The organism is Shewanella nanhaiensis (assembly GCF_019457885.1).
In the GTDB taxonomy this organism is placed as follows: Bacteria; Pseudomonadota; Gammaproteobacteria; order Enterobacterales; family Shewanellaceae; genus Shewanella; species Shewanella nanhaiensis.
Map to the genome: position 1 here is coordinate 114722 of NZ_JAHZST010000011.1, position 82082 is coordinate 196803.

The 82082-nt window shown below is 44.5% G+C and carries 71 protein-coding genes, 1 rRNA gene and 1 riboswitch (1 of these 73 cut by a window edge); of the genes, 41 read left to right on the forward strand and 31 right to left on the reverse strand.

The features are described from left to right. Positions 1–504: the beginning of a TonB-dependent receptor gene (locus K0625_RS15470; RefSeq protein ID WP_220110511.1), read on the reverse strand. 1653 nt of this gene lie to the left of the window's left edge; 504 of the gene's 2157 nt are visible here — the first part of the coding sequence; the start codon lies at positions 502–504; its stop codon lies beyond the left edge, outside the window. 495 nt (positions 505–999) lie between these two features. Between K0625_RS15470 and K0625_RS15475 the strand changes: the two genes are divergently transcribed. From K0625_RS15475 to K0625_RS15510, 8 genes are all read left to right on the forward strand, one after another. After that, positions 1000–1167, forward strand: coding sequence for a DUF2986 domain-containing protein (locus K0625_RS15475; RefSeq protein ID WP_220110512.1), 168 nt, complete (start codon positions 1000–1002; stop codon positions 1165–1167). A 198-nt stretch (positions 1168–1365) separates the two neighbouring features. Continuing rightward, on the forward strand, positions 1366–2589 hold the full coding sequence (gene gltS, locus K0625_RS15480; RefSeq protein WP_220110513.1) for a sodium/glutamate symporter: 1224 nt from the start codon (positions 1366–1368) through the stop codon (positions 2587–2589). 334 nt (positions 2590–2923) lie between these two features. After that, positions 2924–4147, forward strand: a complete 1224-nt coding sequence (gene gltS / locus K0625_RS15485; RefSeq protein WP_220110514.1) for a sodium/glutamate symporter — start codon at positions 2924–2926, stop codon at positions 4145–4147. 195 nt (positions 4148–4342) lie between these two features. Continuing rightward, complete coding sequence (locus K0625_RS15490) at positions 4343–4627, forward strand: BufA1 family periplasmic bufferin-type metallophore (protein WP_220110515.1); 285 nt, start codon at positions 4343–4345, stop codon at positions 4625–4627. After that, positions 4627–5499 (forward strand): MNIO family bufferin maturase, encoded by an 873-nt coding sequence (gene bufB / locus K0625_RS15495; protein ID WP_220110516.1) that lies wholly within the window; start codon positions 4627–4629, stop codon positions 5497–5499. Before K0625_RS15490 ends, bufB begins: the two co-directional genes overlap by 1 nt. Then, on the forward strand, positions 5486–6247 hold the full coding sequence (locus tag K0625_RS15500; protein ID WP_220110517.1) for an HvfC/BufC N-terminal domain-containing protein: 762 nt from the start codon (positions 5486–5488) through the stop codon (positions 6245–6247). Before bufB ends, K0625_RS15500 begins: the two co-directional genes overlap by 14 nt. Position 6248: 1 nt before the next feature. Then, positions 6249–6734 (forward strand): RNA polymerase sigma factor, encoded by a 486-nt coding sequence (locus tag K0625_RS15505; protein WP_220110518.1) that lies wholly within the window; start codon positions 6249–6251, stop codon positions 6732–6734. Next, positions 6731–7381 (forward strand): DUF3379 domain-containing protein, encoded by a 651-nt coding sequence (locus K0625_RS15510; RefSeq protein ID WP_220110519.1) that lies wholly within the window; start codon positions 6731–6733, stop codon positions 7379–7381. The genes K0625_RS15505 and K0625_RS15510 overlap by 4 nt, the downstream gene beginning before the upstream one ends. On the opposite strand, the gene K0625_RS15515 is transcribed toward K0625_RS15510, so the two are convergent. Further along, on the reverse strand, positions 7378–8370 hold the full coding sequence (locus tag K0625_RS15515; RefSeq protein WP_220110520.1) for an aminoglycoside phosphotransferase family protein: 993 nt from the start codon (positions 8368–8370) through the stop codon (positions 7378–7380). The two genes, K0625_RS15510 and K0625_RS15515, sit on opposite strands and share 4 nt — an antisense overlap. 49 nt (positions 8371–8419) lie before the next feature. Then, on the reverse strand, positions 8420–8875 hold the full coding sequence (locus K0625_RS15520; protein WP_232847126.1) for a putative hemolysin: 456 nt from the start codon (positions 8873–8875) through the stop codon (positions 8420–8422). Between the two features lie 342 nt (positions 8876–9217). Between K0625_RS15520 and yecR the strand changes: the two genes are divergently transcribed. Then, the gene (gene yecR, locus K0625_RS15525; RefSeq protein ID WP_220110521.1) at positions 9218–9562 is read left to right on the forward strand and encodes a YecR family lipoprotein; all 345 of its coding nucleotides are present in this window, start codon (positions 9218–9220) and stop codon (positions 9560–9562) included. Positions 9563–9624: 62 nt separating this feature from the next. Here yecR and moeB read toward each other — a convergent pair whose 3' ends face one another. From moeB to K0625_RS15545, 4 genes are all read right to left on the reverse strand, one after another. Beyond that, on the reverse strand, positions 9625–10404 hold the full coding sequence (gene moeB / locus K0625_RS15530; protein ID WP_220110522.1) for a molybdopterin-synthase adenylyltransferase MoeB: 780 nt from the start codon (positions 10402–10404) through the stop codon (positions 9625–9627). A 21-nt stretch (positions 10405–10425) separates the two neighbouring features. Then, positions 10426–11670: a molybdopterin molybdotransferase MoeA gene (moeA, locus tag K0625_RS15535; RefSeq protein ID WP_220110523.1), complete on the reverse strand. Its 1245-nt coding sequence runs from the start codon at positions 11668–11670 to the stop codon at positions 10426–10428. A 174-nt stretch (positions 11671–11844) separates the two neighbouring features. Further along, positions 11845–12942, reverse strand: coding sequence for an efflux RND transporter periplasmic adaptor subunit (locus K0625_RS15540; protein WP_220110524.1), 1098 nt, complete (start codon positions 12940–12942; stop codon positions 11845–11847). Then, entirely contained in the window at positions 12942–16055 is a 3114-nt protein-coding gene (locus K0625_RS15545) for an efflux RND transporter permease subunit (RefSeq protein WP_220110525.1), read from the reverse strand. Before K0625_RS15545 ends, K0625_RS15540 begins: the two co-directional genes overlap by 1 nt. 354 nt (positions 16056–16409) lie before the next feature. Between K0625_RS15545 and ftnA the strand changes: the two genes are divergently transcribed. Continuing rightward, positions 16410–16937 carry a non-heme ferritin gene (ftnA, locus tag K0625_RS15550; RefSeq protein ID WP_220110526.1) on the forward strand — a complete coding sequence of 176 codons (528 nt, stop codon included), beginning with the start codon at positions 16410–16412 and terminating at the stop codon, positions 16935–16937. Positions 16938–17003: 66 nt separating this feature from the next. Here the strand turns inward: ftnA and K0625_RS15555 are convergent, their stop codons facing one another. Both K0625_RS15555 and ribB read right to left on the reverse strand, forming a co-directional pair. Beyond that, positions 17004–20228, reverse strand: coding sequence for an EAL domain-containing protein (locus K0625_RS15555; protein ID WP_220110527.1), 3225 nt, complete (start codon positions 20226–20228; stop codon positions 17004–17006). 463 nt (positions 20229–20691) lie between these two features. Further along, positions 20692–21345, reverse strand: a complete 654-nt coding sequence (gene ribB, locus K0625_RS15560; RefSeq protein ID WP_220110528.1) for a 3,4-dihydroxy-2-butanone-4-phosphate synthase — start codon at positions 21343–21345, stop codon at positions 20692–20694. Positions 21346–21499: 154 nt separating this feature from the next. Then, positions 21500–21727: riboswitch (FMN riboswitch) on the reverse strand. Between the two features lie 220 nt (positions 21728–21947). On the opposite strand from ribB, the gene K0625_RS15565 reads away from it, so the two are divergent. From K0625_RS15565 to K0625_RS15580, 4 genes are all read left to right on the forward strand, one after another. Then, positions 21948–24119, forward strand: coding sequence for a S9 family peptidase (locus K0625_RS15565; protein WP_220110529.1), 2172 nt, complete (start codon positions 21948–21950; stop codon positions 24117–24119). Beyond that, the gene (locus K0625_RS15570; RefSeq protein WP_333473861.1) at positions 24120–24377 is read left to right on the forward strand and encodes a GIY-YIG nuclease family protein; all 258 of its coding nucleotides are present in this window, start codon (positions 24120–24122) and stop codon (positions 24375–24377) included. 408 nt (positions 24378–24785) lie between these two features. Next, positions 24786–25628, forward strand: coding sequence for a phosphatase PAP2 family protein (locus K0625_RS15575; RefSeq protein WP_220110530.1), 843 nt, complete (start codon positions 24786–24788; stop codon positions 25626–25628). A gap of 308 nt (positions 25629–25936) precedes the next feature. Beyond that, positions 25937–26776, forward strand: a complete 840-nt coding sequence (locus tag K0625_RS15580) for a phosphatase PAP2 family protein (protein ID WP_220110531.1) — start codon at positions 25937–25939, stop codon at positions 26774–26776. 84 nt (positions 26777–26860) lie between these two features. Here the strand turns inward: K0625_RS15580 and K0625_RS15585 are convergent, their stop codons facing one another. After that, positions 26861–27619, reverse strand: coding sequence for a DUF4097 family beta strand repeat-containing protein (locus K0625_RS15585; protein WP_220110532.1), 759 nt, complete (start codon positions 27617–27619; stop codon positions 26861–26863). Between the two features lie 252 nt (positions 27620–27871). Here K0625_RS15585 and K0625_RS15590 point away from each other — a divergent pair, with 252 nt between their 5' ends. Together K0625_RS15590 and K0625_RS15595 are read left to right on the forward strand one after the other, a co-directional pair. Next, positions 27872–28666: a class I SAM-dependent methyltransferase gene (locus K0625_RS15590; protein ID WP_220110533.1), complete on the forward strand. Its 795-nt coding sequence runs from the start codon at positions 27872–27874 to the stop codon at positions 28664–28666. A gap of 99 nt (positions 28667–28765) precedes the next feature. Beyond that, positions 28766–29653: a transporter substrate-binding domain-containing protein gene (locus K0625_RS15595; protein ID WP_220110534.1), complete on the forward strand. Its 888-nt coding sequence runs from the start codon at positions 28766–28768 to the stop codon at positions 29651–29653. 79 nt (positions 29654–29732) lie between these two features. Here K0625_RS15595 and K0625_RS15600 read toward each other — a convergent pair whose 3' ends face one another. The 6 genes from K0625_RS15600 to K0625_RS15625 form a co-directional block, all read right to left on the reverse strand. Continuing rightward, complete coding sequence (locus K0625_RS15600; RefSeq protein WP_012327322.1) at positions 29733–30299, reverse strand: NapC/NirT family cytochrome c; 567 nt, start codon at positions 30297–30299, stop codon at positions 29733–29735. A gap of 56 nt (positions 30300–30355) precedes the next feature. After that, on the reverse strand, positions 30356–31822 hold the full coding sequence (locus K0625_RS15605; RefSeq protein ID WP_220110535.1) for a multiheme c-type cytochrome: 1467 nt from the start codon (positions 31820–31822) through the stop codon (positions 30356–30358). Between the two features lie 478 nt (positions 31823–32300). Beyond that, the gene (locus tag K0625_RS15610) at positions 32301–34151 is read right to left on the reverse strand and encodes a M14 family metallopeptidase (protein ID WP_220110536.1); all 1851 of its coding nucleotides are present in this window, start codon (positions 34149–34151) and stop codon (positions 32301–32303) included. A gap of 288 nt (positions 34152–34439) precedes the next feature. Then, positions 34440–36242, reverse strand: coding sequence for a tectonin domain-containing protein (locus K0625_RS15615; protein ID WP_220110537.1), 1803 nt, complete (start codon positions 36240–36242; stop codon positions 34440–34442). Between the two features lie 362 nt (positions 36243–36604). After that, positions 36605–37819, reverse strand: a complete 1215-nt coding sequence (locus K0625_RS15620; protein ID WP_220110538.1) for a hypothetical protein — start codon at positions 37817–37819, stop codon at positions 36605–36607. A 302-nt stretch (positions 37820–38121) separates the two neighbouring features. Continuing rightward, positions 38122–39273 carry a pyridoxal phosphate-dependent aminotransferase gene (locus K0625_RS15625; protein WP_220110539.1) on the reverse strand — a complete coding sequence of 384 codons (1152 nt, stop codon included), beginning with the start codon at positions 39271–39273 and terminating at the stop codon, positions 38122–38124. Between the two features lie 518 nt (positions 39274–39791). Between K0625_RS15625 and K0625_RS15630 the strand changes: the two genes are divergently transcribed. Then, a complete protein-coding gene (locus tag K0625_RS15630; protein ID WP_220110582.1) occupies positions 39792–40142 on the forward strand; it encodes a VOC family protein in 351 nt (116 codons plus the stop codon). 625 nt (positions 40143–40767) lie between these two features. On the opposite strand, the gene K0625_RS15635 is transcribed toward K0625_RS15630, so the two are convergent. Both K0625_RS15635 and K0625_RS15640 read right to left on the reverse strand, forming a co-directional pair. Then, on the reverse strand, positions 40768–41664 hold the full coding sequence (locus K0625_RS15635; protein ID WP_220110540.1) for a bacteriophage abortive infection AbiH family protein: 897 nt from the start codon (positions 41662–41664) through the stop codon (positions 40768–40770). A 194-nt stretch (positions 41665–41858) separates the two neighbouring features. Next, positions 41859–42584: an SLATT domain-containing protein gene (locus K0625_RS15640; RefSeq protein ID WP_220110541.1), complete on the reverse strand. Its 726-nt coding sequence runs from the start codon at positions 42582–42584 to the stop codon at positions 41859–41861. A 190-nt stretch (positions 42585–42774) separates the two neighbouring features. Between K0625_RS15640 and K0625_RS15645 the strand changes: the two genes are divergently transcribed. Beyond that, positions 42775–43704 carry an FRG domain-containing protein gene (locus K0625_RS15645; protein ID WP_220110542.1) on the forward strand — a complete coding sequence of 310 codons (930 nt, stop codon included), beginning with the start codon at positions 42775–42777 and terminating at the stop codon, positions 43702–43704. A gap of 488 nt (positions 43705–44192) precedes the next feature. Here the strand turns inward: K0625_RS15645 and K0625_RS15650 are convergent, their stop codons facing one another. The 3 genes from K0625_RS15650 to K0625_RS15660 form a co-directional block, all read right to left on the reverse strand. Next, positions 44193–44426: a helix-turn-helix transcriptional regulator gene (locus tag K0625_RS15650; RefSeq protein ID WP_220110543.1), complete on the reverse strand. Its 234-nt coding sequence runs from the start codon at positions 44424–44426 to the stop codon at positions 44193–44195. A gap of 18 nt (positions 44427–44444) precedes the next feature. Then, a complete protein-coding gene (locus tag K0625_RS15655; protein ID WP_220110544.1) occupies positions 44445–44867 on the reverse strand; it encodes a hypothetical protein in 423 nt (140 codons plus the stop codon). Between the two features lie 162 nt (positions 44868–45029). Then, positions 45030–45914, reverse strand: coding sequence for a winged helix-turn-helix domain-containing protein (locus K0625_RS15660; protein WP_220110545.1), 885 nt, complete (start codon positions 45912–45914; stop codon positions 45030–45032). Positions 45915–46077: 163 nt separating this feature from the next. On the opposite strand from K0625_RS15660, the gene K0625_RS15665 reads away from it, so the two are divergent. Both K0625_RS15665 and K0625_RS15670 read left to right on the forward strand, forming a co-directional pair. After that, positions 46078–47994 (forward strand): hypothetical protein, encoded by a 1917-nt coding sequence (locus K0625_RS15665; RefSeq protein WP_220110546.1) that lies wholly within the window; start codon positions 46078–46080, stop codon positions 47992–47994. Between the two features lie 44 nt (positions 47995–48038). After that, on the forward strand, positions 48039–48668 hold the full coding sequence (locus tag K0625_RS15670) for a DUF4937 domain-containing protein (protein ID WP_220110547.1): 630 nt from the start codon (positions 48039–48041) through the stop codon (positions 48666–48668). Between the two features lie 298 nt (positions 48669–48966). Here the strand turns inward: K0625_RS15670 and K0625_RS15675 are convergent, their stop codons facing one another. Continuing rightward, complete coding sequence (locus tag K0625_RS15675) at positions 48967–50508, reverse strand: phosphoenolpyruvate carboxykinase (RefSeq protein WP_220110548.1); 1542 nt, start codon at positions 50506–50508, stop codon at positions 48967–48969. Between the two features lie 439 nt (positions 50509–50947). Here K0625_RS15675 and gad point away from each other — a divergent pair, with 439 nt between their 5' ends. Continuing rightward, entirely contained in the window at positions 50948–52342 is a 1395-nt protein-coding gene (gene gad, locus K0625_RS15680; protein WP_220110549.1) for a glutamate decarboxylase, read from the forward strand. A 108-nt stretch (positions 52343–52450) separates the two neighbouring features. Next, positions 52451–54196 (forward strand): aspartate:alanine exchanger family transporter, encoded by a 1746-nt coding sequence (locus tag K0625_RS15685; protein WP_220110550.1) that lies wholly within the window; start codon positions 52451–52453, stop codon positions 54194–54196. A gap of 76 nt (positions 54197–54272) precedes the next feature. Here K0625_RS15685 and hslO read toward each other — a convergent pair whose 3' ends face one another. Next, positions 54273–55133 (reverse strand): Hsp33 family molecular chaperone HslO, encoded by an 861-nt coding sequence (gene hslO / locus K0625_RS15690; protein ID WP_220110551.1) that lies wholly within the window; start codon positions 55131–55133, stop codon positions 54273–54275. Positions 55134–55276: 143 nt separating this feature from the next. Continuing rightward, entirely contained in the window at positions 55277–55675 is a 399-nt protein-coding gene (gene hslR, locus K0625_RS15695) for a ribosome-associated heat shock protein Hsp15 (protein ID WP_220110552.1), read from the reverse strand. A gap of 257 nt (positions 55676–55932) precedes the next feature. Here hslR and gspC point away from each other — a divergent pair, with 257 nt between their 5' ends. From gspC to K0625_RS15755, 12 genes are all read left to right on the forward strand, one after another. After that, positions 55933–56838, forward strand: coding sequence for a type II secretion system protein GspC (gene gspC, locus K0625_RS15700; RefSeq protein WP_220110553.1), 906 nt, complete (start codon positions 55933–55935; stop codon positions 56836–56838). Positions 56839–56994: 156 nt separating this feature from the next. Further along, positions 56995–59133 (forward strand): type II secretion system secretin GspD, encoded by a 2139-nt coding sequence (gene gspD, locus K0625_RS15705; RefSeq protein WP_220110554.1) that lies wholly within the window; start codon positions 56995–56997, stop codon positions 59131–59133. Continuing rightward, positions 59126–60694: a type II secretion system ATPase GspE gene (gspE, locus tag K0625_RS15710; protein WP_220110583.1), complete on the forward strand. Its 1569-nt coding sequence runs from the start codon at positions 59126–59128 to the stop codon at positions 60692–60694. Before gspD ends, gspE begins: the two co-directional genes overlap by 8 nt. Before the next feature lie 80 nt (positions 60695–60774). Then, the gene (gene gspF, locus K0625_RS15715) at positions 60775–61998 is read left to right on the forward strand and encodes a type II secretion system inner membrane protein GspF (RefSeq protein WP_065204543.1); all 1224 of its coding nucleotides are present in this window, start codon (positions 60775–60777) and stop codon (positions 61996–61998) included. 64 nt (positions 61999–62062) lie between these two features. Continuing rightward, positions 62063–62497 carry a type II secretion system major pseudopilin GspG gene (gene gspG / locus K0625_RS15720; protein ID WP_012327298.1) on the forward strand — a complete coding sequence of 145 codons (435 nt, stop codon included), beginning with the start codon at positions 62063–62065 and terminating at the stop codon, positions 62495–62497. Positions 62498–62551: 54 nt separating this feature from the next. Beyond that, a complete protein-coding gene (gene gspH, locus K0625_RS15725; RefSeq protein WP_220110555.1) occupies positions 62552–63133 on the forward strand; it encodes a type II secretion system minor pseudopilin GspH in 582 nt (193 codons plus the stop codon). Beyond that, complete coding sequence (gspI, locus tag K0625_RS15730) at positions 63114–63533, forward strand: type II secretion system minor pseudopilin GspI (protein WP_220110556.1); 420 nt, start codon at positions 63114–63116, stop codon at positions 63531–63533. The genes gspH and gspI overlap by 20 nt, the downstream gene beginning before the upstream one ends. After that, a complete protein-coding gene (gene gspJ, locus K0625_RS15735) occupies positions 63511–64299 on the forward strand; it encodes a type II secretion system minor pseudopilin GspJ (protein ID WP_220110557.1) in 789 nt (262 codons plus the stop codon). The genes gspI and gspJ overlap by 23 nt, the downstream gene beginning before the upstream one ends. After that, on the forward strand, positions 64299–65300 hold the full coding sequence (gene gspK, locus K0625_RS15740) for a type II secretion system minor pseudopilin GspK (RefSeq protein ID WP_065204546.1): 1002 nt from the start codon (positions 64299–64301) through the stop codon (positions 65298–65300). The genes gspJ and gspK overlap by 1 nt, the downstream gene beginning before the upstream one ends. 89 nt (positions 65301–65389) lie before the next feature. Further along, entirely contained in the window at positions 65390–66583 is a 1194-nt protein-coding gene (gspL, locus tag K0625_RS15745) for a type II secretion system protein GspL (protein WP_220110558.1), read from the forward strand. 1 nt (position 66584) lies between these two features. Next, the gene (locus K0625_RS15750; protein ID WP_220110559.1) at positions 66585–67061 is read left to right on the forward strand and encodes a type II secretion system protein M; all 477 of its coding nucleotides are present in this window, start codon (positions 66585–66587) and stop codon (positions 67059–67061) included. 30 nt (positions 67062–67091) lie between these two features. Then, a complete protein-coding gene (locus tag K0625_RS15755) occupies positions 67092–67850 on the forward strand; it encodes a type II secretion system protein N (protein ID WP_220110560.1) in 759 nt (252 codons plus the stop codon). 873 nt (positions 67851–68723) lie between these two features. On the opposite strand, the gene K0625_RS15760 is transcribed toward K0625_RS15755, so the two are convergent. Both K0625_RS15760 and yrfG read right to left on the reverse strand, forming a co-directional pair. Next, the gene (locus tag K0625_RS15760) at positions 68724–69392 is read right to left on the reverse strand and encodes a hypothetical protein (RefSeq protein WP_220110561.1); all 669 of its coding nucleotides are present in this window, start codon (positions 69390–69392) and stop codon (positions 68724–68726) included. Between the two features lie 669 nt (positions 69393–70061). After that, positions 70062–70727 (reverse strand): GMP/IMP nucleotidase, encoded by a 666-nt coding sequence (yrfG, locus tag K0625_RS15765; protein ID WP_220110562.1) that lies wholly within the window; start codon positions 70725–70727, stop codon positions 70062–70064. Positions 70728–70901: 174 nt separating this feature from the next. On the opposite strand from yrfG, the gene nudE reads away from it, so the two are divergent. The 4 genes from nudE (at position 70902) to K0625_RS15785 (ending at position 74072) form a co-directional block, all read left to right on the forward strand. Continuing rightward, positions 70902–71447, forward strand: coding sequence for an ADP compounds hydrolase NudE (gene nudE, locus K0625_RS15770; protein ID WP_220110563.1), 546 nt, complete (start codon positions 70902–70904; stop codon positions 71445–71447). A 63-nt stretch (positions 71448–71510) separates the two neighbouring features. Continuing rightward, positions 71511–72323 (forward strand): 3'(2'),5'-bisphosphate nucleotidase CysQ, encoded by an 813-nt coding sequence (gene cysQ, locus K0625_RS15775; protein ID WP_220110564.1) that lies wholly within the window; start codon positions 71511–71513, stop codon positions 72321–72323. Then, complete coding sequence (locus K0625_RS15780) at positions 72316–72777, forward strand: GNAT family N-acetyltransferase (RefSeq protein ID WP_220110565.1); 462 nt, start codon at positions 72316–72318, stop codon at positions 72775–72777. The genes cysQ and K0625_RS15780 overlap by 8 nt, the downstream gene beginning before the upstream one ends. A 5-nt stretch (positions 72778–72782) precedes the next feature. Further along, positions 72783–74072: an MFS transporter gene (locus K0625_RS15785; protein ID WP_220110566.1), complete on the forward strand. Its 1290-nt coding sequence runs from the start codon at positions 72783–72785 to the stop codon at positions 74070–74072. A gap of 28 nt (positions 74073–74100) precedes the next feature. Here the strand turns inward: K0625_RS15785 and mnmH are convergent, their stop codons facing one another. The 3 genes from mnmH to K0625_RS15800 all read right to left on the reverse strand — a co-directional run bounded on the left by mnmH (position 74101) and on the right by K0625_RS15800 (position 77533). Next, positions 74101–75207 carry a tRNA 2-selenouridine(34) synthase MnmH gene (mnmH, locus tag K0625_RS15790; protein ID WP_220110567.1) on the reverse strand — a complete coding sequence of 369 codons (1107 nt, stop codon included), beginning with the start codon at positions 75205–75207 and terminating at the stop codon, positions 74101–74103. Continuing rightward, positions 75207–76247: a selenide, water dikinase SelD gene (gene selD / locus K0625_RS15795; RefSeq protein ID WP_220110568.1), complete on the reverse strand. Its 1041-nt coding sequence runs from the start codon at positions 76245–76247 to the stop codon at positions 75207–75209. The genes mnmH and selD overlap by 1 nt, the downstream gene beginning before the upstream one ends. Positions 76248–76426: 179 nt before the next feature. Continuing rightward, positions 76427–77533, reverse strand: coding sequence for a fatty acid desaturase (locus K0625_RS15800; protein ID WP_220110569.1), 1107 nt, complete (start codon positions 77531–77533; stop codon positions 76427–76429). Between the two features lie 154 nt (positions 77534–77687). On the opposite strand from K0625_RS15800, the gene fabR reads away from it, so the two are divergent. Continuing rightward, a complete protein-coding gene (fabR, locus tag K0625_RS15805; RefSeq protein ID WP_041418397.1) occupies positions 77688–78299 on the forward strand; it encodes an HTH-type transcriptional repressor FabR in 612 nt (203 codons plus the stop codon). Between the two features lie 56 nt (positions 78300–78355). Here fabR and trmA read toward each other — a convergent pair whose 3' ends face one another. Next, positions 78356–79453 carry a tRNA (uridine(54)-C5)-methyltransferase TrmA gene (gene trmA / locus K0625_RS15810; protein ID WP_220110570.1) on the reverse strand — a complete coding sequence of 366 codons (1098 nt, stop codon included), beginning with the start codon at positions 79451–79453 and terminating at the stop codon, positions 78356–78358. Between the two features lie 234 nt (positions 79454–79687). Between trmA and murI the strand changes: the two genes are divergently transcribed. Beyond that, entirely contained in the window at positions 79688–80488 is an 801-nt protein-coding gene (gene murI / locus K0625_RS15815) for a glutamate racemase (protein WP_220110571.1), read from the forward strand. A gap of 290 nt (positions 80489–80778) precedes the next feature. Here murI and K0625_RS15820 read toward each other — a convergent pair whose 3' ends face one another. Beyond that, a complete protein-coding gene (locus K0625_RS15820) occupies positions 80779–81249 on the reverse strand; it encodes an RNA recognition motif domain-containing protein (protein WP_065204557.1) in 471 nt (156 codons plus the stop codon). Between the two features lie 725 nt (positions 81250–81974). Between K0625_RS15820 and K0625_RS15825 the strand changes: the two genes are divergently transcribed. Beyond that, positions 81975–82082 (forward strand): 16S ribosomal RNA (locus K0625_RS15825); the annotation flags it as partial.

Here is an 82082-nt window from a genome sequence, read left to right on the forward strand (position 1 = left end):
CACAGTGACATCTAAGCTTACCTGGTGCTCATTATCGCCTGTGGGTTTCTTGGTGATGTAGTTGATGATGCCACCTTGAGCGCCTAGGCCGTGCATCGCATTTGCACCATGGATGATCTCGATACGTTCAATCATGGCTGGATCGATAGTTTGGCCTGAGCGGCCGCCACTTCTAAGTGGGTTTGATTGAGGAACCCCATCTATCATGATTAACGGGCTGCGACCTCTGAGCGTCTCGCCCGTGTTACTCATCTTTTGACGGCTAGGAGAGAAACTAGGGGCTAGGTTACCTATGATGGTGGAAAGATCTTTGGTGGTTCTGAACTGCTGTTCTAGTTGCTCTTGGTCGATAATCGTAACTGTGTTGGGAATGGCACTAACAGGTTTATCCATGCGACTTGCCGTTACTGTAATGACCTCCATATCTCTCTCTTCTGCAGTGGTGGCATTGGGAATAAGGGCGGCCGAGATAGATAAAGCAACGAATGAGATCTTAACGTTCATATCGAGTCCTAGAGCAAAGTGGTGCAATACGGTTTCGCTGAGTATGTTATTTACAGTAAATAGTATTGCAAATGATAATGATTACTGTTGCGGCGAATTGTAGGGAGGTGAATAACTTATGTCCACCTTCATAGTCTTGGATGCAGAAAAAATCATCATACTGTGACTTACACCTCCTGATTTGTTGATTATCCGTTTGAATTGTAAGGTAAAGCGGTGGTTGGTTGTATATTTGTTTCGGCCTTGCTGTGGCGGTTTTTTTTGCAGAGATAAGCATCACTTTGCTCTTAATTAGCTAAGGGGGATTTTTCAATTTTTTTAAATAGTTAATTAACTTCCTCTAGAATTAGTCCCATGTTTTTCCATGTTAAATCGACTCTATATTGGCTTTGAACTCGGTTGAATTTCGATTCTGGCAGTGAAATGCGCTATAATGCGCGGCCTTTACCTCTATCCTGATGGATTGAGTAAAAAATCAAATAGAGTGGGTTAGAGATGAATAGAAAGAAGAAGATCAATGAAACATTGAAGGGCAAGGCTAAAAAAGCCAATGCCAAACTTCATTCGAGTAATAAACCTAAATATATCTCTAAAGCTGAACGTGCACGTATCGCGGAGGCCGAGAAAGATGGCGCTCCAACTATAGATATGAGCCAAGGCTAACCCCTCTCCTCAAATAAATTCAATGTCGTAAAACGAGTAGTTATAGCACCTAGTGCTGCTGTCTCATCTTATGTGCTGAGCATATTTTTTGTATTCAGTATGACCGAATGGAGAACGGCGTTTTACTTATCTATTTATCGAGCCCGTATTGGGATTGATAGAAGGGAGTAGAACTGCAGAGCTTCAAATAGGAGTTTCATGAACACAGTTTATTCAATTGGCGAGCTTGAGTCGTTTTTGGTCGCAATTTTAGTGCTCTTTATTGGGCACTCTATTAATCGTCATGTGCCTTTTTTCAGGAAGTATAATATTCCTGAGCCCATCGTTGGTGGTTTGATTGTCGCGGCTATTATCACCATTTTGCATTTCAATAATATTACCTTAGCGTTTACTCTTTCGATGCAGAAAACACTAATGTTGATGTTTTTCAGTACCGTAGGCTTGGCTGCAAACTATAAGTTGTTGCTTAAAGGAGGATCTAAGGTCTTTCTATTTCTAGGGATCGCGTCTCTGTTTATTCTTATTCAGAATGCTGTCGGTGTCAGTATGGCGACCGCGTTGGGCTTAGAGCCTTTAATGGGACTGATTGCTGGTTCTATTACGCTATCTGGTGGCCATGGAACTGGCGTTGCTTGGGCGCATACTTTCCAAGAGAACTATGGGATCAATACCTTAGAGTTCGCAATGGCGGCGGCAACCTTTGGTTTAGTGATGGGCGGGATCATAGGTGGTCCAGTCGCTCAAAGGTTGATTAATAAGAATAATTTGGTCTCATCTTACGGTGTTGGTGGTAATCATCATAAAGATCATCCAGATCTAGTGACCTATGATCAACTGGAAGAGGACAGGGTGACAGCCAAGAGCATTTTGGAGGTGATGTTTATTCTGCTTCTGTGTGTCTCTGGTGCTAAATGGGTTGCGACGCTTATCTCTAGCTTGGGTATTAGCTGGCTAAAGATGCCTGAATTTGTCTATGCCCTGTTTATTGGCGTGGTGATCACCAATATTACTGAGCTGTCCCATGGTTATAAAATAAAGAGTGAGAGTGTGGATGTATTAGGTACTGTCTCTTTGTCGCTATTTTTAGCCATGGCTTTGATGAATTTAAAACTGTGGGAGATATTTGATCTCGCACTGCCTCTGTTGGCCATTTTGCTGGTGCAAACTGTAACCTTAGCGCTGTTCGCTTATTTCATCACCTTTAGGTTAATGGGTAGAAACTATGATGCCGCTGTGATGGCCGGTGGCCACTGTGGTTTTGGTATGGGGGCAACACCGACGGCTGTGATGAATATGGGGGCACTTGTTTCGAGAACGGGTCCATCGCCTCAGGCCTTTATGGTGGTGCCAATTGTGGGCGCCTTCTTTATCGATATCGTTAACGCCATTATCTTGCAGGGTTACCTCAGTTTTATTGGTTAAACCTGTTTATTCTGCTTATTTAATTAAGCCAGCTCTACTTTTGAGCTGGTTTTTTTATGCATATTGAGCGTGAAATTTAGTCAATCGAGTGTATTTGTAGCGATAAAACCTCTGTTTGATCAAACTGTGAGCCCTCAAGAGTGTGATCTCTATCTTAATCATCATAAATCAGTCGTTTATACGAAATTAGATTAGTCGTAAATCTCAACTCTTGTGGCAGAATGTTCGACTGTTTCGTCACAGGTGAAAAAGGGCATCACAATGACCCTACCTCTGAATGACCAGGTGAAAGGCTTTAGTATCGATCGTCGATTTTGTTGGTATTAGGAGTTTTATGAGTACTGTTTATTCAATTGGTGAACTTGAGTCGTTTTTAGTGGCGATTTTAGTTCTGTTTATCGGGCATACGATTAACCGTCACGTGCCGTTATTTAAAAAGTATAATATCCCAGAGCCTATTGTCGGCGGTCTTATCGTCGCAGCGGTGATCACGATACTGCACTTCAATCAGATCTCTATTCGCTTTACCCTCTCGATGCAGAACACCTTGATGTTGATGTTTTTCAGCACTGTGGGTCTTGCTGCCAGCTATAAGTTACTTCTCAAAGGCGGCACTAAGGTGTTTATGTTTTTGGGGGTTACCTCTCTGTTTATTCTTGTTCAAAATGCCGTGGGTGTCAGCATGGCAACGGCGTTAGGTCTAGAGCCTTTTATGGGCTTAATTGCTGGCTCCATTACTCTCTCTGGAGGTCATGGAACAGGGGCGGCTTGGGCACAAACCTTCTATGAGGACTATGGCGTCAATACACTTGAGTTTGCCATGGCCGCAGCGACATTTGGTTTGGTTATGGGAGGGATCATAGGTGGTCCAGTAGCCCAGAGGTTGATCAATAAGAATAACTTAGTCTCCTCATACGGGGTGGGAGGTAACCACCACAAAGATCATCCTGAGTTGGTGACCTATGATCAACTGGAGGAAGATAGGGTTACAGCTAAGAGTATTCTTGAGGTGCTGTTTATTCTTCTGTTATGTGTTGCTGGAGCCAAATGGATAGGCACGCTTGTCTCCTATCTGGGGATCAGTTGGCTGAAGATGCCTGAATTTGTCTATGCACTTTTTCTAGGTGTGGTGATTGCGAACATTACAGAACTCTCCCATGGCTATAAGATTAAGAGTGAGAGTGTTGATGTGCTGGGTACAGTCTCTTTATCACTGTTTCTGTCCATGGCCTTGATGAATCTTAAGCTGTGGGAGATATTCGACCTTGCACTGCCTCTGCTTGCTATCTTATTGGTGCAGACACTGACACTGGCGCTGTTTGCTTACTTCATTACCTTTAGATTTATGGGAAGTAACTATGATGCTGCTGTAATGGTCGGAGGCCACTGTGGTTTCGGCATGGGAGCAACCCCTACAGCCGTGATGAACATGGGCGCGCTCGTTTCCAGAACAGGCCCTTCGCCTCAAGCCTTTATGGTGGTGCCGATTGTTGGTGCCTTCTTTATCGATATCGTCAATGCCATTATTTTGAAAGGCTACCTCAGCTTTATCGGTTAAGCTATCTCTTGGCTCCTCCTTATCTGCGGAGGAGGAGCCAAGAGCTTGTACACCTTTTCACTCCTTTCCCTTTCTTAAATTTCTCCTCTGCTCACTAATTTAGTATTAGCAAAAATATATTCAGATCATGCAATCAAATTTATCTGCTATTCGTTATAGAGATGACACTTCACTTTTTATAAAGGATAGAACTTGATGAAATCTTCAAATAAAGCGCTTGGTTTAACGGTTGCGGGAATTTTAGCTGCAGGTCTTTCTGTAAGTGCTAATGCGGTACCAGAACAGCCGACTGAATGGGAAAAATGTGCAGGTATCGCTAAGGCGGGTGCTAATGATTGTGGTGCGCTCGATGGTAGTCATGGCTGTGCAGGACAAGCCAAAGAGGACAATCTTGCACATGAGTGGGTGTATGTTCCTGCAGGAACCTGCGACAAGATAACCGGCGGTGAGGTTAAAGCTGTTAAACCGGCGAAATCTTAATGCCAGGTAGTCACTTAGCGGGCGCAGGCATTGGCCTGCGACTTCCTCATGTGCGGGAGATCTTAGCAGCAGGGCAGACAGATATTCCCTGGTTTGAGGTCTTGGTAGATAACTGGCTTGTCGAGGGAGGATTGAATAAACGAATGCTGCAGGAGATAAGTGAGCGTTACCCCATAGTGCTCCATAGCGTGGGGCTCTCCTTGGGGGGACTATCTCCTTTAGACTTAGATTACCTAAAGCAGGTTAAAGCGCTGAAGCAGGAGACCGGAGCCCTCTGGTATTCCGAACATGCCAGTTTCTCTGGCAATAATGATTTTAAAGTGCCAGATCTGCTGCCATTACCCTATACCGAAGAGGCCGTTGACCATCTAAGCCAACGCATTATGCAGGTGCAGGAGTTTATGGGTGAAAGAATTCTGCTGGAAAACGTGTCTACCTATCTAAGTTGCCAATTTAATGAGATGACTGAGGGGGAGTTTATCGCTGCCGTTGCCGACAAAGCAGACTGTTACCTGTTGCTGGATATTAATAACGCCTATGTGACAGCTAAGAATCTGGATCAGGAGATGCAGAGATTTATGGATCTGATCCCAGTTGAGCGAGTTAAGCAGATACACTTAGCCGGATTCCATGATAAAGGAGATTTCCTGCTTGATGCTCATAACCACCCTGTGGACCAAAAGGTGTGGCAGGCGTTTGAGCTATTTATCGAAAAAAATGGTGCGATCCCAAGCATGATTGAGTGGGATAACGATCTGCCTCCTTTGACCCGTCTACTGCAGGAGAGAGAGATTGCCGCTAGCATTCTCGCATCAGCTAAACCTGTGACTCAAGCCGCTGGAGTTTCTAGGGGGAGTTATGCGCTTAGCTGAGTGGCAGGAAGCATTTGTCGGTGTTCTTAGTAAATCAAGAGCCGATGAGGCATTACTCTCCTTGGTTAACAGCAGAGAGGCTGAGCGTTTATCTGTATATCGAAATAATAGTAAGCAAGCGTTAGCGGCCGCTTTAGGTATTAGCTTTCCTATCTGCAAGCAGGTATTGGGTGAAGTGTGTTTTGAGCAACTGGCCCAGCGTTATCAAGGTCTACACCCGCTGAAGTTGAGTAACTTGAATCTTTATGGTGAACACTTTCCTGAGTTGCTCATCGATACTATAGCCAGACACTTGGAGTTTGAAGGTTTAGAGTACCTTGCCGATCTAGCAAGACTTGAGTGGTTGATACAGTTAAGTTATTACGCCGCCGATAGGCTAGCTTGTCAGCCTTTGTCTGATATCTCCACGCTCACTGAGTTACAGCAGGCTTCGCTGGTAATGTTACTGCGTCCAGATGTTTATCTATTTAGCTCTTCATTCCCTCTTTATGAAATCTGGCTTAAATATCAGCAAGAGCAAGATGATATAAAGATCGACTCCCCTCAGGAACACTATTTTTTCGCTATTTACCGTGAGCCATTTAAGCCTAAAGTTCAGCGTATCTCCTCCGATTTATATCAGGTACTTAGAGATATTCAACAGTCACGAACTTTAGGCCAGATCAATGACTCTGGCGTTGATATGAGTGTGCTCAATAGTGGGATCACCCAAGGTTGGGTATGCGGTTTTCATCTGGAAGAGGCTTGATATGCTGAGCCGTGAGCTGTTACAGGGGTTATTTCGTTACTGCTTCTGTCTGACAGCTGAGCAAAGAAGTGCTGAAGATCTGTTACAAACCTCACTGGAAAAATGGATCCGCCGTGGCCAATCGGTAGAGTATTCCCATGCCTATATACGCAAAATTATCCGTAATCAATTTGTTGATGACTGCCGCCGAAATAGCGCTATCGCTTTCGAGTCTATCGAAGAGGGGGCTCCTATTTTACTTGATGAGACCTGCATTGAGGAGCTAGAGATACAGCATAACCTGATCGAGCATGTATTCGAACTACTGAATACTGCCGAGCGTGAAGTGCTCTATCTTTGGGCTGTCGATGGTTATACTGCATCGGAGATATCACAGGAGCTGATGCAGCCCAGAGGAACGATTCTGTCTCGGTTACACCGTATTAAGCAGAAAGTGGCTGATGTTTCCCAAAGCAGTCCCCATAAGCGGTCCGGAGTCAGAGTATGAATAAAAAATATGTGACAAGAGACTCCCTATTTAAAACCTCTGCAAAAGAGTATATCGAACAGAAAGAGCTGGATAGCGAGCAGTTAGATAGATTCGAAAGCCTGCTTGGTGGTTATACCCAGGAGGCAAAACCTAAAGAGAGTAATACTGCCTTAGGTGTTTCTCGCCGAACCAGTGTCTATATGGCGATCACTGCAAGTGTGGTGATGTTATTGATGATGAGCTTGAATCTCTACTTTCAGCAACCATCAAAGATAGGCCTGATAGCCGATGAAGTGGCGATGAATCATATTAAGATGAAACCCTTAGAGCTAAAAACAGCACGGCTTCCTCCGCTGCGGGATTATTTTACCCAACTGGATTTCTCTATTGTTAACTCCTCAATTTTTAGCCAGCAGAACAATAACATGTTGGGTGGGCGTTACTGTTCGATCCAAGGGGTGACAGCTGCTCAGATCAGATATCAAACCGCCGCAGGTAAGAAGGTTACCCTGTATGAGGTGGGTTATGATCCCAAGATCTATGGCGTGTTACCTGATGTGGGCAAGGGGGAGAAGCCCTTACATATCGAAGTTAAAGGGATAAGCGTTAACCTCTGGGTTGAGAAAGGGCTGTTGATGGCAGAGGCCAGAGATATAGGCAGTTAGAGAGGAAAGAACTTTGCTTCGAGTGCCTGCCAACTAACTTCATCTTTGCAGTTCGGTACATGTTGCAGCAGGTAGTTAATATCACCTGTATGCCTTATTAGGCTTAAGATCATCATATGTTCCTGTAGCTGTTTACTCCTAGGGCCTAAATAGCCGTAGCCATCGAGAAAGGCGTGCAATAATGCTGGCTCTCCTAGAGCAAGCAAAAGAGCTGGGGAGGTAAACTCAAACTCAGGAACTGGGCAGGCCAGCGCGTCGCCGAAATCAAAAATACCTGTGAGTTGATAACCATTAGCTACTTTATTCACCATCAAGTTGCCAGGGTGAAGATCGGTATGGATCAGATACAGTTGTGGTGAATCTAGCTGGCTATCTAACCTAGATAAGTGATGTTTAAGATAATCGGGCAGACTCGCAAGTAAGGGGGCTGCTAACTTCTGCTTTTTACGTTTTTCGAAGCAGTTTTGGCTCTGTTTCTTTACAAATTCCCGCCAGTTCACCCTAAGCTCAGTTAACTCTTTCTGAGGGAGCTTGTGTAGCTGAGCGCTAAACTGTCCCAATCTATAGGCGATCTCTGATCTGTTTTTTTCGCTTATCTTGTCCATAACATTTGAGAGAGGAGTGCCAGAAAGCTTTTCAATCACTAAGTAATGCCAGTTATCTATCTCCCCTGAGTAGATAAGCTTAGGGACTTTAATGCCAAGTTTATGTTGATTGAGCAGGCTTAAGCTGAGAAGCTCACTTCGGTATTGGGCGTACCAATTTGGCGCCAACACCTTAACCATATAGCTTTGCTCTTGATGGTGCTGACGGTCTAAAGTGAGCTCAAACACTGGGTTTGAGCCCTCTAGGTTCTGTGATATTTTCTCTACCGTTAAACCGTGGCGGATGATTAGCTTCGCTAACATGGGTTGCCAGTCATCAAGTTGCCAATGATCGCAAATATCGCAAGCCTCATCATAGCTGGGATCACGGGGCAGTATGCTCATTGGTTAAATGCTCCTTAAATGCTTGGCTTGCTGATAATACAGGTCGACATCATTGTGTTATCGGTAGCAACTCTTTAGCGGGATCTGCCTGCTTATGATCGCGTCTGAACAGCTCCCATTGATCTAACGCTTCACCACTTGGCAGGGTACAGATACCAGTATCCAGTGCCAGCTTACCCTGCAGAGATTCACAATACTTAGCCGCTGGGTTAGCCATATCAATGGCGGTTGTAACCTCTTGTTTGTTGGCTTTTCGGTAGAGGGTCCACTCCTCTATCTTCTCACCGCTAGGAAGGTGGCAGATCCCAACTTGCCCTTTAGCTTCATTGTTAATCTCTAGTTTCCCACCCAGTGAAACACAGTACTCTGAAGCTGGATTTGCCATAGAAACGGCTGAAGGTGCTTGTTCTATATCTGCCTTGGCGGAGGTTTGTTCGCTTGGGTTACATGCTGTCAGTGCCACGGTTGCCGTGATAACTAAAGCCAGTGAGGTGATTTTAATCATATCCTTCGATTCTCCAAAAAGAGTAGCGTTATTAATTAGGTAGAATAAATATCACTTGGTATCAGACAGTGATTAGATATTTATATTGTTTGTATAATAACGCTTTAAACAGCAAAAAGGGTTTTTAGCTAGGCAATAACTTTCTCTTATGTCGATTAAGGAACACGTTTTGGAGTTAACGTTTCTTTGGGATGATTTTTTGAGTGGAAGTAATACTCTATCAACGAACTTGACTTTTTGTTGGTACGAGATGTAAACCTGCTTGTTACATCTGTGAGGGTATCTGTATTTTTTGCTGCTTTTTTGGGAAGAGCCGTTGTTTACATCATATCTTTATTTAGTATGCCCCCATCGTTATTTATAAATATTGGGGCATCGGATCTGAAAACAAGAACAGCATTACTACTCGCTACCTGCGTTATGTTGATTGCATCAGGTTGCGCTACACGAAGTGACTGGGAGGCTGTTAGTGGCTCTAAGAGTGACGGAGTTGTGACTTTACGCTATGAGTTAGCAGCTTCAAAAGCTTACTTACCCGACGAACCTGGGGCAATAGCATTGGCTAAGCAAAGGTGTGGGTACTGGGGATTTTCGAGTGCTAAAGCGTTTGATACACAGACTCAGCACTGTAGTGATGAAGTGTGTCGTACGTACATCATCACTAAAGATTATCAATGTATTAATTAATCCCACTTGGCTAGTCATATGTTCTTTTATGACTGGCCTTGGCTCGCTCTACGGTGGCCGCGTTAGCTTAAACGCGAACAACACACTTCACAGTTAACCTGTTTGCTCAACTTCATCTCACGAAACTCCATGGTCATGGCATCGATCATCAATATCCTGCCAATCAGCGGTTTACCTATACCGCTTATCACCTTTATCGCTTCCACTGCCTGCAGACAGCCAATCATACCGACCACTGGGGCTAGTATTCCAGATTCGACGCAGGTGAGGTGCTGTTCACCGAAGAGCTTGCTGAAGCAGTGGTAACAAGGTGCTTCACCTTGATAGTCAAATACTGTCACAGTGCCCTCCATACGGATCGCTGCAGCTGAGATCAGTGGTACCCTGTGGGCAAAGCAGCTTTTATTGAGTTGTTCTCGCACTGCGACATTATCGGTACAGTCCATCACCAAAGTATGTTTAGCAATTAAGGCATCGAACTCATGATCATCAAGTACAGCATTGATGGTCTCTACCTGAAGATGTGGGTTGAGCTCACTAAGGGTTTCTTTAGCGGACTCGACTTTAGGCTGACCGATGTTTTTATCTTGATGTAACACCTGACGTTGTAGGTTTGATAGTTCAACTGTATCGAAGTCCACTAAGGTCATGGAGCCAATACCTGCAACGGCCAGATATTGTGTCGCCGCACATCCTAGCCCGCCAGCACCGATCACTAAGACTTTGGCGAGTTTTAATCTCTCCTGCCCCTCAAAATCCATCGCCTTGATGGAGATATGGCGGCTGTATCTGAGTATTTCACTGTCAGATAAAATCTCATCGCTGTCTGTGGTTGAACTCATCACTGTTTCCTAGGATATAGATTAGCAAAGTACTGAATTAAAAGGCTCTACGGTCACTAAGGTACCGTCTGCTGTGTTGCCCTGTTCCTGGGCTAAGATAACGAAACAGTTAGCTAAGCTCATGGAGGTCAGCATACCTGAGCCCTGTCCCCCTGTGATGGTGACTTCGGCTTCGCCTTGCGCGTTATGGCTTAATATTCCTCTTTGGTACTCAACACGTCCCGGAAATTTACGCAGCTCACCTTTGAGTGTCGCCTTAAGGGTTAAGGGCTTAGTTTGCGGTAATCCCTGCATCTTCTGCAGTAGTGGCCACACTAATTTATAGAAGGTGACCATAGAGGAGACGGGGTTTCCTGGAAGACCGCAGAATATCGCCTTGCCTAAGCGGCCGAAGGCGAAAGGCTTACCGGGTTTGATGGCCAGTTTCCAGAAGGTGATCTCACCCTCTTCATCCAAAATCTGTTTAGTGTAGTCGGCATCACCTACTGAGACGCCACCTGAGGTCAATACCATATCTGCGCAGGATGCGGCGTGGCGGAAAGCTTGTCTGATCGCTTCGGGATCATCTTCAATGACACCAAGATCTATCCACTCAATATTTGCGCGGCTCAATAGGCCCTGAATCGTGTAGCGATTCGAGTCATATATCTGACCCGGTGCAAGTTCACTACCTATGGGGCGCAACTCATCGCCAGTTGAGAAGAAGGCAACTTTGACCTGACGGGTCACCCGCAGCTGGCTGACACCTATGGTCGCCAATACGCCCATTTCGGCTGCGCCTATCTGTGTGCCAGAGAATAGCACCTTGCCACCAGTGCTAACTTCTTCACCTTGGTATCTTATATTGGCGCCTTTGGCTTTAGGGGCTTCAATGAAGATATCTCCCTCTTTAGCTTCAACCTTCTCCTGCATCTGCACTGTGTCATAGCCGTTAGGAACAGGTGCGCCAGTCATTATACGAACGCAGGTGTTGGGTTTAACCTCCCCTTCGAAAGGGTGTCCGGCAAAAGATTGTCCTATCAGAGTGAGGCTTTCATTATGAGCGAGATCGTCAAAGCGAAACGCATAACCGTCCATCGCTGAGTTATTAAACGGTGGTAGATCGATACTCGAAGCCAGATCTTCCGCTAAAACACGTCCTAAGGCATGGGGGAGCTGCACCACTTCGGAGTCGTCGAGAGGCGTGACCTGCTCAAGAAGTCGGGTTATCGCTTCATCTGGGTGCATTAGACTAGGTTGAGAACAGGGATCGGCTTTAGTGGGCATCTGGCTACCTTCAAAAAGAGTGTAAATAAGACTAGGTTCGAAAAGCTAAAGTTGCCCGACATTATGCCATGCTCAAGGGAGAAGACTATGATCTTATACCGATTCTTTAAGGATAGATCTGTATAGAGACAAAAAAGCCCACAATCCTGTGGGCTAAGGGGATCTTGATTGGTATTAACCTGCTGTCGCAGCTTTACTACCAGGGATTGCTTGAAACTGGACGACTTGACCATCTTGCAGTGTTTCAGCGCCGCGGATAACCACTGAGTCACTGTCGGTGAGTTGACCGTTTACTGCAATCCACTCTCCTTCACCGTCACCAAGCTCTACGGGGATCTTGACCGCTTTATTATCGAGATCGACTTTAAATACAAAGGCGCCAGTGGATCTCAAAATGATGGCATCTCTGGGCACTAAAGTGGTGAGCTGCTTAGGGGCGATAGGCAGGGCGAGTGAAACAAGCTCGCCAACACTGAAGGCATCATGCATCTCGATAGGGAGATCGATACGGGCTTCGAAAGTCTGTGAGCGTACGTCGGATACAGGAATAAGGCTGCGAATATTACCGTGGAACTCACCTTGGCTATGATAGATATTGAGCTCATCGCCTTTCTTGACTCGCTTGCTGTGTTTAAGTGGTGCGTGTAGACGGATCTCCAAATTGTCGGGATCTGTCATGGCGATGATCGATTCAGAGCGGCTAATATCTTCTCCAGCTTGATGTTGGCGCTCGGTGATAATGCCATCAAAAGTGGCTTTGACTTCGGTTCTATCAAGGTTATCTAAGATCATCTTTAGCTTTATCTGCTCGAGTTTCAGATTTGCTGCCGCCAGATCGCGATCGGATTGCGCCTTATCTAACTCTGTTTCTGAGGCATTTTTGCTTTTGATAAGCTTTTTAAGTCTACTGTATTCACGCTCCAGACGCTTTAAGCTCACCTGTTCATACTCAATCTGAGCCTGTTGTTGCTCTTTTTGCAGTATCAATCTGGTCTGTTCCAGCCTAGCAACGACCTCGCCGGCTTTGACTAAGGTGCCAGCCTCTTGTACCCAGTCGAGTTTACCATCTATGCCTGAGGTCAGTTCGGCACTGTTTCGTGAGTGGACCGAACCTATCACCATGATTTTAGGCGATAGTGCTCGATTTTCCACTTGAACGACGCTGACCAGACGAGGTGGCGTCTCCTGTTTTTCCGGTGTTTCCTCTTCAGCCATCACAGTGTATGGAAAGAGAAGTGTAAAGCACATTAAGGTTGGGATAAGGGTTTTCATCACTTGACTCCGGTATGAGTTGTTGCAACAGAGACATTAAACGTGTCTGAAACTGGTATTGCTTTTTCCCGATGAGTTAAGCGCAGTAGACTAGGGATCAGGATAAGCGTAAAGAGCGCACTGAATGTCATGCCACCGACAATAACGGCTGCCAGACCTCGGTAGATCTCACTACCGACACCTGGTACTAGCATTAAGGGAAGCATGCCAAAAATGGAGGTTAAGGTGCTCATATAAACAGGGCGGGCACGAGTAGAGACCGCTTGATAGATAGCACTATCGGTATCTAAGCCATCTCGGGTTCCTTGACGGGTTTGATCGACTAGCAAGATGGCGTTGTTGACCACTAGGCCAAGTAGAATGATAAAGCCTATCATGGTCAGTAGATCTAAGCTTTGAAAGCTAAACAGATTAAGCACTCTTAAGCTTATGACCCCGCCGCAGATCGCCAGTGGCATTGAGAGGAGTACCAGCAGACTGTCTTTTGTGGATTTGAACATCGCCGACATCAAAAGAAACAGTATTACCACTGCCAGTAGGAAGTTTGCCCCCATATCTTTAATGGTTTGATCGAGTTTATCTGCACTGCCACGGAACTTAAGGGAGCTATTATCCGGTAGGCTGGCTTTGAGCTCTGGCACAGCTTTGTCATTGATAGTCTCCAATGCTTCATCCAATGACATATCAGCTGGTGGGAAGATAAGTAAACTGACGCTCCGTTTTCCATTGACCCTTTGCAGTTGAGTCGGGCCGACGGTGCGCTTAATGGTAGCAAGCTCTCCTATGGTTTGTATTCCAGCTGCCTGAGTGAATACAGGCGTAGCTGCCAACTGTTCAGGAACCTGCCACTTAGGCCCCTTAAGTAAGATATCCATACGCTCATTACCGTCAAAATATTCTCCGACAAAGAGTCCAGAGGTATAAGCTCGAATAGCGTTGGCAATTTGGGTTCTGTCGACACCTGCTTGAGCTAATCTACGTTCATTGGGGATAAGCTGTAGCTCAGGCTGCGCCATAGAAAGGCCAGGTTGTGGACGCACGACCGCGCCAGGAAGTGCATCGGTGATAAGCTTCATTCCTGCCGCAGCTGAGGCCATGAGCGCCTCCATATCTGGTCCCTGAAGATCTATGTTGATTGCTCGCCCGCCATTAAAGCCAAATTGCAGCAGTGAACCGCGGTTAGTGAATGCTTGGGTATCTGGCAGACCAATTAAGATCTCATCATTAAGCAGCTTAATCATCTCATCTGCTTGGGATGGATCCTCTGGGTAGATAAACAAGATATTAAACGCCGAGTACATGGAGAAGTTGTAACCTTTTATATAAGGTGTTTTTACCTTGTCATAGTAAGGTTTGAGCCTTTCTATGATGGTATCGCCAACCTCTTTCTCTAAGGTTTGTACATTCGATCCCGGTGGCAGAGAGAAGAAGGCAAATATTCCGTCCGATCTAGCCTGAGGGAGAAAGTCGGGGCGTGGCATCAAGGTGAAAGTCAGTGCGCCACTGCCAATGATAAGCAGTCCACACCAAGCAGCCGCTCGCTTTTTGTTGCCAGTAAGCAATTTTATGAGCTGAGTTAGCTTAGACCAAAGGTCTTGCTTGAGCTGCTTATTATCGGCAGGCTTAGGGAATTTGAGCCACAGCAAACTAAACACTGGAATTAAAGTGATGGCGCTAATAAAGGAGGAGACGACTGCGACAGAGAGAGTGAGTGCCAGATCTGAAAACAGCTGACCTTCGACTCCTGGCATAAATAGAATGGGCAGGAAGATGGCAATGGTTGTGGCTGTTGAAGCCATTAGTGCGCCTTTCACTTGAGCTGTACCTTGCTCGATAGCTTCTCGTGTCGTGCGACCTTGCTGTATAAGCCGCACAATATTCTCCTGCACTATGATGGCGGCATCAAGTACCAAACCAACGGCAAATGCGAGCCCTGCAAGGGAGATAACATTAAGCGTACGTCCCATTGCTTCTAGTGAGAAGAAAGCGATTAAAAGGGCGACAGGTATGGTGGATGCAATCATTAAGGTGGCACGGAAGTTTCTTAGAAATGCGAAGAGGATAACCAGTGCTAGTAGCACTCCTATGGCTAGGTTTCCTTTTACCAACTGAATAGCTCGCTTGATATGAATCGAAGCATCAAAGGAGAGGTCCATCACTAAGCCTGCATCTTTTAGGGCACCCTCATTTAGTTCTGCAATGGCTTTATTGACCCCCTCAAGTACTGTCACTGTATTGGCGTCGAAGGTTCCCTGTAGTGTCATGTAGTAGGCTGTATAGCCGTTTCGTTTTGTGAATCCCTGCACTTCAGCCGTGGAGATACTGACATCGGCTAACTCATTGAGGTAGACAGGTCGACCCTCATTGTAGGTGACGATCAATTCGCCTAAATTCTCTGGAGTGTATTGGCCGATAAAGCGAACCGTGTATTGGCGACGACCTACATTGGCTGTGCCACCGGAGATATCGGCGGCCCGTGAGAGGGTGTTTCTGAGCTGATCTAATGTGATCCCCAGTGCAGCTGCGCGGTAGGGATCAAACTCAATGTGTAACTCTTTGGGCTGACGACTTTGTAGTTGTACTGAGCCAACACCGGTGATCTGCCTGAGTCTGGGCTCGACCACATCATCGATGAGCTTTTGATATTGGCCAAAGTCTGTGGCTGGGTTATCCGGTGCCATACGGATAAGCAGAGAAGCTAGGTTAGGTGTTCCGCGGCCACCACCAACATTGATGAAAGGTTCGTTAGCATCGAGTGGGCGGGGAGGTGTTTGGTTTAATGCGTTAATGACATTAATCATCCCCTCCTGCATATTACTACCCACTTCAAACGTGAGGGTGACGGCCCCGAAACCCTGAGAGATGTTTGAGCTCATCTCTATCACACCGGGAACTTGTCTTAAGACATTTTCCTGAGGTTCAATGATATTTGATTCCATCTCCTGGGGAGCGGCAGAACGCCAGTTGTTAAAAACAGATATCTGTGGTTGTTGAATATCTGGCAGCAGTTGGATCGGGAGTTTAGCGATGGCCAGTAGACCAAAGATGGCGATCAACAGAAGAGTGACTAAAGTGCCTGCTGGGTTATGGGTACTTATTCGGGTCAGGTTCATAATTTTTCCAGTCACTTAGAGAGTCTGTTTTCTAGCTCTCTTTCTTAGTCTTGTTTTGAGGTATTCATTATTAGGCGCTAAATACTAGGAATTAATTCTAGGAACCAAGTGTTAATAGGTCTGTATGAAATGGTTAGTAAATGTTGCAGTTGAGGTGTAATTTCAATCAAGGTGAGATTAATGAGAATTATTTGTATTTATAAAACAGTGGCTTAAGTAAATTTTATTGATTTTTTCTCCTCTCTTTATGACAATGGACTCTTACAGACCAGATGATATTGAAATGTTGGTAAGGTGAACTTTACCGCTCCAACATAGGGTTAATCTTTTAAATATATGTAGATAGGAAGAACAATGCTTGCACAAACTATGATAGATCAATTGAATGCTCAGATTAATGTGGAGTTTTTTTCTTCTAACCTCTACCTACAGATGAGCGCTTGGTGCGAAGATAAAGGCTTCGAAGGTGCTGCCAAATTTATGCGCGCTCACGCTGATGAAGAGATGCAGCATATGCATCGTCTATTTACTTACGTGAGTGAAACAGGTGGTATGCCACTGTTAGGTGCTATTGAAGCACCGCAAGCTGAGTTTAGTTCTCTGCTGGCTCTGTTTGAGTACACTTATGAGCATGAGCAGATGATCACTAGAAAAATTAATGATCTAGCCCATGCCGCGTTTACAAATCAAGACTACTCTACCTTCAACTTCCTGCAGTGGTATGTATCTGAGCAGCATGAAGAGGAGAAGTTGTTCAAATCAGTTGTCGATAAGATCCGTTTAGTGGGTGAAGATGGTAAGGCCCTGTTCTTTGTTGATAAAGATCTGGCTCAGATGGCGGTGAGTGAGTCTGAGAGTGTGATGACTGGCGAAGGCGCTTAAGCCAATAAGCTAAGTAAAAGTGGGTTGAGCTAAGAAGCAATAGGCTTGTTTCTTAGCTCTATTTCATTAGATGTTTAGATACTCTTCTAGGTTTTGTTCATCTGTTAATGTTGGCGTCAGCCTCTGTATGAGTAAATTGGTTAACTCGTAACTCGGCAGTGGACGTGAGATGAGATACCCTTGACCAAAGTCACAGCCTAAACTGTGTAAAAACGCCAGTTGTTCTTCAGTTTCTATCCCCTCTGCCACAAGTTTAAGCTCTAAACTTTTTCCCATCATTATAATGGCTTTAATCAGGTTGGCATCGGACTGGCACTCCAACATATTGTCGACAAAGCTTTTATCTATTTTGATCACTGAGATAGGGAAGCTTTTTAGGTAACTGAGGGATGAGTAGCCGGTACCAAAATCATCGATATAGATATCCATGCCGTGATCACGAATCGCCTCTAAAGCATGTAAGCACTGCTCTCTGTCCTCCATTAACATAGATTCAGTGATCTCTATATGCAGGTATTTGGCATCTATACCGTATTTTTTCAGTAATTTAGATATCAGACGATTAAAGGATATCTGATTGCCATTGATAAGTTGCCTGCCTGAAACATTGACCGCCATATTGATCATATAGCCCTTATTATGCCAACTATGAAGATCGATGAGTGCCTGCTCGAGTACCCACTCTCCTATTGGCTCTATTAGGCCTGTCTCTTCGGCAAGTGGAATAAATTGATCCGGTGGGATCAATCCAAACTTAGGATCTTGCCAACGGATTAAGGCTTCAACGCCAATAACGCTGTGATCATTAAGGGTAACTATGGGTTGGTAATTCAGGCAGAACTCTTTTTGAAGCACGGCTCGTCTGAGACGTTGCTCTAGCTGGATCCTCTCCAGCATATTGGCATTCATCTCTGGGGAGAAATACCGGTAGTTACTACGGCCATCCCCCTTAGCTTTATACATAGCGGTTTCGGCGTTTCGAGTTAAAAGCTCTGGATCGTCACCGTTATCAGGATAGAGGCAGATGCCAATACTTGCCGAGATCATCAACTCGTTATGGCTAAGATCGAAAGGTGAGGAGATATGTTTAAGCACAGATTCGGTGAACTTTTTTAACTGCTCCTCTGTTTCGATCTGGGTTTTAATTATCACAAACTCATCACCACTGTAGCGGGCAACAAAATCATGCTGATCTAGCAGGTATTCCAATCTTGCTGCAACCAGGCGAAGCAACTCATTACCTAAGTTATGGCCATAAATATCATTAATATATTTGAACCTATCTAAGTCGATAAATAAGATGGCTAGCTGTGATGATTTCTGTTTACTCTGAAGTATCTCCTGCTGCAATCTTGTGGTGTAGAGATGGTGATTAGGGAGGTTTGTCAGTGCATCGTAATTGGTTTTATACCAGATATCTTGCTCATACTTTTTGCGATTACTGATATCAAGAAATAGGCCTATATGTTGGATAATTTTGCCTGCTTCATCGCGCACGACCGTGATAGCTAGGTATTCGGGGTATACCTGTCCATTCTTGCGTTTATTCCACACCTCTCCTTCCCATTTATCACTCTGTTCCAGAGATGACCACATGGATTGGTAGTAGCCAGCGGGTTGCATATCTGATTTTAACATCGAAGGTTTCTTGCCTTTAACCTCCTCTAATGTGTATCCAGTTATCTGGGTGAAGGCGGGGTTAACCAATTCGATACAGTTATTTTTATCCGTAACCATTATCCCTTCGGCAGAATAGTTAAATACGGCAGCGGCTAAATTCAGCTGGCTATTGGCTTTTAATCGCTCTTTTAACATTAGGTTGAGCGACTGAGACATCTGGGCTATCTCATCATTCCCCTCTACGGCCACTGTCAGATCTAGATGAGGATCTTGGGCCATTTTCTGCATATCTGTAGCTATGGCTGAAACACTACCAACTAAGCTCCTCACCATAATGCGACCTAAAATAAACAGAAGTAATATATTGATGAGGGTGGCCGTTATTCCTACTGTGAGAAAAAGCAGAGAGTCACTTTTTTGCTGAGCACTTAACTTCTCGATTCTGTTTGAGATAGTCGAGCTTAGTTGGTGCAGATCATCAATTCGTTTACTGGTGGTCTGCCACCACTCTTCACTATTGACTTTAGGTGTTTGCAATTGAAGCTGCGAGAGTGAAGCAAGCATAGGTCCATCATCAACGCGGACTAAATTGTCCTGCTCCTGAATCTTTATTCCCTCTTGTTTCAGCTGTTTTAGTTGGAAGATATTCTCTTGGTACTCCCCAATTGTCTCTCTGATCTGAGCGAGAGAGGCGTGTTGTAAAGGGGTCAAAAAATGTTGTTGCTCTATGGTCGAGAGCTTATTTCTAAGCTGCTGAACTTTATCTTGAAACTGATCAAAATATCTAATGTCACCTCTGAGTAGATAATTTTTAAAGTTATGGATTAAACCGCCATAACCCAGTAGAAGGTTGAGCTCCTGTGCCTGACTCACTAAGTGGATCTGAGACTTTATCTTTTGCCTCATTATCAGATATTGAGTATGAGTTTCGCTGGCTAGCATCTTTCTAATGTATTGCTTATGCTCAGTTCCAGCGGTGGAAAGTAGCTGGTTTACAGAGTCATCCAGCTCATTTTCTATGGCGTGAATGGTGATAATGGTATTGGATGTCATCAACTTTGCCGAGAGTAGCCTATTGACGAGTCCTCGCTCCTGACCCGCTAACTCCTGTATATCTAATACATGAAGTAGATCGTTATAGGCACTGACTTGGGAGGCATCTTGGGTATGCATCTGAAGTTGAGATATAAAGAGCAGCAGGCGGTAGTTAAACTCTGAAAAATACTGAAAAGCCGCACTTTCTGGCAGGGAGATGCTTTTCCTAATATCCTGCAGTTGTAGTCCAATGGCTTGGATACGTTGAAAGTTCTCAAATAGCATTTGTGTGCGAGCAGCTTTTTGATTAAGAACTTTTCCCAGGGACTGGTTGGTGAGTAGTTTATTAAGCTGCAGATCGGTCTGCTGCTGTTGTTCGAGTAAACGTCTTTGGTACTTTTCACCTTTGCTGCCGATAAAACCAGCAGTAAGCCCCCGCTCTTTTTGTAATTCGAAGAGAAGATTCTCTATCTCTAAGGTGATCTCGATAGTGAGTGTATTTCTTTGAGCGGCCTGAAAGCTGTCTAACAGCCCAGACATTGTGATGGAACCAAATAGGGAAAGAAGCAACATAGGAATTGCTGCAAACAGGAGTAGTTTATTTTTAAAACTCATCCGGTTTATCACTGATGTCATTCAAGCTGCTCCCTGCGTGTCATGTTGAAGACTATTTTGGCTTATGAATAAATCGTTCACCTAAGAGGTTTCGCTGCTACATTAGCATTTCGCTAAATAGCGTAAAATCAAGTTCAGGGGATAGATGAATTTGACCAAACCTACGCCACTTTAAAGGCAATATTTGGGTTAGGATAAATATCATAGCAAAATGTATCTGTCATCCCTATTTCACCAAAGTCTAATCTAAGTCACGATTTTTCATATATCGAGCCTTAATTGTAACATACTATTTTTATTGGATTTAATTTCTGTCGTATTATTATTTTTTAGATGTTAGGAGGAAAATAGCGATATAACCATATATTTCATATGGTTATAATTGGTAAACAAATTGCGGTAATTGATATTTATTGTTAAGTAAAGGTGGCTAATCATCTGTATGTTTAGCCACATTATTTGCTAACTTTGAATCCGCCTAAAGTTAACTTGCCTTTTCCATGGTTACTTTACGATATTCAACAATATCCTCTATGGTTATCACAGGTAGATTGTGCTGTTGACCAAACTGAATTATCTCTGCCAGTCTAGCCATGGTGCCATCTGGGTTAGTGACTTCGCATAGTACACCTGCGGGCTTTAAACCAGCGAGAAGCATAAGATCTACCGTGCCTTCCGTGTGCCCTCTTCGGGAGAATACGCCTCCAGGTTGAGCACGAAGTGGGTAGACATGGCCTGGGCGAGCCAGATCGTCAGGTACTGCGTTGTCTGCGATGGCTGCTTTAATCGTGGTGACGCGGTCTGCTGCTGAAACACCTGTGGTCACACCCACTTTTGCCTCTATGCTCACGGTAAACGCTGTGCCGTATTGACTGGAGTTATCTTCGACCATAGGGGGCAGGTCTAACTGCTTGATACGTTCATCGGTTAAACAGAGACAAACGATACCGCTGCACTCTCGTATTAGCAGTGCCATCTGTTCGTTAGTTAGAGACTGTGCCGAATAGATAAGATCGCCCTCATTTTCTCTATCTTCATCATCGACAACGAGAACACCTCGGCCCTGTTTAAGGGAGGTGAGAGCGGCTTCAACACGTTCAATGGCTGTGCCAAAAGGGGTAAGTAATGACTGATTCATGGTTAAAATCCTTAATAAACAACATTGGGTTTTCCAGAATCAGGGCGTGCAGAAAATGACGCTGCATAGCTAAACTTAAAAAAGCTGGCCATGCAAACGTACAATAAGAGGCAAGTGAGCAAGCATCACCGAGAAGGTAACGTTAGCTTTTGTCTTATATTCTCTTTCATCCGGACTTAGTACTTCACTATCAGAGTGTTATCTGATTAATGCGGTTCATTACCGTCGGCTCTGGAGTGTTCTATATATCAGATAGAGTTCACCAGATCTGCTTGACCCCAAGTTAGCTTTAGCTGATTTGGGCGCTCGCGGGCTTAAGGCTTAGGTTAATTTAAGCGCTATCACCGCCGGTGGGGAGTTTCACCCCGCCCTGAGAATTTACTCATCTATCTTCGTTCTTGTTGAACGACTAGTGAGCGCGAACATGGTGCGCTAATTTTATAATAATGACAAGTGTATACCCAAGCGACCTCAAAATGCTGAATCCTGCACCTTGAAGTTGTTTGGGTATATAAAGGTTTTGCGCGCTTTTACTTTACCTATCAAGTTATCGAACTTAGACTCGAGCAGACTAACGATAAGTTGTTTACCAAGGATGAGTAATGATTAACAAATTTGCTGTTAGTTCTGCAGCCATATACTTGCCTATATTAGTGCTATTAACCCTATTTGTTGGATGTACCTCTATGACAGATCTGATTTCAGCTCAGCCGCCTGTTGCTGACAAAATTCCCCATGAACTGAATTTGCACGGCATACAGCGCAGTGATGATTACTACTGGATGCGTGATGACGATCGTAAAGATCCTAAAATTATCGCTCACTTGGAGTCGGAAAATAGCTATAAAAAAGCGCAATTCTCCCCCTACGAATCACTGCAACAAACACTGTTTGATGAGCTGGTTGGCCGTTTAGATAAAGATGAGTCCAGCGTGCCTTACAAATGGCATTCTCATTGGTATTCCCGTCGTTATCAGCAAGGTTTTGAGTACCCAATTATTACTAGAAGTAAGGTGTTAGGTCGTGATGAAACTATCTTACTAGATGTGAATCTTAGAGCTGATAAGCAAGATTTTTATGGTCTTGGTGGAGTTCACGTCAGTCCTGATGAGTCTATGTTGGCCTTTGGCGAAGATCTGTTAAGTCGCCGCATCTACAAGATCTACTTTAAAACCATCGAAAATGGTGAACTCCTTGAGGATATTCTGGAGGGAACCGACGGGAGACTGGTTTGGGCTAATGATAATCAACACGTTTTCTATATCAGAAAAGATCCACAAACATTACTGGGTAATCAAGTATTCCGCCATCGACTCGGCACACCTCAAGTTCAAGATACTTTGGTGTATGAGGAGCTAGATGACACCTACTATATTGCACTTGGTAAGAGTTTAGATGAGAGCCGCATTGTGCTTCACCATGAAAGCACTGTGACCAGTGAGATCTCTGTGCTCGATGCCGATAAGCCACTTGGTCAGTTCGCCCCCCTACTAGCCCGTGAAGAGGGTCACGAGTACTCAGTTGCTAAGTTGGGCAGTGAGTACTATATCTTGACGAACTGGCAGGCTGAAAACTTCAGATTAATGAAGGTGAGTGAGAGTCATTTTGCCGATAAGAGCAAGTGGCAACAGGTGATATCCGCCGATCCTGATGTGCGTATTGAAGATATTTTGCTCCTGAAAGATTATCTGATAGTGCAGAGTCGCGATCAGGGAATAAGCCATATTCAGATCCGCCCGTTTGGTGAGCAAACTGCCTATCACTTGGCGTTTAACGATCCTGCCTACGTGGTTGGCTTGGACGTCAATGCTAGCCAAGAGAGCGACAAACTGCGCATCTACTACTCCAGTCCCACAACACCTGAATCAATTTATGAATATGACCTGACTACTAATGGGGAAGCACGAGTCTTACTTAAGCAGGAGCGAATGTTAGGTGATTTTGATAGTGAACTTTATCAGGCGGAGCGTCTGTTTATTGATGCCAGAGATGGTGCCAAGGTGCCTGTCACTTTGGTTTACCGTAAAGATAAGTTCAACAAAGATGGTTCAAACCCGCTCTACCAATATGGTTATGGTGCCTATGGCCATACTATCGAACCAGATTTTGATAGCTCGATATTAAGTCTGCTTGACCGGGGTATGGTCTACTCCATCGCTCATGTGAGAGGTGGAGAGATGTTGGGGCGTCCTTGGTATGACAATGGTCGTATGTTGAATAAGCAAAATAGCTTTAATGACTTTATCGATGTGACGAAAGGACTCGTTGAGCAAGGTTATGGGGATAGTAAACGTGTTGTTGCCGCAGGTGGTAGTGCTGGTGGTCTTCTTATGGGCTCTGTTATTAATCAAGCGCCTGAGCGGTATTTTGCCGTGGCTGCCCATGTGCCATTCGTGGATATTGTGACGACCATGCTCGATGAGTCTATTCCACTTACAACCAACGAGTATGATGAGTGGGGCAACCCGAATGAGAGGGCCTATTTTGACTATATGCTCAGCTATTCACCCTATGATCAGGTCACACGGCAGGATTATCCGCACCTTTTGGTGACCACAGGTTTACATGATTCACAGGTGCAATATTTTGAGCCAGCAAAGTGGGTGGCCAAATTACGTGATTATAAAACCGATGATAATTTGCTGCTATTTCATGTGGATATGGAAGCGGGTCACGGTGGTAAAAGTGGGCGCTATCGTCGCTATCAAGACACGGCACAGGAGTACGCCTTCTTTCTTGGACTATTAGGCTTAGATAAAGACTTGGATAAATAGGTGAGCGAGCCTAAGTGGTACCTGTACATGATCGAGTGTGCCAATGGTCATCTCTACACAGGGGTGACTGTCGATATTGAACGCCGTTTTAGTGAACATGAGAGTGGTGGACCCAAGGCGGCTAAATACCTAAGAGGCAAAGGACCGCTTAAGCTAGTATATCGTGAGCTGGTTGGTGATCGCTCTGGGGCATTAAAGCGGGAACTCGAGATAAAATCTTGGAGTAGAAAGAGAAAATTGGCGTTAATCGCTCACTAAAGTAGATCACAACTTCTATCAAGCTGTCTCTATTAACAGCTAATCAATCTATATATTTTTCTATAGATTGATTAGTGCTGTTTAACTTATGGCCAAAGTGCTAAAACTCTGAAATCCGCGCCAGTGCGCATATTAGATAAATACCTGCCTGTTTAAACTGATTTATCTCTATGTAGTGCACTCCTTTCACACTTTTTTCACTCTTGTTGAGTTAGTCTGCCAGCCTGATGCGATGGCCTTCACTCTCTAAGTTGTCACATAGAGTCGTTAAGCTTTGTGTTTTAAGTATCGTTATCGCCCTGATTTAGGGCAAAAGGACAATTCACTTTAGGGATAGCTTATTGATTATGCGGGGCTGAACATATCTCAAAAATTGATATGTGATAGACCTGCAACTCTGGAGGAGCGATGGCTTCTTTGTTACAAAAGCTCAAGGGTAGGGCACAAGGCAACAAGATCGCTTCCTCCCTACAAGATAACTTTGAAGGATCAGGCTTCCATCTGCTCCTGTTTGCCGTTTTCGTGCTGCATATATTGACGATTAATGAAGCGTCGAATCTGAATGTCTTTAATTTTATCAATGGACTTAGTCCAAGTGTTCCCGCTTGGTTGCAAGCAAGTGTGACCGACATGGGGAACGGGGTGACTTTAGGGGCCGTGATCTTATGTTATCTGGTTTATCGTCCCGAGCTGTGCTGTAGAGTCGTTGTGGCTGCAGTGCTCAGTTTGATCATGGTTCCGCTTCTTAAGCAATACTTCGACGCTCCTAGGCCAGCAGTCATATTGGATTACCTGAATATCATCGGAGAGGTCAGGCATGAACATAGTTTTCCCTCTGGTCATGCCGCTACTGCTTTTCTTCTGGCAGGGATTATCTTTCTATCAACGAGTAAACATTGGTTAAAGCTGCTAGTGGTGGCTACTGCTGCACTGGTTGCTGGCTCTCGTATTATGGTTGGAGCACATTGGCCTGAAGATGTCGTTATGGGCGCGTTTGTTGGGCTCTTATGTGCCTATGGTGCGGTAAAGTTTGTGCCTTTAATTGTTCTTTCAAGTTCTGTCAGAGTGCAGCTTTATTTAGTGTTGTTTGCGACGATTGTGATCAGTGAGTTTAAAAACGGTGATGACTTTCCTCAATATTGGCAAGTTCAGGTTATTCGCTGGTCATTTATTCTCTTATCAGGTTTGCTTATTTTACGTTTCTGGCTGAGAAGTTTTCCACCAAAAATGTTAAAAAATCAAGTTAACTAGCTTCTGTTTTACTCTATGATCATGTTAATTAAGCAATGATCATAGAGCTCTTCATATAGGTGTGGTACTTCCTCTAATATGACAGCAGATACTATTCGGTATGTCATGCTATTAAAAAGTTGATCCCCATCACAAATTGCTATAGTTTCGACGCTAATCAGCGCTTAAGACTTATACAAAAAATAATACGAGATTAAAAAGTTTTTGCGTAAGTCGTTTTAATTAGCAGCAGATTAATCATTTTGGGCGCACTAGTTGGTGTCGTCTTTTTACTAAGCCAATTTTGCTTAAGCTGCTGGGGATAGGTAATGACCTCTTTGGTTGAGGTCAAAGGAAAGGAGAATTCCTTTGACTTTAATACACAAAGAAATGGATTTCAGCTATTAGTTTTTTCGTTGTTTGTTTTACATGTAGTTACCCTTAACTCAGAAACAAACCTTTATCTATTCAATATTATCAATGGATTATCTGGTTTTTCCCCTCAATGGCTATTAGCCATTGTTACCGATCTGGGCCACGGTTCTACACTGGGAACCTTAGTTTTGTGTTACCTAACTTTAAGGCCAGAGATGACCGTTCGTGTGATTGGTGCTTCCATTCTCTCTTTAATACTTGTTCCACTATTAAAGCAGTATTTTGAAGCTCCAAGACCTGCAGATGTATTGGATTCTTTAAATATCATTGGAGAGGTTCGTCATCATTTAAGTTTCCCTTCAGGCCATACCGCCACCGCATTCTTGTTTGCTGGTACTATTTTTCTGGCTGTTAACTGTAACAAGTTGAAGTTCACGTTAATTATGCTTGCCAGCTTAGTCGGCATCTCCAGAGTTATGGTGGGAGCTCATTGGCCAATAGATGTGGTGATGGGCGCGATACTTGGACTTATCTGTGCCTATACTGCGACAAAATTTATTCCTCTGTATTCCTTAGAGCCTAAAGTAAGGGGCTTGAGTTATCTGATACTGTTTTTGCTTTTGGTGGGAAGTGAGATCGGTAAGGTGATGGATCCTGAGCTACTCTGGCAAACTTTAGTGTTGCGATGGAGTGTGTTTATTTTCTGTGGAGCACTGATTGTTCGGTATGCACTGGCCAATAGTGAACTTCTGTTTGCATCAACTCCTATAGTTCCGAGTAGCATAAAAAAGTGATGGGGTGGGCAGCAACTCATTCAAACCTTTATATTGATTGGTATAAGTCGCTGCGCCGGGAAGTTGCTATTATACTGGCAGGTATTACTGCTTCAGACTTACCTTGCCATCTATGTTATCGAAGCTGAGACTGCCTGACCCTGCTTCGATAATTTTCAAACCTTTAGTATCCATGACATTGATGCTGCCTGATCCATCGTCTATGGTGACAAAACCCTGCACCTTTTCGATAGAGAGACTTCCAGAGCCATCGTTAACGCTGACATCACCGTTAACTTGCATGATCTCTATTGAACCTGAACCGTCATCCAGTGTGATATTACCGTTGACATCGGAGAGCGTGATAGAGCCTGAACCATCTTCGATATTCAGATTCTTGCCTCCTTCAATCTCCATACTGCCTGAACCATCTTTTACATCTATATCGGCACTTGAGCCCTGGATCTTGATACTGCCAGAGCCATCGTCGATATCCATTTTCATCTCTGCTGGCACTTTAACAACGAGATCAATATAGGGAGAGTTCCCTGAAACCTTGTAGCTGTCAAAATCCGCTACCAGACGTGCAGTATCACCACGTTTTTCAAGAGTGAGTATGGGGTCTATTCCTTCATAGGTGTAGATATCTGCTTCGAGTTTGATATGAGATAGACCAACAACTCCCTGTATCTCTAAGGCGCCAGCACCGGTTTCGGCTACCAGTTCATCTAGGCCATGACTGTCTAATTGAAGTGATTGGTGAGTATGCTCGGTAGGTGTTCTGCCAGCTCCGTTCACATTAATAATGCAAGCTGATAGTAGTAATGCCGTAAGGCTGACTGCTGCAATAGGTCGTAATGTCATTGTTTAATTCCTTTTTAAATGATCCTAAGCCTTGTGGTGAGTTATCTCTCTGGCGGATCTCATTTTATATTGAGTTTTTGTATGCGTATTCATTTGCAGGGTTTGTGCCAAAAATGTATCCGCATGTTTTTATTGTGTTATTTAGTTTTTGCTGAGTAGTGTGTTAGCTTATGTGCTTACTTGCTGGGAAAATGGACTAACTGTTTAGTGAATTTCCCTATATTGAGAAATAGATAGCTTGGGGATTTTAAGATGGACTACTTAGCAGTAAATAAAAGCGCATGGGATAAACGTACCAAAGTTCATGTGGCTTCAAAGTTTTATGATGTTGACGGTTTTATCGCTGGGAATAGTGCCTTACAGGAGATTGAACTTGAAGAGCTAGATGTAAAAGGTAAGAGCTTGCTACATCTACAGTGCCACTTTGGCTTAGACACTCTCTCTTGGGCTCGGGAGGGGGCTGAGGTGACTGGAATCGATCTCTCTTCAGTTGCTATCGAGCAGGCAAGAGAGTTGGCAGTAAAGAGTCAGTTAGAAGCCAACTTTATCTGTAGCGATCTCTATAGTGCGGCAAAGAAGCTTGAGCATCAGTTTGATATTGTGTTTACCTCATATGGTGCTATCTGTTGGTTGCCTGATTTGAATAGATGGGCCCAAATGATCAAGGCGAGCCTGAAGCCCGGTGGTGAGTTTTATATGGCTGAGTTTCATCCTCTTGAGGCACTGTTTGACGGTTATAACTACTTTGCGCAAGATGAGCCTGATGTCGATGAAGAGGGGACATACACAGAGAACTGTAGTGGTGAGAAAGAGACTTTAGTGACCTGGCCCCATCCGATCTCAGAGGTCTTCAATGCGCTTATTGCTGCAGGGCTTGAGATTAAACGCTATAACGAGTTTGATTTCAGTCCCTATGATGCGTTTGCAAACCTTGAAAAAGAGTTAGTGACAGATAAAAGTGGAAAACAGCATACCCGTTACGCGATGAAACATAATGATCAACGAGTACCTCTGGTTTATTCAATCTCTGCGATAAATAATCCCTAGGCTATAAGTTGTAAATTGCACTGAAATCGCTTTTTCAATGATCATTATTTAGGTGTGTGTTATAAGCTAAGGATACTTATTTACCAGCACCTGTTGTTTATGCGAATTGTATTAGGTCTAGCTGTGTTGTTGTACGCCCACCTTACGTGGTCAGCAGAAGCTCTGCTGATCCAATCTCCTCAGTCTGAAGATGATGCTAGCTATCATTACTATGTTGATCTTATCTCCGAGGTGCTCAAGGAGACTCAAGATGAATATGGGGTTGCTAAGTTAGTTGAAACTGGCTCTTCATATACCCAAAACCGTGGCTTAAATGCATTGGAGTCAGATCAGTTAACGATATTTTGGGCTGGGACAGATCCAAAAAGAGAAAAGCGATACCATGTTATCCGTATCCCCTTGATGGCTGGTCTATTGGGGATGCGTGTTCCTGTGGTTCACCGTTCACAATATCAAAAGTTTCTCGCGCTAGAGAGTGCAGAGCAGCTAAAGCAATTCACTGCCTGCCAGGGAACTCACTGGCCTGATAGTTATGTGCTCGAACAAAATGGTTACCGAGTGGAAAGGGTGACAAAATTTGAGTCCATGTACTCTATGTTAAGGCAAGGTCGCTGTGACTATTTTCCCCGAGGGATCGGAGAGGTTCACGCAGAGCTAGAGCATAGTATGAATCAAGATATGGTAGCGTTAGATAACCTACTGCTCACCTATCCCATGCCCATGTATGTTTTTCTCAACAAGCGGAATAAGCCGTTAGCTAAGCGGTTGGAGCAGGGGCTTAATGCCATGGTTAAGCGGGGAGAGATTTTTGAGTTTGTTAGGCAACACCCAGCGACCCGAGGAGTATTTCCATTGGGCCAATACCATCAGGCTAAATTAGTTAGATTGACTAACCCTCTGCTATTGGATTCCACAGAGCTTGATAACCCGCTGTTTTGGTTTCAACTCTCCCCATATTCAGATAATGTGTTGCTTGAAAGTGAATGATAAAAAGGCCGCATGGAGAGTGCGACCTTTGTTGGAGATACAAGGTTGTTATCACTGCTTGAATTTATCTTGTGATAACTTAACGCTTAACAATCCGCTTATGAGTTAACCCTTGATGACAATCAATGCAGGTCTCCCCCCTCGCGGCTATCTTCTCATGATTCAGCCGTGCACGTTGTGGCTGCTTGGCTAAATCAAAGTTTTCACCTTGGTGACAGTAACGACAGTTAGCTGAGTCATTTTTCTTGAAATCTTCCCAAACACTCTCGGCCATAGCCGGTCTATGCTCTTCAAAGTTTTCCTTGGTAATGGTGCCGACCATCATATGGTATACATCCTTCAACGCTATGGTCTTGACGATCATCTTATCAATAAAAGGATGAGGAACATGACAGTCAGAGCAGGTAGCTGGGATAGTCTCTCCATCACCAAAATGGGATGACGCCTTATACTCCTGCACTATCGTGTCCATCTTAAGGTGGCAACTAAAACAGAAAGCGTTTTGGTTCGATACCACCATCATGCCTTGAAACGATGTTGCGCCTAGCACCAATAGAAACACCCCGATGGGAATGCCCAAAGCTAATGGCCTCTTTAACCAGCTCCACAGTCGTTGCCACCGAGTTTTTTCCCCTTTGTTATTCACTAGAGTCTCCTCAATTGGGGGAGAAAGGGGGTGATCATTACCCCCTAACTCGGTTGCTATTTACTTTCACTTAGGTAGCGAGCTTTAAACTCTTTCTGGGCAGCTTTACGGGCAGCCTTGACCTCATCGGGCTCATTACCGGTAAACCAGGCATGTTCTGGGCGAGCTAAGATCTCATCGAGTAGTTTGCGCGCCTTTTCTGCACCTTGGGTATTACCCTCATGCTCCGCTTTCTCTACCACTTCAAGATATTGAGGAACCATCTCTATGTAGAAGCGTTCGGCAACTTCAAACATGCCGTGCCACTGTACATAGTCTGGCGCTTGCATGGCGGCGCCGTGACGGGCGCGTCTTCCCTCATGGTGCCAGAGGAAGAACCAGGTCCACTCTATCTCCTCATCGAAGGCGGTCTCTGTAAGCATCTTCTGCTCTTTCAACATCCCCATGAGTCGTTTACCTGGGCTGGCAAACTTGTCGTTGTAGAGGTTCACTAAAGAGTCAAACTGCTGATAGAAGCTATCTGTCATCGATTTTGTGTGACAGGACTGACACACATCCTGCATATCGGCGCGTCTATCTTGCCAGCTCTTCACCTTGTGGCCCTGAGCTATCGCTTTGGCATCGATCTTCTCTGAAACTGCTGGACGTAAGGTCCAACTGATCCGGTCGCCAACATCATGGGTTACAGCCTGTTCGCGTGTGGCTGACATATGACAGGTGGCACAGGTTGGAGCGGCATCATAGTCTTCTCCAACAATCCACTTAGAGGAGTCTAAGTTCATGCGATCGACATTGGCGTAAAAGTTAATACCATGCTTAGACTCATCATAAACCTCTTTTTGAGGGTGATCTGGACCTAAGTGACACTTACCACAAGCCTCAGGACGACGAGCTTGAGTCATAGAGAACTCATGTCGCTGGTGACAAGCGGTACAGGCACCGATAGATCCGTCTGGATTGATACGGCCAATACCTGTGTTTGGCCAAGTGGTTGGGTCGAGATCGCCATTAGGCAGCACTTTTACCTCTGAGCCGTGACACTGCCAGCAACCATTAACTGCGGCAGGAGATTTGCCATTAAAGGTCATAGCGCCTTCGACGACTTCAGCAAGGAAGTTATCTAGGGAGCCCATGATCTTACCGGCCTTAGCATGGTGACTCTTAGTGAACTCCTCAACCTCTTGGTTATGGCACTGAGCACAGTCTTTAGGTGAGACGATAACCGAGATAAGTCGACCTTCATGTGTTATCGCATCTTTGTCACCTTTATCGGCTGCATGACACTCATAACAACCTACATTGGCTCCATAGTGCTTAGAGCGTCCCCATTGTGCATAGATGGAGGGATTTTTCTCTTTATGACAAGCGGCACACTCAGAGCTCTCATCACTTAGTTGTTTGAAAGGTTTTAACACCAGCGCTTTTGCTTCTGCATTTGCCGTAGATGTCCATGATAGGCTGACCACCGCGATGAGTGGGAGCAGTATCGATAAGCACCGCCGTACATTTCGAGCATATTCCATTTTATATACCTCTAATTGCACTTAAATTAACTCACAGTTTTTAAATCATCATTTACTCTGATTATTTTTCTTATTTCATTGCTAATTAGTTGTTAATAACAATGTCCCTCCAAGTTAAACCTGTATTTTTTTTGCATGTTGATCTAAATCAATGGTTAATAAATAAGCACGAGATCGGGATCACACTTTGAAAAATAACCATGATAATTGTCAGGTTTATTAAAAAGCTGTGAGTGGTGATGGTTTGTGGGGGTTTTACGTGATGCGACTCAACGAGGGGTGCTGTTTAATTTATCGATTTGCGCTGTATTTGTGATATTGATCCATTGGGTGGTTTATAACTTGTTGGTTATAAATGAGTAATTATAATTATCAACAGATAATCGTTGGCAGGGATGGGAGGGGCTTTCACCGCTCCCATTGTGTGGCTGTAATTAAGAGGTATATCGGTTGCTATTACTTCTACCTTACTTTCGTCCTATTTTTGTCTTAGTACTGGATACTTCATATATTGGTCATCGTAGTATGGGCTGCGCTCGTAAAACCAGCGTAATCTGGCTTTTGGATTGGTGGCGAACAGAGGGTCGGCCAAAGCCAGCTCAAACTCGGCTTGCAGTGCGGGGCTCTCTTTAAGCATTTGCCTCGCTAAAGGTTCGACAGCATAGTTTTCAATATACTCAGTGCGGGTGAAGATAGGGTTAAACAGCCCCCACTGAAACAGTGAGTCGGGTGATTGTGGCTCTAGTAGCAGGATGGCCAGATCTCCTAATGGCTGTTTAGTATCAAGCTTCACTGTACCAGCGGGAAGAGTTGTCTTAATCGAGTGCTTAGTGACTTGCGTATCGACACGTTGACGTCCCTCATAATCTTTGGCGGCAAATTCAGGCTGAGTAAATTGATACTGCTCCAGTGTCAGCTCTGTTTCTTGTTCGATACGAGTTAGACGAATACCATGGTTCTCTAAGCGGGCTATGACCTCAGTCCACTGAGCTGGGATATAATAGGCGCTCGCTCTTTTTACTCGGATATCGGCGACTGTATTACCGATAACAGGGAGATCAGGGTAAAGTTTAGGTTCACCTGTCCAGCGAACTACCTCATTACCGCTTATTTCACTCTTCTCTAAGTGGTAATCGATCCCCTTAAAGTCCCAACCTTTATCTTGCTGCTTCTCTTTCCAGCTTAAGGTCACCATAGGAGAGTAACTAAACTTATCTTTGCGTATGGCGGCTTTGAGTTTAGTGGCTTGTTGTCCAACAGTCTTGAGAGTGGACTCTAGCATCACATAGGTGCCAAGTACTCTCTGTTTAAAGGGTTTTAAGCTGTGGTTTTCGACCAAAATAGTGGGCAGGTGGCGGGCATCACCATAACCGTTAGAGTAGCGTGGACTGGCATTCCATAGCGACATACCTTTAGTGATATCTGTGTTATCGATAGCAAAGACTAGAGGGCCAGGAATATGACCTTGAGATGTTAAATCAGTTTCAATTGCTGGGCGGTAGACTTTTTCGAGCCAATTATAGCTGGCGGGGCTTAAGCCTTGGGGTAGGTTATAACCGAAGGTGACATCGTATTGATAATCGATGCCGTCGGTTACGTGTACATCGATATAGAGATCAGGTTGCCAAGTGTTGATAGCCCTCAACATGTGCTGCATCTCTAGTGAGTCAGCTTTTGCATAATCTCGATTTAGGTTGAGGTTGTTGGCTGTGGTACGCCAGCCCATGTTCAGTGGTCCGCGTTGGTTAACACGATTATATTGAGTCGAGCGTTCATGGCCATCGACACTGAAGATGGGTACAAAGAGTAGATTAGTCTTATCCAGCAATTCGCCTTTTTCACCAATGACAATATCACGCAGTAGCATCATGCCTGCGTCTTTCCCATCGATCTCACCCGAGTGTATCCCTGCTTGAACCAGTACGCTGGGTTTGTCATTGTCGGCTAATGCCTCTGGTGTCGCCACGCCCTCTTGTGAGGCGATAATCATCCAGATATCTCGCCCTTGCGGACTCTTGCCTATACTCACTTTTTTCAGCTTATCGCTCTGGGCGATCAGCTTATCTAACCAGATAAAGGTTTCATCATAGCTAGGGCTGGTTTTTAGGCCATTTTGCTCGAATGGGGTGGCCCACTCATCGTTGGCGCTGAGAAGCAAAGATTCACTCTTGCCATGCCACTCGATAGCGGGTGGCAATATTTTATCATTAATATAGGTCTTGGCGATTTGGGGAGTGGCAGCATCATCTGCTGTGATATCACTTGCGCTGGCGGCATTCGTTGTGGTGACGGCTAGCAGGGTGAGAATTGATAGGGGAGCTAAACGCATATCCATGGCCTTTTGTTGGTCTTGTTATTGGTATGAAACTAGCCAGATATACTTCATTAAAATGCGGGTTAATACAAGAGAGAGAATAAAGTCTGGCTACTTTAATTTGGACTGTAAAACCAAGGATGATTATGCTCTCTCGGTGTTAATTACCTGTTTAGGGTTATAGTTATTATAAAAGTGGGTACATAAAGGGGACAGCATTGGAAGTGGACTACTGCCATTAAAAAGGCCGGTTGTTAAAACCGGCCTTAAATTTTTTGAACTGTTAATAGTTAACTGAGAGAGTTATCTGGCTGCGACAGCTTTCATATTGCCCACTGATTTCCAGCTATTACCGTCACGACGATAAACGGTATTGCTACTGTTCACGCCCCACACATTACCGTCTGTTCCGGCTGATATCTGCTTCAATTTTCCACCGACTTTACTCCAGCTAGAGCCGTTCCTGCGGTAAATATTATTATTAACATTGATTCCCCAAACTTCACTACCATCATCATTGACTGATATTTGTTTTAGGCGACCACTAACTTTTGACCAGCTGCCAGCTACATTGCGTGTGAAGATACGGTTGTTTGAGGTGGTAGCCCACAATACTCCATCATCGGTTGTATCAACAGTTACCAGCTTCTCCCCGCTGTTGAGGGATGGTCGATTAAGAGATGTCCAACGATTGTTGGTGCGATCTCTTTGGTATAGATTACCATTGGTATTAACGCCAACCACGCGTCCCTTTCCTGCAACCTGAATATGTGTGAGAGCACCTGATATACTTTGCCAGTTAGCATGTTGGCTAGGACGGAACCATATACTTTGACCTGAAAGCCCCCATACCTCGCCACTGCTGGTGGAGGAGAGTTGATCCAATGCCCCCGAGTTATGAACCCAGCCTGCGCCGGAAATATCGTGACGGGTTCTGACATAGCGGTTTGTGTCTGTTGCATCAGCTGGGCGGAAGTTGTTTTTGAGTCTAGCTTGATAATCGTGAAACTCATTTTGGCGTTGAGCTATTACTGCTGGGGTGCAGCCTGTCTTGCTATGAACATTACTACAGTCCCAGCCCATAGGCATCTCAACCGAAAATGCTCCCCAATTGGCTGCATTGTTCATGGCCCCCTTGAGTTCATTGACGCCGAAAGGCTTTGCATCGTCTTTAAATACGTTGGTTTGGAAATAAACAGGATCACCCGCTTGGGCGACCTCGAACAGAAGTTGATTGATAGAGCCATCATTGTTGACTTCATCATGGCGCAGACTGTTATTGCCTAATACGCAACGCTTCCCTAGCTTGCTACTGTTTCGGCATTCATCAAAGAGTTGCTTAGTCTTGTTATAGTTACTGCTTTTTTCTCCATTGCTGTAGTTATACTCCTGATAGAGGTGACTACCAAACAGGGTTGGCGTGTTGTGCCAGTTGTCAGCATGTATCTGTATCTGGCGTTGTAGGCAGGCATAATCCTTTTCATTGGTGTAACGATTTCCACCAAGTGCGCGCATGGCTGACATATTCGTTGAACGTACTTCCTTACGACCAGTACGGTTCCACATAATTTCAGAGTGCACTGTCATGCACATAGAGGCGGCTACTCCACCTACTGAGTCATTATCATCATAACGGCTGGCTGCTTCCTGCATCAGATCTTCGTAGTGGTCTTGGTAAGGTGAGTTCCAAAATAGAGGTAACTGGTGAGTTTGGTTGGCACTGGTGTCTTTAAAATACCAAGTGATCTTACCGACATTGGAGTCGCCTTTGACCCAATCAGGTGCGTAAACACCAGTGCGAATACGGATCATTACCTTGTAGCCATCTTTATTGGAAACGCCTTTTCCTGAATTGTGGTTCTGAGCTGCAGTTATAGCGTTATCAATCACGCTCCAGTTAAACTCCCCCTTTTTGGGTTCGATATCTTTCCAGTAGACCTGACAGTAACCGGCGGCCATATTACCTCTTGGGGCTTCGCATTTAGTGCCATCATATTTTCCGCGCATGATTAGCCCTGAAGGGTAGGGTTTTATTGCCGCTTGGATTGATGTGCTTAAACCTGCCAATAACAGCAGTGAAAGCAGCGCCTTAGTATTGAGATTCATCGCTATCTCCTTGAGTCTTTTGTTTAGTGTTTGTCTTTTGACAAACTTTTTTTAGTGACAACGGACTCAACTACAGACTTCTAATTCCGATGTTATATTTATATGTACTATAAATACGATAAAAATAAAAGAGAATAATGTGAGTGGTTGCTTACGTTGAAACCTTCATCAACAAGGGAGGATGGGATGTTTAATGTTGAGGTTAAGGCTTGAAATATAAATTGATAGCCAGATTGTTCTGGTAAAATAGTAATGAAGTCAAAGAGCTAATTTGAAGTTGTATCTGGAAGGAGAGCGACCATGTGGATTATCCATGGTCGCTCTATTGAGCGTCGTTAAGTAAGGTGTCAGCTCGTTAGTTTTTATTTGGTTTCTTTTACGGAGCTTATTCTGGCCACATTGTCTTTCAATCTGTTTTGGTAACTGTGGAACTCACCCTGACGTTGCTTAGCCGTGGCTGAGCTACAGCCGCTTTTATTGAAATAGTCACTACAATCCCAAGACATAGGTATCTCTACTGCAATCGCCCCCCAGTTTGCGGCATTATCCATGGCACCTTTTAGCTCATCGACACCAAAACGCTTTCTACGGTCACTTTTAAATACATTGGTTTGGAAATAGACAGGATCGCCCGCTTGAGCAATTTCAAAGAGCAGCTGATTGACTGAGCCATCATTGTTAACCTCATCGTGGCGTAAGCTGTTATTACCCAATACGCAGCGTTTACCTAACTTATTAGTTGAGCGGCACTCATTAAAAAGCTGTTTAGTTTTGTTGTAATCGCTACTCTTACTACCGTTACTGTAGTTGTAAACTTGGTAAAGATGGCTTCCAAACAGGGTTGGTGTTTTCTGCCAGCTATTAGCGTGGATCTGTATTTGACGTTGTAAACAGGCATAATCTTTCTCATTGGTATAACTCTTATCACCAAGGGCGCGCATGGTTGACATATTAGCGGCCCTAACCTCCTTTCGCCCAGTACGGTTCCACATAATTTCAGTGTGAACAGTCATGCACATGGAGGCTGCAACTCCGCCTATACTTAGCTCATCGTCATAACGGCTAGCTGCTGCTAGCATCAGGTTTTCATAGTGATTTTGATAGGGGGTATTCCAAAATAGGGGAAGTTGGAAGGTTTGTTTAGGACTTGAGTTTTTGAAGTGCCATGAGATCTTGCCTACGTTGGGGTCATTTTTTACCCAGTCTGGGGCGTACACGCCAGTACGGATACGTATCATAACCTTGTAGCCATCTTTGTCAGTGAGGCCCTGTGCAGCATTGTAACTTTTGGCTGCGGTGACAGCTTTATCGATTACGCTCCAGTTAAACTCTCCCTTTACAGGCTCTATATCTTTCCAGTAAACCTGACAATAACCCGCCGCCATATTACCTCTAGGCGTTTCACACTTGGTACCATCATATTTTCCGCGCATGATTAATCCCGCTGTGTAGGGTTTTATGCCTGCTTGGATTGGCGAACTTCCCACTTTAGAGTAGGGTTTGATAGCGGCATGAAGCGGCATGGCTAAACTTACAAATAGCAGGAGTGAAAGCAAGCTTCTGGTATTGAGGTTCATCTTGTATCCCTTGAGTCTTGATCATTGACTGTTCATCCTCGGACAAACTCATACAGTTAGTGACTGCGGGCTTAACTCTATAGTGTTAATTCCGATAACTAGATAGATAAGTAATATAAATGTGATAAAAAATAAAGAGGCTTTACATAAATAGACATTTCTTTGAAGTTTCTGGCATTCGGACTCTAGGAGGTTAAGTTATTTTCGAGTTGGAGGTGTATATTTAATATGAGGTGAAACACCAAGCCATTATGTGGCTGGTGTTTCGTAAAGAGAGTAAGAAAGCAGTACTTAGGTTGTGATTAGATCCAGCCCTGCTGGCGGAATTTTGCCAATGTTTTGCAGAAATATTGCATCTGGGTTGGAGTTCCAATGGATAAACGGTTCCAGCCCTCGCCGTGATTGAAGGGGCGCCCGACTAAAATACCAGCCTGCTCCATGCGCTCCATATATTGCTGATTATCTCCTGTTACTTTATGGAAAATAAAGTTGGTCTCGCTTGGCAGATAATCTAAACCCAACTTCTCTAGTTGCTGATAAACCAAGGCTTTAGCCTGATGATTCGATTTAAGGCTTAATTCGAGCCATTCGGGGCTTGCTAGTGAAGCTGTTGCGGCAACACAACCCAGCAGGTTAGCGTTATCGATACTTGCCTGAGCTCGCATAGCATTAATCACAGTGGGGTGAGCAATGCCATAACCTACACGCAAACCTGCTAGGGCATGGACCTTTGAAAAAGTGCGACACACGACAATATTGGATTGCCCCTGCTGTATCCGCGCAACGGCAGAGACAAATTCTGGCTGGTTAACATATTCGACATAGGCTTCATCAATAATGAAACTTAGCTGAGATGAGGCTTTATCTAACCACTGATTCAAAGGGCTTTGGGGGAGCAAAACTCCAGTTGGATTATTAGGGTTACATAGATAAACAATGGATGGTCCCTTATGTGCTTCAACTTTAGCCTGCATCTTTGCTAAGTCTGTCTGCCATTGGCTATCGAGTTTGACTTTGACCACAGGGATCCCACGTGCCTGCGCATAGTCGATGATCACTCCATAGCTAGGATCTGGCATAACCAACTGACAATTGGTTTGTGCTAATGCATCGAGTGCCATTTTTAGGACCTCTGAAGATCCATTACCATAAATCAGGTGTGAGTTGCTCAATGATAGCGACTGGCTTAAGCCTGCCATCAAGTCACTGCGAGCTTTATCTGGATAGCGCCAAACTTGAGGCAGTGCCTTGTTGATCGCTTGTTGAGCTCTAGGCGCTATACCTAGCGGGTTCTCATTGAAGTTAAGCGGGATAGGCTGGTCTTCGGCAATGCCATTACTGTTGGTTGAACTGCTAGATAGTAGCTTTGTAGCTGTGTTTGAACTGCTACAACCAAGTGTTAATAGGCTGGCACCTAAGCTGCCACAGAGAAATTTACGACGATTAATTTGCATTTTTAGTTATTATTTTTAAGTGGTTATTCACTTATGTTGATATGTAATAACGACTTGAGCTAGCTTCAACGTGTTTTTTTGAGCTGTTGTTCACATAAATATTCTTTTATCTTGGAAGAAGGGTGGGCTTCGCCCTGCTAGGAGGGCACTGCGTGCCTAGGAGAGCGTTCGCAAGCTTACTGCTAGTGCGCTTCGCTGCGAGTGAAAAGCAAAAACGGTTTTGGAGAGTGTTGATTATCTACTGCTGAGTCGTTAGTTTATTGATTAGTAACTGCTTATTTTGCAAGCAGAATTAATCGATGCTGAGACTCTAATGATAACAAGCTTTACTGTTAGCTTTGGGTGATAAATACACAGGCTGTTTGAGCTTATTGATAGCTCTTATTAAGGGGTCAGCCTCATATTCTTTCATGTGATCAGGATGGTTTATGAAACATATTCTAGCATTGGTGCTGTCTTTGTTTATTGCTAGCACAAGCGCAAATAATTTAGGTGAGATAAAGGATGAAACTACCGAAATGACTCAACACAATAAAATTAACTATATTGAAATTCCCGCAAAAAATATTGAAGCAACAAAAGCCTTCTTTAGTGAGGTGTTTGATTGGTCATTTGTGGACTATGGCCCAGATTATTGTAGTTTTGCGGCTCAGGGTGTTGATGGAGGCTTCTTTAAATCAGAATTAGTTGTGTCTACTAAGAATGGAAGCCCACTAATTGTGCTTTACAGTAATTCGCTAGAGGAAACTCAAGCAAAGATTGAAAAATCAGGTGGTAAAACAATTAAGCCTATTTTTTCATTTCCAGGTGGAAGAAGATTCCACTTTAGCGATCCAAGCGGAAATGAATTTGCAGTTTGGTCAGAGTGATACGTAACAAGGCGGGCTTCGCCCTGCGTGCCTACGAGGTCGTTCGCAAGCTCACTACTAGGGCGCTTCGCTGCGAGTGAAAAGCAAAAGAGCATTCTCACCATGTAGAGTTTTGTACTGAACGACTACATCAAGCAAGTGTCACAAGCTTGGGGATAGAGAACAGATGGAGTTAGAGGTTTGAGTTTGCTTAGTTCGTTTATCGTCTAGACTTTTAGGGCTCGATACTCCTTTTTTGAGCAAATCCATTGAAGTCCAAAACTCGCTTCTATGGCGAGCTTTTTATTGGGTGTGGTTTGGATCGTACGTTTAGTGCTAGCACGTATTTGGACAGAAATCAGTTAGTGCAAAGGGTCTAATAGTGGATCGTGGGATTAGGAAATGTATGGAGTCCATATAAAGTTTACACTGACCCCACATATCATATGGAGTCCATATAAAGTTTACACTGACCCCACATATCATAGTTACTTGGTCATCACGATTATAGTTAGTATAATTTGGACAATTCCGTTTCATCTCAATCGCTAATTTAGCAAAATGCTAATCTCTTAAGGTATGGAAAAATTCGCTTAAGTCATGTTCAGCCTTACAGAAGCAGATCAAACTGAGTTCGCGATATAAATCAAGTAATCTCTAACACTCGTCTATCCTGCACCGGATAGGTAGTTCCAAGATCACTAGAAGGTGATGAACTTAACTGATGTTGAGGCACACCAAGAGCTATCAGTTTATCATGGGTATCCGATATACCATCACTATGATTCCAGTTCTCCCAAATAGCATCAGGATAGGCGTTCAAGACGCACCTGAAGTATGGAAGATCGATATCATTAACCGAATGCCCTATCACAATGATTTTTTTGATATCTCCATAGCCTTCTAGCTGAGCGCGATATCGTTCAAGTATCTCAGGGACCGGCTTGTGAAACTTATCTGTTACTGAAGCCAATGTTCTTTGTGACTCATCAAGCCAAGGTGCATTTTCGTTGCATCGCATTGAGGCAGATTGATTACCATTCCCTATTCCATGACCCAAAATGACATTCCATCTGGCTTTACCATGAATATGTAGAACATCTTCATCCGGAATTGAATATACATCCTGAAGAGTAGATGTATAGTTGAAGCTAATGAATTTGGCTCCATCATGGAAATCATAAAGTTGGGAGGCTGAGGTTACGTCTACTGATCTTACCCAAGTGATAAATGAAGTTTTTACATCATCCACCAATTCATCGACTTTTTGAGCTATCTCATCTTCGTAGCCATACAAATGACTTGAGGACTCTACCATGTCTTCCATACTTGGTTGCCATGCGGCTTGCTCGTTAAATTCATCTTCATTGAAGATGCCTAAGTTCTCTTCAAAGCTAGACCACTCTTGATCGTCAAAGAACTCAGGAAAAAACGCAAAATACTCATCTAACTGACTATGATACCGTTGGTGAAAATGCCAATAGCTCGTAGGTAAGCCATTTTGAATATCAAACCCATTACCGATTATGACTAAGGTTGCCACACTGCCTCCCTAAAAATAGACTTTCAAAGCTACATATTTTAACACGCAATAATTGTGTATTTAACTGATTATTAGAAAAATTCAAGACTGTGGGATTGCTCAAACGATTACAAAAAGTATCGTTAACATAGAGCTGCCTGTCGGTGGTTTTCTATACCCACTAGAAGTCACCTATCAACCTTCTAGAGTTGCATCTACTTTTTGTAAAGCTGCACATGCATTTTAAGCGCATTGACTAACTCTTCAGGTAACTCATTATTAGTACAGTTAAGATTGATAACTGTACTCCCATTTGCCTTCGGAATAGTCTCTACAACTGATGACTTAGAGGTGGATGTACTGACTAAGTAGAATAGACCAGTAATGAGACATGCTAAAATAATATTAAAAAAGACCTTCCAACGCTCAGGCTTATGCACAGTTAATAACGAGTTTTCTGATAAATAATTCCATTGAGTTACAATGTTATCTAGCTCTTTTAGAGTTTGTTCATCATTCACTAAGCTCGTTTTAGCTTTCAGAGTTAAGGCTTCAACATTACGGACTAGATTTGCATAACGAGCAGCTAAAGAACGGTGCACTTCAGCCCGCTCACCATGGCGGCTTTGAGTCGTTGTTCCCGAAATAACAGCAGCTGCGACACCAACAAAAATAACTATATATTGATTGGTAATTCCATAGAACATGTCCACAGAAACACTAGTGTCATTACTAGAAGAGAATTGGAAAAATGAAAAAGCTGTAACAAAAATAGTACAATAAATCAGCGCATACCCTAAAACCTGAGCACGAGCAAAAAGAGCCTCCGACCTTTTGTAATGCCCATCCCTAGCTTCCTGACAACGAGTGAGCCACTTGTTTAAAGTCTCGAAGAAATCTATTGTTGCTGAACTATTTTTTCTACCATTTGAATCAGTCATGACTTATCACTTTATAACCTAAAGCTCACCCTAGCGAGCAACAACCAACAATTATAACACCATGAAGATATAGGTTTTTTCTGGATATAACATTCGTGACATTGATCACTTTATATATCAGCTATAAGAGTGGCTATCTAGTAAAATTGGGTTTCTAATATGGCTAAAATTGATATTTAGGTGATAAGAGATGCGATTTCCTAATTTTGATTACAGAGTTCGTTGGGAAGTACCAATTACAACAGAAGAACAGCTGCAAGCTCTTTTTAATAAAAAGCTCGAAACTAATATATTTTATCGAGGAATGCCAAATAAGGAGTTTATAGCTTTAACTTCTTTTTATAGACATTACTTAAATAAATATTCTCCTCCATATGAAGAAATAGGAATTAGTAGTAACGGACACCTCAAAGTGAACTTCCCGAAAATTATTAAAAATGATTATATCAACGAATCTTTTGACATAATTGATGAGTTTGTGACCCAACTAAAAAGGCGTGGTGTTTCTGTTGATCTTCCATTACATACCATTTTGGGTTTAGCTCAACATTATGGTCTTCCAACGAATGTACTTGATTTCACTATTGATCCACTAATAGCTCTTTATTTTGCTACAGAACCAGATCCATGGAACGAGCAAGAAGACTGTGTAATTTACGAAAGTGATATAGAAATGTCAGCAAAAATTGTGGCCACAATGGCGGCAGAAGGTCAATTGGGTTACTTTAAGGACCTAAATGGCTACGAAGAAATTTATCAGCATTTCATGTCTTTATCCAGGTGCATTACCCGAGCAGATGAATCAACAAAAGCACCTTTAATTCAGGATGTTGATATCAAGTACAACCACCGACTATGTAATCAAAAAGGGGTCTTCATTTATAACCCTAGCTGCCACCCGTATGATGTAGAGATGTACAATGTATATGATGAACCATATCGCTGTTCCGGAAGGCAAGTTTATGTAATTCAAGCTCACCTAAAGCCTTATGTTAGAATTTTCCTCTATGAAAGAGGAATAGATAAAGAATATATATACCCTAACAATTCACTTGATCTAAACAAATCACTTATTGAAAAGGCTGTTCGCTCAACAAAAAGAAAGCTCAACATTAGATAAAAGTAGCTAGCCAATATTCCAATAACAAAGGGGTCGTAGCCAATTGGCTTCATTCGGAGAGATAAACACTCAGGTGTAGATGCGACAGTGAGCTTCGATGACATGGATGTCATCGTAGAGACTACAGGGATTGTACTTGCGTCGGCTCACTGAAGTATCTGCACATTAGCCTGCTGCAAGCAATAAATACGATTTAGGCTATGGTATTAAATAAACCAACTAAACACCAAGCCTGTCCGATGCATCAACCAAAAAGATACTGAAGCTTGCTATCCGACAAGTTCTCTAATACCGTGCCACAGAAGTGTTCGCACTAGAAGGTCGCTCCTTGGCATCCTGCCACTGCGACATTGGCGCATCCTTGCACGGCACCCACGGCAGATGATAAACACCATTGAAGCTATGGTTACCAACAAACCATCAAAAATAAAACCTGCGCAATGAACCCAACCAAAAAGATATTTGAAACTTGTTATCTGACAAGAACCCTAACTTGTGAGAGATAGCGTAGATTTATCTGAATCTCCCCCAACTTCATCATCAAAAATGGCCTCAATCGGAGTATCAAAAAGTCTGGCTAATTTAAACGCCAACGGCAAACTGGGATCATACTTCCCCTTCTCAATAGCGTTGACGGTTTGGCGGGAAACATCGAGTTTCTCGGCTAAATCAGCTTGGGTCCAGTCTTGTTCAGCGCGGAGCACTTTTAAGCGGTTTTTCATCTTTCTAAAATCCTAAGGCTAGCGGTATCTGAGTCTGCCACTGATAATGCCGACCATATAGGTTAATGCCATAAGTGCAATAAGATAGGCCGAATCTAACTCCGGAAGGATGCCATTTTTATCTAAGATTGAATAGCTTGAGAAGCTGATAATGGTCACGCCGACAGAAAGTGCTAAAGCATCTAGCTGGATCTTGCGCTCCATCTCATCGAGTTCGATAAGAAAGTGTCGGTAGGAAAATATCATGGTTATGCCTATCCCTGTGTGGAGCAGGAAGGCGATGGCGATCGGGATTTCAGTAAACCATGCTTGTGTGGACAGGTATGAGGTGAGGATTAGGCTGATTGCCCAGAGTAGCGCGAGTATGTTTACCTTGTTGGCATTTTTAATATCCCGTGAAGGCAGGTTTTTAGAGCAGATCGCATTTAAAATAGTTTTCATTGTCTCTCTCCATAAGTCTCTAGCGATGTTCTTCAAATTAGGTGGATAGATATAATGTAAAGCACCCTTTACCTATGAAGATAATTTAACCAAGACATAAAGTAAAGCATGCTTTACTTTATGGCGGGCTTGTTTAACTTTTAGAGATAGGAGACCTAGGGGCTAAGGTTTATTCGCCGTTAACCAATCGGCGACATCTTTATCAACTCTGCTGGGGAAGGGCACGCCATCTTCTCTACCAACATAGAGGAGGCACATATCCTCCCTTTGCAGAAATACTTGTTGGTATTTTGCTAGCCAGTAGTTGAGGTGACTTAGTAGTGGGCCAAGGCTCGCAATCTGATCTTTCAGCTCTGGGTTCTGCTGTAAAATATCTGCAATAGCTTGATTGCCGTTGTACATGGCGCCTTGGGTGATCCCACGGATCTGATCGAAGATAAACTTCTGTCGCTTGGTCAGATCTGGATAAGAGGCACTAAATACTTGTTCCCATAAAATATCTCCTCCAGCTTCAATTCCTAGCATTTTACCGAGTTCATTACGTCTTTTTGTTTGGGCGATAAAAGCGGTTTTAGTGATATCTAATTGCTGTTGTATGGTGATAATAAGTTGGTAGTTATCTGGATTTTCAGGATGAGAGTTATAGCCGAAGTAGGTGAGTATTAATAACAATAAACCAAGAAGCGAGGTTGAAACAGTGATACCTCTTTTAGATGGTCGAACTGGGTGTTTCGGATCTGTGTTGGTGATGGGAGGGACTAACATAAAGCCACCACCGCGACAGGTCTTGATGATATGTTGCGACTTACCATCATCGCCAATCAATTTTCGGGTATCGGAGATAAGCCTAGATAGAGAGGTATCGCTGACTATCTGCTTTGGCCATAAACTTTCAAGCAAGTGATCACGGGACACAACCTGATTACCAGATTCGGCTAGAAGTTGCAGAAGTAAAAACTGCCTATTTTCGAGAGATATGAGTCCATCGTTTACATATAACTGATGTGTTTTAGTGTTTAGATGGCAGTGTCCAAAGGTATAAATCATAGATAAAGGTTATGACCGAAAACTCTTCTTAAAGATCAAGATAAAGAATAACGCCCTAAAAATAAACAGATTCACTTTAAATCAACTTGTTTCAAGTTAGTTTCAAGCTTTAATGAGCCGATACCAGCATGGTTACTCCTCAGATCGCAACTAGGAGTATAAGATGAAAGGATTATTGTCTTTAACTGTTTTACTCATTTTCACGGCCCTTTTAGGGGGCTGTCATGATTCAAAGCAGCTTGAACCAGCACCATCGACCCCAACGGTACCCACACAGCCTCCGGCTAACGAAGTGACCTCACTATCTGTGCTCATCATAGATCAGAACTATCGCGCCTTAGAGGAGGTGAAGTTGACCTTAAGTAGCCAAGATTTTGTATTGGAGACAGAGACTGATAGTGAAGGGAGAGCTCGTTTTGAGGTCGATTATGGCAAGTTAAACTTTCCGCTGATCTTATCCAGCAAAAAGCTGGGGTACAGCAATCAGGTTAAGGTGATTCAGGACCTTGCAGAGAAAGGAGAGAATCAATTTCAGCTACCGGTTTTGCAGCGTCAGCTACCAATAGTGATCGATATTGGGAGGGATACTGAACTTTTTACGACCGATGGAGCTTATCTTATGTTGCCTGCAAACGGGCTTGTCGATGGGGATGGAGATAGGGTAAGTGGAGAAGTTAATGTCACCATTACCCCATTGAATACCGCCAACTCCGATGGATTAAAGCTGTTTCCCGGTAACTTTGAGGGCTTATATGTAGGGCAGGATGAAACGAGTCCAATCGCTACTTATGGGACGACTGAGTTTCACTTTGAGAAAGAGGGAGAAAAGTTGAATCTAGCTCCTGGAGTTGAGTCGGTAATTGAGCTGCCCATCTATGTCGCTCAGCATGTTGATGGCAGTGCAGTTGTTGTTGGAGATAGGATCGAGTTATGGCATTTAGAGGAAGATAGTGGTCTATGGCAGAACTATGGGGATGGCGAAGTGGTGGATTCTCAAAGATCGCCAACAGGTTACGCCTTACGGGCGAGTGTTCCTCATTTTAGCTGGTGGAATGTCGATGTTGCTCCGGAGACCAGAGTTATTAATCTTAATGTCACTGGTGAGGTTAGTGGCGAATGTAAAGTTGGACTTAATGCAGATATGGCTTCAAATTCAAGGCCGGGGTTGAGGGCTTCCACTCAGGTATCAATTCCGAGTAATTCAAGTAGGCGGCTCTTAATTCCGAGTGGGAGACAGGTTAACTTTAGTGCTGTACTCAATGCCAATGGTCAGGTCTATCTTGGCGATCTTCAAGTGGCCGCCAATGATACCGGTGATAACTTTACCATAGAGGTTGTGCCTGAGGGGGGCATCAATCCTGAAGATCCCGCTCCCTATATCGCTAAGATCTATGGGGAAACTACCCCTGAGTTTGAATATGATTTAATCACTAAAAAGCATAGGCATGCGGCTAATATTATTCACTATTACTGGGATGCTAAAACAGGTCACCCGAGGCAAGATGGATGCAGTGAGGATAGGATGCCCGATGGCGAGCCTAAATTGGATATCCATTTGATATCAGATGCTAGGCAGTATGAAGACGTTGAGCTGGGTAACGAGACTGGTCAAATTGATCTCGCAGTATTTCCTTTTGATGTTGAGACGCAGGGGGAGACTCTGCCCGCTGATCCTGAATTTATCTCTTTAAACCTGCTTGCTAGCAATACTTTTGGGAGTGCTAGTCGAGTGATTGAGGTGCCAAACCCAAGAGGCGCTGCCCCCAAATTAAAAGGGATCAGAAGTTATTCTCATGATAAGTACCAAACCTTGGATATTAGATGGAGTGTGGTAGGGGCTGATTCTGGCTATATTGAAGTTTGGCCTTTGAATGATCAAGCTGGCCCTGCTCTAATTGTTGAGGAGATAGACCCTTTTGCTAAACATGCTCAATTAGTGCTTGAAGGTTTACCGATAGAGGGTTTAAGCATCAAAATAACCTATGAGAATCAGTATGATAAACTTGAGGCTCCTATTGTTATTACTGGTGAGTCTTGTGATCTTATGTCTGATCTTCCCTGTGACCAACCGACAAATTAGATGATGGGCTCCTTACCATAGGGAGCCCAATTTGAGAGGCGAATATGATAGCCAAGTATATACGGTGCGAGGTTGCCGAAGCCAAAAAGGGCATTTTCTCTAAGGGGCAGCGCCTTTGGTTGGAGACTGCACATTGTGAGGGCTTTATCTCCCAGCTTGGTGGCTGGGAGCAAGAAACCAATATAGCTGTTATTCTAGCTCGTTGGACAGACATGGAGAGCGTGAAAGATTTTATGAGTGCTGCCCATGACCCCATTGCTGAGAGAGCCAATCAAGTTGGTAGTTATAGCCATATCTCAGTCTCCTATCTGTCAGCTGTGATGTGCATTCGAGCTTTTAATCAAGGAGGTAAAAATCAAGCTAGCTGTGGGTTTATTCGCATCGCAGACTGCTGCATAGATCCCGACAAGCTTGATGAGTTTATTCAAGAGCTGAAAACGCTTTGGAATCCAGGCATGCAACAGGTTGAAGGTATGTTAGGAGGGCAACTCTGGCAGTTTAATGACGAGTCCGATCGCTATCTTGTAACAACCTACTGGGAAAGTGAAGCTGCCCATCGACACTATATGGCTGAATATTTTCCGCGACTAAAACAGCAAGCCGCCACTGACATCATCCACACCATATCTGGTCACAATATCCAAACAGAGCCAAGCTGGAGAGTTATCCCTTAACGACCCGAATGAGAGGATGGGACGTCGAACTGGCTGTTTAACATGGACGTTATTTGAAACTGTAGAGTGCCCAGGGAAGTTTACAGTGTCTCACTGACGTGCCTGTACATAAGCCCACGGCAGGTGATAGATAACAATGAAGTCATGGTCCATAAACTACATATCAAATACCATTAAATATTGGTATGAACCAAACAACCAATAAACCATAGGCATAAAAAATCCCAGCACAACCGAAGTTAAACTGGGATTAATAAAAAAGCTATCAGCCTAAAACTAAGCCAATAACAAGACCTTATTAAGCATTAGGTCCGGCATGCTTGATCGAATCTGGTACTTGATACTTCTCAAAGTTAGCCGTAAAGCTATCTGCTAATTGTTGAGCATACTCGGCATACTGTGCCTTATCTGCCCATGTGTTGACTGGATTAAGTAGCTGAGTCTCAACACCTGGCACTGCAACAGGAACGTGCAGGTTAAGCTTCTCAAGGTGCTCAGTTTCAACCCCTTTTAGCTCACCGCTAACGATGGCGTCGACAATTGCTCGAGTTGTGGGAATATCGAAACGTTTACCTACACCGTGTGGACCGCCTGTCCAGCCAGTGTTAACTAAGTACACTTGGCTATCGAAAGACTCAATGCGCTTCATCAGTAGCTCGGCATAAACTCCTGCCGGACGTGGGAAGAAGGGGGCACCGAAACAGGTAGAGAAGGTTGACTGAATTGCAGAGCTAGAGCCCATCTCAGTTGAACCTACCTTTGCCGTGTAGCCAGAGAGGAAGTGATAAGCAGCTTGCTCTTTCGTCAGGATAGAAACAGGAGGTAACACACCGGAGACATCACAGGTTAGGAACACAACTGCGTGAGGCTCAGCACCGCGGTTTTCCGCTTTACGTAGCTCGATATGCTCAAGCGGGTAGGCTGCACGGCTGTTTTCGGTCAATGTAGAGTTGGTGTAATCTGGGATGCGGTTCTCATCCATCACCACGTTTTCAAGTACGGTACCGAAACGGATTGCGTTCCAGATCACTGGCTCGTTTTTCTGGCTAAGGTCGATACACTTAGCGTAGCAGCCGCCTTCGATGTTAAAGACGCCGCCAGGTGCCCAACCGTGTTCATCGTCACCGATTAAGAAGCGCTTAGGATCGGCTGACAGTGTCGTTTTTCCTGTACCTGATAGACCGAAGAATAGCGTGGTGTCGCCCTCTTTACCTACGTTAGCCGAGCAGTGCATCGGGAGCACGCCTTTTGCTGGTAGGAGGAAGTTCTGTACAGAGAACATGGACTTTTTCATCTCACCAGCATATTTAAGTCCGGCCAGTAGTACCTTACGCTCAGCAAAGTTAAGGATCACTGTTGCATCTGAATGGGTGCCATCACGCTCGGGAACACACTCAAAGCCAGGGGCATTGATAATCTGCCAAACTGGCTTATCGGCTGAGTTAAACTCCTCTGGAACAATAAAGAGGTTGCGGGCAAAAAGCTGATGCCATGCGGTTTCTGTGGTGACCTGAATAGGCTGGTAATGTGCATCATCTGCACCTACTTCCAGTTCAGAGACAAACAGCTCTTTGTCACCTAAATAGGCCTCAACTCGGTTCCACAGTGCAGTAAATGCCTCCTGCTCGAAAGGCTTATTAACTGAACCCCAGTCGATATCATTTTCAGAACTTGGCTCTTTAACAATAAATCGATCGTTAGGTGAGCGTCCGGTACGTTCTCCGGTTTTTGCGACGAGTGCTCCGTTGGCTGTGAGTTCACCTTCTCCGCGTGATAGCGCGATTTCGATGAGTTGTGCTGTCGAGGGGTTACGGTGAGTACGAGGTGTTCCATCCGCCATTAGTAAGGTCTCCATGATTGAGGTCGGAATTGAGTGCCAGTCTTTGCCAGCTTGATTTATTAATTCTTATCAATGTGCGTCTTTGCGCTATGTCCCGATTGTAACGTAAGCGCAAATGAATGTGTGAGGAAGTTTGTGAAAATGGTAAAAAAGATTAGTCAGTAAAGTGTCATTAAGGTAGGCGGTATCAGTCTTAAGGTTGAAATTTTGTTTTGGACTCTAACAAGGGTGCATATTGCATGCCTATAACTGGCCTATAGCGCTGTTGTATATGGTTATTTTTAATTAATCAAACTTTACACTTCACTAGATTGACGAGCTCTGCTAGCAGGAATAGTATCGTTTTAGCTCGTACGAAGACTTTTCTATATACCTTCTATGACGTCTGCAGCGTCAACCTAGAATTTTAAATTTGTTTTAATTCAACGGAGTTAACCTTATGCCTCTTCATTCCAAGGATACGGTTAGAGACGACCTTCTCGATGACATCTACTCGTCAGCTGACCTGGCCCTATCTATGCCAAAGTACAAAATGCCTGAACAGGAACATGACTCTCGCCATGTTTATCAGGTTATTCACGATGAACTTATGATGGACGGCAACTCACGACAGAATCTGGCGACATTTTGTCAGACCTGGGTCGAAGATGAAGTGCACAAGCTGATGGATGAATGTATCGATAAGAATATGATCGATAAAGATGAGTATCCTCAGACGGCTGAACTTGAGGCTCGCTGCGTGCATATGTTGGCAGATCTGTGGCACTCACCAGATGCGGAGAACACCTTAGGCTGTTCTACAACGGGTTCGAGTGAAGCTGCCATGTTAGGTGGAATGGCACTGAAATGGGCTTGGCGTGAAAAGATGAGAAAGCTAGGTAAGCCAACGGATAAGCCCAATTTAATCTGTGGTCCAGTGCAGGTGTGTTGGTATAAGTTTGCTCGCTACTGGGATATCGAGCTACGTGAGATCCCGATGGAGGGTGATCGCCTCATCATGACGCCGGAAGAGGTGATTAAACGTTGTGATGAAAACACCATAGGCGTAGTGCCCACACTTGGTGTGACCTTTACCTGCCAATATGAGCCAGTAAAGGCGGTACATGAAGCCTTAGATCAGTTACAAAGAGACACGGGTCTAGATATCCCCATGCATATTGACGCTGCTAGTGGCGGCTTCTTAGCCCCTTTCTGCGATCCTGACCTTGAGTGGGACTTCCGCTTACCTCGAGTTAAGTCGATCAATGCTTCCGGACATAAATTTGGTTTGAGCCCGTTAGGGGTGGGTTGGGTGATCTGGCGTGATGCGTCGGCACTGGATAAAGATCTTATCTTCAATGTGAACTATCTAGGTGGCAATATGCCGACCTTTGCATTGAACTTCTCCCGTCCCGGTGGTCAGATTGTGGCGCAATATTACAACTTTCTGCGTTTAGGCCGAGAGGGATATCGCAAGATACATCAAGCCTGCTATGACACTGCGATCTACCTCTCAGGAGAGATCGAGAAGATGGGGATGTTTGACATTATCTATGATGGCCAAGGCGGTATTCCTGCCATGAGTTGGTCGTTGAAAGAGGGGGTTGAACCAGGCTTTAATCTATTTGACCTTTCCGATCGGATCCGCTCCCGTGGCTGGCAAATTGCCGCCTATGCGATGCCGCCAAAGCGGGAAGATTTAGTGATTATGCGTATCTTAGTTCGTCATGGCTTTAGTCGGGATCAGGCCGATCTCTTGGTGGCCGATCTGCAGCATTGTGTCGACTTTTTTGCAAAACATCCTATTTCACATAGTAGTGATGAAGCGGAATCTTCAGGTTTTAACCACGGTTAAACTGTTGGTGGACTGCTTTTAGATATGGTGGACAGGGCGAGGAGTGCAGCGGCATAAATCGCTCTGGTTTTAGCCTATATGGATAATATAGGCCCATGGGAAACGATTATGAATATTTCAGAATTGTTTAGTTTTATCTTTGGTTATATTGCTCACAACCCCTTCGTATTTCTCTTCCTGAGTATCGCTATCGGTTATCCTCTAGGGAAGATCTCCATCAAGGGGATCAACCTAGGCTCGACCGCGGGCACACTTGTGGTGGGAGTCGGTATCGCACTCACGGCATTCTCCGTTTATGGTTTGAGGATCGATGCGCCGGGACTGGTTTCCGATATCTTCTTGATGATGTTTATGTACGCCATCGGAATGAAGGTTGGGCCGCAGTTTTTCTCTGGATTAGCGCGGGGAGGCTTAGATTTTGTGGTTATCGGTCTTATCGTGGTGTTCAGTAACTTCCTTATCGTCTTCTTCGGAGCCAAGTTACTGGGATTAGCGCCTGGCTATGCAGCGGGGATCATATCGGGGAGTTATACCGTAACTGCTGTGATGGGGGTAGCTCAGTCAGCTATTACGTCTGGGGCATTTAAAGCACCAGCAGGCATGACACTCGATCAAGTCAGTGCCAATATTGCTGCGGGTTATGCCATTAGTTATATTCTTTCAAGCGTATTTATTATTTTACTTATCAAGTATCTGCCTTCCATGTTCGGAATCGATCCCGTTAAAGCTGGTAAGGATGCTGAAGCTGAATTTGGGGCCGGTGGAGACACGGAAGCGCTGCCTAGTACTAACGGTTTTTCTAATCTGGGCGTGTTGCCTTTAGATATTCGTGCCTATCGAGTCGAGCATCAAGAGCTTGTGGGTCAAAGTATTGAAGGCCTATTTCATCGATATCCCCATGCGGCGATCCTCAAGCTGGTTCGTGGCGATGAGGTGATTGATGCAGCCGATAACCCTAAGCTTGAGTTAGGCGATATTATCGGGGTTCGAGGTAACTACCATGAGTTGATTCAAGGCGGTGAGTCGAGAGTGGGTGTTGAGGTCGATGAACCTCGTGCGCGCAATGTCGACATCGAAGTGGCAGATATTCACTTAGGTAAGTCGGCATTTATTGGAAAAACCATCGAAGAGATTAGTAAAGAAGTCGGATTTGGTATCTACCTCAAGGCTCTGTTTAGGCAAGGGCATCAACTCCCTGTTTTACCGCAATCTGTGGTTGAGATGGGGGATGTGATCCGAGTGGCGGGTTCTGAGTGGTGTGTTCAACAAGCGGCGAAGAAGTTAAATAGCAATCCCATTGTTGAAAGCACACTCACTGAGACCTTTTATCTCGCGCTCTCTTTGCTGATTGGTTATGTCTGCGGTCACATGAGTGTGACTTTGGGGGGAATTCCATTTGCGCTGGGCACCTCGGCTGGCTGTATGCTCACCGGCATCATATTCTCCTTCCTGCGTACACGTAACCCTGCATTTGGCGGCCCGATGAGTGAAGGAGCACGTAGTTTCTTGCAAGATATCGGCCTGAGCTTGTTTGTCGCGGTATTAGCTGCAACGGTTGGGCCAAAGATATTGGCATCATTCCAAGGTATTGTGGTGATTAAGATAGCTGCACTGGGCTTAACGGCGGCATTGGTGCCTCCGCTGCTTGCTTGGATATATGGTCTCTACTTCCGCAAAATGAACCCTGCAATATTGGCGGGAGCCTGTGCTGGCGGACGTAACAGTACTCCAGCGATGAAGGGCGCTCAGGATGCATGTCAAAGTGATATGCCAGCGGTTGGTTATCCAGTGCCTTACGCCTTAACCTCGATGATAGTACTGGTTCTGGGTTATCTGACGATGGTGCTCTATTAATCTCTTATACCGATTTGGCTAAAGACAGATAAAAAAATGCAGCTCATTGAGCTGCATTTTTATTAACTATTGAATGTTACTGCTTAGTCTCTGGCGCTTGTGTGTTGCTGAAGATAGCTGCCACATCAATAGAGTCGAAACTGTAGTTGGTGTTGCAGTACTCACAACCCATCTCAATCTTTCCCTGTTCGGCCAGAATAGACTCAATCTCCTCTCTTGAGACTGTGCGTATTGCCGATGCGCTACGCTCTCTAGAGCAGGTGCATGAGAAGGTGACTGCTACTGGTTCAAATAGACGAACCTCCTCTTGATGATACAAGCGGTGGAGAACCTCTTCAGCTTCTAGCTCAAACAGCTCCTCAGCTTTAACGGTTGCAGTCAGCTGCTCTAAGTGCTCAAACTCAGCGTTATGGTCGCCCTCTGTTGGCAGTACTTGTAGTAGCATTCCTGCAGCTTGTTTACCGTTGGCAAACAGAGTAATTGAGGTCGGAAGCTGCTCTGATTGAGCGAAATACTCCTCGAGACAACCCGCTAATGTGGGCTTATCTAGTGCAACGACACCTTGGTAACGCTCACCTTCGGTAGGAGTTAAGGTGATCACCATATGGCCTTTACCAAACAGTTGCTGCAGGTCGCCATCGCTGCTTGGTTCGCCTTTGAAGCGTGCTACACCACGAAGTTGTTGTAGGTTGTTGCCATTGATCACAGCCAGAGAGACTGGGCCGTCACCTTGTAGTTGAACGCTGATATCACCGTTAAACTTGAGTGTGGCGGTCAATAGTGAGGTCGCTGCAAGCAGCTGACCTAGCAGATTTTGGATTGGCGCAGGGTAATTATGAGCCGAGAGTACCTCTTGGTAACTCTGCTCAAGCTGCACCAACTCACCACGGACGTCGGCATTTTCAAACAGGTAGCGGTGTAAATTGTCTTTACTCATTTAGATCTCAATCTCACAATGTGATTCGGTATAAAACTATTTGGTATAACACTATTCGTATAGCGCGAGTCGGTTAACTTAATTGTTACCAGATATTGCTTAATATATGGCCTTTAATCGTGACTTCAATGGTGAGCTCGATATTAGCTCTCTTTGAAGCGGATTAGTTGCCGGCGCTGCTTTTTATCCGGCTTATGGTCAGGCGCAGGATTATTCAGTACATTCAATCGTCTGGCTTCGGCATAGGTTTCACGTTTCGCTACGCTTTCAGGTGTTTCTTGGTACAAAGTTTGTGCAATTGCCGCATTTTGTCTCTGTTCTGACAGCTTTTTTATGACAATCTCTTTTTCGTCATATCCCTGTCTTAACCTGATGACTGCATCCACTTCTGCAAGCTTGCTGGATTTAGCGCGTTGGCCATTGTAATGAACTTTACCACCATTAATCATCTCCTTCGCGATAGCACGAGTTTTATAGAAACGTGCGGCCCAAAGCCATTTATCTAGGCGAACAGAGGTAATTTCATCGGCAGACTTACTCATTGAGTCTCCATAGGGATATTAAAGATGGGTGAGCTCACAAGCTGGAGATTAAAATCGCTAATCATGCCGGCAATAACCTATTATAGCGATCGGCCTCACACCCTTTTATGGCGCGTAAAGTTAGCATATTTGGGCTCTTTTCGCCAATAAAGCTAATGTTGTGGGCTTGTTGCCGTTAACAGTGTAGGTTAGCATGAGTCAGTATTCGCTAAATTATCGTAATCAGAACAGAGGCCTGTATATAGGGTCCACATTATATGGATTTATTAGATAAAGTTATAAGCAAGGCTGCGGACATCCCGCATAAGCCTCTGAGCACAAGCGTTTTTTGGGTCGGTTTAATTATTGTACTCTACCTGTTTGCTCAAATTACATGGAAGTTAGTTCCTACCTCCGAGCCATCCACAAACTGGCGTCCTACCCCTGCAAGTGTCAGTGCGGGTAAGAGTGTCAGTGTGGCTCAACTGCAGGCACTGTCTCTGTTTGGCAAGGCCGACGAAGCCTCAAGTCAACCTAAAGTTGCACCTGTAGAGGAGCAGATCACCGATGCGCCTAAGACCTCACTGTCGATTCAATTGACGGGTGTTGTGGCTTCGACTGCCCAGCAAAAAGGCTTAGCAGTTATCGCATCGAGTGGCAGTCAAAATACCTATAGCTTAGGCGATAAGATTAAGGGAACCTCCGCTTCACTCAAAGAGGTGTACGCAGATCGCATCATAATAACTAACAGTGGTCGGTATGAAACCTTGATGTTAGACGGTCTTAAATATGAGACTAACGGTCAAGCTAACAAACAACTACAGCAAGCCAAGTCTGTGCGTAAGGTCGATCAGCGCCAAAACAAACAAGTTGCCCAAGATATCTTGGAGTCCAGAGATGAGCTCCTTGCGGATCCGAGCAAGCTGACAGATTACTTAGCTATCTCCCCAGTACAGAGGGAGGGTCAGCTTCAGGGTTACCGCTTAAATGCAGGAAAAGACAGAGATCTGTTTAAACAAGCGGGTTTTAGAGCTAATGATCTGGCAAAGTCGATCAATGGTTATGATCTTACTGAGATGACTCAGGCATTAGAGGTGATGGCGCAGTTGCCAGAGCTTACCGAGATATCTTTGATGGTGGAGCGTGACGGGCAGCTGGTCGAGATCATGTTCAGCCTCCCTTAGTACCTGTATAAGATCTGAAAAAGTTAACATAAGAAATAATAGAATTCGCCGCACGCCAACCTGGCCAAGTGCTCGTGAATAGGAGCAAACTTGCTTACCCTAGTTTATCGTCGGGGACGCATGTGGCAAACAGCTTAAGCTTTATGGGAAGTTAAAATGAATAAGAAGAATATTCGCAGGAAGTTAATCGCAAGTTTAGTGATGGGGGCATCCTTACTTGCTCCTCAACTTGCTTGGTCTGAGCAGTATGCGGCTAATTTCAAAGGGACTGATATTCAGGAGTTTATCAACATAGTTGGTAAAAATCTTAACAGGACTATCATTGTCGATCCTACTGTGCGCGGTAAAATCAACGTGCGTAGCTATGATCTGCTCAACGATGAGCAATATTATCAATTCTTCCTCAATGTACTTCAGGTTTATGGTTATGCCGTCGTCGAGATGGATAACAACATCATCAAGGTCATCAAAGATAAAGATGCAAAAACAGCCGCTATTCGTGTGGCCGATGATAAAACTCCCGGCTTAGGTGATGAGATGGTGACGCGAATTGTCGCTCTCTACAACACGGAAGCTAAGCAGCTTGCTCCGTTACTTCGTCAGCTTAATGATAATGCCGGTGGCGGTAACGTGGTTAACTACGATCCATCCAATGTTTTGATGATCTCTGGCCGTGCTGCCGTGGTGAATAAGCTAGTTGAGATTGTTCGCCGCGTCGATAAGCAAGGTGATACTGAAGTTCAGGTTGTGCCACTCGAATACGCCTCTGCAGGGGAGATAGTGCGCATTATCGATACCCTATATCGCTCTACTGGAAATAAGTCTCAGATGCCTGGTCAGGCACCAAAAGTGGTGGCCGATGAGCGCATGAATGCCGTCATCGTTAGTGGTGACGAGAAGAGCCGCCTACGTGTGGTCTCGTTAGTGAAAAAGCTCGATGCCGAGCAGGCCAGCACAGGTAACACTAAGGTTCGTTATCTCAGATACGCTAAAGCCGAAGATCTGGTTGAGGTGTTAACAGGTTTTGCTGAGAAGCTAGTCAACGATAAAGATGGCGGCGGTGGTCAAGCCGGTGGTAAGAAGCGTCGTAATGAGATCAACATTATGGCCCATGATGACACCAACGCTTTGGTGATCAGCGCGGAGCCAGATCAGATGCGTACCATCGAAAGTGTTGTTAATCAGCTTGATATTCGTCGTGCTCAGGTGTTGGTTGAAGCGATTATCGTTGAGGTGTCAGAGGGGGATGATGTTGGTTTTGGTGTCCAGTGGGCAACCGCAGCAGGTGGTGGTACTCAGTTTAATAACTTGGGCCCGACGATAGGCGAGATTGGTGCTGGTGTTTGGAATGCCAGAGATCAAAAAGCATCTCAAACCTGTAGTGGAGCAGGCGACAACCAAACCTGTACCGATAATCCAGATACTCCCGGTGATATAACCTTGCTGGCTCAAGCGTTAGGCAAGGTTAATGGTATGGCTTGGGGTGTGGCCATGGGTGACTTCGGTGCACTGATTCAAGCTGTCTCAAGCGATACCAAATCAAACGTATTAGCAACACCTTCAATCACGACTCTAGATAACCAAGAAGCGTCATTTATTGTTGGTGATGAAGTGCCTATTTTAACGGGCGCGCAAAACTCAAGTAACGGCAACAGTAATCCATTCCAAACCGTTGAGCGTAAAGAGGTGGGGGTTAAGCTGAAGGTTGTCCCCCAAATTAATGAAGGTACCTCAGTTAAGTTGACCATTGAGCAAGAGGTGTCAGGCATTAACGGTAAAACAGGTGTCGATGTGACCTTTGCAACGCGTCGTTTAACCACCACTGTGATGGCAGATTCGGGGCAGATCGTTGTGCTAGGTGGCTTGATTAATGAAGAGGTGCAGGAGAGTGTACAGAAGGTACCTTTCCTTGGTGATATCCCGATCATTGGCCATCTGTTTAAGTCCTCTTCAAGCGGTAAGAAAAAGAAAAACCTGATGGTGTTTATTAAGCCAACGATTATTCGTGATGGTATCACCATGGAAGGCATCGCTGGTCGTAAATATAACTATTTCAGAGCACTACAGATGGAGCAGCAGGAGCGTGGTATTAACCTAATGCCAAATAGCGAAGTGCCTGTTCTTGAAGAGTGGAATCAATCGGATTACCTTCCTCCTGAAGTAAACGATATTCTTGAGCGTTACAAAGAGGGCAAAGGTTTAGAGACCAAGATGCGTCAAACAGACTCTACCCTGAAATCTATCTCAGATAATAAAGAGAGCGATACTGCCAGCGAAGATAGTCATGATGAGTGAGACACAAGCAACACAAATTGATGAGCTAGCTCAAGTCAGTGATGAGCTTGGCTTAACCGCTGAGAGTGAAACCGATGAGGTGTTTCACTCTAACAGTAAGGAGCGTCTGCCATTTGCCTATGCCCACCGTTTCAAGGTGGTGCTCGATAAGCGTGATGATGCGCTGACCCTGTTTCACACTAGTGAATCTCCCGTTACAGCATTACTCGAAGCGAGACGTTACACAGGTCGTAACTTGCCTCTGGTTGAACTGGCTGCACCAGAATTTGAAGCCAAACTAACCATGGCTTATCAAGCTAACTCTTCTGAAGCTCAGCAGTTGATGGAAGATATTGGTAACGAGATGGATCTGTTTACACTGGCCGAAGAGCTACCTCAAACGGAAGATCTGTTAGAGGGTGATGACGACGCGCCGATCATTAAGTTGATCAACGCCCTGCTCTCTGAAGCGATCAAAGAGGAAGCATCGGATATCCATATTGAGACCTACGAGAAGCAGTTAGTGGTTCGCTTCCGTGTCGATGGTGTTTTGAAAGAGGTGCTTAAACCTAACCGTAAACTCTCATCGCTACTGGTTTCTCGTATCAAGGTGATGGCGCGTTTGGATATTGCAGAGAAGCGTGTCCCACAAGATGGCCGTATCTCATTGCGTATTGCTGGCCGAGCTGTGGATGTGCGTGTATCTACCATGCCATCTAGCCACGGTGAGCGTGTGGTACTGCGTCTACTGGATAAAAATGCTGGCAACCTAGATCTTGTTCAACTGGGTATGACTCACGATGTGCAGGTTCAATTTGAAGAGCTTATCCGTAAGCCTCATGGCATTATTTTGGTGACCGGTCCAACAGGTTCTGGTAAGAGTACCACCCTGTATGCGGGTTTAACTGAGCTTAACTCTAAAGATACCAATATTCTGACCGTAGAAGATCCTATCGAGTATGAACTTGAAGGGATAGGTCAGACTCAGGTTAACACTAAGGTTGATATGACCTTCGCTCGAGGATTGAGAGCGATTCTACGTCAAGATCCTGATGTGGTGATGATAGGTGAGATTCGAGATCTAGAGACGGCGCAAATTGCGGTTCAAGCATCATTAACTGGTCATATGGTGTTATCGACACTGCATACCAACACAGCAGCAGGTTCGATCACTCGACTGCAAGATATGGGAGTTGAGCCTTTCCTTGTCTCCTCGAGTTTGCTTGGGGTGCTAGCCCAACGTCTGATCCGTACCTTGTGTCCAGATTGTAAGTCTGAGCATATTCCGGATCAAAGTGAGCGCGACCTACTCGGTATGTCAGCTGACGATACTCGGGTTATCTATCGCGCCGAAGGGTGTAAGAACTGTGGCCATAATGGTTATCGTGGTCGTACCGGTATCCATGAGCTGTTAGTGGTCGATGATGATGTGCGTGAACTCATCCATACCGGACGAGGTGAACTTGCCATCGAGAAGCACATACGTAAGAGCACGCCGAGTATTCGACACGATGGTATGAGTAAGGTACTTGCAGGTAGAACGACCTTGGAAGAGGTGTTACGTGTTACCCGTGAGGAGTAACATGTTGGCTGTGAATATGGATTTTTCAGATAAACAAATTTGCACTCTTTTGCTGCTTTGTTCAGATTTGGAGATAGGCTATGCCAGCGTTTGAATATAAGGCATTAGATAATAAAGGAAAGCAGCAGAAAGGTGTGATGGAAGCCGATACGGCACGTCATGCCCGTGGTCAGTTAAGAGAACTGCGCCTGATGCCGCTGGAGATAGTGCCGGTTGTAGAGAAGGAAACCAAGGCGAAAACGGGTGGTAAAAGCCTGTTTCAGCGTGGGATCTCTGTTGCCGAGCTTGCTCTTATTACCCGCCAGATTGCTACTTTAGTGGCGGCAGGTTTACCTGTCGAAGAAGCGTTAAAAGCCGTCGGTCAGCAGTGTGAGAAAGATAGGCTCGCCAGCATGATTATGGCGGTTCGCTCCCGTGTCGTTGAGGGCTACAGCTTAGCCGACTCCATGGCCGAGTTTCCCCATATCTTTGACGATCTCTACCGCGCTATGGTGGCTTCAGGTGAAAAATCTGGCCATCTGGAAGTTGTACTTAATCGACTTGCCGATTACACCGAGCGTCGCCAACAGCTAAAGAGTAAGATGACTCAGGCGATGATCTACCCAGTGGTTCTCACTGTTGTCGCTATCAGTGTTATCGCTATCTTGCTTGCAGCGGTTGTGCCCCAGGTTGTCGGCCAATTTGAGCATATGGGACAGGAGCTTCCCTGGACAACCTTGCTGCTTATCGCCTCTTCAGATTTTATCAGGGACTATGGCATTATCATTTTAGGCGTTGCTTTTGCGCTGTTTGTACTCTTTAAGCGTATGCTCACTAAGCCTGAATTTAGGATGAAATACGATTCTTTGCTACTGACACTTCCTGTTATAGGTCGAGTGAGTAAGGGGTTAAATACGGCACGTTTTGCTCGTACTTTAAGTATCTTAACTGCCAGCTCTGTGCCTCTGCTCGATGCGATGCGCATCGCCAGTGAGGTCTTAGTCAATGTGAAAGTTCGAGCGGCAGTAGAGGAAGCAACTGCGCGAGTTCGAGAGGGAACCAGCTTAGGTGCTGCACTGACCAATACGAAACTTTTTCCACCTATGATGCTCTATATGATCACCTCGGGTGAGAAGAGTGGACAGCTAGAACATATGCTTGAGCGCGCCGCCGATAACCAAGATAGAGAGTTTGAGTCCAATGTGAATATCGCCTTGGGTGTTTTTGAGCCTCTATTAGTGGTGAGTATGGCCGCTGTGGTACTGTTTATCGTGCTGGCAATTCTGCAGCCAATCTTAGAGTTGAATAACATGATTAGTGGCTAGTCGCCCCTATATTTTCTGCATCATCTTTATGGTGTAGCCCAGTTTTATTAAGAGGACGTAGTTCATGCAAGCAAGAAAAAAACAGCAAGGTTTTACCCTACTCGAAGTGATGGTTGTGATCGTTATTTTGGGTATTCTGGCCTCTATGGTTGTACCTAACCTTATGGGCAATAAGGATAAAGCCGATATTCAAAAAGCTATCTCAGACATTGTGGCGCTAGAGAACTCTCTGGATATGTATAAGTTGGATAACAGCATCTATCCGACGACTGAGCAGGGGCTTGAAGCCTTGACTCAAAAGCCTACAGGTTCACCTGAGCCACGTAACTACCGCGAAGATGGCTATGTGAAGCGCCTACCACAAGATCCGTGGAGAAATGATTACCTGCTATTGAGCCCAGGTGAGAACGGTAAAATTGATATCTTCAGCGCAGGTCCTGATGGTCAGGCTGGCACTGAAGATGATATCGGAAACTGGAATCTACAGAACTTTCAGTAATCACTGAATCTCTGTTTATCCCGATCCTATGACGTCGCCTAGAGCCACAACTTGATGAGAAGTTTGCATCAAAAAGGCTTCACCTTAATGGAAGTGTTATTGGTCATTCTCTTAATGGGATTGGCCGCTTCTGCTGTGACCATGAGTATGAGTGGCGCCGATAAAAAACGTGAGCTGGAGAAAACGGCTCAGCAGTTTATGGCTGCGACTGAGATGGTGCTGGATGAGACCGTACTCAGTGGACACTTCATTGGCATAGTGATCGAAGATGATAGCTATAAGTATGTTGTCTATGACGAAGCCAAGTGGAAACCTCTGACACAAGACAGGATCTTAGGTGAGCGGGAGATGGAGCCCGGGGTAAGGATCGATCTGGTACTCGATGGTCTGCCCTTAGTGCAAGATGATGAAGAGCAAGATAGCTGGTTTGAGGAGCCTCTGATTGAAAAATCCGAGGAGGATAAGAAGAAGTTTCCTGAGCCACAGATCTTACTCTTTCCAAGTGGAGAGATGAGTGCTTTTGAACTGATGTTTGTCAGTGAAGATGAAACAGGCAAAGAGGTTGAGGCGTTAGTGGTTGGTGATGCATTGGGACGTATGACTCTGGGGAGAGACCATGGTTTCGCTGAGCACTAATATTCGTTCCTCTATAAGATCTTTTCGCTACAACAAAGCGAAAGGGATGACCCTGCTTGAGGTGATTGTGGCACTTGCTGTGTTTTCAATCGCTGCAGTTTCTATCACTAAAAGCTTAGGTGAGCAGATGGCCAATATGCCCATTTTAGAGCAGCGTACTTACGCTCAATGGGTTGCCGACAATGTGATGGTTGATGCTAGGTTGGAGCCGAAATTCCCCGATCTTGGTAAGAAAGATGGGCAAGCAGAATTAGCTGGTAAAGAGTGGTACTGGCGCAAAGAGGTGGTGAAGACCACAGACGATAAGTTTCGCATGATCCGAGTCAGTGTCAGTGACGATGAGCGTTATGAACGTATTGTCGCTCAGGTAAGTAGTTATGTGCTCAACCAAGATAAATAAAACGGCAGGTTTTACCCTGCTTGAGATGATCATCGCTATCGCGATCTTCTCTATGTTGGGCCTTGCTTCTAATGCCGTGCTACAAAATGTGATGCGTAATGATGAAGTGACCAAGGACTTCTCTAATAGGCTTAAGGCGATGCAGCAAGGGTTTGGCGCTTTAGAGCGAGATTTTGGTCAGATGGTGGCACGCTCTCCTCGTTTACTTGAGGGTGGCCGCGGAACAACGGTTTTTCAAACGGGTTCAGATATTTTAGATTCTGAATCAGAAGCCTTAGTGTTTTTTCGGATAGGTTGGCTTAACCCAGATGGGATCTTACCACGAGGAAGCATTCAGTCGGTTGCCTATGTGGTCAGTGAAAATAATCTTGAGCGTTGGTACTACCCCTATCCAGAACCTGAGTTTGGTAGCGATCCGATAAAAACCATAGTGATGCGTGATGTGATCTCGGTGGAATACTCCTTTTTTGTCGAAGACAAATGGGAGCGAAAAGTCGATGCAGCCAATTTACCTAAGGCTATCGCTATGGAGATTGAACTTGAGGGAGTAGGCAAGATCCAGCGTAAGTTTTTACTGCCAGTTGGAGCCAAAGCGGGTTCTGGCGATGACAATGGCAATAACAACGGCGGTGGTAGCAATAACGGCGGTAATAACAACGGCGGTAATAACAGCGGTGGTGGTAGCAATAACGGCGGCGGTAGTAATAACGGCGGTGGAAGCAGCGGCGGAGAAGATGAGAATGGCCGTGAAAAGGGGAATGGCTAATGGGTAAGCTACCCCGTAAGCAGCGGGGCGTCGCGCTGATTGTGGTGCTGCTTATTGTGGCTCTGGTGGCGGTTATCGCAACCAATATTAATAGCCGTAACCACCTCTCTATGCGCCGTACATTAAATTTGGCTCAATACGATCAAGCTTATTGGTATGCACTCTCAGCTGAAGAGTTGACCAAAAAGGTACTAAAGCAAGATCTGGAAGACGCTGAGGGCAGAGTGCACCGCCAACAATACTGGGCTCAAGCAGATGTTGTTTTTCCTGCTGAGCATGGTGAGATTGGCGGTAAGATCAGTGATATGCGCGCTTGTTTTAACTTAAACTCTCTGTCTATCGACACTAAAGGTCAGCTAGATGGCAATGGTCAGCCTAAATTACCACTGGCGGCGATTCAGTATCAGGGCTTATTAATGGCCTTAGGTATGGACGAGTTTTCAGCCGAGCGGTTGACCCATACCCTAAAAGATTATCTCGATGAGGATACGACCGCGAGTCCTTTCGGTGCTGAAGATGCCGAATATGAGTCTCGAAATGTCCCCTATCGTGCTGCAAATACCTTGATGAGTCACCGCAGTGAGTTAAGAGCGGTTATGGGGTATTCTCAGGACATCTACCTTAAATTATTGCCCTACATCTGCGTGATACCGGGTAACACACAGCAGTTGTTGAACGTGAATACGATTGAGGTAGAGCAAGCTGCACTGTTAGCTGGCATGTTTGATGACAAAATGTCGGTCAGTGAAGCGGAAAGTATTATTAACCAGCGTCCTGGCGATGGTTTTGAAAAAATTGAAGACTTTAAAGAGAACTCATCGGTTGCTGGATTATTAGCTGCTGATGCAGCGTTATCATCGAGCTTTGTGGTTGATAGTAAATATTTCCGCCTTGAAGCGGGAGCAAAGGTCGATACGGCTACGTTCCGTTTAGAGAGTATCATCAAGACAGACGGCTCGAGTTTCGAGATATTAACCCGACAGTTTGGTGGACAGAAATAGCATATTGCTGGTTGTATACTTTTTGAGTCACAGAATAAAAATAATGAGTTCTTATCGCCCTAGCGCCATAAGATAGGTGGAGAATGAATGTGAGTGAAAGATTATTTATTCGCTTAGGAACAAGTTCAGATCAAGCATGCTCTTGGTTGGTTTGGTCCGAGCAGGAGCAGGAGATCATCGCTTCAGGTGAGCTAAAAGATGCAAGTGCATTAAGTAGCTTAACCGAGCGTGCCGGTAACCGTCCTGTGGACGTGTTGGTGCCATCATCTGCGATCACATTGACCTCTGTGGAGTTGCCTGAAAAAGGGCAACGTCAAGCCATTCAAGCGCTTCCTTTTATGTTAGAGGAGTCACTAGCTGAAAACGTCGATGAGCTTCATTTTGTTCCCGGTCCACGTACCGATGGCGAGCTGAGTGTTGCCGTTGTTGCACATCAGCAGATGCAGGATTGGTTAAGCTGGTTACATGAGGCAGGGCTTAAAGTTAAGAATGTTGTGCCTGATTGCTTAGCTCTCCCCCTCGATGAGTGCCAGTGGGCAGCGATTAAATTTAACCAAGAGTATCTGGTTAGAACCGGTGAAGGTTCTGGCGTGAGTTTGACTCAAGACTGGTTAGATACGTTATTGCCTAGATTGTTACCAGAAGGGCAAGAGACACCAGTGACCGTTGCAGGACACAGTGAACTGGCCTTTGCTGGTGCAGACATCAAGCCTCAAGCCCTTGAACTGCCGATGTTAGTACTGGCTAAAGGGATACTTTCAGCTCCCCTAAATCTGTTATCTGGTGTTTATACCCCTAAGCGTGAATACGGTAAAAATTTACTACTTTGGCGTAATGTCGCCATTGTGATTGCTGTTGCCTTAGTACTTGGTTTGGTTAATAAAGGGCTCAATATTCATCAAATGAATACAGAGCAGGCGAGACTGAAAGCGGAAAGTGAAGCTATCTATAAGCGAGCGGTGCCGGGCAGTTCGAGAATTGTAAACCTGAGATCTCAGATGGAGAAACAGCTGAGAAGTATGCAGGGAGGCAGTGGTGGCAGTGAGTTTTTCACTATGCTTCAAGGCTTAGAGCCCGCCTTTACTCAAGTGCCAGAGCTAAAGCCTACTACCTTGCGTTTCGACAGTGTCCGCAATGAGCTGAGAATGCAGGTGATCGCTAAGAGTTATGCCCAGGTTGAGCAGTTTAAGACGATAGTGTCAGCCTCCTATCAGCTTGATTCAGGGGCAATGAACAGTGGTGAAGACTCAGTGACCAGCACTTTAACGCTGAGGAGCAAATAAGATGGATAATCTAAAAGCTTGGTGGAATGGTTTAGAGCTACGTGAACAACAACTCGTTGGTACATGTGGTGTGTTTCTCGTTGTAGGGATTCTCTATTGGGGGATCTGGACACCGATCGCCAATGCAGAGCTCGATGCTGAACGTGGCCTACAGGCGCAGCAGAACACCTTAAATTATGTCAAGCAGACAGCGAATAAGATTGCTGGTTTAAAAGAGAGTGGCAATAAAACCAGCTTCAGAGGCAGTTTGAGTGCAGCCGTGAATCAGAGTGCAGGTACCTATGGCCTTGAGATCACACGTATGCAGCCTCAAGGAAATAAGATACAGATCTGGATGGATGATGTACCATTTGATGCCTTGTTGGCTTATCTGAATGATCTGGTGCAGGGAAAAGGTTTGTCTCTTGATAGTATTGACCTTGCTGAGTCGGATCTACCTGGCTTAGTGAAGGTTCGCCGAATCCAGCTTTCACAATAAAGAGCTGATGGTTTTTATTAAGGTGTAGTAGTGAATTTAACGAAAAAGATTATTTTGGGTGTGGTGATCTACTTAGGGTTTATCATCGCACTGTTTCCGGCCAGTGTTGCCGTAAAACTGGCCCCATTGCCAAATAATATCAGTGTGTCTGGTGTTTCAGGAACGATCTGGTCAGGAAAAATTGAAACCTTGAGCATCCAGAGACGACAGCTTGAGCTGGTTCAGTGGCAGTTAAGCCCTTGGGGACTCCTTTTAGGTAAGGCGAATTTAGATCTGGTTATCGGTAATCGTGGAACGGCGGTTAATGGCAAGGGGTTAGTGTCGCTCTCTGGCTCAGGTATTGATGCCGAGGGGTTAAGGTTTGAGGCGCCAAGCAGCTTTCTGCTAGGCAATACCCGTTTACCGTTTCGCACTGAAGTCAGCGGTGAGATAAGCCTGTTTGTGGATACGCTTCAGCAAGGTATTCCCTTGTGTGAGCAGCTAAATGGCAAGCTTTTTCTTAATACTGTTCAGGTCAAAAATCAGTTTGGCAATTATCCACTAGGCGATATTGAGCTTGGACTGAGCTGTGAAGATGGTAACGTCAAAGTACGCTCCGATGAGCAGATGAATCAACTTGGCTTTGATGGCACTGTGTTAGTAAAAGCCGAGAAGATGGTTCAGGTAAGCGCCAAGATTAAAGAGACCGCTTCACAACCAGCGGATCTGAAGAAAGCATTAGCCTTCTTGGGTAAGAAAGATAGCCAAGGTTATTATCCGATTAGTTATCAAGGACGTTTACCCCTTTAATGCAAGAAAGGGGTTTTGCTTGTTTATACCAATCGGTATAAAGATTTGATCGCTCAGCGAGAGTTTAGCGGTTCTGGGGCAAGGCAACGAGTGCAGAGCATAGTTATTCTACGGTTAAGCTCGTTAACGCAGTATCAGAACCGATAAAACTCGCCTGTAAGGAGTATTTTTGGCTGCCTACTTCTGTGTTGAATGAACTCACAAGGGAATAACCATTCTGTCATTCATTCGCCTTGAATTAGCTTGCCAAAAAGCACTCTGAGTAGATGAACTTCTTATACTGATTGGTATTAGTTAGCTGACTTGCCTGATAGCAAGTTTGAAGTATCTTTTGGGGTTAGTTTTACTGGTTCCATTGGGCTGGTTTGGTATTTGACTTATTTGCTGAATACCATAGCTTCATTGGTATTTATTGCTTGCAGCAGGCCGATGTGTAAACACTTCTGTGACACAGCACAAGTATATCTGACCTCCAAGGATGGAGGAAATGCAGAAAAAATGTCTGGAACATTTTCTGCCCTGTGGGCTCTACGACTTCAAACAACGTCCATGTTTACCGGCCAGTTCGATATCCCTATTTCTCGCTCAAAGAGTTCCACTTCGTGTAACTTCGCCCTGCTGTCGAAGGTCACAGCCGCGTTCACACCTGACTAAGGCTTCAACATAAGTATCTCTTCGATTTAAGTTCAGTCTTGTAGCTCATTTTTGGACAAAAGTTCATTAGAGGTAAAGCTCTTAAGGTGATGAGTATCATTAGGGAAGTATGGCAATCGGGTATACGGTAACGCCTGCCGTAGCCGCCGCAAAAAATGGCGCTTGTTTTGCGGTCGGTTGCCAGCACTTGTTATGTCATATTTTTTGTTTCTTTCGGGACTACTCGCCTTTATCAATAGCCTGTTGGTAAGGACTATCCTCAACTTTAACCCGTATTTCGTAAACCTTCTCAATCATTTTAGGATTATGTTTTAAAGCTTGATGTATTGAACCTAAAATAGTACGAGTAGGATCAATCATAGGATAGTTTTCAAGCAAAAGTTCTTTGGCTTCCTGAAAGGCTCTAATTATATGTCTCTTTAGATATATGAGATGCTCTCCAAATGCAAATGTTTGATCATCTTCATATTTAGACTGCATTTCTTTAAACAAGCCTCTTTTCCCAAATTGTCTATTGAAAAATATCCCAGCGCCTTTCCGTTCTTTATTAGGTCCTTTAGTTCTACCACGATGAATTCTGTTATCTTCATTAATATGGCATACAGCATGCCTTACAAAATTAATTAGATCAGTTACATCCTTAACTCGTTTTTTAGAACGTTCTTGCAATTCAGTTGTAACTAGAAGGTCATCAGTAAAATCAATTCTCTTGCAATAGTATTGAACCTTAGACATTAAATCATCCAAGCATATAATCAAGTCTATGAATGCAGACCTCACCAATGGGTGTCTATGATTTCTCTCCTCAAAAATATCTGTATTGAGGATTTGTTCAATTCGATTTAAGTCTTCAATAATCTGTAATTTATCTTCAGCACTTAATTCCATGTGAACCTCGATGATTCAAAAGACATAACAGTATATTAGCCTGAATTTCGAATAAGAACGGTCTTAATAAGAACAGGTTGCCAGTACTTTAATCATTCAAGATTAATAGAAAACCAGTGTCTCAACAATGAGTTAAAACATAGAAAGAGCTCAATCCTAGTTTCTTTGCATGAGTGGAGCAAAGAACCCCCATGATTGCATAAAGTGCAATGTTCATGCAGAAAGAAACGTCACTTGGCCCCAGCCCGCATGATAATTAGGGCTCAGGTTTTGTTTGTTGCACTTCACATTAGTTAGTTATTGCAAAAGTTGATAAACAGAATGTAAATAAACTTCTTCGCTAGCTAATGTTGGACATAGACGAGTGGCAAAACTAAGCCAAATCGAAGAGATTCATGAAGTTAGTGTAGATTCGGCTGCGAGCTTCGATTTCAAGGATGAAATCGCAGAGCGTATAGGGATATATTTACAGCTTCTCGTAGAAGTATCTGCACATAAGCACGCTGCAAGCGATAGGTACCAATTGTAGGTATGACCTTCAATAACCCAACTTAATACAAACTCAACTAAAAGCTATCAAGCTAGATCCTACTATTACCAGCAAGAGGGAGTTTGGGGTGACGGCTAACGGATAAAAATGTCATTGGCGTTCATTCGAACGCCAAAAACTTATTTTGCTAACAGGTCATCCAGCAGAAGGTGATAATCCCCAATAGCGGGAAAGTCGCTAAATACTTTATGGGGTTTCTGGCTGTCTGGGTTAGTGATCCCGAGTTGATGGCCAACACCTGCATCTCTGGACGCTTGTAAAATCACTTCGCTGTCGTCGATAAATAGGCAACGTGATGGGTCTAAGGAGAACTGCATAAAGAGGTGCTGCCAGAAGTGTGGATGCTCCTTGGGGTATCCGGTTTCATGGCTTGAAAGCAGCTGATCTAGCCCAAGTGCTAGGTCTGTATGTTCGAGCTTTAAGGCTAGGCTGTTGGGGTGGGCATTGGTGACTAAGATGCGGGATTTATTCTGTGTACCAAGGGCCTTAAGAAAGGGCATGCTGTCCTGCCTTAGCTGAATTCTGTCCACTAAGGTTTTATGTAGATTTAAGATATCTAGCTGTAGCTCCTCCTGCCAGTAGTCGAGGCAATACCACTCTAAGGTGCCAAATACTTTTCCGTAGGCGGCTTCAACTAGCTTGATGGCTTCTTCAGTGTCGATACCTCTTTGCCGGCTGAGCTCCTGTGGTACCAAATTTAACCAGAAGTGGTTATCGAAATGAAGGTCGAGTAGGGTGCCGTCCATATCGAGTAAGACTGTATCTATCTCATTCCAGGGAAACATATGACGAGTTCAAATCCTTTTCTTGTGGGGTTATTTGAGTTTGTCATCAGCAGCTGTTGAAACGCATGCAGTGAACATCTCTTTTATTATCTTAATTCAATTTGCGTTCTTTGAAGAAATTTGAGTATATGTAGTAAGATTATACTGAAATATCAATTTTAGTCAGGGACTTTCATGAATAACAAGAAGCCAGAGATTTTAGGCGCAGAGATTGTTGCCCAGAGTCGTTTGTTTAAAATTGAGCAGGTGCATCTGAAGTTTTCTAATCAGGTCGAGCGCCATTATGAGAGGATGAAGGGCAATAATCGTGGTGCTGTGATGGTTGTCCCTGTGTTGAACCGTGACACTTTACTGCTAGGGCGTGAATATGCCGCTGGCACTCACTCCTATGAGCTAGGTTTCCCCAAAGGCTTGATTGATCCTGGTGAAGAGGCCCATGAGGCAGCTAATCGTGAGCTGCAAGAGGAGATAGGTTACGGTGCTAGAAAGCTCACCCATCTGATGGAACTGAGTCTAGCTCCCGGTTACTTTGCCAGTAAGATGCAGATTTTCATTGCTGAAGATCTCTATGAAAGCCAACTCGAAGGGGATGAGCCAGAGCCTATTGAGCTAGCTCCTTGGCCGATCGAGAAGTGGCAAGGTCTGCTTGAGAGGGAGGATTTTTCTGAATCTCGAAGCGTAAGTGCCTTGTTTTTAGCTTTGAAATACCTAAAACTGTAATGGTGTAGCAAGAAATTTAACTCTTTTTAAATCTGTAAGTAGTTATAGGCTGTTGGAGCAGTTATGAAGCCAGAAGATTATGTAGAGCAGGCCATTGAGATCGCTATAGTTGCGGGGAAGAAGATCCGTGATATCTATCTTAAAGGGACGTTTGAGAAAGAGACCAAGTCAGACAACACGCCTGTCACTTCGGCTGATATTGCCGCGCACAATATTATCACCTCAGCACTGCAGTCATTAACACCAGATATTCCCGTTTTATCTGAGGAAGATGCCGACATCCCTTTTTCGACACGTCAGCACTGGGATCGCTACTGGTTAGTTGATCCCTTAGATGGCACTGGAGAGTTTATCGCTGGCAGTGGTGACTTCTCGGTGATTATTGCGTTAGTTGAACATAATCGTCCTATCATGGGGATTGTTTATGTGCCGATGACTGAAGTGTGCTACTACGCGATAGCAGGTTTAGGTGCCTATAAGCGTGACGAGAGATCTGAAGTCCGCATTATGAGTCATCAACTTCCTCAGAGTAAAGATCCCGCCTTAAAGTTGGCCGTGAGTCGTCGTCAGGATCCCAAATCTGTTCTTAAACTGTTTAGCCACTCTAAGCACTGCGATCTTATTGTGCTCGGTGGAGCCGCTCTGAAAAGCTGCCTCATTGCCGAAGGTAAAGCTGATTGCTATGTACGCATCGGCCCGACAGGCGAATGGGATACTGGTGCTGCGCAGATCATCGTTGAAGAGGCTGGCGGTCAGATTATGGATATCAGCTTGCAGCCACTCACCTATAACGAGAGAGAAAGCTTAGAAAACCCTAACTTTATCGTGGTTGGCTCCCCTCAACTGGAGTGGGATCAGATCCTGATTAATGAGTGATGTCGTCCAGGTATCTCTGGCTCAGAAGTCGGATCTTCGAGCCATTGATGCGTTAGAGCAAAACTGCTTTTATGGCCACTCCTATCCAGATTTTTTCTTTAGGCAAGCATTGGATTGCTGGCCGAATGGCTTTTGGGTTGCGAAAGATAATCAAGGTAATGTTATTGGTTATCTACTGGCGTCTACGAGTGATAAACCCAATGTTTGTTGGCTTTTATCGGTTGCTGTAGCGGATATTGCTCGTGGAAAAGGGGTTGGGTCAAAACTGATATCGCAGCTTATTAACGCGTTGGCGAGTGATATTAATCAGATCAATTTAACTGTGGCTCCCGACAATCCAGCCAAAGCCCTCTACCTAAGATCTGGCTTTACTGAACAAGGTTTTGAAACCGATTATTTTGGTGAGGGAGAACCTAGGTTACTTATGAGCTATTTTAGAGCGGAGCACACCTAAGGTTGATGTTATTTAGCAGACGTTTTTTCCCCTATTTTGTCACTCAATGCCTAGGTGCATTAAACGATAATGTGTATAAAAACGTACTGCTTCTGATGGTGGCTTATGCCAGTGTCGATCAGCTACCTATGTCGATAAATTTGTTTGTTAATATCGCTGCGGCTGTGTTTATTCTTCCCTTTCTGCTGTTTTCAGCCCATGCAGGCTCACTGGCTGATGTTAAAGATAAAGCTTGGCTTATCAGACGGATTAAGCTGGTTGAACTTGTACTCATGTTGTTCGCTGCGTTAGCTATTTTTAACCAAAGCTACCTCGCTATGCTGTTTTTACTCTTTCTGATGGGAACGCAATCTGCTTATTTTGGACCCGTGAAGTATGCACTTCTGCCCCAGACACTGAAGCCGGAGGAGCTAGTTCGTGGTAATGCCTGGGTGGAGGTGAGTACATTTCTTGCCATTTTGTGTGGCACCGTTGGTGCCGGTGTTTTGGTTTCCAGTGACCAAGGCGTCGGTATTAGTGCGGGGTTAGTTGTTCTTTTTGCAGCAATCGGTGTGTTTGCCAGTTGGAATATCCCCGATTTACCCGCAGATATCGATGCGCATAAACAGCCTAGGAAAGGAAACTGGCAAACGCTTAAATGGGCATTTCAGCAGCGCGATATTTGGGCGGCTATTACAGGTATCAGTTGGTTCTGGTTTCTTGGTGCTAGTTATCTGACTCAGTTTCCTAATTTTACTCGCTTGTTTCTCTTTTCTGATCCCAGTGTGGTGTCGGTATTACTGGCACTCTTCTCAGTTGGTATTGCTGCTGGCTCCTTTATCTCTGTACGCCTTTCTAAAGGGAGAGTTGAGCTTGGCATTGTCCCATTAGGCTTATGTGGCCTGACTCTGTTTGGTATCGACTTTGTGTTGGCGATACCTGCTGGGGTTGAGTCTCTGTATCAAGCTAGCAGTTTTGTGATGAGCGCAGAGCATTACCGTTTGATGTTTGATCTCTTTATGATTGGAGTCAGTGGCGGTGTGTATATCGTTCCTCTGTATAGTTTTATCCAGTCTAAAGCTAAAGCGTCTGAGCGTGCTCAGGTCATCGCCGCCAATAATATTCTTAATGCACTCTTTATGATCACATCGGCAATCTTGGCGATAATCGTACTGCAGTTATTGACGTGGGATATTCCTACTCTGTTTGTGATACTTGCGAGTTGTAATCTTTTAGTGCTGCTATTTATCTGTTTGAGAAACGAAGTGTTTCGCCAGTCTGCATGTCACTTTTGGGTTAAAAAGCCAAAAAAATAGCCCTTAAAGAGGGCTATTTTTGAGCTTGTTATCTGTTTCGATAGTGATCTAACCACTCATGCATCGCTTGATGTGAGCCTTTGAAGATGACCCTTTCCTGTTTCTGTTCAAGCTGATACTGATACATAGGATCGTAGTACCGAGTAAGCAGCAATGATATCCATTCAAGATGACCTTGAGTGTCATTTTGTTGTAGTTGGATATTCAATGCTTTGGAGATGATGGTTTGAAATTCATCATGCAGTTGGCCACCGAGTCGCTTCTTAATACTGGTGATGCTCTGACTTAAGTATTCACTAAAGGCGGTGAAACCCGCTTCTTTACCTAATCTTTCCACATAACCTGAATGCATCTTGTGTACGTATTCATTGAGCAAGCGGGTTAGCCTAGTCTCCTCGGGCTCCTCTAGCACTAAAATATCGGCGCTCTGCATCCCCTCATAAAATGCTTTAGGGATAGCGGAACGTCCAATCAAAAAGCTCTCATCTTCGACAAGCAGGCACTGCTCTTCTCTCTCTTGATGTTTAAGTAGGGCGGCAGCAAGCTGATTTTCAAAGTTAATTTGAGTCGGCTGCCCCTCATGGTAACGGCCAAAGCTTGAGCCTCTGTGGTGTGCATAACCTTCAAGGTCAACGGCTTCGGATCTCTGCAGCAGGAAGTCTGTTTTACCACTGCCAGTGATCCCGCTAAGGATAAACATTGGCTGCTTAGCTGGTGCGTTATCTATCACCTCAATCAGGTACTGTCTCATGGCTTTGTAACCACCTTCGACATAGGGAATATCAACACCAGCTTCTTTGATCCACTGCTGCGAAAGTTGAGAGCGTAAGCCACCACGAAAACAGTAGAGGTATGCATCTGGGTGCTGTTTGATAAACGCCAGCCAGGCATCAACTCTTTGCTGCTTTACCTTACCATTCACTAAAGAGTGGCCTAATGCGATAGCGGCATCTTGTCCCTGCTCTTTATAACAGGTTCCTATACGCTGACGCTCACTGTCCTGCATCAGAGGAAAGTTTGAACTCGAGGGAAATGCCCCCTTGTCGAACTCTATCGGCGCCCTAACGTCTATCAAAGGATGCCCGCTGAGCATGATCTCTCGATAGGCTGTTTTAGGGATGATGTTCCTGCTCATTAGATCAGTTCCACTAAGGTGGATTGTTCGGAATTTGTCAGAGTCCCAATACAGTTAGCGGTGATACCATGGGCTGTTAGCAAAGCCGAGAGCTCTGCTTCTGCTTCACTTGAAACTGATAACAGTAGGCCGCCACTGGTTTGAGGGTCGCAGATAATTGCTTTTTCGATATCAGTTAATTGAGGTAAATGCTCACAATAGCTCTCGAAATTTCTGTGGGTACCGCCAGGAACACAGCCTAGTTCAAGATATTTTTCCGCTTTCGGTAGCAAAGGTAATGCAGGAACCGAGATTTGAGCATTGAGTTTGGCGCCTTGGCACATCTCGATAAGGTGGCCAGCTAACCCAAAACCTGTGACATCTGTCATCGCATTCACGCCTGAGATCTTAGAGGCTAAAGCCCCAATTTTATTCAGCTGACACATGGCATCTACGGCTATCTGAGTATCTTCAGCTGCGATCTTTTTCTGCTTTTGGGCTGTGGTTAAGATGCCTATTCCTAATGGCTTTGTTAGATAAAGCTTATCACCAGATTTAGCCGTGTCGTTTTGCTTAAGCTCACTCAGTGGAATTTGGCCCGTTACCGCCAGGCCAAATATAGGCTCTGGTGAGTCGATACTGTGGCCGCCAGCGAGCATAATACCCGCATCGGCGCAGGCTTGACGTCCTCCGTCAACGACCTGTTGTGCAACCTCTGCTGGTAAGGTGTTTATTGGCCAGCCTAAAATGGCGATTGCCATCATTGGAGTACCACCCATGGCGTAGATATCGCTGATGGCATTGGTGGCTGCAATACGACCAAAAGTAAAGGGGTCGTCGACAATAGGCATGAAGAAGTCAGTCGTGCTAATAATGCCGGTTTCGTCATTAAGCTTATAGACGGCGGCATCATCTCGAGTTTGATTGCCGACCAGAATGTTTGGATCTTCAAAAATAGGCAGTTGAGTTGCCAGTATTGTGCTGAGGACTTTTGGAGAGATTTTACAACCACAGCCAGCGCCATGACTGTATTCGGTAAGCTTGATTTCTGATTGTAGCATTGGCACAAAGTCCATAGTGATTTGGTTAATCAGCCATAATAGACCTATCGTTAGGCCACTTCAATCAAGACAAGTGTTCTGTTTGCAACACAGTGATAAGGACTGTGAAATTTAGAGGGAAATGAGGGCTCTCTATCAAGAAGAACCCTCACATGCTGACTGGCACTATGCAATTGGTACTATGCGTATGAGGCCATTAGCAGTTGCCAGTTCTTCTGTTGTGCTTGGAAGCGTAGCTTTAATTCATCCACTTGTTGCATGAGGTGTTGATTAGCCAGTTGCTGTCGCTTGGCTTCAAGTAACTCTTTTTTCGCCAGGTAGTAATCAGCAAGATGTCTCTTAAGAAGTTCATATTCAGCCTGTAGCTTCTCGAGTAGCTCATCGCCATTGGGGAGGAGGGCGATACGATTTTGTGTCCGCTTAAGCTGCATCTGTAGCTTGGCACTCTCTATACGTTCTTGAGGTGTTATACGTAGGTCTTTAGCTAGACCGCTCCAACTTAAGGCTTTTATTAACCATTTTGTTGGATCGTACTGCCACCAACGAATGCCATTACGGTAATCATTTTCAAAAATATGATGGAAGTTATGGTAACCCTCACCATAGGTTAGCAGTGCGATCACACCATTATCCCTTGCAGTATTCTTATCGGTATAGGGTTGGCTGCCCCACACATGGGCCAGCGAATTAATAAAGAAGGTACAGTGGTGCACAACAACTAGTCTTAGCAGGCCTGCCATCAATAACATGGCTAACATATCACCGTTGAGCCAGCCAATAAAAGCGGGTAGACCGATATTCATCATTAACGCCAGTGCTAGGTAGTGCTTGTGCTGCCACATTACTATCTTGTCATTTTGTAGATCACGTACGTTTTTATAGTCGTGATACCGCTGAGCCTGATACTCCCTGAGCATCCAACCGATATGGCTATACCAGAAGCCCATTTTAGCTGAGTAGGGGTCTTTGTCATTATTATCGACATGCTTGTGGTGCACTCTATGATCTGATGACCAATGTAGTGCGCTATTTTGTAGTGCTAAGGCGCCGCCTAAAGCATAAAGAAAGCGAACAGGTGCTTTCGCTTTATAGGTTTTGTGGGACCAGAGTCTGTGGTAACCGGCCGTGATTGAGAGGCCACTGGCAAAAGCAAAGCCGATAAAGGCAAGCCATTCTAAAATGCCATAACCATAGGTTAGACCGTACCAAGGAACGAGTATTGCTGCACCAAGAAAGGTGATAGTGAAAAGGGCTACATTTGTCCAGATGAGTGGAGGTTTCGTCATTATTATTATCCAGTTAAACTTTGAGCGTACATCTGTACGCTAATTTAGCTGCTGAAACTGGATTGGTCAAGGTAGAAAGGTGATCTAAGGGCTGTGTTTTGGTAGCAAAAAATGTATGATCTTGTGTTAACACTTAATTTGCGGAACCGCTATGATGGGCATTAGAGCACAGCAGAAAGAGAAAACACGCCGAGCATTAGTCGATGCAGCGTTTAATCAATTGAATGCTGAGCGGAGTTTCTCAAGTCTGAGCTTGCGTGAGGTTGCACGCGAAGCCAAAATTGCACCGACCTCTTTCTATCGTCATTTTAAGGATATGAATGAGCTGGGCCTTACTATGGTCGACGAAGGTGGTTTAACCCTACGCCAGATGATGCGTAAAGGGCGTCAACGCGCTGAAGCCGGTGGCAGTGTTATTAGGATCTCTGTTGATACTTTTATGGAAGTGCTTGAGTCTAATCCAAACGTCTTCAGGATCTTGCTACACGAACGTTCTGGTACTTCGGCCCCATTTCGTGCGGCAGTTGCGCGTGAAATTGAGCATTTTATCTCAGAGCTCGCTCACTACACAGAAGCGACGGCAAAACGAAGCCCTGAACTTGCCCGTGCACAGGCTGAAGCTTTAGTTACACTTGTATTTAATGCCGGGGCGGCGGCACTGGATATGAAGCGAGTGGATCGTAAGATATTAGCCGACAGATTGGTGATACAGCTTCGTATGGTCGCTAAGGGATCTGAAGCGTTACAGCATAAGATGGACAAGTAATTTCAAAATATAGAAAAGGGCCTTTATGGCCCTTTTCTATTGAGTGCTATGTCGCTCTATTTTCTCTCTAAGAAAACCCCAGATTCCATATGATCTGTATATGGGAATTGATCGAATAGCGCAAAGCGGGTGATCTTGTGGGTTTTGCTTAACTCAACCAAATTGTCGATAAGTGTATTAGGGTTACATGAGATGTAAACAATTCGCTCATAACCTTGCACGAGTTTTACAGTATCTGGATCCATACCTGCACGTGGCGGGTCAACAAAGATGGTGTTGCAGTTATAGCTATCTAAATCGATCCCCTCTAACCGCCTAAAGCTGCGCTTTTTCGCCATTGCATCGGTAAAGTCTTCTGCTGACATACGGATAATTTGTAGGTTATCAATCTCGTTTATCTTAATATTGTACTGCGCAGATTCAACAGAAGGTTTAGCAAGCTCAGTGGCTAGCACACGATCGAAGTTTTGCGCTAGCGCGATAGAGAAGTTACCGTTACCACAATAGAGCTCCAATAGATCGCCTGAACTGTTCTTGGTGACATCAATTGCCCATTCAAGCATCTTAACCGATACTTTGCCGTTAGGCTGAGTGAAGCTGTTCTCTATCTGATGATACTGTAACTGTTCACCATTCACCTGTAGTGATTCGACCACAAAGTCCTTATCGAAGATCAGTTTTTGTTTACGTGCGCGGCCAATAATATTTACGTTAAATTTGCTTGCTAATCTCTCTTTCAGAGATTTTGCTTCTGTTTCCCACTGTTCATCGAGCTGCTTATGGTAAAGCAGAGAAACTAGAATCTCACCACTTAAGGTTGAGAGGAAATCAATCTGGAACAGTCTGTGTCTAAGTAAAGGGTTTGACTTTAATTCAGCGATAAGCGCAGGCATCATCTCATTGATCAATTTGCTGGCAGGTAAAAATTGATCACAGCGAACCTTACTATTAAGTGCTTTATCAAACATGTAGTAGTACATATCTTCGCCATCATGCCAGATACGGAACTCTGCACGCATACGATAATGGGCTGGCTCAGAGCTAAATACTTCTAAATTTGGTGTATCAAAGTCAGTGAATATGTTTTCCAGCTTGATACGTTTTTCTTCGAGTTGCGCATCATAGGTATTAGGATCCATTGCTGCTAAATTCATTTATTGATCACCCTTGGTGTAATAGATCTGCTGGGCATCTCTATTTATGCCACTGTGTGGCGTTATTTAATGCTTATTTAACGCCTTTTAGCGCTAATACACAAAATTGCGAAAATATTTTGGGGCCGAATTATTATACTAGAGAGCAAGGAAGTCCAGTTTCTAGCTTCCGATTTCCAGATTCTTGTGTGAAAATTCTAATATAGCGACCATCACTAATAGCGGAGAGTGGAATTGTCAGGACCCATACTAGTTTTTGATTCAGGCGTAGGAGGTTTATCTATCCTAGATGAAATTAGGAGAGTGCTACCTGATCAAAGCTACTGCTACCTGTTCGACAATGCGCGTCTTCCATACGGTGAATTAGAGGAGCAAGAGCTTATCGATGGATGTGAAGCCCTGATAACAGCAACTGTTGCGCAGCTTGGTGCTTCATTAGTCGTAATCGCTTGTAATACTGCGAGCACTTTAGTTTTGCCGGTATTGAGAGAGGCATTAACCATTCCTGTGGTTGGCGTTGTGCCGGCAATTAAACCCGCCGCTCTATATTCTCAAGCAAAGCATATAGGATTACTTGCGACTCCTGGCACGATTAAAAGAAGTTATACGCACAGTTTAATTCAAGAGTTTGCGGCTAACTGTCAGGTTGAACTTTATGGTTCATCGGAACTTGTGCTACTTGCAGAGAGAAAAGCATCCGGTAAGCAGATACTGCAAGGTGAGATTGCACAACTACTATCTCCTATTAAAGTGTCGGGTATAGATACACTGGTATTAGGTTGTACTCACTTTCCTATTCTTAAAGATGAGATCCAACAGTACTTAGGCGGTGGGGTTTTGCTTCTCGACTCAGGAAAAGCGGTTGCAGCGCGAGTTTCTAGTTTGATAAAAGAAGAGAGCAAGCTAAATAAGCGTCAAAGAGAAGGTTATTCTAAAGAGATGATTGCACTATATACGTTGGAGATTGGTGAAGGGCTTAAAAAGTCATTAGCCGAGTTTGGTTTTTCAACATACTCGAAAGCCCAAACAGGCTAATGATCTTATATATACTCAAGCTACCTCAAGATGCTCGTTTCAGAGCTCCCGTAGGATAGCTGAACAAGGCAGTGATTGAGGATAATGGTTATTCCCTTATTGATATCACTAACGTAGTGCAGGGATTCTACGGGAACTCCCGAAGGGCATGGCGAGAAGCAACATTTTTCTGTGTTATGAAATATTGAATTAGAATAACTAGTCCTACTATTTCATGCCTTGAACTCTGTCACTTCTCGACATGCTGAATCCTGCATCTTGAAGTTGTTTGGGTATAAGCTAAATAAAGATTAAGCTCCAGCTTCCTGGCGCTCACTTTTATCAGCATCTTGTGATTTAGCTTCTCTCACTTTTAATGTACGTTCTTGGAAATCGAATTCATTAAGTTTGTTCATGGCTTTCTTGGCGCCAGCTTCTGACATCTCAATAAATCCAAATCCTTTACGACGACCAGTTTTACGATCTCGTACCAAACGAACTGAGTTTACCGGCCCATATTTTCCGAATAGTTCTTTTACTTCCCCTTCATGTACGCGGTATGGCAGGTTGCCAACATAAAGAGTCATAGTAGGGCCTGTATACTGCTCAACACTTGCAGCATTGTTAGCAGCTGGAGATGATTTGCCCTGAAGTGCGAATACAACACTTGCGATAATTGCACCAGTGAAGAAGGCGATAGCGGCATTTAGGTCTGCGAACTGAGTAAACGCAAATGCGCCTACTATTGCGATAATCAAAACGATAAGAAATGGCTTTTGCATATATATGATCTCTGAAGAATTGATAAATAACTGTTAATAGCAGGTATATGGTAATGAATTATTTACTATTACACTAGTCTATTGCCGAAAAAGTGAACTTGAGCGACTCCTTGAGTAAGGTTTCTATATAGATAAAGTATAGAAATGGCTTTTATTTGGACAAAACAGAGGGGGAATGTATAAAAGTTCATCGAGTGAACATAAATGTTGAAAATAGGGCTTGCGCTCTTCTCTGGCATCCCTATAATGCGCAACCACTGAGACGGCGCAGCAGGCTTCCAGCCTAAAGTAACGGTCACAGTGTGATGAAACAATGAAACGTATTCATCAGGTAGAAAGCGGTTTAAGTGGTTCGTAGATGTGGCTTAGATATAAGAGTATTTATCTCTTCTGTTTAAGAAAGCGTCGCTTGAAAAACTTCTTAAAATAAGCGCTTGACGCCAACCACGGAGAGTGTAGAATACGCCTCCTCAAGCCAGTGACCTAGCGTCAACGGCAGCACGATTAAGTGCAACGCTCTTTAACAATTTATCAAGTAATCTGTGTGGGCACTCACAGGTGTTGAGTTATTCGAAACTACTTCTCACGAGGTAGTCAAAAATTTTCTCAATGAATCACTGAGTGACACATAGTAATATGTAGCTTCATTAACTTTAGAGTTAGTGAAAAACAGTATAATTCATTGAGCCGTTCTTCATCCTTAATCGGATGAGAACAAAAAACTTTAATTGAAGAGTTTGATCATGGCTCAGATTGAACGCTGGCGGCAGGCCTAACACATGCAAGTCGAGCGGAAACAGGAGAGTAGCTTGCTACTTTCGCTGTCGAGCGGC

Coding starts and splice junctions, on each gene's coding strand:
- gspG (WP_012327298.1), top strand. CDS start 62,063: ATGCAAGCAAGAAAAAAACAGCAAGGTTTTACCCTACTCGAAGTGATG.
- K0625_RS15660 (WP_220110545.1), bottom strand. CDS start 45,914: ATGATTTATACCTTTGGACACTGCCATCTAAACACTAAAACACATCAG.
- K0625_RS15780 (WP_220110565.1), top strand. CDS start 72,316: ATGAGTGATGTCGTCCAGGTATCTCTGGCTCAGAAGTCGGATCTTCGA.
- cysQ (WP_220110564.1), top strand. CDS start 71,511: ATGAAGCCAGAAGATTATGTAGAGCAGGCCATTGAGATCGCTATAGTT.
- K0625_RS15640 (WP_220110541.1), bottom strand. CDS start 42,584: ATGACTGATTCAAATGGTAGAAAAAATAGTTCAGCAACAATAGATTTC.
- selD (WP_220110568.1), bottom strand. CDS start 76,247: ATGCTACAATCAGAAATCAAGCTTACCGAATACAGTCATGGCGCTGGC.
- K0625_RS15590 (WP_220110533.1), top strand. CDS start 27,872: ATGGACTACTTAGCAGTAAATAAAAGCGCATGGGATAAACGTACCAAA.
- K0625_RS15675 (WP_220110548.1), bottom strand. CDS start 50,508: ATGGCGGATGGAACACCTCGTACTCACCGTAACCCCTCGACAGCACAA.
- moeA (WP_220110523.1), bottom strand. CDS start 11,670: ATGCCCACTAAAGCCGATCCCTGTTCTCAACCTAGTCTAATGCACCCA.
- K0625_RS15505 (WP_220110518.1), top strand. CDS start 6,249: ATGCTGAGCCGTGAGCTGTTACAGGGGTTATTTCGTTACTGCTTCTGT.
- K0625_RS15615 (WP_220110537.1), bottom strand. CDS start 36,242: ATGAATCTCAATACTAAGGCGCTGCTTTCACTGCTGTTATTGGCAGGT.
- K0625_RS15540 (WP_220110524.1), bottom strand. CDS start 12,942: ATGAAAACCCTTATCCCAACCTTAATGTGCTTTACACTTCTCTTTCCA.
- K0625_RS15625 (WP_220110539.1), bottom strand. CDS start 39,273: ATGCAAATTAATCGTCGTAAATTTCTCTGTGGCAGCTTAGGTGCCAGC.
- K0625_RS15620 (WP_220110538.1), bottom strand. CDS start 37,819: ATGAACCTCAATACCAGAAGCTTGCTTTCACTCCTGCTATTTGTAAGT.
- gspI (WP_220110556.1), top strand. CDS start 63,114: ATGGTTTCGCTGAGCACTAATATTCGTTCCTCTATAAGATCTTTTCGC.
- yecR (WP_220110521.1), top strand. CDS start 9,218: ATGCCCCCATCGTTATTTATAAATATTGGGGCATCGGATCTGAAAACA.
- gspD (WP_220110554.1), top strand. CDS start 56,995: ATGAATAAGAAGAATATTCGCAGGAAGTTAATCGCAAGTTTAGTGATG.
- K0625_RS15575 (WP_220110530.1), top strand. CDS start 24,786: ATGGCTTCTTTGTTACAAAAGCTCAAGGGTAGGGCACAAGGCAACAAG.
- K0625_RS15555 (WP_220110527.1), bottom strand. CDS start 20,228: ATGACATCAGTGATAAACCGGATGAGTTTTAAAAATAAACTACTCCTG.
- yrfG (WP_220110562.1), bottom strand. CDS start 70,727: ATGTTTCCCTGGAATGAGATAGATACAGTCTTACTCGATATGGACGGC.
- K0625_RS15475 (WP_220110512.1), top strand. CDS start 1,000: ATGAATAGAAAGAAGAAGATCAATGAAACATTGAAGGGCAAGGCTAAA.
- gspE (WP_220110583.1), top strand. CDS start 59,126: ATGAGTGAGACACAAGCAACACAAATTGATGAGCTAGCTCAAGTCAGT.
- mnmH (WP_220110567.1), bottom strand. CDS start 75,207: ATGAGCAGGAACATCATCCCTAAAACAGCCTATCGAGAGATCATGCTC.
- K0625_RS15545 (WP_220110525.1), bottom strand. CDS start 16,055: ATGAACCTGACCCGAATAAGTACCCATAACCCAGCAGGCACTTTAGTC.
- K0625_RS15665 (WP_220110546.1), top strand. CDS start 46,078: ATGAAAGGATTATTGTCTTTAACTGTTTTACTCATTTTCACGGCCCTT.
- fabR (WP_041418397.1), top strand. CDS start 77,688: ATGGGCATTAGAGCACAGCAGAAAGAGAAAACACGCCGAGCATTAGTC.
- K0625_RS15750 (WP_220110559.1), top strand. CDS start 66,585: ATGGATAATCTAAAAGCTTGGTGGAATGGTTTAGAGCTACGTGAACAA.
- trmA (WP_220110570.1), bottom strand. CDS start 79,453: ATGAATTTAGCAGCAATGGATCCTAATACCTATGATGCGCAACTCGAA.
- K0625_RS15580 (WP_220110531.1), top strand. CDS start 25,937: ATGACCTCTTTGGTTGAGGTCAAAGGAAAGGAGAATTCCTTTGACTTT.
- K0625_RS15760 (WP_220110561.1), bottom strand. CDS start 69,392: ATGGAATTAAGTGCTGAAGATAAATTACAGATTATTGAAGACTTAAAT.
- K0625_RS15515 (WP_220110520.1), bottom strand. CDS start 8,370: ATGAGCATACTGCCCCGTGATCCCAGCTATGATGAGGCTTGCGATATT.
- gspF (WP_065204543.1), top strand. CDS start 60,775: ATGCCAGCGTTTGAATATAAGGCATTAGATAATAAAGGAAAGCAGCAG.
- gltS (WP_220110514.1), top strand. CDS start 2,924: ATGAGTACTGTTTATTCAATTGGTGAACTTGAGTCGTTTTTAGTGGCG.
- K0625_RS15655 (WP_220110544.1), bottom strand. CDS start 44,867: ATGAAAACTATTTTAAATGCGATCTGCTCTAAAAACCTGCCTTCACGG.
- K0625_RS15510 (WP_220110519.1), top strand. CDS start 6,731: ATGAATAAAAAATATGTGACAAGAGACTCCCTATTTAAAACCTCTGCA.
- nudE (WP_220110563.1), top strand. CDS start 70,902: ATGAATAACAAGAAGCCAGAGATTTTAGGCGCAGAGATTGTTGCCCAG.
- hslR (WP_220110552.1), bottom strand. CDS start 55,675: ATGAGTAAGTCTGCCGATGAAATTACCTCTGTTCGCCTAGATAAATGG.
- K0625_RS15685 (WP_220110550.1), top strand. CDS start 52,451: ATGAATATTTCAGAATTGTTTAGTTTTATCTTTGGTTATATTGCTCAC.
- K0625_RS15800 (WP_220110569.1), bottom strand. CDS start 77,533: ATGACGAAACCTCCACTCATCTGGACAAATGTAGCCCTTTTCACTATC.
- ribB (WP_220110528.1), bottom strand. CDS start 21,345: ATGAATCAGTCATTACTTACCCCTTTTGGCACAGCCATTGAACGTGTT.
- K0625_RS15585 (WP_220110532.1), bottom strand. CDS start 27,619: ATGACATTACGACCTATTGCAGCAGTCAGCCTTACGGCATTACTACTA.
- K0625_RS15630 (WP_220110582.1), top strand. CDS start 39,792: ATGACTCAACACAATAAAATTAACTATATTGAAATTCCCGCAAAAAAT.
- K0625_RS15785 (WP_220110566.1), top strand. CDS start 72,783: ATGTTATTTAGCAGACGTTTTTTCCCCTATTTTGTCACTCAATGCCTA.
- K0625_RS15610 (WP_220110536.1), bottom strand. CDS start 34,151: ATGCGTTTAGCTCCCCTATCAATTCTCACCCTGCTAGCCGTCACCACA.
- gad (WP_220110549.1), top strand. CDS start 50,948: ATGCCTCTTCATTCCAAGGATACGGTTAGAGACGACCTTCTCGATGAC.
- K0625_RS15645 (WP_220110542.1), top strand. CDS start 42,775: ATGCGATTTCCTAATTTTGATTACAGAGTTCGTTGGGAAGTACCAATT.
- K0625_RS15670 (WP_220110547.1), top strand. CDS start 48,039: ATGATAGCCAAGTATATACGGTGCGAGGTTGCCGAAGCCAAAAAGGGC.
- K0625_RS15650 (WP_220110543.1), bottom strand. CDS start 44,426: ATGAAAAACCGCTTAAAAGTGCTCCGCGCTGAACAAGACTGGACCCAA.
- K0625_RS15490 (WP_220110515.1), top strand. CDS start 4,343: ATGAAATCTTCAAATAAAGCGCTTGGTTTAACGGTTGCGGGAATTTTA.
- K0625_RS15820 (WP_065204557.1), bottom strand. CDS start 81,249: ATGCAAAAGCCATTTCTTATCGTTTTGATTATCGCAATAGTAGGCGCA.
- moeB (WP_220110522.1), bottom strand. CDS start 10,404: ATGAGTTCAACCACAGACAGCGATGAGATTTTATCTGACAGTGAAATA.
- hslO (WP_220110551.1), bottom strand. CDS start 55,133: ATGAGTAAAGACAATTTACACCGCTACCTGTTTGAAAATGCCGACGTC.
- gspK (WP_065204546.1), top strand. CDS start 64,299: ATGGGTAAGCTACCCCGTAAGCAGCGGGGCGTCGCGCTGATTGTGGTG.
- K0625_RS15605 (WP_220110535.1), bottom strand. CDS start 31,822: ATGGAATATGCTCGAAATGTACGGCGGTGCTTATCGATACTGCTCCCA.
- K0625_RS15520 (WP_232847126.1), bottom strand. CDS start 8,875: ATGATTAAAATCACCTCACTGGCTTTAGTTATCACGGCAACCGTGGCA.
- gspJ (WP_220110557.1), top strand. CDS start 63,511: ATGTGCTCAACCAAGATAAATAAAACGGCAGGTTTTACCCTGCTTGAG.
- K0625_RS15565 (WP_220110529.1), top strand. CDS start 21,948: ATGATTAACAAATTTGCTGTTAGTTCTGCAGCCATATACTTGCCTATA.
- bufB (WP_220110516.1), top strand. CDS start 4,627: ATGCCAGGTAGTCACTTAGCGGGCGCAGGCATTGGCCTGCGACTTCCT.
- K0625_RS15500 (WP_220110517.1), top strand. CDS start 5,486: ATGCGCTTAGCTGAGTGGCAGGAAGCATTTGTCGGTGTTCTTAGTAAA.
- K0625_RS15595 (WP_220110534.1), top strand. CDS start 28,766: ATGCGAATTGTATTAGGTCTAGCTGTGTTGTTGTACGCCCACCTTACG.
- ftnA (WP_220110526.1), top strand. CDS start 16,410: ATGCTTGCACAAACTATGATAGATCAATTGAATGCTCAGATTAATGTG.
- gspC (WP_220110553.1), top strand. CDS start 55,933: ATGGATTTATTAGATAAAGTTATAAGCAAGGCTGCGGACATCCCGCAT.
- gltS (WP_220110513.1), top strand. CDS start 1,366: ATGAACACAGTTTATTCAATTGGCGAGCTTGAGTCGTTTTTGGTCGCA.
- gspH (WP_220110555.1), top strand. CDS start 62,552: ATGAGAAGTTTGCATCAAAAAGGCTTCACCTTAATGGAAGTGTTATTG.